This window comes from Tenacibaculum amylolyticum (assembly GCF_964511145.1).
Lineage (GTDB): Bacteria > Bacteroidota > Bacteroidia > Flavobacteriales > Flavobacteriaceae > Polaribacter > Polaribacter amylolyticum.
In genome coordinates, this window is the sequence record NZ_CAZEFZ010000076.1 from 115,343 (window position 1) to 230,685 (window position 115,343).

At 30.9% G+C, this 115,343-nt stretch carries 114 protein-coding genes (2 of these 114 running past the window's edge); 43 read left to right on the top strand and 71 right to left on the bottom strand.

Translation table 11 applies throughout. The annotated features are described in order from the left end of the window. The 13 genes from ACKTTC_RS18395 to ACKTTC_RS18455 all read right to left on the bottom strand — a co-directional run. A protein-coding gene (locus ACKTTC_RS18395) for a hypothetical protein (protein WP_408041328.1) crosses the window boundary here: on the bottom strand, positions 1-1,051 show its 5' portion. Its footprint begins 4,052 nt before the window's first position; only the first 1,051 of its 5,103 coding nucleotides appear in the window; its start codon is at positions 1,049-1,051; the stop codon falls past the left edge of the window. 45 nt (positions 1,052-1,096) lie between these two features. Next, a complete protein-coding gene (locus tag ACKTTC_RS18400) occupies positions 1,097-3,853 on the bottom strand; it encodes a hypothetical protein (protein ID WP_408041329.1) in 2,757 nt (918 codons plus the stop codon). After that, on the bottom strand, positions 3,841-7,008 hold the full coding sequence (locus tag ACKTTC_RS18405; RefSeq protein WP_408041330.1) for a baseplate J/gp47 family protein: 3,168 nt from the start codon (positions 7,006-7,008) through the stop codon (positions 3,841-3,843). Before ACKTTC_RS18405 ends, ACKTTC_RS18400 begins: the two co-directional genes overlap by 13 nt. Before the next feature lie 9 nt (positions 7,009-7,017). Next, complete coding sequence (locus ACKTTC_RS18410) at positions 7,018-7,431, bottom strand: GPW/gp25 family protein (protein ID WP_408041331.1); 414 nt, start codon at positions 7,429-7,431, stop codon at positions 7,018-7,020. A 3-nt stretch (positions 7,432-7,434) separates the two neighbouring features. Beyond that, positions 7,435-7,725, bottom strand: coding sequence for a PAAR domain-containing protein (locus ACKTTC_RS18415; RefSeq protein WP_408041332.1), 291 nt, complete (start codon positions 7,723-7,725; stop codon positions 7,435-7,437). Between the two features lie 400 nt (positions 7,726-8,125). Next, a complete protein-coding gene (gene vgrG / locus ACKTTC_RS18420) occupies positions 8,126-9,871 on the bottom strand; it encodes a type VI secretion system tip protein VgrG (RefSeq protein WP_408041333.1) in 1,746 nt (581 codons plus the stop codon). Beyond that, positions 9,872-10,561: a CIS tube protein gene (locus ACKTTC_RS18425; protein WP_408041334.1), complete on the bottom strand. Its 690-nt coding sequence runs from the start codon at positions 10,559-10,561 to the stop codon at positions 9,872-9,874. 95 nt (positions 10,562-10,656) lie between these two features. After that, complete coding sequence (locus ACKTTC_RS18430; RefSeq protein ID WP_408041335.1) at positions 10,657-10,815, bottom strand: DUF5908 family protein; 159 nt, start codon at positions 10,813-10,815, stop codon at positions 10,657-10,659. Position 10,816: 1 nt separating this feature from the next. Beyond that, positions 10,817-11,257, bottom strand: coding sequence for a phage tail protein (locus ACKTTC_RS18435; RefSeq protein WP_408041336.1), 441 nt, complete (start codon positions 11,255-11,257; stop codon positions 10,817-10,819). Further along, complete coding sequence (locus ACKTTC_RS18440; protein ID WP_408041337.1) at positions 11,257-11,700, bottom strand: phage tail protein; 444 nt, start codon at positions 11,698-11,700, stop codon at positions 11,257-11,259. Before ACKTTC_RS18440 ends, ACKTTC_RS18435 begins: the two co-directional genes overlap by 1 nt. Before the next feature lie 44 nt (positions 11,701-11,744). Beyond that, a complete protein-coding gene (locus tag ACKTTC_RS18445) occupies positions 11,745-13,886 on the bottom strand; it encodes a phage tail sheath C-terminal domain-containing protein (RefSeq protein ID WP_408041338.1) in 2,142 nt (713 codons plus the stop codon). A gap of 21 nt (positions 13,887-13,907) precedes the next feature. Next, positions 13,908-14,969: a hypothetical protein gene (locus tag ACKTTC_RS18450; protein ID WP_408041339.1), complete on the bottom strand. Its 1,062-nt coding sequence runs from the start codon at positions 14,967-14,969 to the stop codon at positions 13,908-13,910. Next, the gene (locus ACKTTC_RS18455; RefSeq protein ID WP_408041340.1) at positions 14,969-15,544 is read right to left on the bottom strand and encodes a DUF4255 domain-containing protein; all 576 of its coding nucleotides are present in this window, start codon (positions 15,542-15,544) and stop codon (positions 14,969-14,971) included. Before ACKTTC_RS18455 ends, ACKTTC_RS18450 begins: the two co-directional genes overlap by 1 nt. A gap of 717 nt (positions 15,545-16,261) precedes the next feature. Here ACKTTC_RS18455 and ACKTTC_RS18460 point away from each other — a divergent pair. The 6 genes from ACKTTC_RS18460 to ACKTTC_RS18485 all read left to right on the top strand — a co-directional run bounded on the left by ACKTTC_RS18460 (position 16,262) and on the right by ACKTTC_RS18485 (position 21,748). After that, a complete protein-coding gene (locus ACKTTC_RS18460; RefSeq protein ID WP_408041341.1) occupies positions 16,262-17,161 on the top strand; it encodes a DMT family transporter in 900 nt (299 codons plus the stop codon). Positions 17,162-17,191: 30 nt separating this feature from the next. Next, entirely contained in the window at positions 17,192-18,058 is an 867-nt protein-coding gene (locus tag ACKTTC_RS18465; protein ID WP_408041342.1) for a YicC/YloC family endoribonuclease, read from the top strand. Beyond that, positions 18,058-18,657, top strand: a complete 600-nt coding sequence (gmk, locus tag ACKTTC_RS18470) for a guanylate kinase (RefSeq protein ID WP_408041343.1) — start codon at positions 18,058-18,060, stop codon at positions 18,655-18,657. Before ACKTTC_RS18465 ends, gmk begins: the two co-directional genes overlap by 1 nt. Positions 18,658-18,660: 3 nt before the next feature. After that, positions 18,661-19,245 carry a nicotinate (nicotinamide) nucleotide adenylyltransferase gene (gene nadD / locus ACKTTC_RS18475; protein WP_408041344.1) on the top strand — a complete coding sequence of 195 codons (585 nt, stop codon included), beginning with the start codon at positions 18,661-18,663 and terminating at the stop codon, positions 19,243-19,245. Between the two features lie 47 nt (positions 19,246-19,292). Further along, entirely contained in the window at positions 19,293-20,162 is an 870-nt protein-coding gene (locus ACKTTC_RS18480; RefSeq protein ID WP_408041345.1) for a M23 family metallopeptidase, read from the top strand. Between the two features lie 89 nt (positions 20,163-20,251). Continuing rightward, positions 20,252-21,748 (top strand): GH3 auxin-responsive promoter family protein, encoded by a 1,497-nt coding sequence (locus ACKTTC_RS18485; RefSeq protein ID WP_408041346.1) that lies wholly within the window; start codon positions 20,252-20,254, stop codon positions 21,746-21,748. A 28-nt stretch (positions 21,749-21,776) separates the two neighbouring features. On the opposite strand, the gene ACKTTC_RS18490 is transcribed toward ACKTTC_RS18485, so the two are convergent. Continuing rightward, on the bottom strand, positions 21,777-22,898 hold the full coding sequence (locus ACKTTC_RS18490; protein ID WP_408041347.1) for a transglutaminase domain-containing protein: 1,122 nt from the start codon (positions 22,896-22,898) through the stop codon (positions 21,777-21,779). A gap of 129 nt (positions 22,899-23,027) precedes the next feature. Next, positions 23,028-24,152, bottom strand: a complete 1,125-nt coding sequence (locus ACKTTC_RS18495) for a DUF4476 domain-containing protein (RefSeq protein ID WP_408041348.1) — start codon at positions 24,150-24,152, stop codon at positions 23,028-23,030. Between the two features lie 274 nt (positions 24,153-24,426). Between ACKTTC_RS18495 and ACKTTC_RS18500 the strand changes: the two genes are divergently transcribed. After that, positions 24,427-25,140 (top strand): hypothetical protein, encoded by a 714-nt coding sequence (locus tag ACKTTC_RS18500; RefSeq protein ID WP_408041349.1) that lies wholly within the window; start codon positions 24,427-24,429, stop codon positions 25,138-25,140. 60 nt (positions 25,141-25,200) lie between these two features. Here the strand turns inward: ACKTTC_RS18500 and ACKTTC_RS18505 are convergent, their stop codons facing one another. From ACKTTC_RS18505 to ACKTTC_RS18550, 10 genes are all read right to left on the bottom strand, one after another. Beyond that, positions 25,201-25,914, bottom strand: a complete 714-nt coding sequence (locus ACKTTC_RS18505) for a DUF4097 family beta strand repeat-containing protein (protein ID WP_408041350.1) — start codon at positions 25,912-25,914, stop codon at positions 25,201-25,203. Between the two features lie 35 nt (positions 25,915-25,949). Next, entirely contained in the window at positions 25,950-26,783 is an 834-nt protein-coding gene (locus ACKTTC_RS18510; protein ID WP_408041351.1) for a DUF4097 family beta strand repeat-containing protein, read from the bottom strand. Positions 26,784-26,795: 12 nt separating this feature from the next. Then, the gene (locus ACKTTC_RS18515; RefSeq protein ID WP_408041352.1) at positions 26,796-27,545 is read right to left on the bottom strand and encodes a HEAT repeat domain-containing protein; all 750 of its coding nucleotides are present in this window, start codon (positions 27,543-27,545) and stop codon (positions 26,796-26,798) included. 12 nt (positions 27,546-27,557) lie between these two features. Next, entirely contained in the window at positions 27,558-28,106 is a 549-nt protein-coding gene (locus tag ACKTTC_RS18520; protein WP_408041353.1) for an RNA polymerase sigma factor, read from the bottom strand. A gap of 274 nt (positions 28,107-28,380) precedes the next feature. Next, entirely contained in the window at positions 28,381-29,619 is a 1,239-nt protein-coding gene (locus tag ACKTTC_RS18525) for an RNA polymerase sigma factor (protein WP_408041354.1), read from the bottom strand. After that, positions 29,619-29,966: a YciI family protein gene (locus tag ACKTTC_RS18530; RefSeq protein WP_408041355.1), complete on the bottom strand. Its 348-nt coding sequence runs from the start codon at positions 29,964-29,966 to the stop codon at positions 29,619-29,621. The genes ACKTTC_RS18525 and ACKTTC_RS18530 overlap by 1 nt, the downstream gene beginning before the upstream one ends. Before the next feature lie 73 nt (positions 29,967-30,039). After that, entirely contained in the window at positions 30,040-31,611 is a 1,572-nt protein-coding gene (locus tag ACKTTC_RS18535) for a S41 family peptidase (RefSeq protein WP_408041356.1), read from the bottom strand. Beyond that, the gene (locus ACKTTC_RS18540) at positions 31,598-32,032 is read right to left on the bottom strand and encodes a deoxycytidylate deaminase (RefSeq protein WP_408041357.1); all 435 of its coding nucleotides are present in this window, start codon (positions 32,030-32,032) and stop codon (positions 31,598-31,600) included. The genes ACKTTC_RS18535 and ACKTTC_RS18540 overlap by 14 nt, the downstream gene beginning before the upstream one ends. Positions 32,033-32,077: 45 nt before the next feature. Next, positions 32,078-32,659: a HupE/UreJ family protein gene (locus ACKTTC_RS18545; RefSeq protein WP_408041358.1), complete on the bottom strand. Its 582-nt coding sequence runs from the start codon at positions 32,657-32,659 to the stop codon at positions 32,078-32,080. Positions 32,660-32,667: 8 nt separating this feature from the next. Continuing rightward, positions 32,668-33,129, bottom strand: coding sequence for an Lrp/AsnC ligand binding domain-containing protein (locus ACKTTC_RS18550; protein ID WP_408041359.1), 462 nt, complete (start codon positions 33,127-33,129; stop codon positions 32,668-32,670). A gap of 180 nt (positions 33,130-33,309) precedes the next feature. Here ACKTTC_RS18550 and ACKTTC_RS18555 point away from each other — a divergent pair, with 180 nt between their 5' ends. The 5 genes from ACKTTC_RS18555 to ACKTTC_RS18575 all read left to right on the top strand — a co-directional run bounded on the left by ACKTTC_RS18555 (position 33,310) and on the right by ACKTTC_RS18575 (position 37,469). Next, entirely contained in the window at positions 33,310-33,849 is a 540-nt protein-coding gene (locus tag ACKTTC_RS18555; protein ID WP_408041360.1) for a DUF2975 domain-containing protein, read from the top strand. A gap of 1 nt (position 33,850) precedes the next feature. Next, on the top strand, positions 33,851-34,057 hold the full coding sequence (locus ACKTTC_RS18560) for a helix-turn-helix domain-containing protein (protein WP_408041361.1): 207 nt from the start codon (positions 33,851-33,853) through the stop codon (positions 34,055-34,057). 101 nt (positions 34,058-34,158) lie between these two features. Next, positions 34,159-35,709, top strand: coding sequence for an ankyrin repeat domain-containing protein (locus ACKTTC_RS18565; protein ID WP_408041362.1), 1,551 nt, complete (start codon positions 34,159-34,161; stop codon positions 35,707-35,709). Positions 35,710-35,778: 69 nt separating this feature from the next. Further along, entirely contained in the window at positions 35,779-37,035 is a 1,257-nt protein-coding gene (locus ACKTTC_RS18570; RefSeq protein ID WP_408041363.1) for a Y-family DNA polymerase, read from the top strand. Beyond that, positions 37,032-37,469 carry a LexA family protein gene (locus ACKTTC_RS18575; RefSeq protein WP_408041364.1) on the top strand — a complete coding sequence of 146 codons (438 nt, stop codon included), beginning with the start codon at positions 37,032-37,034 and terminating at the stop codon, positions 37,467-37,469. Before ACKTTC_RS18570 ends, ACKTTC_RS18575 begins: the two co-directional genes overlap by 4 nt. A gap of 7 nt (positions 37,470-37,476) precedes the next feature. Here ACKTTC_RS18575 and ACKTTC_RS18580 read toward each other — a convergent pair whose 3' ends face one another. After that, positions 37,477-38,526: a leucine-rich repeat domain-containing protein gene (locus ACKTTC_RS18580; protein ID WP_408041365.1), complete on the bottom strand. Its 1,050-nt coding sequence runs from the start codon at positions 38,524-38,526 to the stop codon at positions 37,477-37,479. 103 nt (positions 38,527-38,629) lie between these two features. On the opposite strand from ACKTTC_RS18580, the gene ACKTTC_RS18585 reads away from it, so the two are divergent. The 6 genes from ACKTTC_RS18585 (at position 38,630) to ACKTTC_RS18610 (ending at position 46,726) form a co-directional block, all read left to right on the top strand. Then, positions 38,630-39,757, top strand: coding sequence for an aminotransferase class I/II-fold pyridoxal phosphate-dependent enzyme (locus ACKTTC_RS18585; protein ID WP_408041366.1), 1,128 nt, complete (start codon positions 38,630-38,632; stop codon positions 39,755-39,757). Between the two features lie 133 nt (positions 39,758-39,890). Further along, on the top strand, positions 39,891-40,271 hold the full coding sequence (locus tag ACKTTC_RS18590; RefSeq protein ID WP_408041367.1) for a putative signal transducing protein: 381 nt from the start codon (positions 39,891-39,893) through the stop codon (positions 40,269-40,271). Beyond that, a complete protein-coding gene (bioD, locus tag ACKTTC_RS18595) occupies positions 40,268-40,876 on the top strand; it encodes a dethiobiotin synthase (protein ID WP_408041368.1) in 609 nt (202 codons plus the stop codon). The genes ACKTTC_RS18590 and bioD overlap by 4 nt, the downstream gene beginning before the upstream one ends. A 33-nt stretch (positions 40,877-40,909) precedes the next feature. Continuing rightward, positions 40,910-42,175: an adenosylmethionine--8-amino-7-oxononanoate transaminase gene (gene bioA, locus ACKTTC_RS18600; RefSeq protein WP_408041369.1), complete on the top strand. Its 1,266-nt coding sequence runs from the start codon at positions 40,910-40,912 to the stop codon at positions 42,173-42,175. 93 nt (positions 42,176-42,268) lie between these two features. After that, positions 42,269-44,821, top strand: coding sequence for a hypothetical protein (locus ACKTTC_RS18605; protein WP_408041370.1), 2,553 nt, complete (start codon positions 42,269-42,271; stop codon positions 44,819-44,821). Positions 44,822-45,313: 492 nt separating this feature from the next. Then, the gene (locus ACKTTC_RS18610; RefSeq protein WP_408041371.1) at positions 45,314-46,726 is read left to right on the top strand and encodes a hypothetical protein; all 1,413 of its coding nucleotides are present in this window, start codon (positions 45,314-45,316) and stop codon (positions 46,724-46,726) included. A 60-nt stretch (positions 46,727-46,786) separates the two neighbouring features. Here the strand turns inward: ACKTTC_RS18610 and ACKTTC_RS18615 are convergent, their stop codons facing one another. Beyond that, positions 46,787-47,236, bottom strand: a complete 450-nt coding sequence (locus tag ACKTTC_RS18615) for a cytochrome c oxidase assembly factor Coa1 family protein (protein WP_408041372.1) — start codon at positions 47,234-47,236, stop codon at positions 46,787-46,789. Between the two features lie 159 nt (positions 47,237-47,395). Between ACKTTC_RS18615 and ACKTTC_RS18620 the strand changes: the two genes are divergently transcribed. After that, entirely contained in the window at positions 47,396-48,547 is a 1,152-nt protein-coding gene (locus ACKTTC_RS18620) for a beta-ketoacyl synthase N-terminal-like domain-containing protein (protein WP_408041373.1), read from the top strand. Positions 48,548-48,726: 179 nt separating this feature from the next. Next, positions 48,727-49,881 carry a biotin synthase BioB gene (gene bioB / locus ACKTTC_RS18625; protein ID WP_408041374.1) on the top strand — a complete coding sequence of 385 codons (1,155 nt, stop codon included), beginning with the start codon at positions 48,727-48,729 and terminating at the stop codon, positions 49,879-49,881. 51 nt (positions 49,882-49,932) lie between these two features. Here bioB and ACKTTC_RS18630 read toward each other — a convergent pair whose 3' ends face one another. After that, positions 49,933-50,544 carry a methyltransferase gene (locus tag ACKTTC_RS18630; protein WP_408041375.1) on the bottom strand — a complete coding sequence of 204 codons (612 nt, stop codon included), beginning with the start codon at positions 50,542-50,544 and terminating at the stop codon, positions 49,933-49,935. Between the two features lie 116 nt (positions 50,545-50,660). Between ACKTTC_RS18630 and ACKTTC_RS18635 the strand changes: the two genes are divergently transcribed. Then, complete coding sequence (locus ACKTTC_RS18635; protein WP_408041376.1) at positions 50,661-51,530, top strand: cupin-like domain-containing protein; 870 nt, start codon at positions 50,661-50,663, stop codon at positions 51,528-51,530. A 604-nt stretch (positions 51,531-52,134) separates the two neighbouring features. On the opposite strand, the gene rseP is transcribed toward ACKTTC_RS18635, so the two are convergent. Then, positions 52,135-53,481 (bottom strand): RIP metalloprotease RseP, encoded by a 1,347-nt coding sequence (rseP, locus tag ACKTTC_RS18640; protein ID WP_408041377.1) that lies wholly within the window; start codon positions 53,479-53,481, stop codon positions 52,135-52,137. Between the two features lie 148 nt (positions 53,482-53,629). Here rseP and ACKTTC_RS18645 point away from each other — a divergent pair, with 148 nt between their 5' ends. After that, on the top strand, positions 53,630-54,304 hold the full coding sequence (locus ACKTTC_RS18645; protein WP_408041378.1) for an SCO family protein: 675 nt from the start codon (positions 53,630-53,632) through the stop codon (positions 54,302-54,304). 92 nt (positions 54,305-54,396) lie between these two features. Here ACKTTC_RS18645 and ACKTTC_RS18650 read toward each other — a convergent pair whose 3' ends face one another. The 8 genes from ACKTTC_RS18650 to ACKTTC_RS18685 all read right to left on the bottom strand — a co-directional run bounded on the left by ACKTTC_RS18650 (position 54,397) and on the right by ACKTTC_RS18685 (position 63,011). After that, entirely contained in the window at positions 54,397-54,942 is a 546-nt protein-coding gene (locus tag ACKTTC_RS18650) for a hypothetical protein (RefSeq protein ID WP_408041379.1), read from the bottom strand. Between the two features lie 111 nt (positions 54,943-55,053). Further along, on the bottom strand, positions 55,054-55,401 hold the full coding sequence (locus ACKTTC_RS18655; protein ID WP_408041380.1) for an SdpI family protein: 348 nt from the start codon (positions 55,399-55,401) through the stop codon (positions 55,054-55,056). Between the two features lie 26 nt (positions 55,402-55,427). Next, the gene (locus tag ACKTTC_RS18660; RefSeq protein WP_408041381.1) at positions 55,428-56,294 is read right to left on the bottom strand and encodes an acyl-CoA thioesterase; all 867 of its coding nucleotides are present in this window, start codon (positions 56,292-56,294) and stop codon (positions 55,428-55,430) included. Positions 56,295-56,326: 32 nt separating this feature from the next. Continuing rightward, complete coding sequence (locus tag ACKTTC_RS18665) at positions 56,327-57,526, bottom strand: GNAT family N-acetyltransferase (RefSeq protein WP_408041382.1); 1,200 nt, start codon at positions 57,524-57,526, stop codon at positions 56,327-56,329. A gap of 52 nt (positions 57,527-57,578) precedes the next feature. Further along, positions 57,579-58,310, bottom strand: a complete 732-nt coding sequence (locus ACKTTC_RS18670; RefSeq protein WP_408041383.1) for a hypothetical protein — start codon at positions 58,308-58,310, stop codon at positions 57,579-57,581. A 96-nt stretch (positions 58,311-58,406) separates the two neighbouring features. Beyond that, entirely contained in the window at positions 58,407-59,363 is a 957-nt protein-coding gene (locus ACKTTC_RS18675) for a hypothetical protein (RefSeq protein WP_408041384.1), read from the bottom strand. 155 nt (positions 59,364-59,518) lie between these two features. Beyond that, a complete protein-coding gene (locus ACKTTC_RS18680; protein WP_408041385.1) occupies positions 59,519-62,440 on the bottom strand; it encodes a leucine--tRNA ligase in 2,922 nt (973 codons plus the stop codon). A 145-nt stretch (positions 62,441-62,585) separates the two neighbouring features. Continuing rightward, positions 62,586-63,011: a hypothetical protein gene (locus tag ACKTTC_RS18685; RefSeq protein WP_408041386.1), complete on the bottom strand. Its 426-nt coding sequence runs from the start codon at positions 63,009-63,011 to the stop codon at positions 62,586-62,588. Positions 63,012-63,233: 222 nt separating this feature from the next. On the opposite strand from ACKTTC_RS18685, the gene ACKTTC_RS18690 reads away from it, so the two are divergent. Next, entirely contained in the window at positions 63,234-63,434 is a 201-nt protein-coding gene (locus ACKTTC_RS18690) for a hypothetical protein (protein WP_408041387.1), read from the top strand. 113 nt (positions 63,435-63,547) lie between these two features. Here the strand turns inward: ACKTTC_RS18690 and ACKTTC_RS18695 are convergent, their stop codons facing one another. Further along, positions 63,548-64,687: a LytR/AlgR family response regulator transcription factor gene (locus tag ACKTTC_RS18695; RefSeq protein ID WP_408041388.1), complete on the bottom strand. Its 1,140-nt coding sequence runs from the start codon at positions 64,685-64,687 to the stop codon at positions 63,548-63,550. Positions 64,688-64,815: 128 nt separating this feature from the next. Here ACKTTC_RS18695 and ACKTTC_RS18700 point away from each other — a divergent pair, with 128 nt between their 5' ends. From ACKTTC_RS18700 to ACKTTC_RS18710, 3 genes are read left to right on the top strand one after another with little or no spacing between them, the layout of a single operon-like run. Beyond that, positions 64,816-65,250 carry an OB-fold protein gene (locus ACKTTC_RS18700; protein ID WP_408041389.1) on the top strand — a complete coding sequence of 145 codons (435 nt, stop codon included), beginning with the start codon at positions 64,816-64,818 and terminating at the stop codon, positions 65,248-65,250. Further along, positions 65,243-65,791: a YceI family protein gene (locus ACKTTC_RS18705; protein ID WP_408041390.1), complete on the top strand. Its 549-nt coding sequence runs from the start codon at positions 65,243-65,245 to the stop codon at positions 65,789-65,791. The genes ACKTTC_RS18700 and ACKTTC_RS18705 overlap by 8 nt, the downstream gene beginning before the upstream one ends. Next, complete coding sequence (locus tag ACKTTC_RS18710; RefSeq protein WP_408041391.1) at positions 65,778-66,689, top strand: DUF5777 family beta-barrel protein; 912 nt, start codon at positions 65,778-65,780, stop codon at positions 66,687-66,689. The genes ACKTTC_RS18705 and ACKTTC_RS18710 overlap by 14 nt, the downstream gene beginning before the upstream one ends. Before the next feature lie 73 nt (positions 66,690-66,762). Here the strand turns inward: ACKTTC_RS18710 and ACKTTC_RS18715 are convergent, their stop codons facing one another. The 9 genes from ACKTTC_RS18715 to ACKTTC_RS18755 all read right to left on the bottom strand — a co-directional run bounded on the left by ACKTTC_RS18715 (position 66,763) and on the right by ACKTTC_RS18755 (position 75,451). After that, positions 66,763-67,410 carry a hypothetical protein gene (locus ACKTTC_RS18715; RefSeq protein WP_408041392.1) on the bottom strand — a complete coding sequence of 216 codons (648 nt, stop codon included), beginning with the start codon at positions 67,408-67,410 and terminating at the stop codon, positions 66,763-66,765. Positions 67,411-67,576: 166 nt separating this feature from the next. Beyond that, entirely contained in the window at positions 67,577-68,119 is a 543-nt protein-coding gene (locus tag ACKTTC_RS18720; RefSeq protein WP_408041393.1) for a porin family protein, read from the bottom strand. A gap of 104 nt (positions 68,120-68,223) precedes the next feature. Further along, positions 68,224-68,775 (bottom strand): porin family protein, encoded by a 552-nt coding sequence (locus ACKTTC_RS18725; protein WP_408041394.1) that lies wholly within the window; start codon positions 68,773-68,775, stop codon positions 68,224-68,226. 156 nt (positions 68,776-68,931) lie between these two features. Beyond that, positions 68,932-69,474 carry a DUF2911 domain-containing protein gene (locus tag ACKTTC_RS18730; RefSeq protein ID WP_408041395.1) on the bottom strand — a complete coding sequence of 181 codons (543 nt, stop codon included), beginning with the start codon at positions 69,472-69,474 and terminating at the stop codon, positions 68,932-68,934. Positions 69,475-69,569: 95 nt separating this feature from the next. After that, positions 69,570-70,814 (bottom strand): PepSY-associated TM helix domain-containing protein, encoded by a 1,245-nt coding sequence (locus ACKTTC_RS18735; RefSeq protein ID WP_408041396.1) that lies wholly within the window; start codon positions 70,812-70,814, stop codon positions 69,570-69,572. Positions 70,815-70,838: 24 nt separating this feature from the next. After that, entirely contained in the window at positions 70,839-73,196 is a 2,358-nt protein-coding gene (locus ACKTTC_RS18740) for a TonB-dependent receptor domain-containing protein (RefSeq protein WP_408041397.1), read from the bottom strand. A 23-nt stretch (positions 73,197-73,219) separates the two neighbouring features. Continuing rightward, positions 73,220-74,248: a transporter gene (locus ACKTTC_RS18745; protein WP_408041398.1), complete on the bottom strand. Its 1,029-nt coding sequence runs from the start codon at positions 74,246-74,248 to the stop codon at positions 73,220-73,222. Positions 74,249-74,564: 316 nt separating this feature from the next. Then, positions 74,565-74,933, bottom strand: a complete 369-nt coding sequence (locus ACKTTC_RS18750) for a hypothetical protein (protein WP_408041399.1) — start codon at positions 74,931-74,933, stop codon at positions 74,565-74,567. 68 nt (positions 74,934-75,001) lie between these two features. Continuing rightward, a complete protein-coding gene (locus ACKTTC_RS18755) occupies positions 75,002-75,451 on the bottom strand; it encodes a hypothetical protein (RefSeq protein ID WP_408041400.1) in 450 nt (149 codons plus the stop codon). Between the two features lie 186 nt (positions 75,452-75,637). On the opposite strand from ACKTTC_RS18755, the gene ACKTTC_RS18760 reads away from it, so the two are divergent. Then, positions 75,638-75,820, top strand: a complete 183-nt coding sequence (locus tag ACKTTC_RS18760) for a hypothetical protein (protein ID WP_408041401.1) — start codon at positions 75,638-75,640, stop codon at positions 75,818-75,820. Positions 75,821-75,824: 4 nt separating this feature from the next. On the opposite strand, the gene tyrS is transcribed toward ACKTTC_RS18760, so the two are convergent. Continuing rightward, the gene (gene tyrS, locus ACKTTC_RS18765; protein WP_408041402.1) at positions 75,825-77,129 is read right to left on the bottom strand and encodes a tyrosine--tRNA ligase; all 1,305 of its coding nucleotides are present in this window, start codon (positions 77,127-77,129) and stop codon (positions 75,825-75,827) included. A gap of 125 nt (positions 77,130-77,254) precedes the next feature. Here tyrS and ACKTTC_RS18770 point away from each other — a divergent pair, with 125 nt between their 5' ends. Further along, complete coding sequence (locus ACKTTC_RS18770) at positions 77,255-78,265, top strand: SDR family oxidoreductase (RefSeq protein WP_408041403.1); 1,011 nt, start codon at positions 77,255-77,257, stop codon at positions 78,263-78,265. Here ACKTTC_RS18770 and ACKTTC_RS18775 read toward each other — a convergent pair. Genes ACKTTC_RS18775 through ACKTTC_RS18790 form a run of 4 tightly spaced genes read right to left on the bottom strand, consistent with a single transcriptional unit; the run spans position 78,262 to position 81,287 of the window. Beyond that, positions 78,262-78,753 carry a DUF4296 domain-containing protein gene (locus tag ACKTTC_RS18775; protein ID WP_408041404.1) on the bottom strand — a complete coding sequence of 164 codons (492 nt, stop codon included), beginning with the start codon at positions 78,751-78,753 and terminating at the stop codon, positions 78,262-78,264. The two genes, ACKTTC_RS18770 and ACKTTC_RS18775, sit on opposite strands and share 4 nt — an antisense overlap. Continuing rightward, positions 78,754-80,094 carry a dihydroorotase gene (locus ACKTTC_RS18780; protein WP_408041405.1) on the bottom strand — a complete coding sequence of 447 codons (1,341 nt, stop codon included), beginning with the start codon at positions 80,092-80,094 and terminating at the stop codon, positions 78,754-78,756. It lies immediately after the preceding gene. Between the two features lie 8 nt (positions 80,095-80,102). Next, complete coding sequence (locus tag ACKTTC_RS18785; RefSeq protein WP_408041406.1) at positions 80,103-80,564, bottom strand: GNAT family N-acetyltransferase; 462 nt, start codon at positions 80,562-80,564, stop codon at positions 80,103-80,105. A 3-nt stretch (positions 80,565-80,567) separates the two neighbouring features. Further along, positions 80,568-81,287: a polyprenol monophosphomannose synthase gene (locus ACKTTC_RS18790; RefSeq protein ID WP_408041407.1), complete on the bottom strand. Its 720-nt coding sequence runs from the start codon at positions 81,285-81,287 to the stop codon at positions 80,568-80,570. 92 nt (positions 81,288-81,379) lie between these two features. Here ACKTTC_RS18790 and ACKTTC_RS18795 point away from each other — a divergent pair, with 92 nt between their 5' ends. From ACKTTC_RS18795 to ACKTTC_RS18810, 4 genes are all read left to right on the top strand, one after another. Further along, a complete protein-coding gene (locus tag ACKTTC_RS18795; RefSeq protein ID WP_408041408.1) occupies positions 81,380-82,015 on the top strand; it encodes a DUF4271 domain-containing protein in 636 nt (211 codons plus the stop codon). 12 nt (positions 82,016-82,027) lie between these two features. Then, positions 82,028-82,774, top strand: coding sequence for a uroporphyrinogen-III synthase (locus ACKTTC_RS18800; protein ID WP_408041409.1), 747 nt, complete (start codon positions 82,028-82,030; stop codon positions 82,772-82,774). 95 nt (positions 82,775-82,869) lie between these two features. Next, positions 82,870-84,237 carry a DUF1800 domain-containing protein gene (locus ACKTTC_RS18805; RefSeq protein ID WP_408041410.1) on the top strand — a complete coding sequence of 456 codons (1,368 nt, stop codon included), beginning with the start codon at positions 82,870-82,872 and terminating at the stop codon, positions 84,235-84,237. Positions 84,238-84,249: 12 nt separating this feature from the next. Continuing rightward, positions 84,250-85,446, top strand: coding sequence for a DUF1501 domain-containing protein (locus ACKTTC_RS18810; protein ID WP_408041411.1), 1,197 nt, complete (start codon positions 84,250-84,252; stop codon positions 85,444-85,446). Between the two features lie 55 nt (positions 85,447-85,501). On the opposite strand, the gene ACKTTC_RS18815 is transcribed toward ACKTTC_RS18810, so the two are convergent. From ACKTTC_RS18815 to panC, 7 genes are all read right to left on the bottom strand, one after another. Further along, positions 85,502-86,602, bottom strand: a complete 1,101-nt coding sequence (locus tag ACKTTC_RS18815) for a hypothetical protein (protein ID WP_408041412.1) — start codon at positions 86,600-86,602, stop codon at positions 85,502-85,504. Next, complete coding sequence (locus tag ACKTTC_RS18820; RefSeq protein ID WP_408041413.1) at positions 86,583-87,107, bottom strand: hypothetical protein; 525 nt, start codon at positions 87,105-87,107, stop codon at positions 86,583-86,585. The genes ACKTTC_RS18815 and ACKTTC_RS18820 overlap by 20 nt, the downstream gene beginning before the upstream one ends. Then, positions 87,091-87,636: an RNA polymerase sigma factor gene (locus ACKTTC_RS18825; RefSeq protein WP_408041414.1), complete on the bottom strand. Its 546-nt coding sequence runs from the start codon at positions 87,634-87,636 to the stop codon at positions 87,091-87,093. Before ACKTTC_RS18825 ends, ACKTTC_RS18820 begins: the two co-directional genes overlap by 17 nt. A 67-nt stretch (positions 87,637-87,703) precedes the next feature. Continuing rightward, on the bottom strand, positions 87,704-89,065 hold the full coding sequence (radA, locus tag ACKTTC_RS18830; protein ID WP_408041415.1) for a DNA repair protein RadA: 1,362 nt from the start codon (positions 89,063-89,065) through the stop codon (positions 87,704-87,706). 31 nt (positions 89,066-89,096) lie between these two features. Then, positions 89,097-90,035, bottom strand: a complete 939-nt coding sequence (locus ACKTTC_RS18835; protein WP_408041416.1) for a lysylphosphatidylglycerol synthase transmembrane domain-containing protein — start codon at positions 90,033-90,035, stop codon at positions 89,097-89,099. 18 nt (positions 90,036-90,053) lie between these two features. Next, positions 90,054-90,404 carry an aspartate 1-decarboxylase gene (gene panD, locus ACKTTC_RS18840; RefSeq protein ID WP_408041417.1) on the bottom strand — a complete coding sequence of 117 codons (351 nt, stop codon included), beginning with the start codon at positions 90,402-90,404 and terminating at the stop codon, positions 90,054-90,056. Between the two features lie 44 nt (positions 90,405-90,448). Further along, complete coding sequence (gene panC / locus ACKTTC_RS18845) at positions 90,449-91,300, bottom strand: pantoate--beta-alanine ligase (RefSeq protein ID WP_408041418.1); 852 nt, start codon at positions 91,298-91,300, stop codon at positions 90,449-90,451. 93 nt (positions 91,301-91,393) lie between these two features. Between panC and ACKTTC_RS18850 the strand changes: the two genes are divergently transcribed. From ACKTTC_RS18850 to glmS, 3 genes are read left to right on the top strand one after another with little or no spacing between them, the layout of a single operon-like run. Beyond that, the gene (locus tag ACKTTC_RS18850) at positions 91,394-92,215 is read left to right on the top strand and encodes a glycogen/starch synthase (RefSeq protein ID WP_408041419.1); all 822 of its coding nucleotides are present in this window, start codon (positions 91,394-91,396) and stop codon (positions 92,213-92,215) included. 18 nt (positions 92,216-92,233) lie between these two features. After that, entirely contained in the window at positions 92,234-93,850 is a 1,617-nt protein-coding gene (locus tag ACKTTC_RS18855; protein WP_408041420.1) for a DUF4270 family protein, read from the top strand. 31 nt (positions 93,851-93,881) lie between these two features. Beyond that, a complete protein-coding gene (glmS, locus tag ACKTTC_RS18860) occupies positions 93,882-95,738 on the top strand; it encodes a glutamine--fructose-6-phosphate transaminase (isomerizing) (RefSeq protein ID WP_408041421.1) in 1,857 nt (618 codons plus the stop codon). Positions 95,739-95,786: 48 nt separating this feature from the next. Here the strand turns inward: glmS and ACKTTC_RS18865 are convergent, their stop codons facing one another. Together ACKTTC_RS18865 and prfA are read right to left on the bottom strand one after the other, a co-directional pair. Next, positions 95,787-96,740, bottom strand: coding sequence for an endonuclease/exonuclease/phosphatase family protein (locus ACKTTC_RS18865; RefSeq protein WP_408041422.1), 954 nt, complete (start codon positions 96,738-96,740; stop codon positions 95,787-95,789). A 56-nt stretch (positions 96,741-96,796) separates the two neighbouring features. Further along, the gene (gene prfA, locus ACKTTC_RS18870) at positions 96,797-97,873 is read right to left on the bottom strand and encodes a peptide chain release factor 1 (RefSeq protein WP_408041423.1); all 1,077 of its coding nucleotides are present in this window, start codon (positions 97,871-97,873) and stop codon (positions 96,797-96,799) included. Positions 97,874-97,959: 86 nt separating this feature from the next. On the opposite strand from prfA, the gene ACKTTC_RS18875 reads away from it, so the two are divergent. Beyond that, positions 97,960-98,385, top strand: a complete 426-nt coding sequence (locus ACKTTC_RS18875) for a hypothetical protein (protein ID WP_408041424.1) — start codon at positions 97,960-97,962, stop codon at positions 98,383-98,385. Here the strand turns inward: ACKTTC_RS18875 and ACKTTC_RS18880 are convergent. Continuing rightward, a complete protein-coding gene (locus ACKTTC_RS18880; protein ID WP_408041425.1) occupies positions 98,382-99,104 on the bottom strand; it encodes a sulfite exporter TauE/SafE family protein in 723 nt (240 codons plus the stop codon). The genes ACKTTC_RS18875 and ACKTTC_RS18880 overlap by 4 nt on opposite strands. Before the next feature lie 129 nt (positions 99,105-99,233). On the opposite strand from ACKTTC_RS18880, the gene ACKTTC_RS18885 reads away from it, so the two are divergent. The 4 genes from ACKTTC_RS18885 (at position 99,234) to ACKTTC_RS18900 (ending at position 102,168) form a co-directional block, all read left to right on the top strand. Beyond that, positions 99,234-99,668 carry an Lrp/AsnC family transcriptional regulator gene (locus ACKTTC_RS18885; RefSeq protein WP_408041426.1) on the top strand — a complete coding sequence of 145 codons (435 nt, stop codon included), beginning with the start codon at positions 99,234-99,236 and terminating at the stop codon, positions 99,666-99,668. A 183-nt stretch (positions 99,669-99,851) separates the two neighbouring features. After that, positions 99,852-100,406: a hypothetical protein gene (locus tag ACKTTC_RS18890; protein ID WP_408041427.1), complete on the top strand. Its 555-nt coding sequence runs from the start codon at positions 99,852-99,854 to the stop codon at positions 100,404-100,406. Positions 100,407-100,522: 116 nt separating this feature from the next. Beyond that, the gene (locus ACKTTC_RS18895) at positions 100,523-101,086 is read left to right on the top strand and encodes a YceI family protein (RefSeq protein ID WP_408041428.1); all 564 of its coding nucleotides are present in this window, start codon (positions 100,523-100,525) and stop codon (positions 101,084-101,086) included. A 2-nt stretch (positions 101,087-101,088) separates the two neighbouring features. After that, the gene (locus ACKTTC_RS18900) at positions 101,089-102,168 is read left to right on the top strand and encodes a hypothetical protein (RefSeq protein ID WP_408041429.1); all 1,080 of its coding nucleotides are present in this window, start codon (positions 101,089-101,091) and stop codon (positions 102,166-102,168) included. Between the two features lie 55 nt (positions 102,169-102,223). Here the strand turns inward: ACKTTC_RS18900 and ACKTTC_RS18905 are convergent, their stop codons facing one another. The 8 genes from ACKTTC_RS18905 to ACKTTC_RS18940 form a co-directional block, all read right to left on the bottom strand. Further along, complete coding sequence (locus ACKTTC_RS18905) at positions 102,224-103,402, bottom strand: AIR synthase related protein (RefSeq protein ID WP_408041430.1); 1,179 nt, start codon at positions 103,400-103,402, stop codon at positions 102,224-102,226. A gap of 106 nt (positions 103,403-103,508) precedes the next feature. Continuing rightward, on the bottom strand, positions 103,509-105,026 hold the full coding sequence (locus ACKTTC_RS18910) for a carboxypeptidase regulatory-like domain-containing protein (protein WP_408041431.1): 1,518 nt from the start codon (positions 105,024-105,026) through the stop codon (positions 103,509-103,511). Between the two features lie 11 nt (positions 105,027-105,037). After that, entirely contained in the window at positions 105,038-106,378 is a 1,341-nt protein-coding gene (locus ACKTTC_RS18915) for a CsgG/HfaB family protein (protein ID WP_408041432.1), read from the bottom strand. A gap of 10 nt (positions 106,379-106,388) precedes the next feature. Further along, on the bottom strand, positions 106,389-106,793 hold the full coding sequence (locus ACKTTC_RS18920; RefSeq protein WP_408041433.1) for a curli assembly protein CsgF: 405 nt from the start codon (positions 106,791-106,793) through the stop codon (positions 106,389-106,391). A 10-nt stretch (positions 106,794-106,803) separates the two neighbouring features. Beyond that, positions 106,804-107,505, bottom strand: a complete 702-nt coding sequence (locus ACKTTC_RS18925) for a CsgE family curli-type amyloid fiber assembly protein (RefSeq protein ID WP_408041434.1) — start codon at positions 107,503-107,505, stop codon at positions 106,804-106,806. A gap of 1 nt (position 107,506) precedes the next feature. Next, on the bottom strand, positions 107,507-107,947 hold the full coding sequence (locus ACKTTC_RS18930; protein WP_408041435.1) for a hypothetical protein: 441 nt from the start codon (positions 107,945-107,947) through the stop codon (positions 107,507-107,509). Positions 107,948-108,014: 67 nt separating this feature from the next. Next, entirely contained in the window at positions 108,015-109,022 is a 1,008-nt protein-coding gene (locus tag ACKTTC_RS18935) for a hypothetical protein (protein WP_408041436.1), read from the bottom strand. A gap of 403 nt (positions 109,023-109,425) precedes the next feature. Next, a complete protein-coding gene (locus tag ACKTTC_RS18940; protein ID WP_408041437.1) occupies positions 109,426-111,609 on the bottom strand; it encodes a glutamine synthetase III family protein in 2,184 nt (727 codons plus the stop codon). Positions 111,610-111,773: 164 nt separating this feature from the next. Here ACKTTC_RS18940 and ACKTTC_RS18945 point away from each other — a divergent pair, with 164 nt between their 5' ends. Further along, positions 111,774-112,784: a glutamine synthetase beta-grasp domain-containing protein gene (locus ACKTTC_RS18945; RefSeq protein ID WP_408041438.1), complete on the top strand. Its 1,011-nt coding sequence runs from the start codon at positions 111,774-111,776 to the stop codon at positions 112,782-112,784. A 63-nt stretch (positions 112,785-112,847) separates the two neighbouring features. On the opposite strand, the gene ACKTTC_RS18950 is transcribed toward ACKTTC_RS18945, so the two are convergent. Continuing rightward, the gene (locus tag ACKTTC_RS18950; protein ID WP_408041439.1) at positions 112,848-113,786 is read right to left on the bottom strand and encodes a calcium/sodium antiporter; all 939 of its coding nucleotides are present in this window, start codon (positions 113,784-113,786) and stop codon (positions 112,848-112,850) included. 169 nt (positions 113,787-113,955) lie between these two features. Here ACKTTC_RS18950 and ACKTTC_RS18955 point away from each other — a divergent pair, with 169 nt between their 5' ends. Next, positions 113,956-114,501, top strand: a complete 546-nt coding sequence (locus ACKTTC_RS18955) for a hypothetical protein (RefSeq protein ID WP_408041440.1) — start codon at positions 113,956-113,958, stop codon at positions 114,499-114,501. 808 nt (positions 114,502-115,309) lie between these two features. Beyond that, positions 115,310-115,343, top strand: the beginning of a protein-coding gene (locus ACKTTC_RS18960; RefSeq protein ID WP_408041441.1) for an SsrA-binding protein. It continues 119 nt past the right edge of the window; only the first 34 of its 153 coding nucleotides appear in the window; the start codon lies at positions 115,310-115,312; its stop codon lies off the right edge, out of view.

A 115,343-nucleotide genomic window follows, 5' to 3' on the forward strand; every position in this document is an offset into this window, starting at 1 on the left:
TTTCACTACTTGTTGCTGATTTATAAAATCGGTGTCTTAATAATTCTGAGGTTTCAGCTGTTGTAATTCTTCCTAAAGCTATGTGCTTTGGAAATACTCTTATATCTGGACAACAATTTACATTGGCATGTAGTAATACCTCTTTTATTTCATTATAAGTAGCTATTAAATCTTTTAATAAATCATATTTATACTGAAATCCAGGTGTTTTTGTAGGAGTACTAAAAATAGATGCTAACTTTATAGATAATAAAGGTTTTCCCAATTTTTCGAATATTAGTTCATAGCCTTTTATTAAATTCTTTATTGTTACTTCATCTTCTATAATTTCATCGAAGTAATTCTTCAAGTTTTCTGAAGTATCTGTATTTTTTTCAGTTAAGAGTGCTCTTTTGGCTGCAACTACAGGTAAGTTCTTATTAATTTCATACCAATTATGCTGCGTGTATAGTGTGTCTTTATTCAATATAAACTGTAAATCATCTGCATTGATTAACAAAACTCTTAGATTGCTAATTTGCTCTATTCCTTGATTATCGCACGTAAGTTTATTACATAGTTCATCTATTTTCTCATATTGCTCTAAATAGAGCACTATTGCCATTTGGTCTATGTTTTTAAACTCAGATAATGGTTTAAAAGAAGTATCGTTTGCCGCATGTAACTCCCATAAATCAAAAGGATTTTTTTGTGAGTTTAAGAAATGAGGATATTCAGCTTTATCATCTTCAAATTTTTTAGAATATGAAAAGGTTTTTGAAGCTATGTGTTCTTTTATTAAGTCTACAAATTTTATAAGATCTCCATCGGTAGTAACAGCAGTACCTTGAGTAATCGTAATGGAATTCACGGTAGACGTATCATCTGCATAATTCGGTGTAAACTCAAAACCGCATACAATTCCTACGCCATTTAAATTTACTCTGGAAAGACGATCTTGATCATCGAAATAATCTATAAATGCATTTAACTGTTTTTCTGTTAGTACCTGATTTGCATTGAATTTGCTGTACTCTGTAGTAATATTCGTAAGTTTTGGTTCAGTTTTCATACCCTGTATATTTTGATTGTGCGTTACACACAATATTTGCTGTTTTTATCTTGTTTTGTTCTCGTCGTCTTCTATAAAATTGATATTTCCCAGACTCGATTGTCCTAAAATTATTCTACCATCTAATGCTTCCTCTTCTGCATTACAGTCTGTTAATCTTCCTGCTGGGTAAATGGTATTTAATTTATGCATTGCTACTATTAATTCTTGTAGTTCATTGTTTTCTGTAGGTTGTTCTTGCTCTAAGTTTGCCTTGGCAAGTAGGTACTCTTTATAAGCATTTTCAAAGCATAATAAATCATTGTCCTCATCTGCTACAGTTCCTTCTCTGCTTCCTACCCAACAAATTTTTGGAAGTATATGTGCCGGCAATTCTTGTTTTAAAATAGTTTCCATGTACCTTCTAAAATCTGGATTTGAAAAACGATAGGTAAATCCTGGAATTACAATACTTACTCTGTAAGAATAGGGATCTATTGTTCCACAATCATCGCAATCATCTGCACATATTGGAAAGAAATGCGTTCCTTCTTCTTTGGTAACATCTGGACGTAATAACATATGTTCTACTAGAAAAATTCCTTCTTCTGTGAATTCATTTTTCATAAAATCAATAGTTTCTAGTATTGCTTTTTTAAAGTCTTTTAGATCTTGGTAGTATGTATATTGTTTCGCTATAATGTAATCGGATCCACTTTTCTTTTCTTTAGGATTGATGACACTAAAAGAATAACTAGGAGGAGTTGCTGGATTTGTTGGTGAAGATTTATCTATTTTTATAAAATCTACTTCCATGTTATCTTCTATCGTATTTTCAAAAACAGCTTCTATTGCATTTTTCCTAGTTTGAGCAAGTTTTAAGACAGCCTCGTACAACTCTTTTATTGCGAAAGATTTTGTGGGATAATTTTCTGTTGCTGATAGTATAATATTGTTTTGTTTATCTCGTATTCTCCATCTATACACAAGAATATCGTCACTATCTTTAAATTCATATACTTCTACATTCGACTTGGTAAGATGCCTTCTTCTTTCGTTTGTAATTCCTAATAAACGGGCAACTCTTTTTTGAAATCCAGAAATGTTATTGGTATTCCAAAGTTGTTTTTCTAATTGTATTCTTGATTGGTTTTTTGCTGTTACATAGTAATTAAAAGCCATTCCTCGCTGACTACTTATAGCTTCGTAATCTTTTAAAAATGCTTCTTTGTTTGCTAAAACAATTTCATCAGTTGCACTTCCGTACAAAGCTTTCATAAGAAACGTGTATTCTCCAAAACGCTCTGCAAATCGTGCTAATAAATGATCTAATATTTCATTTCTTCTTTCAATATTATTATCAAATTGACTTACTAATCTTTCTGTAAGCTCTTCATTATTAGACATTGGATATTCTTTTACAATCTCATCAAAGTCTTTGATATCTTTTATTGCTTGTGTAAAATACGTACGTGTTTCTTCTCCGCTTATAGAAAAGAGTGTTCTTACTTTAGACAAGTGTTGGAAATAACTCACTAAAATCTGATCAAAAAATGTTAGATATGCTTTTAATTGTTTTGCTTTTGATCTTCTTTCATCTGTAACATGTATTGCTACTCCTTCTCTTCCTATTCCATAGGTATCTGGAAAATCATTTTGAATTGTGGTGTATTCATTCGCATCTAACGCTACTCCTGATGGCAATGGTAGTTCTTTGTCTGATGCTGATAATTGTTGCGCTTCTACCGCATCTTGTTTAATTTGTTTTACATACTCATTTGCTCTATCGTAATTTAGATTTAGAGGTAAAAATCCTTTGCTAAAATTAAATGTACTTCTGTTACATAGTACAGGTTTCTTATCTGGGGCAACACAAACAATCCATTTATTTTCTTGTGGACGATTTTCATCGCAGTAGCCTACAGAAATATCTTTGATCAATTTTACACCTTCTACATTCATGACGATTTTCATAATGTCTGAAAGTCTAACTTCTCTTCTTAGTTCTGCATTTTTAAGTTCTTCTGTATCAATAAAACCGTTTGATAAAATAGGCCCATCGAAAACCATATCTGTACTATATCCTTTCTCTAATAATTGTTGTACAGAATAAAATTGTAACGATGGTGATAAGTAGTTTTCTATTTCATACAATATGTTTGCATACACCCATTCTTCATCTGCTTCTGGTAATACTTCAACATTGGCACAAATAGCAATAGGTTCTGTAGCTACTTTTTTAAGTTCGATAAGATCTTCACATAAATTTCTATTTTCATGATACTTTTCTTTGATGGTTGTAAAGACTTCTTCTCCATATCCTTCTTCCAAATCTACCAACAAAGTATACAGTCCTTTTAAATCAAAATCTTTTTGAAATTCTGGTAAAATGCCATCGAATTTTTTGTATGATAATTTGTTATTCTTACAATCTACAAATACCTTTTTTTTATAGGTACGTAACCAGCAATTCTTAACGCCTTCTATATCTATGAATAGCTTTCTGTAATCTAATTCATTTACTGGTTTTGAAGGAAATATTTGTGATGCTTTGTAAAACTGTGCATGTATAGATTCCTTAGGATCGTCAGATGCTAATAAGTTTTCTAGAGGTGTATTGATACGAACTCCTAAATCTGTAATTGCATAGCATAACATTTCCAAAATTGTGATTCCTGGATCATGAGAGTTGAAGTCTGTCCATAGTTTTCCTCCCATTTGTTCTATATAAGCAATCCCTTCTTTTCTTAGAAAATGAAAATCTAAATCGTCTTGAGAAGCAACGTTTTTAGGAATGGTAATATGTTGGTTTATAGTTGGCATTCTTGTTCGGTCTTTATAATGGGTTTGCCACAGGTAAATGACAATGGTTTAATTGTGTGTTTTTTAGCTGAGACTAAAATTGATTTCGGGTCTTCTGGTACAATGCTATTAATGGTAGCATCTCCGTTCATTTTTACATGTTGTAAATAATCTACATAGGGTAACTTTTCTATGTAATCTATAAGTACACTTTTGTGTAATAAGACTCCAAAAGTGACTTCTTTTGTATCGTCAAATGCCCATGGTGACAGGAATTTTGTGATATCTTTTTCTAATTGTTTTGTGTAAAAGTTTCGATCGTAACCTTCGTAGAATTTTGCTTCTAACGTTATGGTTACTTCTTGGTAATTTGGATTGATGACTTCTGCCGTTATATGCATTGTATTTAATGCATTTACATGTTCTTTAATATCTAATAAAGTTGCTGTGCTAACTCGAGGTTGATAAATATCGAATACATTTTTATTTACGGTATCTGGCACTACTATTAAGGTAACATTTCCTGCAGCTGTAAAACTTTTTTCTGAAGTGTGATTTAAACATTTTACTTTATAAATTTCTGGGAATTTTTGAAGAATGATATGTTCATAATCCCACATTGTTATGGCTCTATTTTTATGACGTAATCGTTCGCTAATTCTTCGATAAAAGTTTGTATCTGATTCTTCTGGACTTCCACCAAATGCATTGTATGGTTGTGTAATGGATTTTACTTGCGGAATTCTTGTAATCATCTTTTTGATGGTGCCACTTGGTAAACCATCTTTTAAGTGACTTACTTCGTTATCATTGTTTTCGAAAGTAGCTACCACAGCTTGTGTATGAATATTAATCACTTTACAAACAGCATCGAAAGATTTGTTCATTCGTGCTCTTAACCACACATATCCTTCTGGTAATAATGTATTCGTAGCTGTTGCTTCTTTTGGAATATTGAATTTTACAATTCCAGATTTTAAAAAGTTACGTGTATTGTTTACAATTATTTCTTCTTCTAAACTTTTCCATTTATTGCTACAAAGTATAGACCAATCTACTTTTTCATTTCCTTGAAAACTTGGTGTTAACGGATTTTCACTACCTTCTAATACTTGTATTAAAAGTGATACGCTTTGTTGTACTTGTACATCTTTTAATCCTATAAATAAATGTCCTCCTACACAGTATCTTGGTACCAATAAAGTTTCTACATTTTCTTTATCGAATATTTCTCGAATATTTTTTTCTGTATGTTGTATGTTTTTAAAAGCGTAGTTTTCTTCATGTTGACCAAAAGGATGTTCATGAAATAATTGAATTCTATTCCCTTCTAATTGAACATTTTTCATGATCACTGTTTCCTCTGCTTCATAAGCTGCAGTTATGGTCTCAACTAACGGTACATAAGGTTCATTTGGTAAATTAATTGTTTTCTCTTCTGAGCTAACTGCTAACGCATAATATCTAGGATATAACTCTTGTAAAAATGATTGTTCTAACGATAATTGTAAAGGTCCTGCTTTATCTATTGGAAACTTATTCTTGTTATCGAATGTTACTTCATAATTGTATACGTTCCCTTCTTTACGAAATAAAAGTCCTGCGCCATCATTTGTATTTACCACACTTGTTCCGTTAGCGTGTAGCATGTTTTCTTCTACTTGAAAATGTTCGTACCCCGAAACAATTAAACTTCTATTATCTATTGTTTTTACTAACTGTTCTGCATAGGTTTTTATAGAGCTAAAACTCGATGCTTGTAGAAATGCACCATACCAGTTTCTGAAATCATCTGGTGTATTTTTCCAACGCATATTTACGGTAAACTTTGTCCATTTTTTAGCAAATGCTTCTGGATAGTTAATTTTAAAGTTCGATCCTTTTATTGGTCGCGTAGTAAATGGATGAAAAGGTTTTGCTGTTTTTAATTGTCCGTTATCATTCTCAATGAACAATGATTGCACACCTGTTACTACTGATTTCACTTTAATTTCTGCTACAGTATTTCCTGCTAATGCTCTATAAAAGTTGTATACTATTGCTTCTGAAAGATCAAAAATGAAACGAACGACTGGATATTTTGTTTGATATTTTTTAAGTAGAACAGCTTCGTTGTAATCTACCAATGGCGGAGTATCTATGTCTAACTTAAACGTAAACTCCATACTCTTGGCTAAGGTTATTTCTCCTTTATGCTGCTCGTTAATTTCTAATAACTCCGTAGGTATCCATGCTTCTTCTCCGCTTCCAAAAATTTGAATACTGTTTCGTAATTTCTCTACATCAATACTTTTCTTATCTGTAAAATTCTTAGTAAATGTGATGGTAATTGTTACTGTACGTTCTCCTTCTTTAAGACGTAGCATTGGTGAGGCAATAGAAAAACCTAGGGCTGCATCTGGCAACTCTTTTGCTTTATTAGTAACAGCTTCTGGATAACCAAAAGGATACCAATAAGGTTCTTCCTCTAATAGAGGCTCTTCAATTCCATCGAATGTATTGGCAACTACACTTGCTTTTATTTTTTGTAGTTGATTCGTATTTGCATTATAAACTGTTTTTAATGCGCTTACTGTAGCCTTATTTACAATTAATTCATCATTTGTTTTATAAACTAACTGATTCCCTAATGTGTCTTTTTTAGCATCTAATAATGTTTCAGCATCAATTTTTTGATCTGTAATTTTTTTCGCAAGCTCAAAAAGGACATATGTTTGGTCTGGTACTGGTTTATTTTTTGCTACTTGTAAAACTTCTTTGTAATAAAAATCTAGATGACGTTTGGTAAGTTGATTGAATCGTTTTTTTGAGAACTCAAGTAATTGTAAAAAACATACAAATAATGTGAGATGTGGTGTTAATTTCGACTCATTTTTATACTGATTTAGTACCTCTTCAATACTATTCTTAAGTTTTTTATACTTACGGCTTCCTCTTTTATGCGGATTCTCTTTATCTATTAACTTTTTAAAAAAAGATGTCCAATTACCTGAAGGTACTTCTTTATTTTTTACAGAATAATAGTTTAAATGTTCTGCAAAATTATAGGCAAATAATATCCAATCTTCGGTCGTAAAATCGTGCAATTCGAAATTATCAGGATTTAATGCTTGGATATAGCGTTGCTCTTGTCCTGTCCCACTTCGTTGTAATATGTTAGAGATGATTTTACTCATGGTTTTTCTTTAGTTTATATCGGTTCCTTCTCCTTTATAAAAAGGGAATACCATATTGGTTCTGCTATTAGTGGCTCTTATGATATACTCTATTTGTATCACTAGTTTTCCTTCTAAAGGGTCTGTTTCTGAAACATCAATTTGAATTACATCTATTCTTGGTTCGTGATATAAAATGGCTGTTTCTATCAATTCTTTGGTGTAGGTTATTAAGGTTCTATCTAGTTTTTCGAATAGTAATTCTTCTAGGTTGCAACCATAATCTGGTACCATAACTCGTTCTCCTAAACGTGTGCTTAATAAGATTTCTAAACTGCTTTTGATATCTTCTTCATCTGAAATCATAACTACTTCATTCAGATCTTCTGAAAACTCTGGAGGAAATCCCCAACCTATTCCTAAAAATGATTTTTTATGTTCCATTTTTTATCCTATTAAAACTGTGAATTCTCCTAAAACAATAGTTCCTCCGTGTGAAGTACTATCGCCCATTCTTGCAGCTGGCATCCCACCAATTAATACGGTTCCTGATCCAGCAACAATGGTATCTGGCGGACCTACACATGTTGCCATGTCGCCAACTCTTGCAGCTGGCAATCCTCCTATAAGTACAGTAGGTTCTCCTGCTGGTAAAATTGGTCCTCCTACATGAGGTACTACTCCTGTTACCATTGGACATACATGCATGTCTGTTACTCTTGCGGCTGGGTTTCCCATTTTTTTATTTTTTTAATAATTCTATTTCTTTTTGCTACTTCTCGACTGCGCTCTAAGTGATATTTCTTTTGTAGAAAACTTCTTTAGTCTCCGATGGATTCTTCGTTTTTCCCTTCGAGTTCCTTCGACATTGCTCAGGAGTCACTCAGGGAACACTCAGGATAACATGTATTTCGTTTTCCTTTTGTCATTCTGAACAGCGTGAAGAATCTGTCATTTAGAAAAATATTTACTCTTAACTAGAGATTCTTCGTTTTTCCCTTCGACGCAGCTCAGGGAACACTCAGGATGACATTTCTATCTCTTTGTCATTGCGAACAACGTGAAGCAATCTTTCACAATGAACAGATTCCTTCGCTGTCCCTTCGAGTGACCTCAGGAAACGCTAGGAATGACGTGCTTAATTAATCTGAACTAAAGAGCCTTTTAATACTGCTATGGCACTTGTAGAAACCTCTGCTCCTGCACTTCCTTCTGCTTTAAATTCTGCGTTGGCTTTTACACTTACATTGGTTCCTTCTATATTTACATCTCCAGAGGCTTTAATCGAAATATCTCCTGCACTTTCCATTGCGATTCCATCGCTGTTTATCACGATTGTATTGGAGTTATCGTCTTCTATTGTAATAGCTCCTTCGTCTTCGTCTAGTGATATTATTTTTCCTGCTGGTGTTTCTATTGTGATGATTTTTTTATCGTCATCAAACAATACTTTCATTTCACTTCTAGTGATGATTCCTTTTTCGTGATTGTCGTCTGTTGCTGTAATTGGTGATGGTTTTGCACTACTATGTAGCATTCCCAAAACAATAGCATCGTTAGGATCTTGATTTACAAAACCAACAATGACTTCATCTCCAATTTCTGGACGGAAAAAGATGGCTCTGTTTTCTCCTGCATCTGGTGATGCTACTCTACACCAAATTCCTTCTTCTTCGTTATTGATAATTGGGATTTGTACTAGAATTCTGTCTTCTCCGTCTGGATCTTCTTCCAGTTGAGATACAATTCCTACTTGTAATCCTTGAATTGCTGGTAATAATCCTGAAGCTGGTTTTGCAGAAATGTCAAAGGTTTCAGAAAACCATTTGGTATCTAAACCAAATTGCGCATTCGCTACCCAATTTCCTTCAGTAATAGTATGCTGTACACCTGTTACATATACATTTCCATTAAAGCGATCGCCTACACCTTCCAATTTTAGGATTGTGTTTGGTTTTACAGAAGGAATTCCTTGGAATTTTACTCTTCCTCTAACTTTTGCTAGTTGTTGAAATAGCCATTTTGCATCTGCCCAATCTTGTAATTCTGTATCTGTTACGACACCTCCATGTCTTAATTCTAAGCTGTCAAGACCAATTACTTTATTCAAATCGTCTGCAGATAAATTTCCATTTAATGAAACGCCTGGATCTTTACCTTCAACTTCTATTAATTCTTGATCGGCGTGATTCCAACCATACGCTGCTACTTTTTTTATTTGATGACGTGCATCAATCTCTGCATCAAAGTCTAACAATGATCCTCCAAAAGTTACCGTTTCAACTTCGGATTGTCCTGTATCTGGTTTTGCAATGGTTATTGTTCCATCATCTATAAAGCATAGCTTTCCATTAGCTTGTGCTCTTGAGATTAGAAAATCCCAATCGGAAGCGTTGTACTGTACTAATTCTGCATGTCTATGATTTGTGGATTCCACATCACTAGAAAGTCCATAAGTGCTAATAAGTTCTTCGAAAATATCACTGTCTGTACTTTCATAGAAATACTTACTCTTTCTTCCAATGGTCATTTTAACCGCTTCATCTCTGCACTCTACAATTAATTGTGCCGAATTTGAACGTATTCGTAAGTTATGTTTAATCACAATTCCTTTGAAAATTGTTTCTTCGTCAGAATGATATCCTGCTGTAATTTCAATTTTCTTTCCAGGAACCAACAACTCTTCATTACTTAATTTGAAATCACGTTCTGAAGCATCACCATCTATCAGCACAATTTGTGCTGTTGGTATTTTATTGACTTCTTTAGCCACCATTATATTTTTTACTCCGTATTTTTTTGAGAGTTCTTCTCCTTCAATAAGGATTTTAAAGGTGATTAAATCAGCACTTTTTGAGGTTTGTATGACTCCAGTGTTATTCATTTATGCGAACTTTTTTAATGGTGGAAAAAATATTTCTTGTCCTGGTGTTAATTTTCTAAACTGAGCTATGTTATTTGCTTTAGCTACTTCTAAATAGTATTTAGAATCTCCATAAATTCTATACGTCATTAATGGTAATGTGTCTCCTGCTTTTACAATTCTATAGTGCGTTAAATCTGGTGATTGGTTGTTTTCTCTAGCAACTCGTAAATCATCATCAATACTTCCTTTTAATTTTAACTTTGCAACAGCTCTAATAGGTGTACCATCTGGTGCAAATAATTTGTATTCTATAGACAGATCTACGAGAGAACCTTTGAATAATAAAGCTCCCCACTTTACCATTAAATAATGTGGTTTGTGCTTTTCTCCATCATATTCGAAAACAACTTTCTTAAACTTTTCTATTTGACTGATGATCCCGTCTTTTAAGTCAGGTTTTCCATCTATTGCTCCAGTGCTATCAAACAATAATTCTAAGTCTAGGTCTTGCGGTGCAATTTTGGCGAATTTTGCTTGCCAACCACTAGTTCCTTGTGCTTGATCTTTTTTATTGTATAAAGGTTTGTAAGCAACAGCATACTTTTCTGGGTTCACCATAGTAGTATACTCCCCATCGCCTACTTCATCTTTAAACTTTTCGTCTTTATACGCTTTAATTACCAGCTTTTTTAATTCTCCTTGACTCATTTTTTTTCAATTATCAGTGATCAATTATCAGTGATCAATTATCAGTGATCGGTGATCGGTGATCATTGGTAATTGTCAATTGATAACTGTTTGTATTATCGTTCTTTTTGTTGCTCCAAAATGTGCATTACCTCTTCAACACAGGCTTCAACAATAGCTTCCTGATCGGTGGTTTCTTCATTATCTGACCCTTTTGCTTCTGATTTCTCATCTACATTAATTCGGATGTGTAATTCTTTAATTGTAATTGGCATTTTAGGCTACTTTAAAATATTGATAGGTTAGTTCTAGTGTTTCTATAACTAGCTTGCTTTCTTCAGCATTAAAATCTCCTACATTCCATTTTACAGGATATGCATGTACAATGTTCCATGTTTGTAATGGCTCTTGATTCTCTCCTAAAAGTTTTACTGTGATATTTTTAGGTTCTATTTGAAAGTTTTCTACTGCTTTCTTACACCACTTAATAACTTCGGAATTGAGTAACATACCTCGTTTTAAAACCAGATTTGGAAATTTAGATCGTACCGGAATTTTATGTTTAAATCTATTTTCTCCACCTTCTGCAATTTCTTCAGTTTCGAGGTCTACAGAGAGCCCCGAAACTGATTGAAATGAGTGATCATCTTCTGAAGTAGAAAGACTTTCGAATTCTACTTTAAAACTGAAACCTACTGGTGGATAATAGCTAGCCATTATTTCATTATTACTTTTTCAACAACAAATTCAATAGACTCTATAGCTACTTCATTTCCATCTGATTTTAAAGTTGTTGGAGACACTTTTGTTGCATAAGCTCCTTGACATACCCAAGTTGCAGCTGGCTCTCCTTTTTCGTTTAATAAACTGATGGTTAAATCTCCTCTAAACTTTTCACCTTCTTCTTGGAAGTAAACTGTTTTCCACCACTTTTCGTAAAATTCTTTACTCGTAGTTGTAAACGTTCCTCTTTTAAGGGTTACATTACCATATTCAAATAATCCGGGTTGTTTTGATTTATGATATTCTTTATCTGATCCCCCTCTATATTCTATTACTTTGTTATCTAAGCTTAATCCTGATATTTCTGTACAGTTGTACTTTGCCTCTCCGTGTTCTGCTGTAAAGGAAAAACTTGGAAGTGGATAAAATTCTGCCATGATTTCTATATTTTTTTATTGGTTAAATTTTGTATTGCTATTAATTATGCTTCTTGCATTTTATGAGAGAATTTCAGAATGATAAATTCTGCTGGGCGAACTACAGCCATTCCTATTTCTATAATCATATTACCTTCTAAAATATCTTGAGCGGTCATTGTTTCTCCTAAACCTACACTTACATAAAATGCTTTTTCTGGTGTTGGTCCTGCTAATGCACCTGCTCTCCATTGTTGTGTTAAGAAATTATCTACCATGGCTTTTACACGTACCCATGTATTTTTGTTATTTGGTTCAAAAACAAATTGTTCTGTTGCTTTCTTAATTGACTCTTCTGCCATGTTAAAGAAGCGTCTTACAGAAACATACCTCCATTCATTATCGTTTCCTGCTAATGTTCTTGCTCCCCATACTAAATTTCCTTTTCCTGCAAAAGCACGAATTGCATTAACAGATTTCCCGGCTACGGTATCTACATTTAAGTCTTTTTGATCGTCGTGAGAAATTTGTACTGTTGGCTCAATTACATAGTTTAGGCTTACATTTGCTGGAGCTTTCCAAACACCTCTATCTGCATCTACTTTTGCATAAATTCCTGCCATAGTACTACTTGGCGGTAATGGTAATGGCATGGCATCTATTTCTGCTAATATTTGATGATACGTTGCGTTGTCTAATTGCTCTATAGAAGCTAAATCTCTTCCGTGTAATTCTCCATTATTTGTATCTAATGCAATATTTTCTAAGATATTTACTGTAGCAGGATCGTCTATAATAGCAGTACGTAAAGTTCCGAAAGTACTCACAACGTTATCGAAAATACTATTGCTACCTGCTGCAGGAAGTGGTGAAGCAATTGCTGCTGCTGTTACTAACTTTTCAACTTCTTTTAGAATGTTTGACGAATTCTTATGAATAAGATTCTCAATTTTTGTTGTACTGTTATCGTCTATCGCTTTTTGTAAGCTATTTGCAAGTTTTTCTAGTGCTGTATTTACAGTTTCTACTTCATTACTTCCGCTCTTGAATGCGTTATTGAAGGCTGTTAATTGTGCCTGAATATCTGCAATATCTGCTGCTGTACCTGCTTCATCTTGTAAAGCACTAATTGCTGCATTTGCTTCTTTATTTGCTGATTTTTTTAAGTCTAATACTTCATCAACATCTGCAATTAATTGCTTTACCTTATCTACTAAAGTTTGTGGTTTTGGCACATCAAAATTTGGTACATTACTCGCTGGGGTTCCCGATCCATTTAAGTTTAAATCGCTGCTTCCATATAAGTAATTATATACATCTGCTAGGCTTCCAGAGAAATTAGGTCCTGGTGTAGCATTAATTACAGTATTTACTTTTCCTGCTATTGTTGTATTAATAGTATTCAGTTGGTCTGTAATTAAGTTTTGTGCAGCTGGATTATCTCTATTAATGTGTGTAATTGTGATATCCTCGTTACTGGTTCTATAATTTAAGATTGTATTGATATATGGGAAATATGCCGCTCCATATTTGATTTCATTTTTAATAGAACTGATTCCGCTTCTAAATGCTTCAACAGGCTTTTTACTATCATACTCTTTGTCTGAATAAGTATCTAGAATTGTAAATCTGTCTTGTAACTTTTCGCATTGTGCCAATGCCTTGTTGTATAATCCGTAAAAATCGGCATCTACATTTAACGAAGTAGCATCAGGAAAAATTAACAACGTTGGTTCATCTACCTTAGCTACTTCGGTTAAACCTCCTACTAAGTCTTCGTCTTCGTCTCCTAAAAGTACTGGTGTTGCAGAGTTTTTTTGAATTGCTCCTGCGTAAGTATTTACTGCAACAATGTAACATGGTCCTCCTCCATTAGCAAAATACATTTGCAAATTGTAATACATTTTAAATGGGGATGGTTTTGATGGTGGTGTTACTAAAATATCTCTATTAGGTACACCTCCTACTTTTGTATCTGTAATTTTTACGCCAATAGACGTTTCTTTATCTGCAAAACCAAAAATTTGCTCGTATTCTAACATTGAAGTAATACGTGTTGGTTTCATAATAAGATCGTTGTCTTCCTTTTTCTTGGCTGTTTCAGTATATCCGATAAAGGCCGGAATCGCTGTTTCTACTTGAGCTACAGAAGGTGGAAATTTTACTATTTCTTCTACGTAAACTCCTGGTGTTTTGTAAGCTGACATAATTATTAATTTTAATTTTTGTTATATGAATATTTCTGAATAGTAGTCTTGTTGTTCTTTAGTGATACTTTCTACTGTGGGATTAGGTAAAAAGATTGTATTGCCTGGTTGAGGAGTTACATCCGTCTTTTTTATTTCTACACGTCCGTTTTTTGTTAATGGATACTGAGTGTTGGTTATCATTTTCACTCCTGTAGAAGATTGGTTATAACGCCAAAATGTTTTCCTGTTTTCTAAATAAATTTGAAAGTCTGGAGCAGTTTTTAAAACGCATTGTGCCGGTATATCAAAGTTTCCAGTAACTCCATTTTTCACCAATACATTTTCCGTAACATTAGTGTTATTTACTCCTGATATTTTAACTTGTAACACTCCTATAATTCCTCGACTTTTAAGCAATTGTATTCTTCCATTAAGACTATTTATAATTTCCTCTTCTGCCGTGTTTAATGGTATGTTGTTTGTTATTTTTGTTTCTATAGCCGCAATTTCTACAGTATCTATGTTCGCAATTGTTACTTGTTTAGGAGTTGCTGCTCGACTCTCTTCTTCTTTTTCTAAAGTGTGTACTAATTCTCTTGATTCTTTTTCAGTTATTAAGAAAGAATTCCATGTTTTAATTACTGTATTTGCATCGAAAATATTGGTGGCACTTGACGTAGTATTAGATAAGTAATACAATTGATCCTTTCTTCGATCAATGATATCTGTATAATGTTCAAAATAAGTATCGGAAACCTTAATATAAAAAGTTAGTATAAGATCACCCGACAATTTAATTAACGGACTGTATCGTTCTACCGCTACATTATTCTCTTCTGCAATTTCTTTAGAAGAGCTGGCCAATACTGTAATTCCTTTGGAATGCTTTCTTACTAATAGTCTATGATTTTTAAGAATCTCAAGTGTATTTGTATTTGGTACTATTTCCATAGCATCACTACTCAAATACTGTTTAATAGCTTCTTCTTTTTCCGTAACACTTAATGCATCATTTGCATTTGCTGTATGGTATTTTTTCTCACCTAAGTCCAAAAAATACGCGTGTAATAGATTGATATTGAAAAGTGTCTTGTATACCATTAGTTATTAATATTTGAATTTCTACTTAACTCTGATATAACTGTACCCTCTTTGGCTACAACATCTCTTTCTATTTCTAACAATGTTATTTTATAGAGTACAGATGGGTTTTGTTTTCCCCCCAAGGTTCCCCAAATAAAATTTAACTCTTCAAAAGTTGGTGTAAATAACTCTGTTATAAACTGAAAGCTTTTTATATTTTCTGATCCATCTATGTTATCATAGTTTGTATTTGCATGTGTAAATACTTTTTTACCTTGAAAAAATGCAATTACTTTCGTAAGACTTTTTAGCGATTCTGTGTATGTTGATTTATTAATGCTAAAAAGCACAAATAGGTTTAAGTAAATTTTTGGATTTTTATAAGTAACTGAAGTACCATTTATATAATTATTAGGTACGTTTTTTAATGTAAATTCCTCTTTAAGATTGATGAGTGACAATGAGATATCTGGAAAACTTCCAGGAGAATTTCCTTCTGCATTTGCATCTGCTATATTTGCCAATGCAACTGTGTTTTCATTTAGATAATCATTCAATTCATCTGTAATGATTTGTAGTATTTCATAAATCATTCTTGTAGTAGTTTTATTTGGTTTGATTAAGGAACACTTCAAAACTACTTTGACATCTAAGATTTTTTCGCAATAAAAAAACGGTTTCGGTATATGTACTTTTCCTTAATTTTAAATAGGTGTTTTTGGAAGTAAAAAAGGGAAAAACACCTTAAAGAATATATTGAAGAATTTGTAGCTTATAGCAGTACAATGAAGTGATTTGTTTTTATACCGAATACTCTGCATTAAATCTACTTGTTTCTTTAGACAAGGCACTGAAGTGCCTTGGTGTTGTAACTCTTTTAAAACATAATTTAAAACAATCCTTGAAGAAAGTTGGAAAGAAACGAAGTAATTAACTTTTATTCTAAATCATTTTCTGCTAAAAATATACTTGCTACTTTTTACAAGGCACTGAAGTGCCTTGGTATTGTAATTCTCTGAAAACATAATCTAAAATGCTCCTTGAAAGGAATCAAAAAGAAAACCAATTAGTTAGCTTTTATTCTAAATCATTTTCTACTAAAAATACATATGCTGCTTTTTGCAAGGCACTGAAGTACCTTGGCATTAAATTTATTTTGAATATTATTAACATTAAAGTAGTAATCTAATTCAGGTTTATGAATCTATAAAAGAAACTAAAATGCTCTTCTCGTTAATATTCAAACAATTCATTTTTAAATAGATTTTTATACCGACCTTTGCCGCTAATTTTTATAAATCATTACTCCAATGAATACAAGAGTTTTGGCACTTATTGCGGTATCTATTGTTACTATTATTTATGGAGTTACATTTACTGTAGCTAAAGAAGTAATGCCGCATTATGTAAAACCTTTTGGCTTTATTTTATTACGTGTTTTTTCGGCTATGCTAATATTTTGGCTGATTAGCTTATTTATTAAAAATGATAAAATAGAAAAAGGGGATTATAAAATTATTGCATTGTCTGCTTTCTTCGGAATTGCTTTAAACATGCTTACTTTTTTCAAAGGACTCAATTATACTACACCCATTAGTGCTTCAGTAATGATGGTTACTTCACCTATTCTAGTACTTATTTTTTCTAGTATTTTAATTAAAGAGCGTCCAACACTTACCAAGATAATAGGAGTAGTTATTGGATTAATTGGTGCAGTAGTATTAATTGCATATGGAAGTTCTGGTTCTGGTAATGCTAAAAATATGATGTTAGGTAATTTTCTAGTATTTATTAATGCTGCTTCTTATGGAATGTATTTGGTTATTGTTAAGAAAGTAGTAGCTAAATATAAACCTGTTACTTTCATCCGATGGTTATATTTATTCGGTTTCTTATTTGTATTGCCTTTTGGTTTTTCTGAGTTTTCAGAAATTCAATGGCAAATCATTCCAACATCGGGATATTTAAGAATTGGATTTGTAATTGTTTTTGCCTCTTGTATTACTTATCTTTTTAATTTATTTGCACTTTCTAAATTAAAACCAACTACTGTTAGTGTATTTATTTATTTACAACCTGTAGTAGCAAGTATTTATGCTTTACTTGTAGGTAGTGATCATTTAAATACCATAAAAATATTAGCTAGTATTCTCATATTTATTGGTGTATATCTCGTTTCTAAACAAAGTCCACAGCGTATACACAAATAATGTATCTTTACACCTTATTAAAATTCAGGTATGATTCAATCTATGACTGGTTACGGGAAATCCGTATTACAATTACCAACAAAGAAAGTTACCATTGAAGTTCGATCTTTAAATAGTAAAAACTTAGATATTAATACGCGTATTCCTTCTTTTTACAAAGAGAAAGAATTAACTATTAGAAAAAAGTTAGCAACTGCATTGGTAAGAGGAAAAGTTGATTTTTCTATCTATGTAGAAATGACTGCTGATGAAACTTCAACTACAGTAAATAAAGGTGTGGTAAGAGAATACATGAACCAATTAAGAAATGTGGTTCAAACGGGTTCTTCTGATGATGTTGAGTTATTAGGTATGGCAATTAAAATGCCAGATGCTTTAAAAACTGAACGTGAGGAATTAGATGATAATGAGTGGGCAGAAATAGAAAAGCATATTACTATTGCTTTAAAAGAGATTGTACAATATAGAACAGATGAAGCTGCTTCTTTAGAAGAAGATTTTAAACAGCGTATTGCTAATATTAAAAGTTGTTTAGAGCAGGTACGTGAAATGGATGGTGAGCGCATTGAAAATGTAAAACAACGTATAGGTAAAGCTTTAGATGAATTAAAGGTTGAAGTAGACGAAAACCGTTTTGAGCAAGAGTTGATTTACTATTTAGAGAAATTAGATATTAATGAAGAGAAAGTTCGTTTGGCCAATCACTTAGATTACTTTTTACAAGCCTTAGCTAGTGACGATTCTAATGGAAAAAAGCTTGGATTCATTGTACAAGAAATAGGTAGAGAAATTAATACTACAGGATCTAAAGCAAATTATGCTCCATTGCAAAAAGTGGTGATTCAAATGAAAGACGAATTAGAGAAAATTAAAGAACAGATATTAAACGTATTATAATGACGAAAGATTTTAAAGGAAAATTATTTGTATTCTCTGCTCCTTCGGGCTCTGGTAAAACCACTATTGTTCGTCATTTACTTGCTAAAGAGCGTTTTAATTTAGCTTTTTCAATTTCAGCCACTTCTCGCGAAGCTAGAGGTGAGGAAAAGGATGGGATTGATTACTATTTTTTATCTCGTGATGAATTCATTCAAAAGATAAAAAACAGCGAATTTTTAGAGTGGGAAGAAGTATACAGAGATAACTTCTATGGTACTTTAAAAACAGAAGTTGAGCGTATATGGTCTCAAGGAAAACATGTTATTTTTGATATTGATGTAGCTGGAGGGTTACGAATTAAGAAAAAGTTTCCTGAAGAAACCTTAGCTGTATTTGTAAAACCGCCTAGTATCGACGAATTAAAAATTCGTTTAAAGAAGAGGAAGACAGAAAGCGAGGATAAAATCAACATGAGAATTGCTAAAGCTTCTGTTGAATTAGCAACTGCTCCTCAATTTGATAAAATCATAAAAAATTATGATTTAGAAGTCGCTTTACAAGAAGCCGAAGATTTAGTAGATGCCTTCTTAGGTTTAAAATGTACTAAGGAAGAGTAATACATGAAGAAAGTAGGTTTATACTTTGGCACATTCAATCCTATACATATAGGACATCTTATTATTGCCAATCATATGGTAGAACATTCTAATTTAGATGAAATCTGGATGGTTGTAACACCTCATAATCCCTTTAAGAAAAAAAGCTCGTTGTTAGATAATCATCATCGATTAGAAATGGTATATAGAGCAACGGAAGATTATGATAAGATTGCTCCATCTGATATAGAATTTAAACTACCACAACCTAATTATACTGTACATACTTTAGCACATATTTCTGAAAAATATCCTTCTTATAATTTTAGCTTAATTATGGGAGAAGACAATTTAAAAAGTCTTCATAAGTGGAAAAATTACGAGGCTATTTTAGCAGATCATATGGTATATGTATATCCAAGAATATCTGAAGGAACCGTAGAAACACAGTTTGATAATCATCCTAAAATACAGCGTGTAAATGCGCCTATTGTTGAGATTTCTTCTACGATGATACGTAATGCAATTAAAGAAGAAAAAAATGTAACACCTTTACTTTCTAGTCCGGTATGGAAATATATAGACGAGATGAATTTCTATAAAAAATAGTCTTCCTATTTTTTCGTTGTATATTTGGTAACCCAAACCTAGTATTCGTGGCAAAATCTAAGAAAAAACCTAGTAAGTTAAAACAAAAACTAACCGATAAATATCGTTTAGTTGTTTTAAATGAAGATACTTTTCAAGAACGTTTTTCTTTAAAGTTATCTCGTTTAAACGTGTTTGTTTTTGGTGGTATCTTTTCCATATTACTTATTACACTTACCGTATTCTTAATTGCATTTACTTCTCTTAAAGAATATATTCCAGGATATTCTTCTACAGAATTAAAGAAAAAAGCAACAAGACTTACCTACCAAGCAGATTCTTTAAAAATGAAGATTGCTGTTTTAGAAAAGTTTACACAAGCAATTAGACCTGTTTTAACTGGAGAAATTGAACCAGAAGCGATTGATTCTATACAAAATGAAGTAACTCAAACTACTACTATAGATTACGATAAATTATCTGCAACACAACAAGATTTAAAGTTTCGTGAAGAAATAGAAAGTAAAGACCGATATGCATTATCTGCTGGGACTGAAAACAAAGCAAAAATTGTCTTTTTTGCACCTATAACAGGAAATGTAACACAGTCTTTTAATTCTGCTAATAAACATTTTGCCATAGATATTGTAGCTAAAGTAGGAACTCCTGTAAAAGCAATTGCAGATGGAACTGTAATTTTAGCCGCTTGGAATGTAGAAACAGGTTATACAATTACCATTCAACATACCAACGATTACGTTTCTGTATACAAACACAACGGAGAGCTTTTAAAGCAACAAGGAGATTTTGTAAAATCGGGGGAAGTAATTGCAACTGTTGGTTCTACTGGAGAATTAACTACAGGACCGCATTTACATTTCGAATTATGGAACAACGGTTATCCTTTAAATCCTACAAATTACATTAATTTTGAATAAACTGTGGACAAGATTAATAAGTAACCAAATACAACAACAGTTATACAAATCAGCTATTCAACAAAATAGTTAAACATCATTAGAAATATATGTCTTTAAAATCTTTTTTAGCAATTCCTTTTGCAAAACTAGCAGTAAAGAAAGTTAGAAAATGGGCAAACAATCCAATACAAACTCAAGAAAAAGTATTTCAACATTTAATTACAGAAGGTTGTAAAACTGCTTTTGGTAAAGAGCATGATTTTGTTTCGATTAACTCATACGAGGATTTTAAAAAACGTATTCCTGTAAATGATTATGAAGGTTTACGATCTTATGTAGACAGGATTGTTGCTGGCGAAGAAAATGTACTTTGGAAAGGAAAACCTATTTACTTTGCTAAAACTTCTGGAACGACTTCTGGAGCAAAATATATTCCTATTACAAAAGAATCGATGCCAACGCATATTACCTCGGCTCGAAACGCTTTGTTATTTTATATTAATGAAACCAAGGATGCTTCTTTTGTAAATGGAAAAATGATTTTTTTACAAGGAAGTCCAATTTTAGAAGATAAAAACGGCATAAAATTAGGACGATTAAGTGGTATTGTTGCACATTATGTTCCTGGTTATTTACTAAAAAACAGACTGCCTAGTTGGGAAACAAATTGTATTGAAGATTGGGATACTAAAGTAGATAAAGTTGTAGAAGAAACATTACCAGAAAACATGACGGTAATTAGTGGAATTCCTTCTTGGGTGCAAATGTATTTTGAAAAACTTATTGAGAAAACAGGAAAAACCATTACTGAAATCTTTCCAAACTTTAATTTCTTTATTTATGGTGGTGTTAACTTTGAGCCTTATAAAAATAAGTTTGAAGCTTTAATTGGAAAGAAGATAGACTATATTGAGTTATATCCAGCATCGGAAGGTTTTATTGCTTTTCAAGACTCTCAGAAGGAAAAAGGAATGCTTTTACAATTAGATTCCGGAATCTTTTATGAGTTTATTCCTGCTACTGAATTCTTCGATGAAAACCCTACACGTATTTCTTTAAAAGATGTTCAATTAGGAGTTAACTACGTCATCATTTTAAACACTACTGCTGGACTTTGGGGGTATAATATTGGAGATACTGTTGAGTTCACTTCTTTGAAGCCTTATCGTATAAAAGTTACAGGTAGAATTAAACACTTTATTTCAGCTTTTGGTGAACATGTTATTGGAAAAGAGGTAGAAAAAGCCTTAAACGATGCTATTGTAGGAACTTCTGTAAATGTAAGTGAATTTACGGTTGCTCCACAAGTAAATCCAGAAAGTGGATTACCTTATCATGAATGGTTCATCGAATTTGAAAATGAGCCTGAAAACCTTGAAGAAATGGCTTCTAAAATAGATGCTTCTATGCAAGAACAGAATATCTATTATCAGGATTTAATTGAAGGAAAAATATTGCGTCCGCTTATTATAAGAAAAGTTAAAAAAGGAGGTTTTCATGAGTATATGAAATCTATAGGGAAGTTTGGTGGACAAAATAAAATTCCGCAACTCTCTGATAACAGAAAAATTGCGGATGTTTTACAAGGTTTTTTAGTTTCATAAGAACTAAAAAATTATTATTGCTTTATTCTTAAACTGGTTTTGCGTAGAAATCTTCTAATGAATTTGTGTACAAATAATCATCTAAAGTTGCTTTCCAAAAATCTATCTTAGTAGGATTCTTACTTCCTTTTGGAACTAACATTAAGTTTCCTTTATCTAAAACTGTATAGTTTTTTTCATTTGTATCATCGAGATGTCTTTGGTCTAAACTCACATCAAAGTGATACAGGTAATCGTACACAAACTCAACATATTCTCTTTTAGAAACCTCTCCTAAACTACTCATCACCAACCCATCATAATCTTTATTTATTGCATCTTGTAATTCTACGGCATTTAAAGGAATAGTATTTAAAACTGGCATTACATTGAACTGACCATCTAAAAATATCCATTTTTGTAATTCGTCTGAATATACCTCTGTTGCTACATGTCCTGGAGAACTTTTTCTATCTTCAACATCTTTTGATTTTAAATAAATTGTTCTAGCTTTAAACCCGGCATTTTCTAATTGTGATTTTAAAACAATACCATAGGCAAAACATGGAAAACCTTTTCCTTCTTTTGCTTCATTTAAAATAGTGATTGCATCCGATTTACTTGGAGAAACATTACCATTATGTTTCCACCTACTATTTGTCCAGTTTAATACACTTAAAATTTTCTCTATATCCGACTTTTTCCCTTCCACAGTAGATACAATCGGGTATTTCTCTGCTAAAGTTTTTAAATACGAACTTGTTTCTTTGTTTGAATACTTAATTGCCATATTAGGATAAGAGCGTTTAGGAGTAAATGCAATCGTATCTAAATGCGTAAATTCTCCTTGTATAATTGTATGTGCATATCCTGAATCTTTCAACTTTACATAAAAATCGTACGATTTACCTCCTTCTACCAAGAAAGAAATACTATCAATATCTGTTCGAAAGAAAAAAGGATCTTTCGTCTGAATGCATGGTACTTTTATAGTATCTATAGGAGCCTTAGGGTCTATTTTCCAAACTCCTTTAAATAATCTATTTCCAAATTCAATATCCGCAAGTGTATCATTTGCTTTTACAACGGGGAAACCTTTATAAGTCTTCGTATTTGTATTACACGATAGTAAACAAATTATACCTACCAGCGCTAAAAGTAGTTTTTTCATAACAGTCTGTTTTTATTTTATTAGACTCCACAATGTATAAAATCTATTGGAAAGTATAAAAAAATCCGCAACTCTCAGTAAAAGAAAATTGCGAATACTTTAATAACTTCTAATCGTAAATCTACTGAACTACTTTTTCTTTTGTTGTCCTAAGAAGTTTTCTAAAAGTTCTTTATTCTTTACATATGATAGTTTTCCAACTGCCATATGGTATTTCGGTTTATCAGATGTAAACTTATATGCCATTTTAGCGAACTCAAGTCTAGAACCATCTAAATTAAAAACGCCCATTAACTCAACAACTTGTTGTGTATTGATGCATTTCTTTAATAAATATTCATGAGCCATTTCTACAGGTTTTCCTCCTGCATTCATTTCTTTTTCTATATCCTTTTTTAATGTAGAAAAATCACTATAGCTTAATTCACAAGGCTTTGTTGTTTCTTCTGTAGTTGAAGTTGAAGTCTCACTTCCGTTTTGAGTTTCACTCTCTTCTTTTACTTCTTCCTTAAAAGTTGTGCTTTTAATATCAATCTTCTTTATTTTTATAGTTTCAATATTTAAAACTGAAATTGCATTCTTCCAATCGATATTTAATTCACTTCCATCTGGAGCTACATTTATAGAGAATGTATACGATTTTCCTGAAAAAATGATGTCTCCTTTTTTAGTAATAGTTGGTTTCCCTCCATTCACTTTAATTTTTGTAAGATCAATTTTACCTAATGTGTTTTGCTTTCCATTATAAGTACACTTTACTTGTACATAACTTCTTTTTGGATATACATTATACTCTGTTATTTTAAATGTAAAATCCCCTAAAGATTGTACTGCTTTTTCTGCAACTACCAATTTCTCTGTTTTTACAGACTTCCCAGGAAACTTTGCATAACGTACTCCATTCATTTGTACGTAAAATCTATCGGCTGCTCCTTTTACAGGTGCTTTTACTCTAAACTGATTGTATATTGTTTTACTCTTACCTGATTTTATAATATACTCTCCTTTAGTTGGTTTTATTTCTCCTTTATTTTGAAGAAGGTTTGTGTTTTCACGGTTGATAATTAAAATTCCATCATCTGTGTTCTTTACTTTATAATTAATAAAGTAACTAGATTTTGTTGCTTTTACTTTAGAGAAAGTAAATGTTGCTTGCTTTGTAGTAATAGATTTAGGCATATTATATGCCACATTTTGTGAATACATTGCGCTTGAAATCGCAATAAAGAATAACGTAAGTACTGTTTTTTTCATGTATATAATTATTGAGGATTACACAGTTTTCAAAAACTATACCATTTAATTTTTTAAAAACTTGCGGCAAATATACTAATATGAAAAAGACATGTTTTTAATATATGTTTATATAAAACAAAAAAACATTGATCATTAATCCTATATAACATCAATTTAACTAAATAAAACTGAGGTTTTACTCAATTTGAATTTGAGTTTTTTCTCTAATCTACTAGATTTGAATAAATCATTTCTTATTTACTATTTTTAACTCTTAAATCAATAAAAAACTATGAAAAAACGCATCCATTTTTTAGTAATATTCTTTTTTCTTGTAGGATTTTCAGAATTGGTAATTTCTCAAAACACCTATGAATTGATTTTCTCTAATTGTACAGAAAACAGCAGTGATTTACCTTACTCTGAATTAGAATTAAAAAATATTCATATCTATGATTTAAAAACAGGTACGAAGATTAAAAAACTTAAAGAAATTCGTTGGAACTCATACTCGTTCAAAACCAATAGTTTCAAAATAAAAGTTAGCTATAAAAATATTTTCAACCAACCCTTAGACACTATTATAACAATCTCTCCTAACGAAAAAAAGTATACTATTTGCAATGACAAACTACTAGACAACAATATAGTAAGCACTATTGAAAAAAGTATTAAACTCAGAAAGAAATGGTCATTAAATTATCAATCTACGGGTTGTTTCCATTGGGATAATGAGCTTATAGAGTTAACCTATAAAAAAGATAAAATCTATCTTGTTTATAAAGTCAAAGGTGAAAAAAGTCAAAAAATTCTACTTAATAAAGACAAAATAAAAGCTTTAATTTCCTTTGAAAAACAATTAAAATTAATGAATAAGCCTAATGGTGGATGTACTACTGTAGATTCTTATGATATAAAATCTAGCTTTGAAAATTATAGGATACAAGATAGTTCTTGCGTATGGAACGGATATCATTATTTAAAAGAAACTTTAGGACTTAAATAACTTCTATATAAACAAAGACATCATTTTAAATTATGATGTCTTTTTATGTACTCTCTTATTTTACTGTTTCCTTAGAAAAATATTTCCGCTTATCGTTTTTAAGTCTAAAGAAGCCAATCCATTTTTTACAGTACCATAAATTTTACTTCCCATATGGAATTTTTCTTTGTTCTTATCAAAATCGATATCTAAATCTGAATATACAGCACCTGTTAATGTTTCCGCTTTAAATTTAGCATCTGAAACGGCTACATCAATATCACCACTAATTGTTTTTAGTTTCATGTTTTTTGAATGCTTTTTCACAGTAATATTTCCACTAATTAAATCTAAGGTTAAATTCCCAGTATAGCTTAAAGCGTCTACATTTCCAGAAATACTTTTCACTTTTAGTTGCATATTTTTAGGAACATAAATTGTATAGTTTACATACATTTCATAGTTATTATAACAATCACCTTTCTTTGACTTTGAATATTCGATTTTACGTTTCTCAAAGTAATCTCCGTAGTCTGATTTAATAATGTATGTATCTCCTAATTTATCTTCTTTTAACGAAAAATATTTATTGTCTTTATTATTATTCAAATTAGGAATTGCTTCTACAGAGATTTCGTTTTTATTCCAGTTTTTTATCTCTATATTCTTGGCAAATTTCACTTCTACACTTACATTTTCAATGCCATTTGCCTTGTGATTTTTCACTACTTTTTCCTGAGCTATTAGGTTACAATTAAGCAATAGTAATCCTATGATTAAGAATGTTCTTATCATGATATTTTGTTTTTTAGTTATGTGTTATTGGTTGTTTACTTCTTACGCAGGTATATATTACCCATGTGAGATCGTAGCTTGATTTTCACGCCTCCGTTATTCAACTTACTTGTAATTTTCTTTAATCCGCTTACATTTTTAAGTCCTTTTTTAGAAGCTGGTTGGATATCAAAATTGCTATATACAGTTCCGTTTGTATCTAAGTCTAAATTCGCTTTGGTTCCTGCTGGTATTGTTACATCTATTTCTCCTACTGCGGTAGAAATAGTTATTGGTGCTGTTTGATTTACTTTTGAAAAGTTAATATTAATAGGTCCTGTGCTTGAGTGTGCTGTTATAGGTCCAGTAACATCTTGCATTGTAATACGGCCCGTATTTGTATTTACTTCTACTTCGGAAGTAAACCCATCTATTTTAGCTGTTCCTAAAGTTCCTGTGTCTACACTAATTGAAAGGTTTTTAGGTAGCATAATAGTAACACCTCTTCTTTGATAAAATGATTTTAAATCTTTTACTATTAAAACAGATCCTTCTTTTACTATTGAAAAACCAAATCCGTTTGTATTGTCTCTTCCTCCAGCATAAATTGGTGTTAAACCTTTCGTTTTTTCTTTAAATGATTTATCATGATTATGATGTTGTCCTTGACTGTGATGTTCAGGATACTCCTCACACTCATCACAATCGTCTTTAGCTTCTTTAATGTAATCTTTAAGGATTAATTCATTTGAATTCCCAGCTACAATTTTAACTCCCGCTTCTGTAGTTATTTGTACTTTTTTTATACCCGAAAGCGACTCTTTATGTTCTTTGTTTTGTGCAGTGAGTATTCCACTTATAAATAATAATATGATACTTATTTTTTTCATGATGGTATTCTTTTATAATAGATTTGCGATATTATATCGTAATTCTTGTTTAACGTAATTAGGTGTTTCTTCTTTTTCTAGTAGTTTTTTCATAGGTTCTAGTGCCTTTTTTTCTTGGATTTTAGCTAAAATTTGAATCAATTCAATTTGTAATGTTGGTTGTTTTTCTGTCTCTAATGCTTTTATTAATGCTCCTCTTACTTTTTCTAAAGATGAAAATCTTGTCAGTGCTTCTGCTGCAGCCATACGCACATTTACATTTTTATCATTGAACAATTTTTGAATTAATGCATCAATTATTTTTGTGTCAGTTTCTGTGAATTGTTCTGTTTCTTCTACTGCCATAATTCGTTTACTTGCAGATTGATTTTCTAAAAGCGCCAGTATGGCTCTTTCTTCTTTCATTTTTGGAGATACTTTATTAGACTCTCTTCCAATTAAAAAAGCGCCAATTACTATAACAATACTCGCTGCAATTCTTATGTATGTGCTCCAATCTGTTTTAGATTGTAACGGAATTACTTTGGTAGCTTCCTTTTGGATTTCTTCAGTTAAAACTGCTTCAAAACGTTCTTTTAAATTATTGCTAGGTAATTCTTCTTTTACATCATAGATCAATCCTAAAAACTGCTTTGTTTCTGCTAATTCTTGTGCACAAGTTTTACATGAAGCTATATGTTCTTCAATAATTAATTTTTCTTCTACTGTTACCTCTTCTGAGAGGTATGCTATATATAAATCTTGAATCTCTTTACACTTCATACTTCATTCATTTTATTTAGCCTTTGTACTTACCGGTTGAAAATAAATATCTTTCAACTTCTTTAAAGCTCTGTGCATTTTTACTTTTACGGCATTTTCAGAACTTCCAATAATCTCTGCTATTTGTTCGTATTTTATTTCTTGGAATCGATGCATTACAATCAATTCTCGATCTGTTTTATTTAACTTTAATAATGATTTTTGTAAGTGTTCCAACTCATCTTCGTTTCCTTCAGTAATTAATACTTCTCCTGAGCTTACTAAATCATCTTCTATTACTGTAGCTCTCTCTTTTTTTTGTTTTTGATAATAACTTGAGAAAATATTTCTTGCTACAGTATAAATCCAAGAGGCGAAATTTCCATTTTTATAAGACGTCCTATACTTTAAAATTTTTATAAAAACCTCCTGAGTTAAATCTTCACTAATCGCACTGTTTTGCAACATTTTATTGAAGAAATTATAGATTCGAATATGATATCTATCGAATAGTATAGAGAGTTTTTTTAACTCTCCATTAGCTACTGCTAACATTAATTCTTCATCGCTTAAATGTTTCAACGTACGCGTTTGTTTTGATTAGTTTCTATTATTAAAACCTTTGTTTTTTTGAAAGGTTACACCTCTGCATAAAAATTTCTTGTTTTTTTATGAAATACGTTATTATGAAACGTTTCTTGAATACAATCGAAAGGAAGCTCAAATAATTTTTCTGTAATAAAAAGAGATTGCCACAAAAACTTTATTTCATTTCGTTTTTTCGCAATGACTTTCTATTTATGAGTTTTTTCACAATAAAATTACACTAATAAAATATTATAAAAATAACTATATCTTAAGCCAAGATATTCTTTTTCTTCTTTTCTAAATAGCTTTTTTCGAGTTGATTGGTTACTTTTTCTAATGCAGTATCTATAGATTTAATAGCTTCTGATTTCTTTCCCATTGCAGCATAATAGTCTGATTTTGCACTGTAATATAAATACGAGCGTTGTTCTAAATCATTCGGATTAATTTTATCAAAGTAAAAACTTGCTTTTATATAATTATTAAGCTGCAAACATACTACCGCCATTGTTAGCAAATGAGAAGGCATTGGTTGTAATTCGTATAAACATTCATACCAGTATAAAATCTTTTCCCAATCTGTATCTCTAAAATTCGCTGCTTTTAAGTGTTCTGAAGCGATTGCTGCTTCGTAATGGTAACATGAAAATTCATCTAAATCCACAGCTTTACTCATCATTACATTTCCTAATTGAATTAAAGGAAAGTGCCATTTAGATCGATCTTGATTTTTTAAATCTAGAACTTCGTTATCTATATTAATTTTGGTATCTAATCTCGCAGCATGAAAACACATGAGTGCAAATAGTGCATAACTCGCAGCTACTGAAGTGTGTTTGTTTTTTATGAGTAATTTACACAAACGCATGGCTTCTCCACATAAATCTTTTCGAACTAAAATCTCTTTTCTATTGGAATGAAAACCTTCATTAAAAATAAGGTACAAAACTTCTAACACACTTTCTATTCGAGTTGGGAGTTCTTTTCCTTGCGGAATACTAAATGTTATATCTGACTTTTGAATGTATTTTCGTGCTCTTACTAGTCTCTTTTTTACTGTTTCTTCTTTCAGTAATAATGCAGAAGCAATTTCTTTACTACTAAATCCTGCAACAGTTTTTAGCGCAAAAGCAATGCGGTCTTTTGGTTGTAATTGAGGGTGACATGCCGTAAAAATCATACGTAACTGCGCATCTTCTATTTCTGAGTCTAAAAATAAATCGTGAATTGCTATAGCATCTATTCCTGTAGAAAAATTAGGTACTTGTTTCTTTTCAGATTGTAGTTTTCTGAAGATATCTAAAACACGATTTTTAGCTGCTTTTGTAAGCCATGCTTCTGGATTTTCTGGAATTTGATTACGCCAACTAATACTGGCTTTTATAAAAGTATCTTGAACAGCATCTTCTACAATTTCGAGGTTTGATAATCCAAAAATCCGTGTTAAAACAGCAACCATCTTTCCGCTATGATGGCGAAAAAGATGGTCTATAAGTTTTGTTTGCATTAGTTGTCGAAAACCATAATTTCTCTAATCTCAACAGTACCACCTAAATCATAGTCTGGAAAATCTTGTGCGATTTCCTGTACTGCATCAAAATCTTTGGCTTCTACTAAGTAATATCCACCAACAATTTCTTTTACTTCAGCCGAACTTACATCTGAAACAGTACGGTTTTTACCAACAATTCTTCTAATTTGAGGTGTTAAAGCGTTTCCTCCTCTTAAATAACCTGCTTCTTGCATTTTATCATTCCAAGCAAACCATTTTCCCATTCTACTTTGCATTTCTTCTGGAGAAAGTCCTAAATCGGTATAATCTGCACCGATAAAAATCATCATGAATTCTTTCATTTTATTCAAATTTTAAGTTTATAACTCTATGACGTTTGCAAAGTGTATAAAGGGGACACTTTTTTGAAAAAATTTATTTTTTCTCTAATTCCAATACTTTTAAGATCATTTTATCATCCAAATGATTTAGTCTATACAAACCTTGATCATTGAACAACTCTCTAGCAATACTTGTTTTTAGAAACTTACGTAATTGATCTTTTGTTCTTGCTGAAGTGCTAATGTCTTTTAATTGATTTAAAAACTCATCAGAAACTTTATTGTCTTTATCAAAATCTTTAATAAAATCATCAATAGACATTCCTGCTAATTTCTTTCTATTATTATCTACATAACGGAAAGCAAAATCGTTTAAATATCCAAAGTAGTATGGAGAAATATAGGTTGTTGTATCTATAGCCACAAAAACATCTGGGATAATTCCTCCACCTCCATATACTATTTTTCCTTTTGGTGTTGTGTATTTTAAACTATCTATAGTTTTAATACTATCTCTATTAAACAACTCTCCATTTCTATAACGTTGTTGTACTTCATCTCCATAAAAACTAGAAGTTTCATCTTCGGCTTCTCCTTTAGGTTTATATGGTTTTTGAATAGATCTTCCTGTTGGAGTGTAATAACGAGCTGTCGTTAATCGTACCGCAGATCCGTCTCCTAAATCCATTTCTTCTTGTACCAACCCTTTTCCAAAAGAACGTCTACCAATAATAGTTCCTTTGTCATTATCTTGTAAAGCACCAGCTACAATTTCAGAAGCAGAAGCAGAGTTTTCATCGATTAATACATACAAACCTCCATTTTCAAAATCTCCTTCGTCTGTTGCAAAAGATTCTATAATTTCTCCACCATTATTCTTGGTAAAAACAATTAGTTTTTCGTCTTCTAAAAATTCATCTACAATTTTATTAGCAATATCTATATATCCACCACCATTGCCTCTTAAATCTAATACCAAATCTGTCATGCCTAAACCTAACAAATCAGTAATTGCTTCTTTAAATTCTTTATAAGTATTACGTGCAAAACGATCTAGTTTGATATAACCAATACTATCATTTAACATGTAAGCTACATCTACACTTTTTATATTTACTTTTCCTCTCGTAACAGCTACATTAAACAAACTGTCGTTAGACTTTCGGTATACTTGTAAATCTACTTTTGTATCTGGTTTCCCTTTTAATTTCTTTAAAATATCACCATTTCTAACATTCTTACCATATAAAGTATCTGAGTTTGCAATAAGAATTCGATCACCAGATTTAATTCCTTTTTTAATACTTGGTCCCCCTTTTATTGGATGTACTACCGTAATTGTATCGCCAATCATTCTGAATTGCACTCCAATTCCAACAAAATTACCTTGCATATTTTCGGTAACTGCTTGTAAATTCTCTTTAGGAATATATACAGAATGTGGATCTAATTTTGTGAGCATTTCTGCAATTGCTCCATCTAACAATTCATCTGTATTTACATCGTCTACATAATCTTGTTGTATGAAATTTATAAGACGTTTAATTTTTTGTTCATTGGCCGATCCTTTGCTCAAAACATTTGATCTTCCATTAAAAAAAACTCCTATTAAAACTCCAAAAGCTACTGCAATAGCAAAAAATATGGGTAAGTTATTCTTGTTCATTCGGTAAATAAATCAATTCTACTCCTGCTTTCTTTAAAAATTCTAAACCACTGGTATCCTTATATTCATTAGAATATACTACTCTCTTAATTCCTGATTGGTGAATTAACTTGCTACATTGTTGACATGGAGAAAGTGTAATATATAAAGTTGCTCCTTCACAAGACTGTGTAGAACCTGCTACTTTTAAAATAGCATTTGCTTCTGCATGCAATACATACCATTTCGTATATCCTTCCTCATCTTCACAAATATTTTCAAATCCTGTTGGTGTTCCGTTATATCCATCAGAAATAATCATCCTATCTTTTACAATTATAGCTCCAACTTGTTTACGAGTACAGTGAGATAACTTTCCCCATTCACGAGCCATTTTTAAATAGGTCTTTGCGTATTTTAATTCTTTTGCTGTTAAAGACATAGAAAGCTAAAATAAAGAGATTTTACTGTTAAAGAAGTTAATAATTTACCAAAAAACACGATTCAACATCATTTGAATAGCGAATCCTATAACAATAGAAGATACTACTAAAATCCAGTCGCGTCTGTTAACACCAAAAACAGACTGCACCACACCTCCAACTAATAAGATTAATAACACAATAATTACCTGAGCAGCCTCTACTCCTAGAGCAAACTCTAATAATGGCATTAATTTGCTTTCACTTTTTCCAATCATCATTTTAAAATAATTAGAAAAGCCTAATCCGTGTATTAATCCAAAAAACAGTGCAAAAAATAAGTTCTGATTATCTTTTCCTACAGATGCTTTTCTCGCTGTTAATACATTCATTAATCCTGTAATAAAAATGGTTAACGGAATTAAAAACTCTACTAAGTCGGCTCTTACTTTTAAAATATTATAAGCAGATAGAGCTAACGTGATAGAATGTCCGATAGTGAATAGTGTAATTAACCATAAAACTTTTTTCCATTGTTTGAATTGGTATACTACTGCTAATACAATTAGGAATAAAATATGATCGTAGGCATTTAAATCAAGTACATGAAATAAGCCCATTTTAAAGTACAGAATAAAGTCGTTCATATAGAGGATTAAATTTTTATTTGTCTATCAATTTGTTGATCCAAAGATATGAATGTTTCCGTTCTTGATACGCCTTTTATGTTTTGAATGTCTTTATTTAACAAATGCATTAAGTCCTGGTTGTTTTTACACATAATTTTTATAAAAATTGCATAATTACCAGTAGTATAATGGCTCTCTACTACTTCTGGAATATCTTTCAATCTTTTAATTGCTGAAGAATATAAACTGGCCGATTCTAAAAATACTCCCACAAAAGCTGTTGTTGTATATCCTAAAGCTTTGGGATTTAGAACCATTTTATAGCCATCTATTAAATCTGAATCATCAAGTTTTCGTAATCTTTGATGTATCGCTGCGCCTGAAATACCTACCTCTCTTGCAATACTTAAAATGGGAGTTCGTGCGTCATTTACTAATCGTTTTATGATGATTTTATCAATACCATCAATTTTTAATTTTTTCGACATAAAGTAAAATTAAATTTTAATGCTCTAAGGTTAGGTCGAATATACTTAAAACTAGCAGATAAAACTAACATTAAATACACTCACTAATCTTATTCAAAAAACATCTTAAAACATTAATTAATTATCGTTTTTCAATAATTTTTATATATTTGCGTTATTATATACTCAAAATGTGTTTGTATGAAAAAAATAGCATTCCAACTTTCAAAATTGTTTTATTATGGATTTGCATTATTTAGTGCTTTCGTAACTATATTTTCAATGTTATCGTTTATTGAATATTATCTAGACTGGGATATTCCTTTAGTTTCCATCTTAGATAAAGAGTCAGATCCCTATGTAAACATTAGAATTCCATTATTACAGTTAACCGTAGGTTTTTCTCTATCTATAAAAGTAATTTTGATGTGGTTGAGTTTATTTTTTTACACAATTTACTTTTGGGCTTTAAAGAATTTTTTTGGAGTTTTTATTCAAGAACAAGTATTTAACAAAACTTCTCAGCAAAAACTACGTGTATTTTTCAAATTAAATTTTATTCCAATCTTTGTTGGTTTGATTAGTATAATTGTTGGCCTCACTAAATCAAATAAAATTATTTTTAGTGAAGAACATTTACCATTAATCATTCATCTATTAATAGCCTTTATGGTTTATTTTTATATGGATTTAATGCAAAAAGGAAGAAAAATACAAGAAGAAAACGATTTAACTATTTAATATGCCAATTATTGTAAACTTAGACGTGATGCTTGCTAAACGAAAAATGAAAAGCAAAGAGTTGGCTGAATTAATAGGCATTACCACTGCTAATTTATCCATTCTAAAATCTGGAAAGGCTAAAGCTATACGATTTTCAACATTAGATGCTATTTGCAAAGCATTAGACTGTCAACCTGCTGATATACTCGAACATATAAAAGAATAACTTCTTATTACATACTATATTCTAAACTATCGGATTTTTCCGACAAGGGATATCTATTCCTATTTCTAACAAATTATAAATATTTAAAACACAATAAAATCATGAAAAAAATAGCATTTTTTTTAATATCCTTTATTTGTCTTTATTGTACTGGTCAAGACAATAATATTTTAAAAACAATTAAAACAGGAAATAGTAAAGCACTTGCAACAATGCTAGCTAAAGAGAATACTGTGAATAATCTATTTAGTGGTTATACACCACTCACTTACGCTGTGAAAATTGGAGCAAACGAAGAATTATTAGATATTTTAATTCGAAACGGGGCAGATGTTAACTTAACAAATAAAGGTCAGAAAACACCTTTAATGTATGCTGCAAAATATAAAAGAAACAATTTAATACTTTACTTAATTAAAAAGGGTGCGGACGTTAATTTTCAAAACAAAAGAAATATAACTGCATTACTTTATACTGTAAAATATGATAACCCAGAAGGGTTTAACAAATTACTAAAATTAGGAGCTAATACTAATGCGAAAATAAATGGAAGTTATACTGTTTTAGATTACATAAAGAAAGAAAACCTTCAAAAATTCTTAGAAATCTTAGGACTGCCGTATGAATTACAATTAACAACAGACGGACCTTATGTTTTTACTCACAAAGATAATTACGAGGTTCTATCAACTTTTTCTGGAGATAAAACAGCTATTAGGAAAAGTAACATTGCTAAAGAAAATGCTAAAATTGACGTAATTGTAGACAACGAATCTAACGATACCTTCTCTGTTGCATTATCAACAAATTTCGAAACACCTCCTACTATATATAAAGAGCCTAAAAAACTATTAGTTGTATCTGATATTGAAGGAAATTTTTATGCTTTAAAAAAAATATTAGAAGGAACTGGTGTAATGAACAAAGATTATCAATGGACATTTGGTCAAGGACATCTAGTATTAGTTGGAGACTTCTTCGATAGAGGTAAGAATGTTACTCCAGTGCTTTGGCTAATTTATGAATTAGAAAGGCAAGCTGAAGAAGCTAATGGAATGGTTCATTTTATTATTGGAAATCATGAAGTAATGAACATTCAAGGTGATTATAGATATGTGCAACAGAAGTACAAAAATACGGCATTAGGTTTACACAAAAATTTAAAAGATTTATATAGCGAAAATACCATATTAGGCAATTGGCTAACTTCTAAAAATTGTGTAGAAAAAATAGGAGACGCTATTTATGTACATGGTGGATTGAGCAAACGTTTGGCCGAAGATAATTTCACTTTAGAAGAAATGAATACATTAGCAAGAAAATATTATAGAAAACCAATCTCTGAAATTAAAGAAAACAAAAGAGCAAGAGGTGTTTTCTCTGGTAATGTAGGACCATTATGGTACAGAGGTTATTTCACAGAAAAATTACCGCAAGCGGAAATTGATTTTATTACTGATCATTACAAAGCGAATACGATTATTGTTGGTCATACACCTGTAAAGAACATCAAAAAAATGTATCACAATAAAATCATTGCTATTGATTTAAAGCATCCAAGTAAGGAAAAACAAGGAACAGTAAAAGCATTATGGAAAGAAGGTAATACGTATTATCAAATCGATGAAAACGGAGAAAAAGTAAAATTATAATGTAAGTTTGATTCATCTCTTCTTTATACGGAATATTATAATGTGTAATATTCCGTATTTTTGTAATCTATGTTTGCTTTAGTAGATTGTAATAATTTTTATACCTCTTGTGAACGTGTATTCAACCCGAATTTACGCAATAAACCTGTGGCTATACTAAGCAATAATGACGGTTGTGTTATCTCAAGAAGCGACGAAGCCAAAGAAATAGGTCTTCCTATGGGAGCCCCTATTTTTAAATGGGAAAACTATTGCAAGCAACATAATATTGAAGTCATTTCTTCTAATTATCCGTTATATGGAGATATGAGTGATCGGGTTATGAAAATTCTTTCGCAGTTCACACCTAATGTAGAAATTTACTCTATTGACGAAGCTTTTCTTCAATTTAAAGGCTTTGAAAATTACGATTTTGATGTGTACGGACATGACATTCGAAATAGGATTTTACAATGGACAGGAATTCCTACTTGTGTAGGTATTGCTCCTACCAAAGCATTAAGTAAAGTTGCCAATAAAATTGCTCGTAAATTTTTAAAGGAAACTGGAGGTGTTTATATTATTGATTCTGAAGAGAAACGCTTAAAAGCTTTAAAATGGACTCCCATAGAAAAAATATGGGGTATTGGACATGGGCTTCAAAAGAAACTAAAAGCTGCTGGTTGTAAAAAGGCATACGATTTTACACAATTAGACAGCACTATGGTACGAAAAAAGTATTCTATTACTGTATGGAAATTGCAGCAAGACTTATTAGGAAAATCTAGTATAACACTTGAAGAAGATAAAGCTAGAAAAGCAATTGCTACAACACGTAGTTTTGAATATACGTATGCTGATATAGAAAATATTAAAGAACGTATTTCTACTTTTGCTGTAAATTGTGCTGAGAAATTACGTAAACAAGGAAGTTGTTGTCATATGATTGTTGTATTATTAAGAAGCGATCGTCATAAGCATAATCAAGAACAACACCGAGTTAGTAAAACGGTAATTTTACCATTTCCTACCAATTCTAGTTTAACTATTAGTAAAGCTGCCGTAGCTGCAGTTCAAACAATTTTTAAATCTGGCATTAAATATAAAAGAGCAGGTGTAATTTTAACTGGATTGGTTCCTGAAGATAATTTTCAATTAGATTTATTTACCAAAGAAGATCCAAAGCACAAACCACTCATGAATGCTATAGATCAAATTAATAAGAAATATAAATCTAATCAAGTAAAATTAGGAAATCAGGATTTAGAAAGAACCTGGAAAATGCGTCAGGAACGATTAACCCCGAAGTACACCACAAATATTAACGATATTATTGTTGTAAAATGAGTTTAAAAAATCAAGCATTAACATTTTTTAGCCCGAAAGATATTGAGAGTAATGGGGCTATTTTTTTCGACACAGGAATTTCTGCTGGGTTTCCTTCTCCCGCCGATGATTTTAAAGAAAGTAGAATATCGTTAGATGAAGAACTTATTAGAAATAAAGAAGCCACTTTTTTTGCAAGAGTTAGTGGACAATCTATGATTGGTGCTGGATTAGATGATAATGATTTATTAGTAATTGACAGAAGCATTCCTCCTACAAATAATAAAATTGCTGTTTGTTTTTTAGATGGTGAATTTACCGTAAAACGTTTACGTGTAGAAGGAAACGAAGTGTGGTTAAAACCAGAAAATCCAGATTACCCTATTATAAAAATTACAGAAGAAAATAACTTTTTAATATGGGGAATTGTAACCAATGTGATTAAGAGAGTTTAAAAGTTTTTTAATTGTTTTTCTTTTTAAATCTTTCTCTCATTCTTTCCCTTCTTGGGTCTACTAATTTGTATTTCTGTGATAATTCATACGGAATTTGTTTGTAATAATGACCTTCTGGCATTTTTTTATGTTCAAGATTTATAATTCCAATTTTAGAAGACTTTATAAATATCTTAGATAAGGAGTGAATCATCAACTCTTGTGTTTCATCTATTAGTAAACAAAAATGAGAACTATAACTAGGAAGCCTATTGCAAAGTTTTCTCACATTTAACCTTTTTAAATCCCTTAAATTATTTTTAAACACATGAAGTTCTCCTAAATTTTTCATGGTTTTTAAATTCAATTCAATTGTTTCTAATTGATTATAGGATACATTCAACCTTCTAAGATTTACTAAGTTTGAGATTTCTTTTGGCAACTCTACAAGTTGATTATCAAATAACGACAAGATTTCTAAATTTTCTAATTTTCCAATTGTTGGTGATAATTTTGTTATTTGATTAAATCCTAATTCTAGATAATTAAGCAATTTTAAATTACTTAGATCAATATCTAAATCAGTAATTCTATTATTAAAAAAGTTTAGATGTTTTAGTTTTTTTAATTGTCCTAGCTCATTTGGTAATTTCGTTAGTTCATTTCCATGTCCGTATAAATGTTCTAAGTTTTCTAGTTCTCCAATACTTTTAGGTAAACTTCTTAATTTATTTTGAGAAATATGAAGACGTTTTAATTCTTTAAATCGTCCTATTTCTTCAGAAATACATTCAATATTATTATTCGTAAGATTTAAAACAATTATGTTTTCCAACTCAAAAAAACGAGCATCTATTTTTTGTATCTGATTATTATCTAAATACAAAACTTTTAAGTTTTTAAGCTTTGAAATTTCTGCTGGTATTTCTTCAATCTTATTACCTCTAAGGTTTAGATTCGTAAGGTGATCTAAGTCAAAAATTTCATCTGGTATACGGGTTAAACCTTCATGAGTAAGACTTAATAAGCTTGCTTTCGATTCTTTTACCGCTGTTATTTTTAAAAGGATTTCTTCCATTCAATTTTTATTAATCTGCAATTTATAACCACAAATTTACAGAAAAACAAAAGACGCTATCTCTATCGTCTATATTTTCTAATGCTTTACTATTTTTGTATCAATGAAATTTCCTAAAAAGCTACAACAAAAATTAAGTCATCGTAAACAAGCTAATGCTTTACGTAGCTTGCAAAGCGCGTCTAATCTAATCGATTTTTATTCCAACGATTATTTAGGTTTTGCACAATCGGAAGTTATTTTTAATAGGACACATGAGTTGCTCGTAAACAATAATATCAAAATTAACGGTGCAACAGGCTCTCGATTGATCTCAGGAAATCATCCATTATATGAAGCTACAGAAAAGATAATTGCCGATTTTCACAATGCAGAAAAAGCGTTGCTATTCAATTCTGGATACGATGCTAACGTTGGCTTTTTTTCATCGGTTCCACAACGAGGCGATGTTATTTTATATGACGAATTGAGTCATGCTTCGATTAGAGATGGCATACAACTTTCTAATGCCAAAGCCTATAAATTTAAACACAACAATCTTACACATCTTGAAGAAATACTAGAGCGAAGTATGTATGATAATATATACATCGTTACTGAATCTGTTTTTTCAATGGATGGCGATTCTCCTGATTTAGTTTCATTAGTTAACATTGCTAAAAAATACAACGCTTATGTAATAATTGATGAAGCACATGCTTTAGGTGTATTTGGAGAAAAAGGAATGGGATTAGTACAACAGTCAGAAGTTGAACATGCTATTTTTGCGCGAATCATTACTTATGGAAAAGCCTTAGGTTGTCATGGAGCAACTATTTTAGGAAGTAAAGAACTCTATGAATATTTAGTTAATTTCTCCAGAAGTTTTATTTATACAACAGGACTGTCTCCGCATGCTATTGCAACTATTCAGGTAGCATATCAATATATGCAACCGTCTCATATTTCAGAACTACATCAAAAGATTACGCATTTTACAAACGAAGTACAACGATTACAGTTAACAGATTCCTTTATTGAAAGTACCTCTGCAATTCATTGCTATCTCATTTCTAATACCAACAAAGCAAAATATATTTCGCAACAACTTCAAAAAAAAGGATTTAATGTAAAATCTATTCTTTCTCCAACAGTTCCTGAAGGAAAAGAACGCATTCGTTTTTGCCTACATCGTTTTAATTCTAAAGAACAGATTACAGCTATTTTAGAAGCACTAGCTTCTTTGGTATAACAAGAGTTCTTTCTTTTAAAACAAAAACAGCCTTCCTGTACGCGGTTGAAAGGTAATTTCTGCATGACGTTTTCGCTATAAATATTAACTATATACCTTCCTTAAAACTCATTACCTTTGTCTAAAATTAAAGATGAGAGAAGACTATACAATTTTAGCTGTTTTTGAATATTCTACAGAAGCGCAAGTAGTGAAATCTAAATTAGATTCAGAAAACATTAGTACTATGCTAATGGATGAAAAAACAATAGATTCCGATCCACTAATAAGTCAAGCCATTGGTGGAGTAAAATTACTAGTGTACAATGAAGATTTGGAAAAAGCTTCTAAAGTATACAATGAAATTCGGAGATATGAAAAAGATGCGAAAGGAAATGACATCCATTGCCCATCATGTAACTCTAACCGAATTTTAGTAGCAGATATTCAACGAAAAAATTTCTTCTACATGCTTTTCCCATTTTTTGAAAGTCAAAAATTAATTTGTAACGATTGTAAAACAATCTTTAAATGAAAAAATATTTTATTACCGGAATATCTACTGAGGTTGGAAAAACTGTCGCTTCAGCAATTATAACAGAAGCCTTAGAAGCAGATTATTGGAAACCTATTCAGTCTGGAGATTTAGATTATTCTGATACACACAAAGTACAAAACTTAATTTCTAATACAACCTCTGTTTTTCATGAAAACAGTTATGCTCTCAATACTCCAATGAGTCCGCATGCCGCAGCAGAAATAGATGGAATTACTATCGATATAAAAAACATTAAAACTCCTAATACTGAAAATCATTTAGTAATTGAAGGTGCTGGAGGATTGTTAGTTCCATTAAATGATAAACATACTATTCTAGATTTAATCCAACCAGATTATAAAGTGATTGTAGTTTCTCGTCATTATTTAGGAAGTATTAATCATACACTACTAACACTAAATTTATTAAAAGAAAAAGGATTTGATGTTTCTTTAGTGTATAGTGGAGACGAACATACAACTACGGAAGCTATCATTAAAAAAATGAGCGGAGTTCCTGTTATAGGAAGAATCGAGGAAGAGCCTTATATCGATCAAAACGTGATTAAAGAATACGCAGATAAGTTTAGAGAAAAATTATAAATAACAAAGTTCAGTACTCGAAACAATAAGAAAATGACACTACAAGAACGCGATAAGAAACACATCTGGCATCCATTAAAACAACATCAAACACATCCAAATAGCTTAGGAATTGTAAAAGCAAAAGGCTGTATACTTACAGATGAGCACGGTAATGAATATATCGATGCTATTTCTTCTTGGTATACGTGTATGTTTGGACATTGTAACGAGTATATTACAAGCAAAGTATACGAACAAATGCAACAGTTGGATCAAATAATGTTTAGCGACTTTACGCATCCTGCTGCCGTAGAACTTTCTGAAAAACTTATTGGAATTCTACCAGAAAATCAAGCTAAGATTTTCTTTAATGATAATGGTTCTACTGCTGTAGAATCAGCTATTAAAATGGCACTACAGTACTATTTCAACAAAGGAGACAAACGTACTACGTTCATCGCTTTTGAAAATGGTTTTCACGGAGATACTTTTGGTGCCATGTCTACTTCTGGATTATCAGTTTATAACGGCCCTTTTGAAGACTTTTTAATCAACGTACATCGTATTCCTGTTCCTAACGGAACGAATACTGAAGCAATTTTAACACAATTAAAAGACATTGTTGCGAACCATAAAGTAGCCGCCTTTGTATACGAACCTATTGTGCAAGGTGCTGCGGGAATGAAAACCCATGATAATAATGGATTGAATAGCATTTTAGATTTTTTCAAAACCAATGCTGTTCTCACCATTGCAGATGAAGTAATGACTGGTTTTGGAAAAACAGGAAAAAACTTTGCATCAGATCATATGACTATCAAACCAGATATCATTTGCTTAAGTAAAGCGCTAACTGGTGGGTTGGTTCCTATGGCTATTACTTCTTGTACACAAGAAATTTACGATGCTTTTTTAAGCGATGATATTGCAAAAGGATATTTTCATTGTCATACCTACTCTGCAAATCCAATAGGTTGTGCCGCTGCTATTGCGAGTATCGATTTATTGACTTCAGAAGAGATTCAAGAAAGTATTCAAAGAATTAGCAAAGCACATCAACAATTTAGTGAACGAATTCAATCGCACCCTAAAGTAAAATCTACTCGTAATATAGGAGTCATTTTTGCTTTAGACTTAGATACCAACATGGAACGTTATGGTACTTTGCGCGATTTATTACTGTCTTCTTTTATGAAAGAAGGGGTGTTTTTACGTCCACTAGGAAACACTATTTATATTCAAGTTCCATATGTAATTACCGCAGAACAACTTGAAAAGGTTTATTTTACGATTGAAAAAGTATTGAATACATTGTAGCCTCTTTTCCAAAAAAGGGGCTTTTACCCCTAAACCTTTATTTTATTCTCCTATAAATTAGTTGGTTGAACAACAACTCAAACTTAACCAACCATGAAACTTAAACTAACTACACTATGTATAGTGATGGGCTTTTTTGCTATGGCCCAAAAACAGATACAGCCGTATATGTTTACTAATAAAACTAAAGATAGTATAAAAATAAAAGATACTATAGAAGTAAAAGAGCGTGTGAAAACGATTTTAATTTTTGCTAGCCCTAAAACTTCTAATGATGTAACTTTTACTTTAAGAAATACTAAAAATAAGGATATAAAAAACACAAAAGGGAAAAAGACATCCTTTAGGGTTTTTCCTTTTAATGAGGTAATTTTTCGAAGCAAATTTATAGAAGCCTTAGATTCAATTTCTAAAGATGAACCCGAATATGATATTATAAAATTAAAAACAGATGATAGGGAAACTTATGTAAAAACAATACGAAATATTTATCAATTTTTTGATGCTCTTATTATCACCGCTTTTCAATATGATACAGAACCAGTAGCTGGCACTTTAAAATACTCATTAGATGTGAATGTTACTAAAGATCAAAATGGTATTAATTTTTATAAACTGGCTAGAGACATAAAACACTTAAGAGATAATAACAAATTAGATACTTCTTCTTATAAGCTTTCTAAATTTGTACACCATATCAATCAAAGAAATGGTTTTTTAAAGTTAAGGAAATACAAAAAACCTAAAATAAGGAGCAAACTTAAAAAATTATACAATGCTTTTAGAATGATTCAACTAATTGAAAATGGGTTGTTATCTACTTATTTAAGTAATAAAAAACAAATAAAGATTAAAACAGATTCTATTAAAACTCTTAGAAAGTCTATTACTTTATTTCTAAACAATAAAAAAACACTCGAAAACAAAATAACAAAAAATAAAGAAGTACTAATTTCCTTAGAAGTAAATAAAACAGGACTTTGTAGTAAAATAGAAGAAGAAAAAAGGCAACTTTATATTAGGTTAAATGAAAAAATATATTCGTTATTAAAAAATGATTCTGTAAACTATCAACGAATAAAAATACAATTAAACAAGTATATAACACAAAAAGACTCCGTAAATTATCAACAAATAAAAAAACTAGTAACCGATAATAAAGTAAAAGATTCAGTAAAAAAAATAGAACAAGGGGAAAAGGAATCTCTTTTAAAAAGAACAAGTGCTGATAGGTCTAAGTTATTAAGTATAAAAAGAGAAATTAAAAAAAATGAAAACGATTCTATTTCATTTTATTCAAGATATAAGAAACTAACTGATAAGATTAAAAATGAATATAAAAGTAAAATTGATAAACTAGAAAGAGAAAGAAGGAAAGCAGAAGGAGATATCAATGATTCTATAGTTAATAAAAGAAATGTCATAAAAGACATTCCTTTATATAGGTTTAAAATTGAGAATATTGAGCTTGATATTAACGATGGTTTTATAGAGCATATTACTATAGTTGGAAATTTAGGGAGACCATTTATTCCTGAAGATTTAATACTAAAAGAATATATTAAAAGAAAAGATACCACAAAAACCAAGAATCAAAGTGAAAGATTAACTTATAATGAGGTAAAACAATACCTTCAAGAATTTTTTAATGAACCTTTAGTCAAAGACATTTTAGGAAATTCTAAAAAAGAATTAAAATTTGTAAATGAATTTCCTTTAGGGTTTAGTTCTAGAACCGATTTTGATGATTTATATAATTATGACTTACATTCATATGAAGGTCGCTATCCTATTTTTTCTGTTCCTATAACAGATATCATAAAAATGTATGTGCAAAAACATCAAAACGATCGTTTAGATTTTAGTCCTAAAAATCAAACTATTACACTACCATCAAATGATACTAATGAAGAGTTTAGTATTGAGTTAAAAAAAGAACAGTCATCAAAAATCTTAGGGGCACGGTTTTTTAGTGATTTTGTAGGCCTCAATAATTCTGCTCCTAACGGATTAATTCAGATAGAGATTGAAAAAAATATTCCTTTATGGACTAGACGTTATCTTGTAAGAGGTTCTAGAGGGAGAAATGTAGGTTTTGCTAATTATATAAAACCTAATTTTAATTGGGCTAGAATAGAAAATAAAGAAAAAGAATTAACCCTAAAAAACAACACTGTCTCATATTTAGATTTAGTTCGATTTACAAACACCTCTATAGGTTTTGATCTAAATATTGTAACTTATGATGTACCTAATTCAAAATTACGATTTGAATTAAATAGTGGTACTCATTATGGAAGAACTAGAGTTATAAATCCTAATCAAAACTTTAATGAAAATATTGGTTTTTTTAGCGTTTATCCTGAAACTTTGATTAGAATACGTTCTGAAGAACGTTTTGGAGGAGCCCTAAAATATCGTCCTTACAAAATATTAATTCCAAGAGGTGAGGATTTTAATGCATTTTCAGACATAAAAAATGCAGGACAATGGTTACACCGGATTGAACTTTCTGCTTTTTTTACTCCAGATATAAAAAGCGACAATAAGTTCTTTTTCAGATATCTATACACTAATACAGCAAATCAAGAAACAAATGGTTTTAGTCAGTTTCAAGTAGGATATTTAGCTTATTTAAGATTTTGAAAATCATATTAAAAACAAGCTTAATACTTTAAACAAGTATCAAACATAGTATAGCCTCTTTTTTAAAAAAGGGGCTTTTGCCTTTTAAAATAGTTTTATTCTATTATAAATTAGTCTATTATAACCCCGAAACCAAAATCACTTCATGAAAATATAACACCTTGTCCTCTACTACATGTATCTAATCATGTAATTGTACTTATTGTTTAAAATGACATCATTTTCTAATAGAAAAAGCAACGTTATAATAGCATATTTTACACTCTGGTGTTTCTTTTTTTTTAATATTGTTAAGACAATATTTATAAGCTATCATTAAAAAATCGACACTAAAATAAGCCTATTATTTCCTTGATTTGGTGACCTTTAAGCAAATTTACTTCGCTTTATACCTAAAAACCTAACGCTTAAGACTTTTTACTACCTCTAAATCAACCTTATAGTTACATTTATTAATCACTATAAAATCATCAATTCGAAAACTAACTCAACATGAAACGAAAATTTAACCTATTTACGACGGCTTTTTCTTTATTAGCTTTCATAGTTCTTGGATCTATGTGTACAAACGCTAAAAAGTCGAAAAAAGAAGCAGAGCAATACAGTGCTGTTTCGCCTGTTACACCTATTGAACTAGAAGCTTTTAAAAATCATAGAGATTCTATTCCTTCAAAACAAGAATACAATGGAAACCTCTTTCAACTTAGTCATAACTATCCTACTGAGGTAAAACCTGTAGTAAATCCTTCATGGCAACAAGCTTTACAAGGCCAACCTATTTCTGATAAAAATGCGCTTATTTATATGGACTCGTTAAAGAGTTATGTAGCTGCAAATCTAGCGCCTTTTTTTACAGATAATAAAAATTGGAATGCAGCAGACCACGATTGGTACCATCAACCTTGGTTAGGAAACGAACGAGAAGCTATCTTGGGAACCTATTTAGGAAATGGTAATCCAGCAAATATGTTCGAAAGTTTAAAAGTAGACGAGTCTGGATATGTTTTAGTCTTATACGATGAAACAGCAGCTTACACTGTTGGACAAATTTGGGGTAAAACTGGAGCAAAAGTTAATTTAGTGAATGACGCCGCTCAATTTAAAGAAGGAAGCGTTATTGTAAAATTAGCATTTTCAAATATCAATGCTCCTGAATGGCCTGTTATGGAAGGAGCTCAGATTTTTAATGTGTACGATACAATTCCTACAAAAGAAAATCCTAAGAAAGGATACCAAGTAAGAAACGTTAGTTTCTTTCAAATGGATATTGTTGTAAAAGACAGTAAAACAGCTCCAAAAACAGGTTGGGTTTACTCAACTTTTGTATACGATCAAGATCAAAAAGGATCTAACTGGGATAAACTTGTTCCGTTAGGAGCAATGTGGGGTAACGATCCAGATGTAAAGAGTCCTATAAAACCTCCATATCCTAAATTAAATGAAACTGTAATTAATGCGAATGCTCCAAAATATAGTAAAGAAACATTAGGTTGGGGAGGACGATTAAGTGGACCAAATGATGGTGCCGTTGCACAAGTAGCATATGATATAAATACCAAACAAGAGTATGAAAATTTACCTTTATCTTCTTGTATGAGTTGTCATAGTCCAGCACAATATAAATTCAATTCATTTTTATTACCAGCTCCTTTCCCTACATCAGATTCTTTAATTGTTTATACTCCAGGAAGTACAGAATGGATGAGATGGTTTAGAGATGATTATGGAAATGTACCTTTTGATGCTGGTCAAATTGCTACCGATTATGATATGGTAACAGCTTTTAAAGCAATTCCTGCTTATGAAAAAGCTATGAAACCAAAAATGAATAACATGATGCTATCAAGAATTAAAACCATTAAAAAATATAGAACAAAAGGAAATAACAGTTTGTTCTGGCACTAAAACACGAGTTTTATATATAAAAAACGAGGAGTCTTTTTACAAACTCCTCGTTTTTCATTTTTAGATGCCTTCTTCCAATAGTTTCCTATTCTCCAACAAATTAATTCGTTCTCCTGATTCTTTAATAATTACATACAAATCTTCATATACCCATTTTTTATCAGAACGAATTCCTCTTACTACTAAGGTTCCTACTCCTCTATTTCCTATTATTTGAATTCGAAAGTCAACATCACCTTCATCATTCTTAATAGAAATTTTCCCATTTGGGAATCCTTCTGTTTCTATATCTTTTCCTATGTATTCTAATATCTTGTCATTTTTTTCAGCAATATTAATCGCTTCTTCAATAGGCGAAACTTCTGCAAGTTCATCAATAATTCCAAATACAGCAGTTCCTACGCCAAAAACAACAACTACTATTAAAATTAAACATCCAGAGCAACAGCCAACGGGTAAAGCCCATGGCCAATTTCTACCCATCCAACTTTTTTGATTTTGTTCATTCATTTTTCATTCAATTAAAGGTTAACTTCATAATCTATAATAAGACGTTTAAAGTAGCAACTTGTTTCATAGATACAGTAAACTTTTTTATTTTCTACTGTGATTGTCTTATAATGATTCAATTTAAAGATTTTAGCCTTAATTTTGCTAAAATTTTTAGTTTTGAAACCAATATCTATATCCGCTTTTGCTTCTATATCTCCTTTAGGAGCAACTTCAACAGAAGTTTGGGAAAGTTATTTAGATAACGACCATAAAATTTCAAAAAAAGAGTTTGAACATTTTTCAGAATGGATTGCAAAAATCGCTGAAAAAGATCAAGCGATTATTCAAGAAATTCAACAATCAGATAATAAATATAAGAACCTAGATAAAACTGTTTTATTCGCCATTTATGCTTCCAGAAAAGCTAGTCAACAAGCTGGCTGGAAAACGGGTGATGATTTTGGAATCAATTTCGGTTCTTCTCGTGGTGCAACAGCTTTATTCGAAAAATATCATCAAGAGTTTTTAGAAACTGGTATTTCTTCTACTTTGAGTTCTCCTACAACAACTTTAGGAAATATTTCTTCTTGGATTGCACACGATTTACAAAGTAACGGACCAGAAATCTCGCATTCCATTACTTGTTCTACTGCTTTACATTCTTTATTAAATGGAGTTGCTTGGATTCAATCTGGATTAGCAGATAAATTCTTAGTAGGTGGAAGCGAAGCTCCGTTAACAGAGTTTACTATTGCGCAAATGAAAGCATTAAAAGTATATTCTAGAGAAACTGAAGGTTTTCCTTGTAAGGCTTTTGATTTAGAAAAAACAAAAAATACCATGGTGTTGGGAGAAGGTGCTGCTGCTATTTGTTTAGAAAATGAAATTTCTGAACGTACCATTGCCAAAATTGAAGGTATTGGGTATGCTACAGAAGTTTTAAAACATAATACTTCAGTAACTGCAGATGCTGAATGTTTTCAGAAGTCTATGAGAATGGCTTGTAAAAACATTAATTTAGAGGAAATAGATGCTATTGTAATGCATGCTCCTGGTACAATTAAAGGAGATTCTTCTGAAATTAATGCTATTAAAAAAGTATTTGCTAACAAAATTCCTTTTTTAACTACAAATAAATGGAAGATTGGGCATACGTTTGGAGCCTCTGGATTATTAAATCTTGAATTAGCTTTATTAATGTTACAACATCAAAAAGCTATAGAAGTTCCTTTTGCAGCAAAACAAAATACACCTACAGAACTAAAAAAAATAATCGTTAATGCTGTTGGGTTTGGGGGAAATGCGGTCTCTGTTTTACTAAGTGTATAAACAATAATCTTAGTAAAATGGAATCATCTGAGTATCTGATGATAAAAAATAAAGAGCCATTTTATCCTACAGAAAAACAGCATATTTAAAGATGTTAATTTAGAATCAAAATAAAAGTTTAAAAAATTCTGCTTCGACAGCGGAATTTTTTATTTTTGATCTTATCAAACAACGACTATATGAGTGAGACAAGACATAATTGGACGAAGGAAGAGATCTTAGAGATTTATAACAAACCGATGATGGATTTGTTATATGAAGCTGCAACTGTTCATCGTAAATATCACGACCCTAATACCGTACAAGTATCTACATTACTTTCTATAAAAACTGGAGGATGCCCAGAAGACTGTGGTTATTGTCCGCAAGCTGCAAGATATCATACCAATGTAGATGGTAATGATTTAATGACTGTACACCAAGTAAAAGCACAAGCTTTACGTGCAAAAGCATCTGGTAGTTCTAGAGTTTGTATGGGAGCTGCTTGGAGAAATGTAAAAGACGGACCTGAATTTGATCAGGTATTAGAAATGGTTCGTACTATTAACAAACTAGATATGGAAGTTTGTTGTACATTAGGAATGCTTACTGAAAACCAAGCACATCGTTTAGCAGAAGCTGGTTTATATGCATACAATCACAATTTAGATTCTTCTGAAGAATATTATAAAGAGGTAATTTCTACAAGAGGTTTTGAAGATCGTTTAGAAACTATTGATAATGTTCGTAAAACAAACGTAACTGTTTGTTCTGGAGGAATTATTGGAATGGGAGAAGCTATTGAAGATAGAGCTGGAATGTTAGTTGCTTTATCTACATTAAACCCACAACCAGAATCTGTGCCAATTAACTCTTTAGTAGCTGTAGAAGGTACTCCTTTAGAAGATCAAAAACCTGTATCTATGTGGGATATGGTTCGTATGGTAGCAACTACTAGAATTGTAATGCCAGAAACGCAAGTACGTTTATCTGCTGGTAGAACAGAAATGAGTCAAGAAGGGCAAGCTATGTGTTTCTTTGCTGGAGCAAATTCAATTTTTGCTGGAGATAAGTTATTAACTACTCCTAATCCAGATGTAAATGAAGACATGAAGTTATTTGAGCTATTAGGCTTAAATCCTCAGAAACCTTTCATTAAGAAAATGCAACCTAAAACTGTAGAAGCTGAAGATTCTCAATATGAAAACCTAGGTGAAAAGCCAAAGTGGACGCGCCCTGAGCATAAGATTGAAAGAAATGAGCAGAAAAAACAGGAAGCTAAAGAAATTAAAAAAAGAGAATTACAGGTAAAAACTTGGTTAAAAGAAGAATCTGAACCAGCTAAAGCAAAGTAATTTTCACAAATTATAAAACAAAAGTAAGGTTATTCTAATTGTAGAATAACCTTATTTTTTTAGTTTTACAAACAACTCCATTCCTTGCCTATTATGATAAGAGTTATAACAAGGCTCCATAATATCAATATTAAAATAGGGCTTGAAATAGTTTATATATTCCGTTTTATTTCCTCCAAACGGTGGATGATCTGTATTTAATTCTGCATCAAAAAGTAATCCTACTAATTTTCCGTTTGCATTTAGCAATTCGTTCATTTTTTCAGCATATGCAGCACGTTTTTCAGGATGAATAGCGCAAAAGAAAGTTTGCTCTATAATTACATCAAAAGTCATTTCTAACTCAAAAAAATCTTTATGTATAAGATTATTTATCGGAAATTCGGGCACTCTTTCTTTCAGGTTTTTTAACGGAGCTTCAGAAATATCTACTACAAATACATTCTTAAATCCTTTTTTAACTAAATATTCAGCCTCGTATGCATTGCCCGCACCTGGAATTAATATTTTCAAATTAAGGTCTTCTAATTGATCAAAATAAGCTTTTAGAGGTGGTGAAACAGCTCCTAAATCCCAACCTGTTTTATGCTTAGCGTATTTATTACTCCAGAAATCTTCAGATAAATCAATCATACTATTAAATAAATCAATGATAGAAATCATACAATTTAATACTAAAATTAATAAATTAGCTTCTTATTAGCACTTTATTTTAACAAGAACGAATCTAAATAATTCCGTAACGTTTTCTTAACTTTGCGGATTATAAAATTGAGCAGATGGAATTACAATTGCAACATGTAGATAGAGTAGAAACTATTACTAAAGAAGATTTTATTAAAAATTATTTTAAGCCTCAAAAACCTGTTGTTATAGAGCGTTTTATTGAGGATTGGCCTGCATACAACAAGTGGTCTTTAGAATATATGAAAGAAGTTGCAGGAGATAAAACAGTTCCACTATACGATGATAGACCTGTAGATTATAAAGATGGTTTTAATGAACCTCACGCAAAAATGAAGATGAGTGAGTATGTGGATTTATTAAAGCGTGAGCCTACCAAATTTAGAATCTTTTTATGGAATATCTTGAAAGAAGTTCCAATGTTGCAAAAAGATTTTTCATATCCAGACTTTGGATTGAAATTAATGAAAGGATTACCAATGCTATTTTTTGGAGGAAGAGATTCGTATACCTTTATGCATTATGATATTGATTTAGCTAATATTTTCCATTTTCATTTTGAGGGTAAGAAGAAGTGTATTCTTTTTGACCAAAAACAAAATAAGTTTTTATATAAAATTCCTCATTCTCTAATTACAAGAGAAGATATAGATTTTAATAATCCTGATTTTGAAAAATGGCCAGCGCTTAAAAATGCAAAAGGATATGTTGCAGAATTAGAGCACGGAAATGTATTATATATGCCAGAAGGTTACTGGCATTATATGCGCTATATAACACCAGGTTTTTCTATGAGCTTACGTGCTATAGCAAGAAACCCTAAAAACTTAGGAAAAGCTATTTATAATGTCTTTATTATGCGTACTATCGATAATATTATGCGTAGAATAAAAGGACAAAAGTGGATTGATTGGAAAAATGAGCAAGCTGTAATTCGCACAAATAAAGAAAATCATATTTCATAAGTATAAAACATCATTTTACTACAGTGTAAAAACACTACGATAAGGGGAATTTCCCCTTATTTTTTTGCTCCATATTTTTTGTCTGTAATTTTTAATTAAATTAGTTGACTAAGGGATTATATACGGAACATAAAAATACAACTAGCTTATGAAAACATGTCCTCACTGTAGCTCTTCGAATAGAGTTCGGAGAAGAAGAAAGGGATTTATAAAATACTTCGGTTTTATTAGATTTTATAATTGCCTGGACTGTAGAAAGAATTATTATTGGATATCTTTATTCAATATACCAGTAAAGGTTAATGCATAAGCATTAACCTTTATTTTTTATAAAATATTTAAGTAATTTTTAGATAAACCAGAAGACTAAGAGGCTAGGAACATATATAAACAATAGCCTATGAAAACTTGTCCACACTGTGGTTCTCCAAATAGAAGACGGAGAACTCGAAAAGGCTTTATAAAACATATTAACCTCTTAAAGTTTTATAATTGCCTGAAATGTAGAAAAAATTATTATTGGGTATCTTTATTCAATATAAAAGTAAAGGCTAGTGCATAAACACTAGCCTTTATTTTTTATTATAGAATTGTTGTTACTTTCTTATTTGAATTGCTTTACAATATCGTTTCCATTTGCAAAAATTAGCAATGCTAATAATAATACAAAACCAACAACTTGTGCGTACTCTAAAAACTTATCACTTGGCTTTTTACCTGTAATCATTTCCCAAAGTGTAAAGACTACGTGTCCTCCATCTAAAGCAGGAATTGGTAATAAGTTCATAAATCCTAACATAATTGACAAGAATGCTGTAATGCTCCAAAAACTATAAGCACTCCATTCCGATGGGAAAATACTTCCGATAGAAATAAATCCTCCTAATCCTTTATATGCTCCTGTACTTGGGTTAAAAATCTTCTTTAATTGCTTAACATAGTTTGTTAAGGTAGTCCAAGATTTTTGTAAACCTGCAGGTATCGCTTGCATGAATGTATACGATTTATTAGCTAATGTGTAATACCCTAATTTTTCTAAATCATTAGGTGACAATACTCCTAATCCAACTCCTAATTTTCCATCTTCAGTTACTTTTACAGGAACTGTAACGATTTCTTCTCCTCTTTTTACCGTTACGGTAGTTTCTCCATTTTTGTATTTATCTAGTGCAGCTTTAGCTTCATCAAAATACGTAATTTGATCTTCTCCAATAGCGGTAACAATATCTTTTGCTTGTAAACCTCCATCTTTATTTGGAGATCCTTCAGAAACACCTGCAATAACAAATGGATATCTTGGCAAGATAAAGTTTCCTGCATCTTTATCTCTATCTACTAATTTTGAAATAAAATCAACTGGAATTTCCTTTTCAATACGCTGTCCATTTCTTTCAATTACAAAATTATTTCCGTTAATAAACTCAACTGGAATTTCATTGAATTTTTTGATTGTATTACCATCAACAGAAAGTACTTTATCTCCTGTTTCTAAACCTAAGGTTACAGCCAATTCATCTTGTACCCAAATACCATCTTTTACGTTTTCATTTGGTAAATATTTTTCTCCATAAACCCACATTAAACAGATATAGATTAAAATACCTAGAACAAAGTTTACAAATACTCCTCCTAACATGATTATTAAACGTTGCCAAGCTGGCTTAGAACGAAACTCCCATGGCTTTGGCTCTTCTTTCATTTGCTCTGTATCCATACTTTCATCTATCATTCCTGCAATTTTCACATATCCTCCTAATGGAATCCAACCAATTCCATAAACCGTTTCTCCTATTTTCTTTTTGAATAGTGAAAACTTATAATCGAAGAATAAGTAAAACTTTTCAACTTTTGTTTTGAATAGTTTTGCAGGGATAAAGTGTCCTAACTCATGTAAAACAATAAGCAATGATAAACTTAAAATGAATTGTGATGCTTTTATTAAAATTTCCATAGATGGCGTTTAGTATCTTTTTTGAACTGGCAAATGTACGCTTTTCAGAAGAGTTCTAAAAATACAGTATTTAGAGTCTCTTAGGTTTTAACAAAGATTTTAGGAATCTGCTTTTTTTCAACGTATTTTTGCACTAGAATTTATGGATATGAATCTACAGTTTTTCAAGAAATCTAAATACACTTTTTACTTTTTAATTTTATTTACCGTTATCGCATTACCAGCGTATTATTTTTTGGTAAAAGTGGATCAAAAATTACCTATTTATAATCCTGCGGATATCAATCCTAAATTGGTAGACAACTCTCTTAGAATGTTTACAAAAAACCATACTGTTGGCGACTTTGAATTGATTAATCAAAATGGAAAAACCATTACTCAAAAAGATTATGAAGACAAGATTTATGTTGCTGATTTCTTTTTTGTGACTTGTAAAGGAATTTGTGTTCCTATGTCTAACAATATGCTTGAATTACAAAAACGTTTTAAAGATGATAATGATGTGATGTTTTTATCGCATTCTGTAACTCCAGAAATGGATAGTGTACCTGTATTAAAAGCGTATGCTAGGCGTAAAGGAATTATAAATGGTAAATGGAATGTAACTACAGGAAGCAAGAAACATATTTATGAACTTGCTAGGAAAAATTATTTTGCTGTTTTAGATGAAGGTGACGGTGGTGTACAGGATTTTATTCACACAGAAAACTTTGTTTTAATTGATAAAGACAAGAGAATTCGTGGTATATATGACGGTACCAAATTCGAAAATATGCAAAATATCATTGCTGATATTGAGCTTTTAAAAGAAGAATATAAATAGCTGTTTTTTTACTCTTTTAAGTTGATAAAAAATACGCTCCTAATAAATAGCAACGTATTTTGAAAAGTTGTTCTATCTAATTACTTTAATAATTAGGTATTGATAATATCAACTACATTTACCTTAATGAAACCTGATTTTTTCATTACAAGCCCTCCAAGCTCATTTGTTAAAATTGCCAATGCATAAACTTCTAACTCTGAGTCTTTTTTCTCATCTCTTAACGCTTTTTGCGTTGTATTACTTACTAATAAATCACTACCACTTACTCTATCTTGCAATGTAAACTCTTCTGATTCAAAAGTTTTATAAAACCTATTTTCTTTCAAAGAAAACGTTTCATTTAAAATGTACTTTTGATTATCTGTTGATGTTAGTGAATCATCAAACTCTAATTCAGAAGGTAATGATGCTATATCAAAATTATCTACTTCAGATCTGTTATAAAAAGCATTGATATACGGATTTAATATATCATAAGAAGCATCTTTATCGAACAACAAAACTCGTAAGTTATTTTGAAGTCCTAATTTCTTTTCATTGTCGCTAAAAAGAACTGTACAAGATGCTTTTAAGTTTACTTCACCAAATGTAGTATTTGGATTTTTTGCAAGTGTAAGTCTATAAATTGAAGCCATAAATTTTCTATTTGTTTTTTGTAAAACTAAAACAGAAAACTAAAGGACTTTATAGGTAAAAGACTAGTTATCAACTATTATTTTCCCTAAAAAAATAGAGATGTAATACCTTTATTTTTTTAGCTTTTTTCCTTCTTTATCGTATCGTTTATTCAACTCTTGTTCTGTTTTTATAACAGCTACAGCCAAACACAATATTAATAAAGCCATTGGTTGCCAACTTATTTCTGGATTTATATAAGCAATTACCAAAGCTCCAACAAAAGATATAGCCGCATACATTAACAATTGCTTTGTAAAGTAAGTATTTGCAAAATCCCAAATTTCTTGACCACTCATTGTTCTAAGAGTTCTATATCCATAAAAAGAATTGATCTTCTTAGGTGGAAAGAAATAGAAAACTATACTCAATAAAAACAAGAGTCCGTTTACAGATAATACGTAGTTGATTGGGTTCATTTTTAATTTAAATTTTTGTTTCCTAATTACTCTTTTCTTGGTCTCATTAATCCCTCTTGTGCTACAGAAGCAACTAGTTTACCATCTCTAGTATAAATATTACCACAAGCAAAACCACGAGCTCCAAATGAATTTGGACTTTCTACAGAGAACAACATCCAATCTGTATAATCAAAATCACGGTAAAACCACATAGAATGATCTAAACTTGCCATTTGTGTATTTCCAAAATGCGCTTTACTTGCATTAGGATACAAACATGCCGTTAAAATATTATAATCTGATATATACGTTAGTATTTGTTGTTTTAAAGCTAACGTTAAGTCTTGAGGTTCTCCTTTTAGTTTGAACCAAACATCTACTACAGGTGGTAAGTCTTTTTGATCGAAAGGATTCACAACCTGTACTGGTTTAAAATCAATTGGACGTTCAACGCTTAAAAATGCCTTCATCTTTTTAGGTAAAAAATCACCAAATTGATCGAGCATATCTGTCCAACTTAATAAATCTTCTGGTTGTTTTAAATCCTTTTTTATAGGCATTTGATGTTCATAACCGTCTTCTTTTTTATGGAAAGAACACGCTAAAATAAAAATCGTTTTATCGTTTTGATGTGCTGTAACTCTTCTCGTAGAAAAACTTCCTCCATCTCTTATGGTTTGTACATTATAAATAATTGGAAGTTCTAAATTTCCTGCCTCTAGAAAATACGAGTGTAATGAATGCAATACACGATTGTTATCTATTGTTCTATATGCAGCATTTAATGCCTGTGCCAACACTTGTCCTCCAAAAACATTTGGACTTCCTATATCTTTGCTAACACCACTAAAATTATTATCTCCTACATCTTCTAACGTAAGAATTTTTAACAGTTCTGTAGTATCTTTCATACGATTTCTTTTACTCGATAAAAGTAGGCTTTTTAGGTTTGTGCAACAAGGTTTTTTACTTTAAAAGGATGCTTTTGTTTAAAAGGTGTAGGTTCTATTTTATGAATAAAAAAGCTTAAAATTTTATTCGGAATATGACTTTTATGTCGAAGATAGATAGTAAGTTCCTGTGGTGTTGCACCAACTGAACTCTTAATTTCACTTGCTGTTCTACCAAAATTTATTTCATCTAACTTTCTTTCAATAGCAATATGTATATAATCGTACAGCATGCGTTGATAAATTGCAAATTCGCGGTTGTATTTATAATCTATTCCCACAAAATGCGCATCTAAATCGTTTTGATTTACCATGGCTGAAAGAAAACCAACCATTTTATTTTTTAAGAAATAACCTTTAATAATATAATCTTCTCCTAAGTTTTGTAATAAAGATCCGTAAGTTTCTAAATTAAAGACGCCTAAATTAAATCCTGCTTTAGAAGAGACATTTTTATATAACTGCTGCATTTGTGGCAAATACGTTTCCAAGTTTTCAGCATTAATAACTCTTACCTCTAAAGGGAAACTCAATTCCATTGCTTTTTTTGCTTTTACACGGAACTTTGTTTTCATCGCTGCTAAATAGCCATCAAAACTTTCCCAATCAGAATCTATTTGTAAGAGCATATTAGGCTCTACATTGAACGAATGATACTTATATTCAAGCAATTCATCACTAATAAATAGCGATTCGCGTACAAAATCCTTCAGCATAAACCCACTAACTTTATAATCGAAGTGTTTTTCTGTGTTAGCTAATTGTACTACCGATTTTGCTAATTCTTTAATTACCTTTTGTTTATCTTGATCTTCTTTTATAAAAATTCCGTGTTCTCCACTTACAAAAGTATTTCCGCAAGTAAGAATTTTAAATGGTTTTTCTGGAGAGATAATTCCTAGTTTTCTACCAATACATTTGATTTTTTCAATAGTACTTTGCAATCCATTTTGTACACTATCTAAATAAAAATTAACTACCTGAATGGTAGCAAAAGCAATAGGTTTTTGAGCATCGTTAAATAAAACAACATACCAAAAATCTATAGTAGGATGATGTGCAGCGATTGCTTCTAAATAACTTGGGTTAAAATATACATTGGAAGTACAGCCTAAGGTATTCCAAATATCTTTAGGAATATCGTTTACAGAAGCATAATAACTCGCATTATGTACTTTTTTACAAAGATTCAAAAAAGAATTGTGTTTTAATTGCGTTTGTAAAGTACTAAAAAGAATGTCATTTTTAGGTTATTCTTTTCTTAATCTTTCTAATTGTAGGTAAACTTAAATAAAATAAGTAAAATCCTGACGTAATTGTTACTAAGCCTAACACTGAAAAAATTCTTAAAATCCAATTGGTAATATGATCTCTAGTTTCAAAATCCATTACGTGTAGCATCCATAAAAAGTCAAAGCGTCTCCAATTATCGTTACGTACCGAAGTAATCTTAGCTAAATGTGGATGTACATATACGTTTGTATTGGTTGGATGTTCTAAATGCACAGCATATACAGGCAATGGTTTTTCTCTATATTCGTGATCTTTGGAAATATCATTTTTATCTAAAAACTCCATTTTCCTTATAGAAATATTTGTTTTGAGTCTACTTTCTACAAATGATTTTATTTGTTTTTCTGTTAATCCTTTTGATATTGGATTTTGTTCGTTATTCAGTTGTAGAAGGTATAATCCAGCTATCGTTTTTACACGTAAAATGCTATCGGTATTTACAACAATTCCTGTAATATTTTCAATAGGTTCTGGAACTGTATCTAATAACTTAGCTACATGCTTATCGTATGAAAAAGCAAAAGTATGTTCTGTTTTATCTAGTAATGTTTTTCCATGAACATCTTTCATATTATTCCAGCTGAAATACAGTCCTCCCAATGTCCAAAAAAAGAATTGGATTCCAATAAAAACGCCGAAATAACGATGAAGTTTTCTTGTGATATAGTGTTTGCTTTTTTTCATCTTCTAAAGAATTATTCACTAAATTAAAAAAGTAAACCTGAACTAGGTTCAGGTTTACTTCACTTTTATGTATAAATATTTGATAATTACGAAAGTTTACACGACTCCTCTATTCCAAACGGGTAAACTTAAGATCTTACTTAACTTAGCCATATCACTTAATATAAACACTTTATCTCCGTGATTTAATAAGTTATGTCGTTCTCCTTGTTTTGTAACTACATTTACTTCGTAGCATATGTAACTTCCAGATGATGAGCTACCATGTACTAATTTCTCTAATACTTGTAATGCATGTAGTTGATGAAAATCTAAAATTTTATTATCGACAATAAGTTTTCGCTTTCTGGTATGAATTACTGCTTTTCCTCCTGTTAATAACACAAAGAAACCTCCTATAATCATGAAAATTCCTCCTGATGTAAAAAACAGTGATCCTATTTTCATAAAGCTTAAAGCTTCTGTGTTTTTGAAATATTGAAAATAAGTCCAAAACAACTGATTTAATCCAATTAAAAAGAAACTCCAAGAAACAAACTTCATATAACTACTTGAAGCTATTTTGTATCCTGTACGAGTCTTTTTTAAATGTTCACTTAAAAAATTACTCCCACCATTTCCTTCTGCTTCCCAAGAAATCTGCTGTCCTATATCATCAAAGCTAGGATCTGCATAATTAAAGGTTACTTGTTTGTTGTTTGGTGATGATTTTTTATGTCGAACCCAATAGCTAGAGCCAAACATTCCTAAGAACATGACTACTAATGCTACTAGCATTCCACCTATTTTATAATTATTATAACGTTCATTTTCTATTACTTTTCCATGAACTGTTACTAAAACATTTAAGGTTTTTATTTTGTTAAGGTCATTCTTAGTTGGATTTTCTATTCGGTTTAAAGAGTCTAATTTTTGAACGTTTGCAAGATGTTCTAATTCTCTTTTATGAAAATCGTTATACGTATTTTGAAGTTGTGGTACTACTACAAAGAAAATGATACCAATGGGTATTAAAAGTAGCAACCAAGTTGACTTGAGGGACAATTTATTCATAGGATATTTTTAAAAGTAATACCATTTCTAACTTTTATTTAGTCTTCAAAAAAAGCAGCGCTGGTACTACAAATTTGAGAAAAAAGTAGAGAATAAAAAAACTCCTTAACCATACAAAATAGTTAAGGAGCTTGAGTTTATTGATTGTAAACTTATTAGCCTACAATATTAATTATTTTTCCTGGCACAATAATTACTTTTTTAGGTGTACGACCTTGTAATTGTTGTTGTGTTTTTTCGTGTGCCATTACCGTTTTTTCAATGTCTTCCTTACTCATGTCTAATGGTAAGTTTAATTTGAAACGCATTTTCCCATTGAATGAAACTGGATATTCTTTTTCAGATTCTATCAAGTATTTCTCATCAAAAGTTGGGAAAGGAGCAAAAGCAATAGACCCTTCGTTTCCTAATTTACTCCATAACTCTTCTGCAACGTGTGGTGCATACGGAGAAATTAAGATTAATAACTGCTCTAAAATAGCCTTGTTATTACACTTTTGAGCCGATAATTCATTCACTGCAATCATAAAAGTAGATACAGAAGTATTGAAAGAGAAATTCTCAATGTCTTCTTCTACTTTTTTAATCGTTTTATGTAATGTTTTTAAGTTTTCTTTTGTTGGTTCTCCTTCAGAAACTTCAAAGTTTTCTCCGTTGTGGAACAACTTCCATAGTTTCTTTAAGAAAGAATATACTCCAGAGATACCTGATGTTTTCCATGGCTTGAACTGCTCTAAAGGACCTAAGAACATTTCAAATAAACGTAAGCTATCTGCTCCATATTCTTCGCAAATTAAATCTGGATTTACTACGTTGAATTTAGATTTGGACATTTTTTCAACCTCTCTAAAACTTAAAAAACTCCCTTCTCTTCCTAAAATAAACTCAGCATTTTTAAAATCTTCTCGCCAAGATTTCAATTTATCTAAATTAACTTCAACATCTCCACTTAATGAATTAACATCTATATGAACTGTTCTGTAAGTTAACGATTCTTTATTTTCTTCATTTAAACCAGCTTCTTTTAAAGCTAATTCTTTTTTCTTCCATAAATCCTCATCTATATTAGTAATGTAGTTATCACCTTGGAAGTAATCTGCTGATAAATAAACATTCTTTATTTTTCCATCAAATATAGCTTCGTAAACAAAAGCAGAAGTTCCTAAGATCATTCCTTGGTTGATTAGTTTTTTAGCAAACTCATCTACTGGTAAGAAACCTCTATCGAATAAGAATTTTTGCCAAAAACGTGCATATAATAAGTGTCCTGTAGCATGCTCAGAACCTCCAATATATAAATCTACTTCTTTCCAGTAATCAACCGCTTCTTTGCTTACAAATTCACCATCGTTTGTAGCATCCATATAACGGTTAAAATACCAAGAACTTCCTGCCCAACCTGGCATTGTATTTAGTTCTAATGGAAAAACAGTTTCATTATTAATTTGATCATTAGCAACTACCGAATTTGTTTCCGTAGACCAAGCCCATTCTGTAGAATTTCCTAATGGTGGTTTTCCATCTTCTGTTGGTAAATACTTTTCTACTTCTGGTAATTCGATTGGTAAATGTTCTGCAGCAATCATTTGCGGCATTCCGTCTTTGTAATACACTGGGAATGGTTCTCCCCAATAACGTTGACGGCTAAATACTGCATCGCGTAAACGATAATTTATTTTTCCGTAACCAAATCCACGTTTTTCCATTTCGTAGATTACGGTTTTCATTCCTTTTTTGTAATTCAATCCGTTTAAGAAATCAGAATTGGCTAATTTAATTCCGTCTTTAGTATCGTTTGCTTTTTCTGAAATATCTACTCCTTCAAAAATATTTGGAATTTCTAAACCGAAATGCTTTGCGAAATCGTAATCACGTTGATCTCCACATGGTACTGCCATTACAGCTCCTGTTCCATAACTTGCTAACACGTAATCTCCAATCCAAATTGGCACTTGTTCACCTGTAAATGGATGTACTGCATATGCACCAGTAAATACTCCTGAAATTGTTTTTACATCTGCTAAACGATCTCTTTCCGAACGTTTTGCCGTAGCTTCTACATAAGCTTCTACAGCTTCACGTTGTGCATCTGTAGTAATTTTAGCCACCAAATCGTGTTCTGGAGCTAATGTCATAAAACTTACTCCATAAATTGTATCTGGACGCGTTGTAAACACCTCTATGTTTGCATCGTATCCATCTACTTTAAAACTAACCATTGCTCCTTGTGAACGACCAATCCAGTTGGTTTGGCTATCTTTTAATGGCTGTGGCCAGTCTATTGTACTTAATCCGTCTAACAAACGTTGTGCATAAGCTGTAATTCGCATAGACCATTGTGTCATTTTCTTACGAACTACTGGATGACCTCCACGCTCCGAAACTCCGTTTACAATTTCATCATTTGCTAATACAGTTCCTAAAGCTGGACACCAGTTTACTTCTGTATCTGACAAATATGTTAAACGATATTGTAATAAAATTTCTTGTTGCTCTTTAGATGAGAACTTCTTCCAGTCTTCTGCAGAGAATTCTTTTATTTCTTCATCGCAAACCGCATTTACAGTCGTATTTCCTTCTGCTTCAAATTTTGCTACAAGCGTACTAATGTCTTCCGCTTTGTCTGTATCTTTATTATACCAAGAGTTGAACAATTGGATAAAGACCCATTGTGTCCATTTGTAATACTCTGGATTCGAGGTACGTACTTCACGAGACCAATCAAATGAAAATCCGATTTTATCTAATTGTCCGCGATACGTTTTAATATTTGTTTCTGTAGTAATTGCAGGATGTTGCCCAGTTTGGATTGCGTATTGCTCGGCTGGTAATCCAAAACTATCGTATCCTTGAGGGTGCAATACATTAAATCCTTTATGACGCTTATAACGCGCATAAATATCACTCGCAATATATCCTAATGGATGTCCAACATGCAATCCTGCTCCAGAAGGATAAGGAAACATATCTAATACATAATACTTAGGCTTATCTGAATTGTTACTTGCTTTAAAAGTTTGGTTTTTTGCCCAATACTCTTGCCACTTTTTTTCTATTTCTTGGTGATTGTACTGCATTTGTAACTTCTTGTTTTAAAGGATGCAAATTTACAGTTATTTCAGGATTATAAAAGTATTTTACACAGTTAGATTTCTTGTCTTTTACAACAAAAAAGATGACACTTCTCAGTATCATCTTTTAAAACAAGTAATAAACTAAAACTTACTCTAAACAACCCATATAACCCGTCCCATGTTTGTAGAGTGTTGTTTTAAGGTTGTTATTTTCAGACAACTCTACAATATTGTTATTACAACTTAATGCTATTTCAAATTCTTTTATCGTTCCAGAATTAAAATCGATTGATAATTTAGAATTAGAAGGAAAGTAATTGTTGATCGTTGGTATCGGCTCTTCAAACTGTCCATTCTCTCCATAATGCGTGTATCTTTTTCCATTTTTAAACGTGTACATTACGCTATCTTCAAAACCTTTCAACAACCACTCTCCTTCTTCTAACACTTCAATTTTACTTTCAATCGTAAGTTCTTCTCTGGGGATTTGACCTTCTGATTCGCTACAACTCAATAATAAAAAGAGTCCAATCAGCAGACATATCCAATTCAGTTCTTTTTTTAGTTTTTCCATCATTTTAGTTTTTCTATCGCATTACAAAGAACCATATAACTAACTGTTTTTAAACTACAAAACTTAGCGAGCAGGTAAAAAACACCTCTAAAAGGGAAAAAATGTATTTGAATTTACACTCAGAAGCCACAAGGAATTCAAAGAATTACTTTTTAAATAGCTCTAGTTATCATCTGGAATTTTATATTTTGCTATCAAATAATTTTAATAAACCTTACCATTATGAAAAGTCAAATTTTAAACTTAGGAAAAGTACTTTCTAAAAACGACCAAAAAGAAATCCAAGGAGGTTTTTGGGGATGCATACCAGAAAAACGTGAATGCGAATCACATCACGATTGTCCACCTTGTAGTATTGGTTGCGGTACTACTATAAATATTAATGGAAATCCATTTCTTATTGAAGGTATTTGTGCTTATTAAGTATTAAAAGCGAAGTAAGTTTAAAAGAGACTGTCTATAGCATTCTTTAGACAGTTTCTCTATAGAATTTTAATAACAGATTACTTTTATACCTCACATCTAATCAGCAAGAATTACATATTTAACCATTGCTTAAACTCTGCGGCTTTATTTTTACTAATAATAATTTCTTCTGAAGCATTAGCTGAATTTAATAAAATCTTCAACTGACTTTTTCCGTATTTAATAATTTTATCTATTGCAGAGATACTAATAATAAATTGACGATTTGCACGGAAAAATAAGGTAGGATCGAAATTAGAATACATATCGTCTAAACTTGCGTTTGATGTAGATCTTTTTCCATCAAAAGATACAATATAAGTTATCGTATTCTCTGTATATACATAAGCAATATCGCTAATTAATACTGGTACTAATTCATTTCGAACGTACGTAAGAATTCTTTTCTTACTAGTTTCTGATGTTTCTTTTATAGCTAGAACCTCTTCTTGAACATCCTCTTTTTCTTCTTGAATTTCTTTTTGGGTATCCTTTTCTTTCTTTTCCTGGTAACTTACTAAATCTGAGTTTAATTTAGATAGGTTTATTACTTCTGAAGCTAATGTCAGGTTTTTTGCTTCTAAGTCTTTTTCATATCTACTCCCAATAATTCGTACAGCAAAAGAAGATAATACTGTTGCTAGAATTCCCATAAACAGAAAAATAAAATAGAAATTTCTTTTTAGTTTTTTCATCTGTTTAGAAACACTATTGGTATTTACATTGGCCGCAACTAATAAATCAGAACTTTTTACAGGTACAATATGAATCACTTCAGAATTAATTTCTCCATCTTTTCCTGTAGCACTTGAAACTAGCAAATCATATAAATCGTCTGAAATATTTTTCTCTTTTAACGAGGCTAAAAGATTCGCATTTGAAGTAATTTGTTCTCCTATTTTTGTAATGTTAGGATGACAGATTTTTTTTCCAGACCAATCGAATACACATAAAAACCATGCATCGATATCTGTTTTGGCTATTGTTTTTTGTATTTGTCCTAAAACAGCATCTTTTTGTAAATTTTGAGTTAGCTGAAAATCGATAATACTAGCAATCTCATTAGCTTCTCTTTTACTGGTTTCTACTTGCGCTTCTATTAATTGGTTTGCACTTACTTTAACAAAATATTCTGCACCTATTACTGAAACAATTAAGAATACCAATGTAATGGATAATACTGTTAAAAGATATAATCTGTCTTTTCTCATTTATATATTGATTGAGAATTTTAAATTCATTTTTTCCGCTTTAAAACCTATTTTTCTCTTTCAGTTAAAATTTGTTTAAAATTATCAAAATAAATAGTTTTCTTTGATAGCGAATTTAAGATAATTTCATGCAAAGAAGATATTATATTTTACTGAGTATCATTTCTATTCTTTTGGTAGGGTATCTTCTTTATTATTTTTTGTACAATAATTCATTACAAAATATAGTACATAAAGCTCCTGAATTTTCATTAGAGTCGAATGAGTTATTAGATGCTTACATGACTAATGAGATGGGTTCTGAAAAGAAATATACCGACAAAGTAATTACTGTACATGGAACTATAAAAGAGATCTCTTTTTTTAATAATAGAACGACTATTGTACTAAACAGTAATATTCCTGATGCCGGAATTATATGTGATTTAGACGATAGCCAATCAGAAAAAATAAAGCATTTAAAAGAAAATCAAGAATTGTATGTAAAAGGAGTTTGTAAAGGGTATTTAAAAGATGTGATACTTCTTAATTGTTTTATAGACACCAAGAAAAATTATGAATAAAATAAATGTATTCTTTGTTATTATTTCTTTTGTAGCTGTTGCTTCTATTTCAGCTCAAGAATATATTGCCCGGCAGGGGCAAGTAACCTTTTTCTCTTATGCTTCTGTTGAAAATATTGAGGCTAAGAATAATCAGGTATTAAGTATTCTAGATTTAGAAAAGAAAGAAATTGCCATTAGCATGTTAATGCGTGCTTTTGTTTTTAAAAAGGATTTAATGCATGAGCATTTTAATGAAAGTTATATTGAATCTGATATTTATCCTAAAGCTAGTTTTGAAGGAACTTTAGAGAATTTTAATTTAGACAGTGAACAGCAGACTCTCATTATTAAAGGAGATATAACAATTCATGGAATTTCTAAAAACATAGCCATTAAAACAACCGTACAAAAAACAGCTGAAGGCTATCATTTATCTGGTGATTTTAATATTACGGTGAGTGATTTTAATATTAAAATTCCTCCTATTTTAAGAAACAATATTGCAAAAGTTGTATTAGTAAAATTTAATTTCCAATACTTACCTTATGAAAACAACTAACGTTTTATACACATTACTTATCTTTTTTTGCTGTGTTCCTATTCTTACAGCACAAGATTTATTGAGTAAGCTGGATAATGAGTTTCCAAAAGAAGATTTAAACACTATTGCTACATTTAAAACTACTAGAATTGGTTTAGGACATTCTATAGAAACTCGAAAGCAGGGAACTTTGGAAATTTCGATGTACAATAGATATTGGAACCATAAGGAAGGAACAACACAAAGCTTTTTAGCAGATGAAGTAAACATTCGTTTTGGATTAGATTATGCTATTTCTGATAATGTTGCTATCGGAGTAGGTTACAGTACTTTTGATAAAATAACAGATGGATATCTTAAGTATAAGTTTTTACATCAAAAAAAGAATGCTAAAAAATCGCCATTTAGTATGGTTTTGTTACAAACTATCTCTCATAGAAACAACGAAGATGGTAGCAGTAATTCTATTTATGGCTCTGTTGGAAGTGGTTCTAATATTTATAGTTTTGCTACACAGTTATTAATTGCAAGAAAATTCACTCCTAAAATATCTGCGCAACTGAGTCCAACGTTTATTACAAGAAGTAAGAACTTTATGAATAACGACGATTCTAAAAATCAATTTGCTTTAGGGTTTGGAGCTCGTTATAAAGTAGGTGGACATGTTTCTATTGTATCTGAATATTATGCAGTATTGAATCCAATGAATTCAGTTAAAACATATAATCCTTTTATGATTGGAGTAAATTGGGAAGTAAGTAATTTATTATTGCAATTTCATATGACCAATGCGCGAAATTTTGCAGAAGACACGTTTATTCCACAAACAACTAACAATTTTAATTTTCATGATGGCAATTTCCATTTTGGGTTCAATGCCACCTTCGTTCTGGATTTAAACAAAAACAAATTATAAAACAAAGACCACCTTTAGAGGTGGTCTTCTAAGTTAAGTTTGGTTAGTTATTTCTATTTCCTTTTCTATTTTTTTAAGCAGGTTCAGCATCTGTTAAAATAACATTTACTGTTCCTCCTCTTTGTGTTCTTTGAATATTACAAATTCTTTCTGTTTGTGCTGGTCCTACTGGTAATGTTGGACAAGGAGCGTCTCCTACTAATCTAATACAGTCTGTACAGTTTACTGGGAAAACTCCAGGGTTTCCAGAGTTTAATCCTAAACCTTTGTTATAAATAGTACTAATAGGTGTTTTGTTTGGCCCATAATTCCAACCTTCGCCATCTGCCTTAATTTGAATAAAACTATTTACTCCATTTACACAACTAATATCAAATGCTTCGTCACATCCTGAACTTGGATTTAATGTAAATTCTGCAATACTTGTTCCTTCTGCTCCCTTATTAAAGCTAGCTCCTTTTACAGGACATTGAGGTTCTATATAAAAACAAATGTTTCCACTAAAACAATTTCCTTGTGGATCAAACTCTTGTACAGCTCCTGCTGCTAAAGAGAATTTTCCCATTAGTTTATTTACTTCTGTAAGTACTGGAAAATCTCCCACAGTTGCTGGTGATCCGCAACAGGTATTTTTAGGGTTAGATGCTGCAAATGTTACATAAACATCTACGCTTTCTTTTGTTTGATTTTCTACTGATAATTTTGTGTATGTAGTTGACATAATATGTTTTTTTAAGGTTATCTGAGTTCAAAGTTGCTTTATTATTTACCTTAAAAATGATTCATATCCATAAGAACGAGTTTTTTTTCCATAAGAACAGTAATTTATGGATTTAAAAAAAGCTCATGAAGTTATCATGAGCTTATGAATATGTGTGTTCTCTTTTTTAAAACTGGTATCCTAAGGATAATTGGAAGTTTCCATTTTTTAAATCTGGATTTTCTTGTATAGCTGTTATTCCTAAACTATATCTTGTACTGAAGAATATTCCACTCTTAAAGTTATATCCAAATCCAAAGTTAAGTCCAAAATCGAACTCTTCAATATTTGGATTTAAACTTGCTCCAGGAGCTGTAAATTGATCATAGATTAAAAAAGAAACCTGTGGTCCTGCAGATACCGAAAATCCTTCAAGAAGGTAATATTTAGCCATTATTGGTAATGCTATATAATCTAGTCTTAGTTTTTCCTCTCCAGATTCTGTTCCTAATTGACTAAATAATATTTCTGGCTGCACCGAAAATTTATCTGTGAATTTTAATTCTACTAAACCTCCAATATGAATTCCTGAACTTACATCTGCATTCGTTAGGTTTTCTCCTCTAAGTGTTGCTAAATTAACTCCTGTTTTGATTCCAAATTGTACAGATTGTGCATTTACACTTAATAAGCTAATTGTTAGTAATACGAATAGTATTCCTTTTTTCATAATAGTAATAAGTTTGTTTTTATACCTTGCTTTCTAGACTAACTCTGTGTCGATTTGTTACAAAAGCCAAAAAAGGTTTTTCGGCTTTTGTAATGTTTTGTTTATTAGAATAAATATCCTACTGATACTTGAAAAGATCCGTTTCTAGTATCATCTGAAATTTCCTGTATTGATGTTAAACCAAAAGCATATCTCGTTTGTAAAAACAAACCATTATTGAACGTGTATCCTGCACCAATATTAAGACCAAATTCAAAATCTTCCCAATTAACATTAGGAGTTGCTCCAGAAACTAATTCAATTTTATCATCTATTAAAAGAGAAGCTTGAGGTCCAGCCTCTACAGATAATCCTTCGATTAGATAAAACTTAGCCATTACAGGTAACGAAAGGTAATTCAATCTAACTTTATTCCCTTCTGATTGTGATCCTAATTGAGAAAATAAAAGTTCTGGTTGAATTGAAAATTTATCTGTTAATTTTAACTCAGCAACACCTCCTGCGTGAAATCCAGTTCTAGGATCAACGTTAGTCCCAACATCATCTCCATTAACTGTTGCGAAATTGAGTCCTGCTTTTACTCCAAACTTTACAGACTGTGCGTTTACACTGAATAAACTAACTGCAAATAATACGGTAAGTAATACTTTTTTCATAATAGTAATTAAGTTTTAAATTTATACTGATTACCTCTTAGGCAAGCTTTATGCCAAAAAATAAATTCTATTTAAAAAAGATGTTTTTTAACATTACAGCATAAAAAAATGCCGAAGGAAATCCTTCGGCATTGTAATACTATTATTTTTTGATGCTTATCCTTTTACTGGTACAGTTACAATAACATCTCCCCAACCTAAGTGCATGTTTGCATCTTTACCTTCTCCGTCGAATACAATTCCAAACTCTTCAATTGGTTTACTTGCTTTAGAAACTTTTCCTTTTACTCTAGCTACATCTTCGCTTTCGTTGTAGAAATAAGCTCCCCAAACATTTTTAGCTGTACTTAAAATTACATCCCACTCGTTTTCTCCTGGAATTGTAAATAATGTATATGTTCCTGCTTTTACTTTTTTACCTCCAAAAGTTACATCGTTGTAAAATGTAATTTCTGCAGCTTCATTAGCTCCAGTTCTCCAAACTTTCCCTTTAGGAGCTAGTTTGTCTAACGATCTTCCTTTTAATTGTGGACGACTGTATACAACTTTTACAAGCTTATCTGATACTCTATAACTGTCTGGATACGCAGCTGCATCCATTGGACTTTTATCTAATGGCTTAAATTTTTGTGCAAATGCATCGTTTGAAAACACTAATGCAACAGCAAAAACTACGATGGATAAAATTGATTTTTTCATGGTTGATTGTCTTTAATTTAAATAATTGAATAGTTAGTACTTTAAAAGTAGCTATCCTTACGTTCTAATTGTATTAATTTTTTGTGAAAATTATGTTATAAACTTATAGATCGCTTTTTAAAACTCTTTATTCTTTTGGTTAAAAGAATTAAAATTACACTAATTCCAAAAAGTGGAAAAGTAATTCCTAAAACAATTATCGTTATAATTATTCCATAACTTATTTTGAAGCTTTTAGGAACTTTTGGTACGCCTAATTTTCTTTTTTCCTTTCTGAATAGGTATGAGAAAATTGCTGAAATGCTCATGATTGTTAATAATACAGCTGTAAAAAAGAGCAGATACCAATTCCATCCTCCAAATTGTCCTTGATGAAATGCCATTAACCACATTCTAGCTCTCATTAAAACACCAACATCTTCCCAATTATGATATTTCATCACTTTTCCTGAATATTGATCGAAATGAATCATTTTTTGTTCTGAAAGTGGAAATGTTTTATTACTTACTGAAAAAGTACTTTTTGGTGATTTTGGCAAACCGATTGTAATTACTCCTGCTAATTCTTGCTTTTTAGCAATAACTACCATTTCGTCTAATGTTAACTTTTTGACTCCTTTTTCAGAGGTTAATCCTCTTCCTTGCCATGTTTTAGGATATCCAGTATTGGTTACTTTTTGCACCCATTTAAAATTTCCTCCAAAAACATCTGTCCATGGAAAACCACCTGCCAATACAATTAATAATAATATTGAAATCCAAAAACCAGTTACCGCATGTACATCTCTAAAAAACGTTCTTTTACCTTCTTTATATCGTATTGTAAATACTCCTTTTATTCCTCGAGTAAATGGGAACCATATGTACAGCCCTGTTATAATTAACACAACCATCCAACTTGCTATTAGCTCAACGATTTTTGTTCCGATTTTTCCTCCTAATAATTCTCCATGTAATTTTCTTATCGAAAACATCCAGGTATCTCTTCCTTGAAAAGTACCTGAAATTTTTCCTGAATATGGATTTACATAGGTAGATTTTTTTCCTCCAAATCTTCCCGATATAAATTCTGTGCTTACGTCATTGTCAGAAAGCACCATCGCATTCAGTTTTTTTAAACTATGCTGTTGTGCTACTTCCCATTGTTGTTGATAGTTTAATTTTTTAGTACCTGCTACTGGAGTAATTTGTTGTATTTTTTCAATTGCTACTTTTTCAACTTGTGGTTTAAACAAATAGATCGCTCCTGTAACTGCCAACACTAAGATAAAAGGCAGTGACACCATCCCTGCGATAAAGTGCCACTTCCATAACCATTGGTTAAATTTTCTATTTTTCATGAGAGTATGAAATCAGAAGGTTTCTTAAAAGTTATATCTAATACCAAAGTGAAAAGCTCTTGGGTTTCCAATACTATAACTGTTTTCTCCTCGCCAAACATTATAACTTGCTCTTACAGCATATAATTCATCTAAAATGTTAAGTGCTTGTCCCCAAATTTCAAAATTTTGATACGCAAAGTTTGCTCTAAAATTAAATACGCTATACCCATCATAGATTGTCGTTCCTAAAATATCATTCCCTAGATTGTCTGTTCCAATAATTGCTTGGTTTTCGAAACTAGTATTATAACTTCCTACTTGCTCATGTTCTAATACTAAGGTTAAGTTTTCGATAGGCTTGTACGTAATGTTAGACATTCCTAAATAGTTAGGTGCTGTTTGCATGTCTGTATTAGAATAATCGACATTATTATCGAAAAAAGAAAGATACCTGTGTGTAGCATAACTTCCACTATAGTTTACAGATAAGTTTGGTAATATATTGTATTTAATTCCTAATTCAACTCCTTCCGACCTAGTTTTACCTGCATTTAATTGTTGAAAGTTTCCAGCGTTATCTCTAATAGAAATCAATCGATCTGTTCCATTTAATCTATATAAGGCTATATCAACTTTTAACTTTGATGGAATAGAAAAATAAGCTCCTATTTCGTAGTTATCAAATTTTGCGGGATTCAAATCAAATACTGTTGCTCCTGTTGCACTGTTTCTACTATTTCTAAATAATGTAGATGTTTGAGGTGGTGTAAATCCTTTTGAATAATTACCATAAAACCCAGTAGTGTTATTAATGTTATAATTGAAACCTAATTTTGGTGCTACACTATTATAACTCACTTTCGTATCTGCTACTCCAGCTTGTGTGTCTATAAGATTATTATAGTCATATTCAAACTCATCTACTCTAATTGCTGCTGTTAATTCTAGAGGCTTTATAGGTGATATTTCAAATTGTGCGTATCCTGCATAGTTTAAAATATTTGCTGTATAGTTTAAAATATAGTCTCCAGAGTTAACCGTATATCCTATATTTTTTCTTGTAGCAACATCTACTATAACTGAAATTCTTTCTGCGACATAATCTTGCGGAGAAAAATCTGCAGTAGCACCAACAACTAACGAAGCGTCTGCAAAATTAAAATCTAATTTATGCTGAATTAATCCTACATAACTTCTAAATTCATTTGAATTAATTTCTCCTGATCCCGTTCCTGTTAATTGTCCCATATTTCTATCCTGACGAATTCTATAAGACGGAATTTGATTCATTGTATTATTTCTGTAGATAAAATTGAAAGATGTTTTATTCTGCTCATTCCAAGTTTTATCTAATGTAGATCTAAATCGTAAGGTTTTTGCTTCTCTTTCTGTAAAGGTTTGATCACTTTCGTAATTTCCATTCAAAAAGTTTTGTTCAGAAATAGAGCCTGTCATATCAGACCTATAATCAATAAAAGCTACGCTATTCACCCATTTTAGACTTTCAGAAAAATCATTTACATTTTTAAATGTTACTGCAAACTTTTCGTAATCTGAATGCTCTACAGGTCCGTCGTTTCTTTCGATATAATGACCTCCAACATAAAATCCATACTTTTCATTTGCTGTAGTTGAAGCTTCTGCTTCATATCTTTTAATTCCCAAATCATTTGCTTGTATACTTACTGAACCTCCAAAATCTTTTTCAGGGTTTTTAGTAATAAAATTAAAGCTTCCTCCAATAGCTTCGCTACCATAAATACTAGATGCAGGTCCTTTTAAGACTTCTATCTTTTGAAAAGTTGTATTATTCATTTCCAATAATGCATTGTGATTAAATACAGCTACTGGACGAATTGGAAGTCCGTCTTCTAAATATAAAAACAATGATCTGGTTGAAATTGGTGAACGTACTGCCATAAAATGCTGTTCGTTACTCGCAGCTTTAGAAGTGCTCATAAACACTCCTGGTACTTGATTTACTAATTGCTCGATACCAAAAGCATTAGTTTCTTCAATTTCATTCGCTGTAAGTACTCCAATAGAAGCTGGCACTTCTTTTCTTTGCTGAATTTCTCTGCTTGCAGAAACAATTACCTCTTCTAAGTTTTCTATAGCTTCTTCTAAGTAAATAATATTTTCTTTAGTAGAAAGCGTTACATTTTTACTATTAAAACCTACCATAGATACTCGTATTTTATTTACTGTAAGCTTAATTGAAAAATTACCATCAAAGTCTGTTGCTGTACCTTTTCTCGTATTTTCTAGCGCTACTATTGCTGCTCCAAATATTGGATTATTGTTCGCGTCTACTAGTTTTCCTTTATAAGTTTGCTGAGAATATCCGTTAAAATTAGGCAATAGGATTCCTAATAATAGGATTGCTATTATTTTTTTCATGATGTATATGTCTAGTTATTTACTTATAAAGAATACTGTAATCCAAAGGTTAAGGTTTCCTCTCTTTTTAATTGTATTCCGTTTGGCTTTTGGAAAATTGGATATGCATATTCAAAACCAAAACGAACATTTTTAAATGTTCCTTTAGGAATGTAAACATTAAATCCTACACCACTATTAATATACTTTCCTCCAGAATTATTTACATCTGCAGTAGTTACCATCATTGGGTTTAAGTTTGGATTTGCTCCACTAATTTTTTCTGTGATTAATCCTTCTATTCTTCCTGAAAAACTTAACCAATCGGTTGTTTTTACAGCAAACCAAGAATTTAATCCATAATTATTTCCTAGCGTATAATTATCGTCATTCTCTCCAAAACGAATGGTTGTTTTTAATTGACTTCCCCAAGAAACTAAATCGCTTTGACCTAAGTACGTTACTGCAAGATCAGTGTCAAATGTTCCGCTTCCTATTTGCATTGGATATGGCAATTGAATTTTATTTGGGTTTGACATTGGCGTTACATCTTCTGCATCTATTTTTCCTGTTGGAATAGATAGATTTAATTGCGCATGAAGTGATTGTCTGTTTTTATTTAAAATTTTATACAATGCTCCAATTTTTACATCCCCAAACCCAGACGAAGCTGTTGAAAATTGATTGATCATACCATTAGGCATTCTCATTTGAAGTTCCATATCATTTTCTACATACATTGCCATTGCCACTAAAGTAATTCTATCAGACAATCCGTACATCGCTCCTAACATGTGCATGTTCATTGGCATATTTAATGGTGTTACCATGTATCCGCTATCATGTGCTTCAGCATTGGTAATGCTTGATGTTCCATTTACTAATGTTTCCATATTCATTCTCATGAATCTGTATGAAAACATTACATCGTTTTTACCATGATAATGATCTCCCATGACACTTATTGGTGCATGTCCGTCTGGTCTTCCAGCTGTCCATAAATTTTCTTTTTCTTGTGCGTATATGTTTAATGTTATTGCAAATACAACAACAAATTTTAATAGATTTTTCATTTTTAATTACGTTTATTTCACTCAACAATACACTAGATAGAGTTTATCATTAAAAATGTCATCGCAAAAAAATGGAATGAAATAATGTTTCTCTTTGTAATCTGACTGATTATAGAAAAATTACTTCAGCATTCCTTCGAGTACCTCAGGAAACGCTTCGTAATAGTATATTCATTTGATTTTTTACGTCAACTAGTTTAGATATTCCATCTACGAAAGCTTCAATTATAAAAGCTTATGAAATTGAGTTGTTTTTACTACATAGATTTTTAGGATTGATGAGAATCAGTCCTTTTTTATAAATACCAAAGTGTAATTATGTAGTTGGTGGATGAAAAACTGAGGCTAAAAACAAATACTTGTAGTTTTTTTGATACCTAAAGTTATCTTTTCGTGTGGTAACTGTAGTCTGTTTTTTATTAATTTGAGTGATGTTTACGAATCCTATAGGGTATTCTTCCATATTGATTCGCAAAGAATTGAAGTCTTCTTCTTGTTGCTGTTTTAATTTTTGCATTAACTGACATTTACCATTACAACTTAGCTCTGGTTTGTCTTTATTAATACATAAAATTTTAGAGATATAATCATAATTAATAGCGTATTCTACGAACGGTGTTATCGGACGTAGCATTGCAATTAAATACAATAGCACAAAAAAATATGTACCTCCCTTTAGTTTCAACAAAAATATTTTAGGAGAGCAAAATTAGCGTAGATTCTATAGCTATACAAGAATAACAGATTGTTTTTTTAGGAAAAATCTGGGCTATATACTTCGTGTATCAATCCGAAGTTTTCTTCTAGAAATTGTATTGTTTTATTTGCTAAAGCTTCGTTATCTAATGACACTAATACTTCTTTTTCTGTATGTTTATTATTTAAAAGTGTGATATCGTTTCTATAGTAAGACAGTGCTAAATCTGGATTCGCAATTGAAAACCAAGCCATTTTTTGCCTTTTTGTAAGTTTAAGTATTGAAACTTTTGTTTTTGATTGGAGATTAATTTTTTCCTTTAAAAGTAACCTTCCAAAGAAAAAAGTACCTCTATATAAATTCCCTTTCTTTTTTAGGAGTCCTATTTCTAAAAACTGAAGCGCTATTATTAGTAATAAAACAGCCATTAATAGCAGTAAACTTCCGTAACCTCTTTCGTTAAGGTCTGTACTTAATACCTTTAGAATAACAATTATTATCGGCATTCCTAATATAAGAGTTAAATGTGTTTTTTGATGCTTAGTGAATTTACTTTCTAGTATTATGCTGTTGTTCATAGTTGTTTTTAAGTAAAATATATGTATTCATAACTCCTTAATTGTTACATGTTTGTAAATTATTTTTATTTATTCTAAATTAAAAACTATATTTGCATCGAATTTTTTAGAAGTATGATTGTTTTTTACAAACCTAAGAAAGAAATTGTTACACAACTTTACAAAGAAACAGCTTGTAATACAGCCTGTGCTGCTAACTGTTTAAAGCCAAAGAGTAAATGCTGTAATAAGTATAAGAAAAAAGGCATCAACTGTAAGCGATGCCCTTTAACTTCTGATATTAAGATTGCTTCTTAATTTATTATTCTATTTTTAATAAGAAATAGTTTTTTCTACCTCTTTGAAGTAATACATATTTATCTGCAATTAAGTCTGAATTTGTAATTGTATAATCTTCCTTAACTTTTTGTTTATTAACAGAAATAGAATTCTCTTTTAATGCTCTACGTGCATCTCCATTAGATTTTAAAAATTGTGTTTTCGCTGCTAAAGCTCCTATCATATCTAAACCTGTTTCTAATTCAGCTTTTTCTACAATTGCTTTTGGAACTCCATCAAATACATCTAAGAACGTTTGCTCATCTAAATCTTTTAAATCTTCTGCGGTAGATTTTCCAAATAAAATATTAGAAGCTGCTATTGCCTTATCTAATTCTTCTTTAGAATGTACAAAAGTAGTTACTTCTTCTGCTAACTTTCTTTGTAATAGTCTTAAATGTGGCGCTTCTTTGTGCTCTTTAATTAAAGCATCAATTGTTTCTTTATCTAAGAACGTAAATATTTTAATATACTTTTCTGCATCTTCATCTGAAGTATTTAACCAAAATTGGTAGAACTTATACACAGATGTTTTACTCGCATCTAACCATACATTTCCTCCTTCAGACTTTCCAAATTTAGATCCATCTGCTTTTGTAATTAACGGACAAGTCATCGCAAAAGCTTTTGCTTCACCTCCTGGGTTCATTCTACGTACCAATTCAGTTCCTGTAGTAATATTTCCCCATTGGTCTGATCCTCCCATTTGTAACATGCAGTTTTCTGCTTTATGCAAATGATAAAAATCGTATCCTTGGATTAATTGATATGTAAATTCTGTAAATGACATTCCGCCTCCCGATTCTCCAGAAATTCTTTTCTTAACAGAATCTTTGGCCATCATATAATTTACAGTAATACGCTTTCCTACATCTCTTGCAAATTCAATAAAAGAGAAATCTTTCATCCAATCGTAGTTATTTACTAAAATTGGAGCATTTTTATTCGTACTATTAAAATCTAAGAAACGTGCTAACGTAGCTTTAATTCCTGCTACATTTTTAGCCAATGTTTCTTCATTTAATAGGTTTCTTTCATCTGATTTTCCTGATGGATCTCCAATCATTCCTGTTGCACCTCCTACTAAAGCAATAGGCTTATGTCCTGCCTTCTCTAAATGCACTAATAAAATAATTGGTACTAAACTACCAATATGTAGTGAATCTGAAGTTGGATCAAAACCAATATACGCACTGGTCATTTCTTTTTGTAGTTGCTCTTCTGTTCCAGGCATTATATCGTGAACCATTCCACGCCATTGCAATTCTTGTACAAGATTTTTCGTCATTTTCAATTCCTTAGGATTAGAAAGCAAATATACTATTTACATCATTTTATTATAAAACTTCATTTGGTAAAAATTTCAACTATTTTTCAAAATCCTCTTTTTTATTTAATTCCTATTTTTGTAATATGATTTTAGTCACGGGGAGTACAGGTTTAGTAGGATCGCACTTATTATATCATCTTTCATTAGAAAACGATGCTATTATTGCAATTTATAGGACTGAAAAAAAGATTGAAAAAGTTAGAAATGTATTTTCATATTACACTGATAATTTTGAGCAACTTTTTTCTAAAATTAAATGGATACAAGCTGATATTACAGATATTCCTTCTTTACAAATTGTTTTTCAATATAACATTTTACAGGTTTACCATTGTGCTGCTTTAGTATCTTTCGATCCTAAAGATTATCATGAAATGAGACGTGTAAATATTGAAGGAACAGCTAACCTTATCAATTTCTCAACTTCTTATCAAGTTCAAAAATTCTGTTTTGTAAGCTCTATTGCCGCAGTTGGAGATGCTATAAATGGTGAAATGATTGATGAAGAAAATGATTGGACCGATAATGGCGACAAACATGGATATGCTATTACAAAATACGGTGCAGAAATGGAAGTTTGGAGAGGAAGCCAAGAAGGCCTAGCTGTCGTAATTGTAAATCCGGGAGTAATTTTAGGTAGCGGTTTTTTTAATGAAGGTTCTGGTAAAATATTTTCTCAAGTATATAATGGCTTTAAATTTTATACTGAAGGTGTTACTGGTTTTGTAGGAGTAAAAGATGTTGTAAAAGCAATGTTACAGCTAATGAATAGTCAAATAGTTAATGAACGTTTCATTCTTGTTTCAGAAAATAAATCTTTCCAATACATCTTTAACAACATTGCTGATGTTTTTAATGTAAAGAGGCCTTCTATAAAAATAGGGACTTTAGCTACTGCTATTTTTTGGAGAATAGATTGGTTGCTAACAAAAATTACAGGAAAAACTCCGTTATTAACTAAGAGTTCTGCAAGATCGTCTCACAATAAAGAGTTTTACAGTAACGAAAAAATTAGCAAAGCTTTAAATTTTGAGTTTCAATATATAGAAACTACAATAAAAGATGTTTGTAATGATTTTAAAAAAGGGCATTAAAGCCCTTCTTCTTCTTTTTGCGGTATGTTTCCTTGAATTGAATCTTTCATCGATTCTTTAATTAGTAAACTATCTACCATTTTTACATTTGCTAGTGAATCTAATTTCTGCTTTTCTAATGCTATTTTCTTAATAGAATCAGCTATATTAAGTTCTTTTTGAATTATTTTCCCCTTTTCTTCTAATCGTTTTTTTACATCATTTATCAATTCGTCATATTCATCTATTCTTGATGTATAATACGTATTGCTTATATCAAAACGGGTACTATCTATTTTATACTTTTCATAAATGAAAGGCATATAATTTACATTTTTCTTTTGAAACTTATTCTTAGTATACTTTGCAGCAGTAGCAATATGCATATCGGATAATAACATAATCATAGAGTCTCTAGGAATTAAACCTTCCGGTTTTTTATAAATTGTATTCCCTGTACAAGACAAACAACAGATTAAAATCGGTATAATAAAACGTAAGCTCTTCATTTATCTAGTAAATAATAAACGTTTTCCTTTTATTTCTTCATTAAATGTACCATTATCATACATTAAATTACCATTTACAAACGTGTGTGTAATTTTAGATGAAAATGTATTTCCTTCAAACGGAGACCAGCCACATTTATATAAAACATTATCTCTTGTTACTTCCCAAGAAGCATTAGGATCTACTAAAACAACATCGGCATAATATCCTTCTTTGATAAAGCCTCTTTTTTCTACCTGAAAAAGTTTTGCTGGATTATGCGCCATTTTCTCAACTACTTTTTCTACAGAAATCACACCTTCTTTAATTTTCTCAAAAAGTGCAATTACAGCATGTTGTACTAACGGTCCTCCACTAGGTGCTTTTGTATACACATTTGCTTTTTCTTCTAAAGTATGTGGCGCATGATCTGTTGCAATTACATCAATTCTATCATCTAGCAATGCTTTCCAAAGCCCGTCTCTATCTTTATTTGTTTTTACTGCTGGATTCCATTTTATATGTGTTCCTTTCTTTTCATAATCTGCATCTGTAAACCACAAATGATGAATACATACTTCTGCAGTAATTTGCTTTTCTTCTAAGGGAATATCATTTCTAAACAATTCTGTTTCCTTAGCAGTAGAAAGATGAAATACATGCAATCTTGCCCCAGTTTTTTTAGCTAATTCTATTGCTTTTGATGACGATAAATAACATGCTTCTTCACTTCTAATTACAGGATGATATTTAACAGGAATATCGTCTCCGTATTCTTCTTTAAATTTTGCTGTATTATCTCTAATGGTTTGTTCATCCTCACAATGCACAGAAATAATCATTTTAGTAGAAGAGAATATTTTTTCCAATACTTCTTCATTATCTACTAACATGTTTCCTGTAGAAGAACCTAAAAACAGTTTTATACCAGCCACATCTCTAGGATTGGTTTTTAAAAGCTCTTCCAAGTTATCGTTCGTACCTCCAAACATGAAAGAATAGTTTGCGTATGAATCTGTGCTAGCCACTGCAAATTTTTCTGCTAATAACTCTTGAGTTGTAGCTTGTGGAACTGTATTTGGCATTTCTATAAAAGAAGTAATTCCTCCAGCCACAGCAGCTTTACTTTCTGTAGCAATATTTGCTTTGTGAGTTAAACCTGGCTCACGAAAATGTACCTGATCATCAATCATTCCTGGAATTAAATACTTTCCTTCAGCATTAATCACTGTTACATCTTCTGAAACTTCAATCTCAGAAGCTATTTTTTGAATAAACTCTCCATTGATTAAAACATCTCCTTTAAAGGTAGTTCCTTCATTTACGATGTTTGCATTTTTAATTAAGGTAGATTGTGTCATTGTATTTATTATATGTTCATTCTCATGTTTACTAAACTCTTTCCAAAACCAAAACGTTCATAAGATTTTAAAGCAGGTATATTATCACTATAGACATCTAATCTAATTTCTTTTAAACCTTGACTTTTTGCCCACTCCTTTAATGCTTCTAAAATTTTATTACTAATTCTTTGCCCTCTAAAAGCAGGTTTTACATACATAAAACCAACATAACCGTGTTTTGGATTTTTGTGATAAGGCTGCGCTTCGTCGATTCGTAAATATCCAGAACCAACAAGTTCATCGTTATGTACAGCAACTAAAAGATTTGTTGTTTCTGCTGTAATTAACTTTTTTATATTATAATAATTTATATCTCCCTCTTTTAGAAATTCATCTAAAGGTCTTTCTGCTTCTATAACACCTTGTTCAAACTCTAACAAAGTTGGTAAGTCTTCTATAGTAGCTTTTCTAATTATTATTTCCAACATAAATTATTTTGGCAATCCTTTCAACCTCATTTTTATGACTCCTAATAGCGCTTCGTACACAATTCCTCCACTCATTTTAGATTCTCCTAAAGTTCTATCTGTAAAAATTACTGAAACTTCTTTAATAGAAAAACCATGTCTCCATGCTTTGTATTTCATTTCAATTTGAAAAGCATATCCTACAAATCGGATTTTATCTAGTTTAATCGTCTCTAATACTTTTCTGCTCCAACAAACAAATCCAGCTGTAGTATCGTGTACAGGCATTCCTGTTATAAAACGCACATATTTTGAAGCAAAATACGATAATAACACACGATGCATTGGCCAATTAACCACATTTACACCTACAGAATAGCGAGAACCTACTGAAACATCTCCTCCTTCAGTTTTACAGGCATTATATAATCGTACTAAATCTTTTGGATTATGAGAAAAATCGGCATCCATTTCTATTACATACTCGTAATCTCTTTTAAGTGCCCATTTAAATCCATGAATATAGGCAGTTCCTAATCCATTTTTGCCAGTTCTTTTTTCTATGTGTAATTGGTCGGGGAATTCCGTCTGGAGCTGCTCTACAATAGCGGCTGTTCCGTCTGGTGAGTTATCGTCTACAATTAAAATATCAAAAACTTTCTCCTGATCGAAAGTAGTTCTAATTATCGCTTCGATATTTTCTTTTTCATTGTAGGTTGGAATGATGACTAGTGTATCAGACATTAATCTAAATTTCGTTAAAGAATAACGACAAAGATAAACTAATTTATTGCTAATTTTGTGTTAATTGAATTTTCTCTCACTCACTGTAATATATGGAAGCAATTAGTCGTAATTTTAGTTCTAATGATTGGATTACTCTAGTTTTTATTATTGCTTTTATTTTGATTGCTTTAATGAAACTTTACAAACCGCAATTATTATTTGGTTATGCTATTTCCTTTTTTTCACAAGGATTTATAGAAAATAGAGTAGATAAAAAACCTTCTATATTTTCTACGTTTCATGTACTTATTTTTTTACTTACAGTACTAATGTTTTCTTTGGCGTTGTATTTTACTATCAATACTTCTTTTAAACCCTCGGTAAATCTCTATCTAATTATTTTAGTGGGACTGAGCTCTTATATGGTTATAAAATATGTATTACTCGCTATAATTGCTAAAATAGTTAACATTGAAGATAACACTCGATATTTCATTTTTTCAAAATCTGGTTACTTATATACGATAAGTATTTGGTTGTTTCCTATTTTAGTTATGTTTCAATATGGGTATTCAAATGTGCAAATATTATTGTTTTTCATTTTTGTATTATTCCTATTTAGAGCTCTTTTGATCATTAAAAACAACAAAAACCTGATTTTTAATAACTTCTTCTATTTTATTTTGTACTTTTGCACCCTCGAATTAGCTCCTTTGCTAATCATCTATAAAACAACAACATCTTAAAGAGAAAGTTTTATGAAAGTGAAAACAATTTTAGTGTCTCAACCAGCACCAAAAACAGAAACTTCACCTTATTTTGATTTAGCTGAAAAGCAAAAAGTGAAAGTTGATTTTAGATCTTTTATACATGTTGAAGGTATTCCTACCAAAGAGGTAAGAGCTCAAAAAATAGACTTGAACAATTTTTCAGCAATTATTTTAACCAGTAGAAATGCTGTAGATCATTTTTTCAGAATAGCTCAAGAAATGCGTTTTTCTGTTCCAGATGATATGAAGTATTTCTGCCAATCTGAAGCAGTAGCTTATTACTTACAAAAATACGTTGTATATCGTAAGCGTAAAATTTATGTAGGTACGCGTACATTTCCTGAATTAACTAAGTTAATTAAGAAACACAAAGACGAGAAGTTCTTACTACCTTGTTCAGACAAATTAAAACCTTTAATTCCTGATGAATTAGATAAATTAGGAGTAAAATGGAAAAGAGCTGAATTATATAGAACTGTGGTAAGCGACTTATCTGATCTTGAAAATGTATTTTATGACATTCTAGTATTTTTTAGTCCTTCTGGAATTGATAGTTTATTTAAAAACTTCCCAGATTTTAAACAAAACAATACTCGAATAGCTGTTTTTGGAAACTCAACTATAAGAGCCGTAGAGGAAAGAGGATTACGAGTAGATATTGCTGCTCCAACATCTGAGACGCCATCTATGACAATGGCACTTGAAAAATATATTAAAAATGTAAATAAGAAATAATCTTTTTTATATTTTACAAAACTAAAAGCCATGCAAATGCATGGCTTTTTTTATGCCTTTATTAAACCTTTTCTATAAAAAATGGTCTTAAAAATATGAATACGACACATATTTTACATTTATATAATAGGATTGGGTTTGGAATTATTCCTAAGGAATTAAACAAACTTCAACACAAAGAAAAACATCAAATTGTTGATGATCTTTTTTCGTCTTCGACTCATTTTTCTCCTTTAGAAATAGATGTTAACTTTCTAACAAAGCTTTCTAAAACCGAGAGAAAAAGTAAGAAAAGAGAACTTATAAAAAAGAGCAGAAAAAAAATACGAGAATATAATTTGGCTTGGCTCAATAGATTATTTAATCCAACTGAACTTTTACGAGAAAAAATGACACTCTTTTGGGCTAATCATTTTGTTTGTGAAGACAAAAACATTCTGTATGTTCAGCGTTACAACAATACATTAAGAAAGCATGCCTTGGGTAATTTTGGTGATTTTGTGAAAGCTATTTCTAAAGAACCTGCCATGCTGAAATACCTTAACAACAAACAAAACAAGAAGAAGAATCCAAACGAAAATTTTGCAAGAGAGTTAATGGAGTTATTCATGCTTGGGCAAGGCAATTATACTGAGACAGATATTAAAGAAAGTGCTAAAGCCTTTACAGGGTATAATCATAATTTTAACGGCAAATTCATCATCAGACCTAGACATCATAACACTAGTGAAAAGCTATTTTTTGGTCAGCAAGGTAATTTTAATGGAGATGATATTATCGATATTATTTTAGAACAAAAGCAATGTGCTCGTTTTATTTGTGAAAAAATATATCAATATTTTGTAAATGACACTATAAACAAAGAACATATTAATGAAATGACAACTGTGTTTTATGGTAATTACAATATTGAAAAATTAATGAAACATATGCTACTTTCTGATTGGTTTTATGCTTCAGAAAACATTGGCACTAAAATAAAATCTCCTATTGAATTTCTAGTTGGAATGAATACAATTGTTCCTTACAAAATGGAGAAACCAAAGCAGAGCATGCTGCTTCAAAAGTTATTAGGACAAATACTTTTAAACCCTCCTAACGTAGCTGGTTGGAAAGGTGGAAAATCATGGATAGATAGTAATACCATTGTTACAAGATTACGTTTACCTTCTGTATTGCTTAACAATGCTGAAATACATTATTCTGATAAAGGAGATTTTGAAGATTCAAACACTAATTTCAGTGAGAAAAAATTACGTAAAAAAGCTTTTATTAAAACCATAACAAACTGGGATGTTTTTAATAAGAACTACAAAGGCTTAACGAACAAAGAACTCATATCAAATATTCTTGTTAGTCCAATTTCTATTGGTACTAAAAATGTTTTGAATGTTGCTAGCAATATTCCTCAAAAAGAATTTTGTGTACAATTACTATCACTTCCAGAGTATCAATTATGTTAAAAAACGAGTAGAATGAAGAGAAGAAATTTTTTAAAAAGAACATCGCTTGCTACAGGAGGAATGCTTCTAGTTCCACAGTTTTTAAAAGCTTTAGAAACTGGAAACCCTCTAGCATTAAACAATAAAAAGTTAGTTATTATACAACTAAAAGGAGGTAATGATGGTTTAAATACAGTAGTTCCTTTTAGAAATGATTTGTATTACAAAAACAGAGGAAATATTGCCATTAATAAAAACAATATTCTTAAGTTAAATGATGAAGTTGGTTTTCATAGCAGTTTAGCTCCTCTTAAAAATTTATACGATGAAGGTTATCTAAGTATCCTAAACAATGTAGGATACCCGAACCCTAATAGATCTCATTTTAGATCTACAGATATCTGGCAAACAGCCAGCGATAGCAATGAATTTTTACCAACAGGTTGGGTAGGAAGATATTTAGATATTACAAAATCGAATCCATACAAAGCTATAGAGGTTGATGAGAGTTTATCGCTAATGTTGAAAGGATACTTACAAAACGGTTTGGCTATTACAAATCCAAAATTATTTTACAAGCTATTAAAACAACCTTTCTTCGATGGTGTTTTAAACAACTATGCTAGTGATCCACATTTGAGCGAACATAATTTAGGATATTTATACAACACTATGATTGATGCAAGGTCTTCTGCTAAATACATTTATGAAAAGAGTAATACAAATGCTTCTACAGCCAATTATCCAAAAAATGTATTCGGTAAACAATTAAAAACTATAGCTGAGTTTATTAATTCTGGATTAGACACACAAGTATATTATGCTGCTTTAGGTGGATTTGATACCCATGCAAATCAAAAAAACAGACAAGGAAGATTACTAGAATTATACGCTGAAAGCGTAGAAGCTTTTGTAAACGATTTACAGCAACATAATACGTTTGATGACACTTTGATTCTAACGTTTTCTGAATTTGGTAGAAGAGTAGAAAAAAACGGTTCTAATGGTACGGATCATGGTGCTGCAAATAATGTTTTTGTAATTGGTAATAAACTACAGCAAGCAGGAATTTATAATGCTTTACCTGATTTACAAAATTTAGATGCTAATGGTGATTTAAAATATCAAATAGATTTTAGAGAAGTGTACGCTACTATTTTAGATAAATGGCTCGACGTAAACGATCGTAAAATATTAAATAAAGAGTTCTCTAAATTGAGTTTTATATAATAAAACAAACGAGGAAATTCCTCGTTTGTTACTTTTTCTTTTGCAGTTTTCCCAACTATTCGACTTTCGATTTCTTTAAAAAAGTTACTTCTGAATTTTTCACTTTAATTTGTAACTTTTCATTTGTATTTAGGCTTGGAATTTTCTTTGATTTAATTTGTGTCTTTTTCCCTTTATTTTTTAATATTGAATTAACTCCTGTAATTGAGAACTTATCTAGATCATAAGAATCGAAAAGATAAATTCTTGAATAATCTCCTATACATTTGAATATATTGATGTTTTTGCTAAAGAAATTAAGATAAATTTGACTACTAAAATTATTGATTTCGATATTATCGTCTACTTCTCCTATTTCAATTTTAATTCCTTCTGAAGATATTTTAGAATTTGAAATACTTCCAATCACTAAGTTTTTCCATGAATCTCCTATTGCATCAATATTACTGCTCTTTACTCCTCCAAATAAGCCATGGCCATTATTAATACTAATTATTGAATTACTTACTTCTCTAATTTTAGCTCCTCCTCCTTCTAATTTAAGATTTAAAGATTCAAATATTAGATTATTAAAATTAATTACACTTTCTTTCGAAGTAATCTTTAATCCTTTTAAGAATTTTTTTGGAATTGATATTTTAAATAAAGCATTAAATGATTTATAATTCTTTTTCTTAATTACTTCATCTTGAAATTTATCTAATGAAAAAAAGGAAACATCTTCTTTATTGAACATATCTAAAATATCTTTTTTTGAATTTCTTGCTAAATCGAACTTCATTTTCTTTTTTAAACTCTTCGTAAAAAAATTGAATTCCTTTTTTATATAGTCTTTTGAATAAAACTCCCTTTTTCTAATTTTCTTTGGACTTTTAATTTTTAAAACAAAAGTGTCTTCCATAAAGAATTGCTCTAAAGCTATTATTTTCAAATATTCTTCCATCTCTTTTTCAGAATACTTTAAAAAATCTAATTCAAAATCAACATGTACTTTATCATCCTTAGACGTCTCAACTATTATTGGAATATTTGTAATATTCATTTCCATTTTGAGTGCATCGTTTATTAGAAAACTATCTTTTATGATCGTTTTTTTAACACGTTGAGCACTAATAGATACACCAATAAAAAACAGGCTAAATATCAATTGTTTCATAAGCTATTTCTTTTTTATTAAGATTTTTTATATGATTTTGAATACTTTTTAATGTTTCTAATCTAATTTGAAGATTATTAATCAACTCTTCTAGCAAATTAATATTATTAGACTCCTTTTTAAATCTCTGAGATAAATTTTGGTATTCATTCGATAACTTATCTAAACGTTTTTCATATTTAACTATTAAATATTGATCATCTGTTATTTGAAGTAATTTTTCCCATTCTTCATCAATACTTTTAAGGTATTGCGCTTCTATTTGATGAACTTGATGAATTATTGGCGCTTCTTTACTACTTGTAATTGATGAATCATTTATAAATAAAAGCTTAGCTCCTATACAAATAAATGCTAGTATAACCGCTATATTTTTAATCTTATAGATCAATATTTTCTTTCTAGGAGCTTTTGTTAACTTTTGTTCAAAAAGCTCTCTATGTCTTATAGGCATCTTTTTTTTAGGAGAATTTTCTTTGAATAACTCTCTAATATCTCGCTTCATTTAAATAAGGTTCTAATATTTTTCTTAATTGTAATTTCCCACGCCTTAATTGTGTTCTGGACGTTTTTACTGCAATACCTAAAATTTCAGAAATTTCGGCATGATCGTATCCTTCTAATAAATATAATTTGGTTACTAATTGATATTTAAGAGGTAGTTTATTAATTGCTTCAATAATTTCATTTTTTGAAATTTCTTCATCAAACAACCAATCTTCTTCATTTACAATATCTGATGTATAATTTTCAATAGAAATAGTTTCTATTCTCTTCTTTTTTAATTCATCTATACATTGATTAATTACAATTTTCTTCAACCAAGCTCCAAAAGTATAAGTAGCTTCATATTTGTAAATATTTAAAAACGCTTTCAGAAAACCTTCTTGCATAGCTTCTAAGGCTTCTTCTTCATTTAAATATCTACAAGCAATAGAAAACATAGCTTCGCAGTACTTATCGTATAAATGTAATTGCGCTTTTTTATTTCCTTTCTTACATTGAAGTATTAATAAATTAATTTCTTTTGACACTTACCTTGTTTAGTTGATTTACTCTTAATAACGAAAGGTTTTTTAAAGAGTTTCAAAAAAGTAACTTTTATGCAAATAGTGTCGCAAAAGCTTCTTCTATTTTACCTACAAGAATAAGTTTAATACTATGATTTTTAGAAGTAATTTTATTGTATTTAGAAGTTACAAATGTTTTATAACCTAGTTTTTCAGCTTCAACAATTCGCTGATCTATTTTTGAAACTGGGCGAATTTCTCCTGCCAATCCAACTTCAGCAGCAAAACAAACATCTGGATTTATAGCTATATCTTGATTAGACGATAAAATAGCAGCCACAACAGCTAAATCAATAGCAGGATCATCTATATGAATCCCTCCTGTAATATTTAAAAAGACATCTTTTGCTCCCAATTTAAACCCAGCACGCTTTTCTAAAACTGCTAAAATCATATTCAAGCGTTTAAGATTATATCCTGTAGTAGAACGTTGTGGTGTTCCGTATACAGCTGTACTGACTAATGCCTGAATTTCTATCATTAACGGACGTACTCCTTCTAATGTTGAAGCAATCGCAGTTCCACTTAAATCTGTATCTTTTTTAGATATTAATATTTCTGAAGGATTTGTTATTTCTCGTAATCCGTCAGATAACATTTCATAAATTCCTAATTCGGCTGTAGAACCAAATCTATTTTTTTGTGAACGTAAAATACGATAGGTATGATTACGGTCTCCTTCAAACTGTAAAACCACGTCTACCATGTGTTCTAAAATTTTTGGTCCCGCAATATTTCCATCTTTATTTATATGACCTATTAACAATACTGGAGTATTAGTTTCTTTCGCAAACTTTATAAGTTCTGCAGATGTTTCTTTAATTTGAGAAATGGTTCCAGGTGAGGCTTCTATGTTATTGGTATACAAAGTTTGAATAGAATCAATCACCAAAACATCTGGTTGTACTTCTTCTACATTTCTAAATATTTGTTGCGTATTGGTTTCTGTTAATATCAAACAGTTTGAAGAGCTATTTTCTAAACGTTCTGCACGCATTTTTATTTGCGACTGACTTTCTTCTCCTGAAACATACAGTACTTTTTGAGGTATCTGTAAAGCTACTTGTAATAATAATGTAGACTTTCCTATTCCAGGTTCTCCACCTAACAAAACAATAGACCCTTTAACCAATCCTCCTCCTAAAACAGTATCTAATTCATTATTTCGAGTTACAATTCGTTCTTCTTCATTAAACGCAATTTCTTGAATTCTTAACGGCTTTGATACTTTTTTATCTGTATTTGAAGGGCTTTTCCAATTTCTTTTTTCTTCTTTCTGAACTACTTCTTCTACAACAGTATTCCATTGCTTACAATTAGAACATTGTCCTACCCATTGCGCATGCTGAGTTCCACAATTCTGACAGAAAAAAGTTGTTTTGGTTTTAGCCATAAATACAAACGTTAAACTCTAAAAAATAAATTTACTTATTCTTATTGAAAATAGGTAGTAAGAGAAAAGATAGACCTCCAAAAATAATAATCATTGCTGTTTGAGCAGACCACATTATTGCACCAAATGCATTTGACGGTTCTTCTGGAACTCCAAATAATGTAAAAGCACCAGCTACAGCAACTGGATATAATCCAATACCACCGTTAGTAGCAGCAATACTAAATCCACCTGCAATAAATCCGACTAAAATAGCTCCAAAAGGAACTTCTAAACCTTTAATTGCTGGAATAGTTGCCCAAAACATCGCTACATACATTGTCCAGATAAAAACAGTATGAAAAATGAAAGCCCATTTATTTTTCATTTTAAAAATACTGGTCAACCCTTCTACTAAACTATTCACAAAGTTTTTTACTTTTAATCCTAAACCACTAGTAGATTTTTTAACATATTGTCTAAAAAACAAGACTGCAACTAAAACTGCTACTAAGCCTATTGCTATTTTAATTGGATCAAAATTTGCCTTTACAAGCTTTATTATAAATTCAAATTGAATTAATAAGGTAATTCCTATGATTATAAACATCATCACCAAATCGGCAATACGTTCTGCTACAATGGTTCCAAACCCTTTTTCGAAAGGAATATCTTCATAAGTTGTCATTACTGTTGCTCTAGAAACTTCCCCTGCTCTAGGCAATGCTAAGTTTACAAAATACCCAATCATTACAGCTAACGTGCTATTTATAAATCTTGGCGTATATCCCATAGGTTCTAATAAAAACTTCCAACGATAAGCTCTTGATAAGTGACTCAATACTCCAAAAAATAGCCCTAAAGCTATCCACCCATAATTTGCATTTTTAAAATAATTTAAAAGGGTAGTAGGAGATATTTTGGTAAACATGTACCAAACTAAAAAACCTCCCAAAATGAGAGGTAATATTATTTTTAAAATTTTCTTCATTGAAGTAATCAATATTTTTTAGTCTAATAAGTTTGTTTCCTCATTTGGAAATACTAACTGAGGTTTAAAATTCTTAGCCTCTTCTAATTCCATAAAAGCATATACAATTAAGATAAGTACATCTCCTTTTTGCACTCTTCTTGCTGCTGCTCCATTCAATGTAATTTCTCCACTTTTTCGAGGTCCAGGAATTGCATATGTTTCTAAACGCTCTCCATTATTGTTATTTACTATTTGAACACGTTCTCCTTCAATAATGCCGGCAGCATCCATTAAATCTTCATCAATAGTAATACTTCCTATATAGTTTAAATCCGCCCCTGTAACTTTTACACGGTGAACTTTTGATTTTACAACTTGTACTAACATGCTACAAAAATACTGTTTTTAAAGAATTTATCTTCTACTATTTTTTAATTGTTTTTGAATCTAACATTATCTATTAAACGAATCTCACCAGCAAACACGGCTATAAAAGCTCTATACGTTTTTCCTGATTCGAATTTCGTTGCTGATTGTAATGTTTTTTCATCTGCAATTATAAAGTATTCCAGTTCTAAAAGAGGATGTTTTTTAAATTGTTTTTCTACCCAAGCTATAATTTCTTCAACATCTTTAGAGTGGATTTTTTTTCTAGCTTTTTTTAAAATTTTATGAATAAAAGGTCCAGCTTCTCTATACTCTTTTGTAAGTCTGGCATTCCTAGAGCTCATAGCTAAACCATCTTCTTCTCTAAAAATAGGCATCCCTTTTATTTTAATTGGTAACCCTAATTTCTCTACCATTTTTTTAATAATCTGTAACTGTTGAAAATCTTTTTTTCCAAAATAAGCTACATCTGGAGTTATTATTTCGAATAATGACTTCACAATTGTTCCTACTCCATCAAAATGTCCATCTCTAAATTTACCTTCCATTTCATACTCCAAACCATCAAAATCGAATTTTTCAGCAACAACATTTTCATCATATATTTCTGTTACAGAAGGAGCAAATAACACATCACAATTCACACTTTCTAACAACTCAATATCTTGTTGTAAAGTATTAGGATATTTTTCTAAATCTTCTTGATTATCAAACTGTGTAGGGTTTACAAAAATACTAACAACCGTAATATCGTTCTCGCTTATAGCCTTCTCCACTAAAGAAATATGTCCTTGATGCAATGCACCCATCGTAGGTACAAAACCAATACGTTTTTGATCTTTTTTTACTACTGATAAAAACTTTTTTAAATCAGATTTTAATGTGAATATTTTCATTAAATATTTGTTACAATCTCAGCAAAATTAGCAATTTAACAGGATTTTAGCATAAAATTTTGTAGTTTTGCGCCTTTAAAAGAGTTAGATTTAATGAAGGATAAGAGAATATTGTATGTTTCTTCGGAAGTTATTCCGTATTTACCAGAAACAGAATTATCATCTACCGCATTTAATGTTGCAAAGTATGCACATTCCAAAGGAATTCAAACCCGAATTTTTATGCCACGTTTTGGTGTGATTAATGAACGAAGACATCAGTTACATGAAGTAATTCGTTTATCTGGGATGAATTTAATTATCAACGATATGGATATGCCATTAATCATTAAGGTTGCTTCTATTCCTAAAGAGAGAATGCAAGTATATTTTATTGATAATGATGAATACTTCAAAAGAAAAGCAATCTACACGGACGAAGATGATAAGTTATTTGCAGATAATGATGAAAGAATGATCTTCTTTGCAAAGGGGGTTGTAGAAACTGTTAAAAAATTAAACTGGGCACCAGATATTATTCATGTTCATGGATGGATGGCTTCTTTATTACCTCTTTATCTAAGAGAATATTACAAAGAAGAACCTTTATTTGCTGAAAGCAAAATTGTTACTTCTCTGTATAGCAATGAATTTGAAGGTGAACTTAGCCAAGATTTCTTTAAAAAGGTTCAGTTTGACAAAATTGAGAATGCTAGTGTAGCTCATTTAGAAACACCTACTCAAGAAAATATATTAAAGAATGCAATCTTAAATTCAGATGCTATTATTAAAGGCAGCAATGATTTTTCTAGTGATTTAGAACAATTCATTACAGAAAGTGGCGTTATGGTACTCGACTACCAATCTGAAGAACTATTAACTGAAGCATATTTAGACTTCTATAGAGAGAATGTTCTTGAACTTCAGGATTCTTAATTTTTTCAACATAAATACATGAAAAAGATTGTATATATAAGTGTGGTTTTAAGCTCACTTTTTTTAGTTATTTCTTGCGAGAAAGACTTTCGCGAGATCGGGGGTAACATCATCAATAACAATAGTTTTGAAACAAAACAAGTAACTTTTGAAGTTGAAATTATTCCTGAAAACATCGATGCAGTTAGAGCAGATAACATCGCTATAAATCAATTAGGTGAATATTGGTTAGGTGTGTATAATAACTCCGATTACAAAAGAATTACATCTTCTTTTGTAAGTCAATTAGGTTTTATACAAAACCCTAAAACATCTGATGTAGTTCCTGCTTCGAGTATCGTAAGTAATGGAGACGAAACGGATGAGGAAGAAGCTGCATTACAAGCACAAAGAATTGATTCTTTTTTCGTTTTAGATCGCGTGATCTTAAAACTTCCATACACAGCAACTAGTATTAGAGAAAGTACAGACAATGTTCCTAAGTTTAGGTTAGATTCTATTCTAGGTGATGCTACTAGGAATATGCCTTTAAAAGTATACAGAAATGAGACTTTCTTAAACTCATTAAACCCTGGTAATCCATCAGAATCAAATAGTTTTTTATCTGATGCAGACTACACTGGAACTGAGGTATTAAATGAAGACATGGGATTCGAGTTTTTCCCAAATCCTAACGACACTTTATTTGTATATGATAGAAATGTAAGTAACACTAGTGGTGTTGTAACTGGTACTTATAAGGACACTTTAAAATTAACAAACGCTAATCCATTTTTAACTGTTCCTTTAAATACCGCAAGAATGAAAGAGCTTTTTTGGGATAAGTTTGGCGATCCCGAATTTGCTACCGCAAATGCATTCAATGATTATTTTAGAGGATTAGTTGTAAAAACTGAAGGTACTGAGGGATCTATGATTCCTTTTAGATTATTGGGTACAAATACTTCCGCAAGTTTAGAATTCTTTTACACTATTACTAGATACGAGATAAAAGCTGGAGAATCTACTTTAAGTCCTAAAGACACTATCGGTAGTTCTTATACTTTTCCTTTAACTGGAGTTAGAAACAGTAAATATGAACCTAATCCTGCTACAAATGCTGCTCCTGTTAATAGTTTTGTTGTACAAGGAACCGCTGGTTCTAAGGCTAAAATAAATATCTTAAACGGAACAGAACTACAAGACTTAAGGTCTCGAAATATTTTAGTAAACGATGCTTCTTTAATATTTAATATCGATGCTTCGAGAGACACTACTTATTTACCATTAAGATTATTAATCTATAAAGATAATGGTGAAGAGGGTGAACAAATTACAGACAGTTATAGTGAAACAAATTCCTTTGGAGGATTCCTTGCCGACGATGCGGATGGAAAACCAGAATCATATACAATACGTATAACAGATTATATTTCTGATTTATTAAATGGAACAGAAACGGACAATCTTCCTTTGGTATTGCGAGTATATAATATAGGAACAGATTCTCCAATTGTAAATGGTCTTTTAGATATTCAGGTAAGATCATATAACTGGGATCCTAGAGGTGTTACTCTTTTCAATAACTCTACTACTAACGGAGAAAAAAGAGCCAAGTTAGTATTATCTTATTCTGAAGAAAAAGAGAACAATTAAGTAATGTCAATCTAAAACAGAAAAAATTATTATGTGTGGAATTACAGGATATATTGGAGAGAGAGATGCTTATCCAATTGTAATTAACGGACTAAAAAGACTAGAATATCGTGGTTACGATAGTGCTGGTGTAATGATGTATGATGGGGAGTCGATGAACTTATCTAAAACAAAAGGTAAGGTTTCTGACTTAGAAGTTATTACAAATAATGAAGAAAAAAGAAAGAAAGGAAAAATAGGTATTGGTCATACAAGATGGGCAACACATGGAGTACCTAATAACATAAATTCACATCCACATTTCTCACAATCTGGAGATTTAGTAATTGTTCATAATGGAATTATTGAAAATTACGATACCATTAAAAAAGAACTAATTGCTCGAGGTTATGAATTTCAAAGTGACACAGACACCGAAGTTTTAGTAAACTTAATTGAAGAAGTTAAGAAAAGCGAAGGATGTAAATTAGGAAAGGCAGTACAATTAGCATTAACTAATGTAATTGGAGCCTATGCTATTGCTGTTTTTGACAAAACAAAACCTAACGAATTAGTAGTAGCTCGTTTAGGTAGTCCTATTGCAATTGGAGTAGGGAAAGATAATGAAGAGTTTTTTATTGCTTCCGATGCTTCTCCTTTTATTGAATTCACAAAAGACGCTATTTATTTAGAAGACGGTGAATTAGCAATTATCAAAAAGGGAAGAGGGATTAAAGTTAGGCAAATTGATAATGATAAACCTGTCGATACTAAAATTCAAGAACTTAAATTAAGTCTTGATCAAATTGAAAAAGGTGGATATGATCACTTCATGTTAAAAGAAATCTACGAACAACCTAAAGCAATTATAGATACTTATCGAGGAAGAATGTTAGCTGATGAAGGTATTATTAGAATGGCTGGTGTTGACGATAATATTTCGAAGTTTTTAAATGCAGATCGAATTATTGTTATTGCTTGTGGTACTTCTTGGCATGCTGGATTAGTAGGAGAATACTTACTAGAAGATATGGCTAGAATTCCTGTAGAGGTAGAATATGCTTCTGAATTTAGATATAGAAATCCAATTATTACACCTAAAGATGTTGTAATTGCTATTTCTCAATCTGGAGAGACCGCAGATACTTTAGCTGCAATTAAACTAGCAAAATCTAAAGGAGCATTCGTATTTGGTATTTGTAACGTAGTAGGTTCTTCAATTGCTAGGGAAACTCATGCTGGTGCATATACACATGCCGGGCCAGAAATTGGAGTAGCATCTACAAAAGCATTTACGACACAAATTACGATACTTTCTTTAATTTCTTTACGTTTAGCACAAGCAAAAGGTACGTTGTCTAAAACGGCTGTAAACAAATATTTACAGACCATGCAACAAATCCCTAACCAAGTAGAGAATTTATTAAAAATAGATCCTATAGTACAAGAAATTGCAGATGTTTATAAAGATGCGACTAATTGTCTATACTTAGGTAGAGGGTTTAATTTCCCTGTAGCATTAGAAGGTGCTTTAAAACTAAAAGAGATTTCATACATTCATGCTGAAGGATACCCTGCAGCTGAAATGAAACACGGACCTATTGCTTTAATTGATGAAAATATGCCTGTTTTTGTTATTGCAACAAGAAAAGGTCATTACGAAAAGGTAGTAAGTAACATTCAAGAGATCAAATCTAGAAGTGGTAAAATTATCGCTATTGTTACTGAAGGTGATGTAACTGTTAAGGAAATTGCAGATCATGTAATTGAAATTCCTGAAACAGAAGAAGCTCTTACACCATTATTAACTACTATACCATTACAATTATTATCGTATCATATAGCGGTAATGTTAGGTAAAAATGTAGATCAACCTAGAAACTTAGCAAAATCTGTTACTGTAGAGTAAACGATTTACTAAATAACGTAAAAAATCCAGCTTTTAGAGCTGGATTTTTTATTTTCTATACAAATTCATGTATACTGGAAAATGATCTGAATAACCTCCTTTATACCATCTTCCAATATAGGTTCTAAATGGACTTCCTTTACGTTTCCCTTTATGTGTTCGCAACCATTTTTTATTAAAAACTTTTGCTTCAAGAAATGTATGATCTGTATCACTATTAGTCAAGAAAGATTTAGAGACAATAATTTGGTCAAACAAATGCCATTTTCGTTGGAAAGTTAAGGACCCAATTCCTTTACTATATAATTCTTCCATAGGATTATAAAACTCTTCAGTCATTACATAATCCTTTATACTTTCGTCATTCGGATTATCATTAAAATCACCTAAAATAATAATCTTAGGATCTGAGTCTCCTTCTTTAATTTCTGCTATCGCATAATGCAATAATTTTGCCGCTTCAATTCTTTTAAAATCTGACTTTTCTTCCCCTTCTCTTCTTGATGGCCAATGATTTGTAATAATGTGCACTAATTCTCCATTCAACCTTCCTGAGACGACTAATATATCTCTTGAAAAGCCTCTTTCTCCATCATCTTCTTCATAATGAATTGGATAGTTTTTAGTATGCAATACTTCAAAAACATCATTTCTATATAATAATGCTACGTCAATACCTCTATTATCTCTAGAACTTTTATGCACAAAACTATACCCTTCATCTCTCAAGTTTTTATGATGTATTAAATCCTCTAATACTTTTGTATTTTCTACTTCCACTAAACCAATAATAGCAGGAGTGTATTTAGATCTATTCTTTCCTATTTGAGCAATTACTGAACTAATATTTTTCACTTTTTTACGATATCTCGACTCACTCCATCTCAGTTTACCTTTAGGTGTATACGCTTCATCATTAGTCAATGGATCATCTACTGTATCGAAAAAATTTTCAACATTATATAATGCTATTGTAAATACATTTTCTTTATTTAACTTCATCTATTTCTTAAAATCTTTTTAAACAAAAAAGGCAACCATTGGCTGCCTTTATTAATTTATATTGTTTCTCCTAGTTCTTTTAACTTAGAAGTATTTTCTGCTAACATGAGCTCATCTACAATTTTTTGAATATCTCCATTTACAATGTTCTGTAAATCATATAATGTTAATCCAATTCTGTGATCTGTAACACGTCCTTGTGGATAATTATAGGTTCTAATCTTTGCAGAACGATCTCCAGAAGTTACCATAGAACCTCTTTTAGCTGCATCTTCTGCTTGTTTTTTAGCCAACTCTAAATCGTATAAACGCGAACGTAATACTTTAAATGCTTTTTCTTTGTTCTTATGCTGAGATTTCTGGTCTTGACATTGCGCTACCAAACCTGTAGGGATATGCGTTAAACGTACTGCAGAATAAGTTGTATTTACAGACTGACCTCCAGGACCAGACGAACAGAAATAATCGATACGAACATCTTTTGGATTGATCTCTACATCAAATTCTTCTGCTTCTGGAAATACCATACAAGTAGCCGCAGAAGTATGTACTCTACCTTGTGTTTCAGTTTGCGGTACACGCTGCACACGGTGTACTCCTGCTTCAAACTTTAACGTTCCGTATACATCTTCTCCAGAAACTTCAAATTGAATTTCTTTAAATCCTCCATTGGTTCCTTCACTATAATCAACGATAGAAACTTTCCAACCTTTACCTTCACAATACTTAGAATACATTCTAAATAAATCACCCGCAAAAATACTAGCTTCATCTCCTCCAGTTCCAGCGCGTAATTCTACTACTGCGTTCTTTCCATCTTCCGGATCTTTAGGTATTAATAGGAATTTTATTTCCTCTTCTAATGCAGGAATACGTTCTTTTGCTTCATCCATCTCCATTTTAGCCATTTCTACCATTTCAGCATCGCTACCATCTGAAATAATTTCTTTAGCTTCCTCTATATTATTCAAAAGTGTTTCGTACTCGTTTGCTTTTTTAACAACCTTTCCTAAATCCTTGTATTCTTTATTTAGTTCTACATAACGTTTTTGGTCAGAAATAATATCTGGTTGGATGATTAAATCTGAAACCTCATCGTAACGTTGTTTTACTATTTGTAATTTATCTAGCATTATTCTTTTCGTTGGTGTGCGAATTTACGACTTTTCTTTAAATTTGTTTTGCTGAAAACCAGTGATTGACTCAAAATTTACTCTATATGCGCTATCTTTTTTTGTTTTCTATTCTAATAATTTGCCTTTCTTGTTCAAATAAATCTGAAAATCCAGATTTTTTGGTTGGAAAATGGAAACGTGTAAACAATGAAACAGGGAAGAATACCTATGAAATTTGGAACTCTAATTTCTCTGGTCTTGGCTACACTTTAAAAGATAAGGATACTGTTTTTAAAGAAGATTTAAACATTGTAAAATTAGATGGAAGTACATATTTACAAGTTAAAGGTGTAAATGAAAATCCAACTTTTTTCAAAATAACAGAATTAAGCAAAAATTCTTTCACCTGTTACAACAACAAAAATGAATTTCCTAAAAAGATTTCTTATTGGTTAGAAAACAAACAGCTGTATGCTAAAGTTTCTAATGATGATTTTGCTATTGATTTTATTTTTGAAAAAATGGATTAACTTTTAATCGTTAGCATAACTCCAGATATAAACAACAAGGATAACACAATTCTTTTTAGTGTATTTTCATTTAGTCTTGAGTACATTTTTTTTCCAAAATATATAGACAATAAAAATGCTGGAATTAAAAGTACTGAGTAATAAAAATGGGTAAATTTTAAGATTCCTTGTACATATAAAATAGGAACTCTGGTTAAAGTAATTAATCCTAATACCCCAAACATTGTTGCTCTAAATACTTTCATATCTACTACTGAGTTTCTTACTACCATTACATATAAAGGTCCGCCTGTTGAAAATAATCCAGAAAAAAAACCTCCTGCCAACCCAAAAACAAATTCTAATTTAGGATTAGCTGTTAATTTATCTTTCATAAAAGTGGTGTACAAAACATATAGTAAAATAAAGATTCCAAGAATTTTCTTAAGTATTAAGGGTTTTCCATATTGCAATACCCAAATCCCCAGGCTTACACCAAAAACAGTTGCAATTATCAATCTAATAATAATCGTTTTATTAATGTTTTTCCATTCTTTAGAAATTAATATAATACTAGAATACAAGTAGAATAATGCTAAATAAGAGATCGCATCTTGCAAACTCATGGTTAATAGTAATATTGGTAAGGCTACTAATGCCCCAGCAAACCCAATAATAGTTTGAATAAAAAAACCTAAAAAAACACCGATCACTAAAATCAGAAAAACACTTAAACTCATAAGATAAAAAGTCAATTAAATTTTATCCAAAGCTAAAAACCTATTATTTTAGTAGGAAATTAATTCCACCGTGTTTCTGTTAATTTTTAAAGGAAAAAAAGGATTTACAAATACCAAACAAACGAATCGATGGTAGACGATATAGACTATTTAATATTAAACGAACTAGGTAATAATTCCAGAACTTCTTTTGCTGATTTAGGAAGAAAAATAAACCTTTCTGCTTCTGCTGTACGAGAACGCGTTCAAAAATTAGAAGATAATGGTGTTATTAAAAACTATTCTACAGAAATTGATCATTCAAAAATTGGTTACGGAATAGAAGCTTTTATTATTCTTAAAGTTTTTAGCGGTAAACTGAAGCTGTTTATTTCTGATGCAAATAAATTTCCAGAAATGCAGAAAGCATATCGTATTACAGGAACACAAAATATACACATGAAAGTAACCTTAAAAAATCAATTACACTTACAACAGTTTATAGATCAATTGATAGATTATGGTGACACAACTACACATTTAATATTATCTGAAATTACTCCCGCTAAAAGTAACTCATTTTAAAATTATACTACAACTTTGAGCTTCTTAACTACTTCTGAAAAATTTCTTAAAGCAATGTATTTCTGTTAGATTCTGTTCTGAAAAATGTTCAAACAGCTTTAATTTCATACTTAAGCATTTGTAAATCAATACTCTTTTGATTTTTTTCATTAACTTAGAGACTGAAAAACAACCATTTAAATCATGAAGAGCAAACTAATTTTCTATACTCTTTTATTATTTATTTCTTTGAGTTGTAGCAAGGACACTCCACCAGAGCAACCTCCTCAATTTCCAATGAAATCATTGATAGAAAGTGGAGTTTTAGATTTACAATCAACTATAAATAGCCCAAATACATTTGAGGTTGGATATTTGTTTAAGACATTTAAAAGCGGAAGAATTTCATCTGTAAGCATTAGAGTACCTGCAAATGGTGAATATCGAGTTTCCTTATGGAATTTTGACACACAAGAACTATTACTTACCCAACAAGTTCAATCTAGTAATGGATTAATTTCTACACAAGAAATCTCTCCAATAACTATAGAATCTAGTGTAGATTACTTTGTTTCTGTTAACACTAGTAACTATTACACTTTCAATAAAGGAGGAGCTGTTATATTTCCTTCAGACATTGGAGATGTTTTGATAAAAGGATATGGTAGTTACTTAGGTACTTCTCAAATGCTACCTGCAACTTTTTCTACAACATCTTACCTTGGTATGGTAGATATTGAATTTATTCCTGATAATTAGTATTTCATTATTCTTTCAAACATTTTTTTACATCTTTCTACACTTCTTTTACATTGATTTGACATTTTTAACGAAGCGCTAAAATAGTTTTACTCAGAACTTAAAATTTAAATCAAATGAGAAAAATTATTATGCTATTCGTTAGTATTATTTGTTTATCAACTCAATGTAAAGCACAAGAGAAAATAGTCGTTAATATTGAAAAAAGCACCATTAAATGGATTGGTGAATACACTTTTTATTTTGGAGGTCATGATGGGTTTATTAGTTTTAAAGAAGGTTACTTCTTAAAAACAAATGATATGATTACCGGTGGAGAATTTATTATCGATATGAATTCGATTACAAATACCGATGTTGAAGACACCAAGGCCAACAAAGGTTTAGTCGATCATTTAAAGGCATCTGATTTTTTTGATGTTGAAAGATATCCAACAGCAAAATTAAAAATTACTTTTATTGAATATTTTGAAAATAACCACGTAAAGATTAATGCAGATTTAACCATCAAAGGAATTACAAAACCTATTCATTTTAATGCAGAATTCAATTACAAAGAAAGGAAGATGTTTGCACGTTTTAAAATAGACAGACGTGATTGGAATGTAAGTTATAAGAGTAAACTTAAGAACAATGCCATTTCTGATGCAATAGGATTTGAAGTAACCATAAAATTATAATGATGAAAAGATTCTTATTAATTTTATTTTTATTTCTTCAAACACTATTCGTTCTTTCTCAAGAAAAAGAGAAATTAATAATTTTTAAAAACTCAAAAGACTGGCAAAAAGAAATCATTAAATTCCCAATTGACTGGGCGCCAAAATTAAAGTTTACAGGTTTTGAAGAACTCCTTTTTACTCCTAATTGGTCTAATCCTAAAAACAATGAGTTTTGGTCTTTAATTATAGGATGGAAAGTAGACACTGCCCATCCTCTATTTTTAAAAGATGTAACAACTAACTTCAAAGCTTATTTTGATGGTTTAATGAAACCTAATCACTGGGCAACCGATTTTCCAGAACCACAAGTTATGTTTCATAAAAAAAACGATGGATTTACAGGTGCCATGACATTTTTTGATGGTTTTCATACTGGAAAAGTGATTACAGTAAACATTAAAGGAGAACAGTATTTTGACAAATCACTTAAAAAATCCATTCTTATTTTTCGTTTATCTCCTAAAGATTATAAAAACCCAATATGGAATCAGTTAAATGATATTAAATTACAAAATAAAAATGCTACTATTATTCAGCTTGATTCTTCTTGGGGTAAAGAAATATTTGACTTCCCTATTCGTTTTGCTAAAAACATTAACTATAAAGGAATCGCGGAAGTACGGTTTCCTCCTAAAGGATGGAGAAATACGGAACATCCAAACTTTTGGTCTTATGTATATGCATGGTATATAGATTTAGACAGAAAAATTACTAAAGAAGAATTGGAACTCAATCTTCAAAAGTATTTTGATGGATTAAATAATATAGAACATAACAAAAACTTAAATGGATATAAAGCTTCCGCTAAAATCTTAAAAATTAAAACCATTGATGACCTTACTGTATATATAGGAAAGATTCAGACTTATGATAGATTCGCAACCAATAAGGGTTTAACTTTAAACATTATAATTGAGAATAGGTATTGTAAAGCAAAACAAAGAAATATTATCTTTTTTAAATTTTCACCAAAGAGTTTTTATCATAAAACATGGCAAATGCTACAAAAAATTACTCTTACAAAACAGTTATGCTATTAAATAAAAAAGCCTCGGAAGTACCCAAGGCTTTTAATATATTTCATTATTTACTAGTCTAGTATTCAAATGTACCATACTCACTTTTAATCGTAAGCTTTTTTGTTGCAGAAGCCTCAACTCTACCAATAATTTGCGCATCTACATTAAATGATTTTGAAATCGCAACAATTTCTTCTGCTACTTCTGGAGATACATATAATTCCATTCGATGTCCGCAGTTAAATACTTGATACATTTCTTTCCAATCTGTTTTAGACTGTTCTTGAATCAATTTAAACAAAGGTGGAATTGCAAACATATTATCTTTTATAACATGAACATTATCTACGAAGTGTAAAATTTTTGTTTGTGCTCCTCCAGAACAATGTACCATTCCATGAATGTTTTCTGAAGTATATTTAGACAATATCTCTTTAATAATCGGCGCATAGGTTCTCGTTGGAGAAAGCACTAATTTACCTGCATCAATTGGTGAGTTTTCAACCTCATCTGTTAATGTAACGCCACCAGAATACACTAAATCGTTAGGAACGGCAGCATCAAAACTTTCTGGATATTTTTCAGCTAAGTATTTACTAAATACATCGTGACGAGCAGAAGTTAACCCATTACTTCCCATTCCTCCATTATATTCCTTTTCATAACTTGCTTGGCCAAAAGACGCAAGTCCTACAATAACATCACCTTCTTTAATATTTGCATTATCTATTACATCTGAACGCTTCATACGAGCCGTTACAGTAGAATCAACAATAATAGTTCGTACTAAATCTCCAACATCTGCAGTTTCTCCACCAGTAGAATGTATTGTAACTCCAAATTCTTTTAACTCTGCAATTAACTCTTCTGTTCCGTTAATAATTGCTGAAATTACCTCACCAGGAATTAGATTTTTGTTTCTACCAATAGTAGACGACAACATAATATTATCTGTAGCACCTACACATAACAAATCGTCTATATTCATAATAAGTGCATCTTGTGCAATTCCTTTCCAAACAGAAACATCTCCAGTTTCTTTCCAGTACATATATGCTAAAGATGATTTTGTACCAGCGCCATCTGCATGCATTATTAAGCAGTATTCTTCATCGTTTGTTAAATAATCTGGAACTATTTTGCAGAAAGCTTTAGGGAACAACCCTTTATCTATATTCTTTATAGCATTGTGTACATCTTCTTTAGATGCTGACACTCCTCTTTGGGCGTATCGTTTAGAAACTTCTTTACTCATGTTGTGTTGTGTTGTTGCATGCAAATTTAGTTTTTCTGAGATTGATATCAAGAAAAAAGCGAACGTTTTTTAACGTTCGCTTCATCCCCAATAACCTTACTGTATGTTACTCCCAATCAGGCATAACTGCATTGGAAAATAACCTCCTTCTATCTAAATTTACTCCATCTAAATTTAGCTCCATGATGTTTCTTTGCGATACTCCATCATTAGAAGTATTCACAAAAATCACACGTGATTCATTTGGGGAAAATCTGGGATCTAGATCATTGGTGCCGGCTTCTTTGTCATCGTCGGAAATGTCTCTAAAGCTATCATCGGTAAAATTGTATATAAACATTCTTGTATCTAACTGTCTATAATCATCCGATTGAAAATCGGTAATATCTCTACTGAATAGTAATTGGTTTCCAGATGCAGATAAGTTTAATCCACCTACAGCACCTATATTATTTGAAATTACTGTGTTCAATATATTCCCTGTCAAATCAATTATATAGATTGAACTATTGTATCCATCTGCATTGTTTGTTTTTATAGCAATTTTACTTTCATCTTCACTCCAATCACATTCTGTTATTAAAGAACCATCTGCAGTACTAAATATTTCTTGCAAGCCTGTTCCATCTTTATTAATCATATATAGTTTATCAAAATTTGGATATATTAATCGACTTCCATTTGTAGACCAAGAGAAATCTATTTCATTCAAATTAAATCCTGCAACTGGTACAGAAGACGTTACTTGTCGTACATCTTCTCCATTTGTTTTCATGGTATGAATATGTACTTCATTATTCTTTATTCTTAAAAACGCAATTAAGTTTGCTGCATTGTTTTTTCTAGGTCTCCACGAGTTTACATTAGTACTTGTTATTCTAATTTCATTTTCAACTTCATTCGTATCAAAATTAAAATTAGATGAATAAATTACATTATTGTCTCCTTCACTTTTTACGTAAAAAAATCTATTTGCTGGTTCTTCTTTTATTGTAAATGAATTTATTCCACTCGCTACTTCAGGATTAATTTCATCTGAAGCAATAACTTGCCAAAAATATTTCCCTCCAAATTTTAAATCTTGTAGCTCGTAACTTTCTTCTGTTATATTTTCAACTCTAATAATTTCATTATTAAAATTATTTCGAATTTCTATTGTGTACAACAGTTCGTCTTCATCTGGATCTGTAGACTCCCAAGTTAGCGTAACCGTGTTTTCTAAATCGGTAGTTTCATCTTCTGGAGTAAGTAAATTAGGTTGTGTTGGTCCTTGATTTAATGCCGTAGAAATATCCATTTCCAATACAACATTAACTATATTTTCCTCACTTACATTAGCTCCTTCAAAAGTATCTAAATACCCATCTTTATTTGCACGTACCGAATATTCTTGAACCTCAATTCTTTCAAATGAAAACTCTCCGTCTGCATTTGTAAAAGTTGTATTATTAGTAGGTGAAAGTGTAACCTTTACATTTTCTATAGGTTCAAAATTTTCTTTCTTAACTACTTTCCCCGTTAAATCTCCATATGTAATAACATCTACTCCTCCGTCTACTCCACATTGAAAAAACGTATGAGAAAGCACGAATAGTAAAACAAATATTTTGAGCTTATTTTTCATGTGAATTTGTATTAAAAGTAAATATTTAGTCCTGCGCCAAAACTGAAGACCATGTCGTTTCTCTCACCAACAATCTGCCTATCTAAATCATCGCTAAACAACATATCCATTTCTCCATTTATAAAAAACCCTACTTTTTTAGAAATGAGATACTCTAGCCCCACACCTCCTTGGAGCTTTAAAAAACCTTGACTTAAATTGCTTCTGGCTATAGAGCCAAAACCTGTATAGATATAAGGAGAAAACCTATCATTTGGTAGTATAATATATTCTAAATTAAAAGCAGAAGTAAAGAAAGACTCACGATAAACCCCCCTGTTTTCAAGTTCTAATCCCCCTAATAAAACCCAAATATTAAATTTATCATTATCTAACATATACTTCCACTTTATATTATAACCTAAACGATAGGTAGCATTGTTGTAATCTCCTGATATTTTAGAAAGTCCGCCTCCGAAACCTACGGCGAAACGATCCCTTCTTTTTTCTTGTTTTCTGTCATATAGTAATGTATTATCTGTTTCTTGTTTTTCTTTTTTGTATGCTTTTTTCACATAATTTATTGCTGCATTACCTCCATCTGGCTTCCATATTCCGTCTACAATTCCTTCTACAATTAATAAGTCTACAGCTTTATCTATAGCTTCTTTTACTGCTAATTGTGCTGGTTCGTTTTTAGTAACTCCTGTTTCTGCTTCTAACAATCTTCTTAAGGAAACATATCTATATAGGTTTGCGGACAAACTTTGTGATAAAATCGTTTTAGATACATATACACTTTTTAATATTTCTCCAGTAGAAGTAGATACTATTCTTAAGTATACTGTAATTCTATCTTGTCTATACTGATTTGATCCTCCTAACCCAAAATAACGCAAACCTGAACCTCCAGTTATAATATTAGAATCGTAAGAAACTACTCCTCCTTCTATAATTATTCCTGCAAATAGTAATGGCGGCATAGTAACTTTTCGACCATTAGCATGTTCTTGCCTTGTATTTCGAATAATCTGTCTTTCATTTAATAAGTTTCCAATATTCTCTCTTTCAATAGGTCTAAACCAACCTGATTCTTCTAATGATTTTAATAATATTGTAGTTCCTCCTTGAGTAACAGCCGTGCTAAAAGTAGATCCATTTTGTACAGGTTTATATTGCCCTGTTTGATCTCTAAATTTATAGACACCTACAATAATTTTATCTGATGGTAGAAAATTTTTCGCGAGGAAATCCGGGGAAGTATTTTCTCCTATTCTTGCTTTTGTTTGTACTAGTGGTTGGTTAAAGTAAGTACCACAACTAGATAACAAATAGAAGCCTAATAAGCATATGGTTAGAGGGATATGTCTCATTGTTCCTTAATTATTGGTTAGGGATAGTTATTTGTGTTTGTTCTCCTGTTACTACATTTAAAATACTTACGTTTAAACCATTGTCTCCTGGTGTAATCTCAACGACTAAATCACCAAATGAATAGGTTCCTACAGTTAAATCTGTATTACCTAATTGTTGTTGAAATAGACTTTGTGATAAGGAACTAAGTAACCTTCTATTTAAACTATTGGTAAAGTTTTCTAAATCTGAAGCTACTTCTCTTTGATCGTTTCCATCTTCGCTAAAATCGTTTTGTGCAGTTACTGACGCTATTATTTGTTGGTAATTGAAGGCATCTCCTCCAAAGAATGGACTAATGGGTCTATAAACCAAATCTTGTGCATAGCTTACACTTGATAGCAATAGCAGTATAATGAGTAATTTTTGTTTCATAGTATAGCGTTTATAGTTTGCTAAAAGCTGTTTTTCTATTTTGATTAAAATTTCTGAGTTTTCTCATGGCATATACCACATTTGTCTTTAAATACTCTTCTTCTGGCCTTGCAAAAAACTCATGTATTTTTTTTCCTTCAACTTCAATATGAATGACACTATTTCTTCCTATAGCTGGTTTTTCTATAATTTTTATAATGAATGGGTACTTCTTACCTGACACTAAATATTCTTTATAAAACCAATCATGATAGTCTCTTCCTATCCTTGTAATTGACTCATCTACAACAATTCCTTTTATCAAGAAATTTTCTTCATTAACAATAGCTGTTTTTTTAGTTGGAATAAGAAATAAAGTATCTCTGTGTAACAACTTACCTTTGTGTTTTATAAATAGATAAGTTCTTAGTTCGTCATCCTTTCCTAAATTTATTCGTAATTCAGATAGTTTTTTTTCCTCTTCTGGTTGTAATGAAAAATCGCTAGTTTGATTATTTTTAGAAAAGTTTCCTGAAGCGTTTTTTACTGCTACTAAATTATAATTCAGCTCATCTACATAAAATTGCTCTCCATTATATGCCTGGGCTCTTACAATGACTAGCTCATCATTTCTCTGGATAAGAATCTCTCCTTCAATTTTCAATTTTTCATCCTCTTGCCCATATAGCAAGTGAAATAGTAATACAAACAAAAAAGTAAAAACTCGCACCATACTAATAATTTAAAATTTCCATTCTAGCACCTCCAAACTGAACAATGCTCATATTATTAGACAGTGTATTAGAACCTATAATTTTTAAATAATTATTATCCCTCAACTGAAGTATTCCTAAGTTTATTGATAAATTATTGTTGTAATTCTGGAATTGATATAGATTACTATTTCCTATTTGTCTTACATTATGAAAGCCAATAGCGAATCTATTTTGAATTGCAGCATTATTTGAGTCTCCAATTTGTTGTAAAGAAATAACACCATCTTGGCTATTTGCACTCTTAAACCCAATATTTTGTATTTGTTCAAGGTATGTGCTCTTTTCTAAATTCAAAGAAGTATTTGAAAAGTAGCTAGGTAGTTTTTCTTCTTGTGCAACAACTAAAAAGAAGGTAAAACTTAAAAAAATACTGATGCTTATTTTTTTTAAATCTATCATGTCTTACAGTTTTTAAAAACAAAGAAGTGAGAAGAGATAAGCTCTTCCCCACTTCTTTATCTGTTTTCTACTGCCCACCTACATTACCTGTTTGAGTAACTTGAGCTTTATTCATGTTTCCTTGCTGTAACACACATGAAGCATTGTTTGCTCCTTGATATGCAGTTTGACTAACTACAGAAGAGTTTCCATCACCTAACTGATTTACTAAACTACAGTTATTCCCCATCATAGAGTTTTGTGTAACACATGATTTATTATCGTTTCCTACCTGATTTACTGTAGAAATATTACAAATACTTGGATCATCTGTAGTAGTAGTTTGTGTTTCTACAGAAACGTTACCATTACCTGTTTGGTAAACAGAAGCATAGTTATGGCTACCTACCTGATTTTGTTGTGCAGCATTTTCATCTCCTACTTGATTAGCAAAAGCTACACTACCACTAGAACCATTAGGTCCGCTTGATTGGTCTTGTCTAATTGTATTGTTATTTCCAACTTGGTATGCTGAAGCCTCATTATTATCGTAACGTTGTTTTTGGTACGATGAGTTTCCGTTACCAGATTGAGCAGCATATGTTAAATTACCTTCAGCTTGCTTTGCTCCATCATCTCCAACATCTTGCTTAGCGTAGTTATCATTACCACTTTGCCAAATTCTTGCTTTATTATCGTTACCAAACTGTTTGATATCGGCCCCATTTCCATATCCTGTTTGATCTGTAGAAGCTAAGTTACCCACTCCTCCAGGAATGAAATTAGAATTGTCTTGTCTTATTAAAGACATATTGCTATTTCCTACTTGAGTACCTTTTGCTTCGTTACTATCTCCTACTTGTTGAATATCAACTTTATTCTTACCTTCAGTAATAAACCCATCTGGTCTTTCTATTTGATCTACCTCGCAATCAGCACATACTGGACGCTCAGCGTTAGTTCTCATTTTAGCATGAATAGGAGTTCCGTATTTTTTTCCTATTGCCCCATCTTTACCCACAGAAGTTTGTTTATTTAATTGTCCGAATGTTGCCATTGTAGTTAATGACAATACTACTAATAATAGTTTTTTCATGATTAAAAATTTAAAAGTTTGATTATAAAGCAAATGATTCCTAATTAGAGACACGCATAGTGCATAAAGCACAGCTTTTTGCATGCTAAATTAAGAGGGTATTGCTAAAAAATAGGGGTAGTGTAAATTGTGGGGGTAGCGTAATAGTTTTATTTATTTAAAAATAAAACTCTCCACTACATCAGTCATTAAAAGACTGTAACGTAACAGTTTAAATATTTAAACATGATAAAGTTAGTATTTTTTTTCTTTCCTTTTTCATTTTTCTCTTTTTTCTATCCCAAAAAATTAAAAAACAGCGAAAACACTGGGGCTTTCCAATGATTTAAAATAAAAAAAACAGGAAAATCCCCCTGTTTTTTTCTAATAATTTATCTTATATAACGACAAAATTCTTAATAAATCATCTGACAAAAAGTAATTCTCTATACTTTGTTAATGGCCATAAATTATCATCTACTAACAGTTCTAATTTATCTACATGATAACGAATATCTTCAAAAAAAGGTTTCACTTTATAACAATATGCATCTGCATTCTTTTGTCCTTTTAATTTGTTTGCTTTTTTTCTTTCTTCAGTCATTTTCTCAATCATTGCATTGATTTCTGCCATATGATTAGATATTCTTTTAATCAGTTCTATTTGTTCTGATGCATATTTCTCAAAATCTGATCCAAATATTTCTTTTAACCCTTTTACATTTTCAATTAATGTATTCTGATATTGAATCACTGTAGGAATTACATGGTTACGAGAAATATCTCCTAAAACTCTACTTTCTATTTGAACTCTTTTCGCATACTCTTCCAATTCAATTTCATGTCTTGCCACTACTTCTGTCTGGTTCATTACATTCATTTCTTCAAAAAGAGCAATATTTTCCTTAGCTATTTTAGCTTTTAACGCTTCTGGAGTTGTTTTATAATTACTTAAACCTCTCTTTTTTGCTTCTTTTTCCCATGCCTCACCATAACCATCTCCTTCAAATCGAATATTTTTAGATGCTTTAATATATTCTCTTAATACATTAAACACTGCTTCATCTTTTTTAAGACTTTTTGTATCTATTAATTTATCAACCTCCTTTTTAAAATCTTTTAGCTGTTTCGCTATAATAGTATTTAAAACAGTCATAGGTCCTGCACAGTTAGACCAAGAACCTACAGCTCTTAATTCAAACTTATTTCCTGTAAATGCAAAAGGTGAAGTTCTGTTACGATCTGTATTGTCTAATAAGATTTCAGGAATCTTACCTACGATATTTAACTTTAAATCTGTTTTTTCCTGAGGAGATAATTTTCCTTTAGTTACATTTTCTAATTCATCTAAAACAGCAGATAATTGAGAACCAATAAATACTGAAATAATTGCTGGTGGTGCTTCATTTGCTCCTAACCTATAATCATTTCCTGCACTCGCAATAGAAGCTCTAATAAGTTCTTCGTAATCATGTACTGCTTTAATTGTATTTACAAAAAAGGTTAAAAATTGCAGATTTTTCATTGGTGTTTTACCTGGACTTAATAAATTAACTCCAGTATTCGTACTTAAACTCCAATTATTGTGTTTTCCTGATCCGTTAATTCCTTTAAAAGGCTTTTCATGAAACAACACTTTAAAGTTATGACGTTGTGAAACTTTTTCCATAACATCCATTAATAAAGAGTTGTGATCTACTGCTAAATTTGCCTCTTCAAAAATCGGTGCTACTTCAAACTGATTAGGTGCTACTTCGTTATGTCTTGTTTTTAATGGAATTCCTAACAACATTGATTCTTGCTCTAAGTCTCTCATAAAATTCATTATTCGAGTAGGTATAGAACCAAAATAATGATCATCTAATTGCTGTCCTTTTGCAGAAGAGTGTCCTAATAATGTTCTTCCTGTAGTCATAATATCAGGTCTGGATGCTGCTAATGCTCTATCGACTAAAAAGTACTCTTGCTCCCAACCTAAGGTAGCTGTTACTTTCGCAACATTCTTATCAAAATATTTACAAACTGCTGTTGCAGATTCATCTATGGCTTGTAGTGCTCGTAATAATGGTGCTTTATTATCTAATGCTTCTCCAGTATATGCAACAAAAACAGTAGGTATGCATAACGTTGTTCCGTAAATAAAGGCTGGAGATGTAGGATCCCAAGCTGTATAACCTCTCGCCTCAAAAGTATTTCTAATACCTCCATGTGGAAAAGAAGAGGCATCTGGTTCTTGCTGCACTAATTGACCACCATCAAATCGTTCCATAGCACCTCCTCCTGGCAAGGTTTCAAAAAATGCATCGTGTTTTTCTGCTGTTGCTCCTGTTAATGGCTGAAACCAATGTGTATAATGTGTAGCTCCTTTAGATAAAGCCCAATCTTTCATACTTACCGCAATCTGATCTGCGATACTTCTGTCTATTTTAGTTCCAAACTCAATTGCATCTTTTACACTTGTGTAAGCTTCCCTACTCATATGTTGCAACATAGCTTTTTCACTAAACACATGATTAGCAAATAATTCTGAGCGTTTCATTTTTTCTTCTACATATATTGTTTGTCTGTTCAATGTTTCTTGTAAAGCATTAAATCTAATTGTTGCCATATTCAAAATTTTAAACAAAAATAATATTAATACCCTAAAAAAATAGGGGTAAATAAATTTAATATTTAAAAAACAAACATTTAACCCCTAAAAATTTGGGGGTAAATAAAAAAATAATCATTTTTGTGCAGCAAAACTCAATAATTATACTTAAAAAGAATATCATGGCTAGATTTAAATTAGAGTACATTTGGTTAGATGGTTACGCTCCAACTCAAAACATGCGTAGTAAGACTAAGGTTGTAGAAGACTTTAGTGGAAAATTAGAAGACTGTCCTATTTGGTCTTTTGATGGTTCTTCAACTCGTCAAGCCGAAGGTGGAGATTCTGATTGTTTATTAAAACCTGTAGCTATTTACCCAGACCCTGCTAGAGAGAATGGTTTTTTAGTTATGACAGAAGTTTTAAACGCAGATGGTACACCACATCCAACAAATGCACGTGCTAAAATTGATGATGATGATAATGACTTCTGGTTTGGATTTGAGCAAGAGTATTTTATTATGGATACACATACACAATTACCTTTAGGGTTCCCTATTGGTGGTTATCCGGGACCTCAAGGAATGTATTATTGTTCTGTTGGTGGTAAAAATACTCATGGTAGAGATTTTGTAGAAGAGCACGCAGATCTTTGTATTGCGGCTGGTTTAACTTTTGAAGGTATTAATCAAGAAGTTGCCTCTGGTCAATGGGAATTCCAATTATTTGCTAAAGGAGCTAAAAAAGCTGGAGATGAAATTTGGGTTGCTCGTTATTTATTAGATCGCTTGACTGAAAAATATGGATATTATATTGAATATCACCCAAAACCAGTAAAAGGAGACTGGAATGGTTCTGGTATGCACGCAAATTTCTCTAATACTTTATTGAGAACTTGTGGAGATAAAGAAACTTACGAAAAAGTATGTGAAGCTTTTAGACCTGTAACTAAAGAACATATTGCTGTATACGGAGAATATAACGATCAACGTTTAACAGGTTTACACGAAACTGCTTCTATTAACGATTTTAGTTATGGTATCTCAGACAGAGGTGCTTCTATTCGTATTCCAATTATTACTGTAGAAAAAGGATGGAAAGGATGGTTAGAAGATCGCCGTCCAGCATCTAACGCTGATCCATATAAAGTAGCAGGAAGAATTATTGAGACCGTAAAAAGTGCGAAGATCTAAAAAGGGTCTTGAAATTTTATACATTGTTCAAAAAGCTCATCTAACGATGAGCTTTTTATGTTTTTATACGAACGCTAAATAAATAAAAATGCTATATGCCACGAACAACAGAACTCCTTTAATTCTTCCTAAAACAAATTTCTTAGGTATAAATACCAACGGCAAAATTGCAAATGCAAATGCTAGCATCCAAAAAATATCTTTTGTTAAAATCTGAGGTTCAGTTACAGGGATCTTTTTAATCATAGCAGTTAATCCAAGTACAGAAGCAATGTTAAAAATATTAGATCCTATTAAGTTTCCTAATGATATTGCTTTTTCTCCTTTTACAGCCGCTATTACTGAAGCTGCTAACTCTGGTACACTTGTACCTATAGCAATCATCGTAATTGAAATAACTCCTTCACTTACTCCAACACTTTTCGCTAAAGATTTTGCCCCTTCTACTAACAATTCAGAACCAAAGTATAATGCAGCGCCACCAATTAGTAACCATATAGTAATTTTTCCATAACCTACAGTCGCTAATTTATCGTCTACTTCGTCGTCTACCTCTTCTCCTTTAGCAGATCTTATTAATACTACAAGGAATACAACTAACCCTAAAAACAAAATCGCTCCTTCTGTTTGTGTTAACGCACTATCATTTTTTAGGAAGAAATAAATCAATAGCGAAAAAAACATCATCACAGGCCAATTTAGCTTATAAAAATCTTTACTAACAGCTATGGGACCAATTATTGCGGTAATACCTAACACCAAGCCAATATTAGCAATATTAGATCCTATTACGTTATTTATAGCAATTGCTGGTGAACCGTCTAAAGCAGCTTGTAAACTCACCAATAGTTCTGGAGCTGAAGTTGCAAAAGAAACAACAGTCATTCCAATAACCATTTTAGAAATATTTAGCTTAAAAGATAACCCTACAGAAGACCGCACTAAAAACTCTCCTCCCAAAACCAACAATAGCAACCCTAAGATAACGTACGCTATACTCATAAATTTAATTTTTCACGAATATAGGAATTAAATGCTGCAACAATTCTGTCTTTTCTCATGTCCTTACAATTTTTATTATTTCAAAAACCGTAGGGTATTTTTCATCTAAGTTGTAATACACTCAAGGAACAAACTACGCTAAGTAGAATTATAAATTAAAATAGATAAAATGAAGAATTTCCTACAACAAACAAAAAATTGTATTGCATTACTAACCTTAATTTTAGTAATTACTTCTTGTTCAAAAAACGATAAAAATTTACTTAATACCGCCAATCAAAAAGTAATTTTCAATTTTGACAATGGTACTCCTAGCGGTGAATATTATAAAAGCGAAGAAAAAAACAATATTAAAATATCTTCTTTTGAAAAAAATACAGCTGATGCTCATGATGAAAATATTAGGCATACTTCTAGCTCGGATTTTTCAGGGATTACAGTATATAGTTATAATGGCTTACTTATCGATTTAAATCAATTTAATATTAGTCAACACAAAATAGCTTTTAAATTCAAAAACGGTGCGAGTGATACTGAAGTTTCTTTTCTAGACACAAATGATAATGTGATTAAAAAAGTAGACAATATAGCTGTTGTATCATGTATATGTGATCCATATCAGGAAATGAATACCGAAATACCTACTGCCACCAAAAAGATTATTATCGATTCGTATACTCTTAGACTTAATGAAATTACTATTGAAGCACTTTAAGTAAAATAATATTCGATTTTAGCTTTATTAAAAAGACACATAATTTAATATGTGTCTTTTTAATTTAAATTGAAATTTTGCTATGTAAAAAAAACTTAAAATCATATTTCTTTTTCCTCATTGAATACTTCAAAAAACAGGTTTAAAAACAAAACTGATTTAACTCTTTTTTAAGAGTTGAAAAAATCAAATGGTCAAAAAATAGGCTTTTCAACAACCATTTTTCCTTTGCTTTTGAAAAACAGCTCAAATCCTCCCTTTATTTCATTATAGTTTTACATCATAATAAAACAATAGTATTACAAATAAAAACACAAACAAAGAACACAAAGTTTCAATTTATAACTAAAAACACTTTTTAAACTTCATATGTAAATTCAAATAAATTAAAACTGTTTCAAAAATTTGGTGCAAGTATTTCTTTCAATATATATTCGAAAAACAATTCCGGAAATAAACTAATTACTAACCCAAAAAAAACAATTAAAAAAATGATCGTAATACTTATAAAACTAGTTGCTACTCTTATCGAACAAGTATCAATTTTTATTAGCTTACTATTCTAAGCAGAATATTTACAACCGGAATTAGACATATGCTTTAAAAGAAAAATGAAAAAATTAAAACGGGGAAAATTATATCAACAAAAGAAGAAGAATATATACAAGTGGGAGATTTTGCTATGAAAACTTGCTATGAAATAAACAATTAAACTATGTAAAAGAGAAAAACAATACAAGTGATGAGCGGGGAACTCATCACTTTTTTAACACTTTTTCGTTATATTTGATTAAACATCAAAATAGTAATGAAAAAACAACTATTTAAAATACTAGCTAAAC

Coding starts and splice junctions, on each gene's coding strand:
- ACKTTC_RS18555 (WP_408041360.1), top strand. CDS start 33,310: ATGAAAAAAATAGCATTCCAACTTTCAAAATTGTTTTATTATGGATTT.
- ACKTTC_RS18490 (WP_408041347.1), bottom strand. CDS start 22,898: ATGAAAAAACTACTTTTAGCGCTGGTAGGTATAATTTGTTTACTATCG.
- ACKTTC_RS18910 (WP_408041431.1), bottom strand. CDS start 105,026: ATGAAAAATAAGCTCAAAATATTTGTTTTACTATTCGTGCTTTCTCAT.
- tyrS (WP_408041402.1), bottom strand. CDS start 77,129: ATGACGAAAAATCTTGTACAAGAATTGCAATGGCGTGGAATGGTTCAC.
- ACKTTC_RS18755 (WP_408041400.1), bottom strand. CDS start 75,451: ATGCCGATAATAATTGTTATTCTAAAGGTATTAAGTACAGACCTTAAC.
- ACKTTC_RS18645 (WP_408041378.1), top strand. CDS start 53,630: ATGAATCTACAGTTTTTCAAGAAATCTAAATACACTTTTTACTTTTTA.
- ACKTTC_RS18655 (WP_408041380.1), bottom strand. CDS start 55,401: ATGAACCCAATCAACTACGTATTATCTGTAAACGGACTCTTGTTTTTA.
- ACKTTC_RS18710 (WP_408041391.1), top strand. CDS start 65,778: ATGAAAACAACTAACGTTTTATACACATTACTTATCTTTTTTTGCTGT.
- radA (WP_408041415.1), bottom strand. CDS start 89,065: ATGGCTAAAACCAAAACAACTTTTTTCTGTCAGAATTGTGGAACTCAG.
- ACKTTC_RS18460 (WP_408041341.1), top strand. CDS start 16,262: ATGAATACAAGAGTTTTGGCACTTATTGCGGTATCTATTGTTACTATT.
- ACKTTC_RS18925 (WP_408041434.1), bottom strand. CDS start 107,505: ATGGTGCGAGTTTTTACTTTTTTGTTTGTATTACTATTTCACTTGCTA.
- ACKTTC_RS18880 (WP_408041425.1), bottom strand. CDS start 99,104: ATGAGTTTAAGTGTTTTTCTGATTTTAGTGATCGGTGTTTTTTTAGGT.
- ACKTTC_RS18540 (WP_408041357.1), bottom strand. CDS start 32,032: ATGTCTTTAACAGCAAAAGAATTAAAATACGCAAAGACCTATTTAAAA.
- ACKTTC_RS18900 (WP_408041429.1), top strand. CDS start 101,089: ATGAAAAGATTCTTATTAATTTTATTTTTATTTCTTCAAACACTATTC.
- ACKTTC_RS18770 (WP_408041403.1), top strand. CDS start 77,255: ATGATTTTAGTCACGGGGAGTACAGGTTTAGTAGGATCGCACTTATTA.
- ACKTTC_RS18700 (WP_408041389.1), top strand. CDS start 64,816: ATGCAAAGAAGATATTATATTTTACTGAGTATCATTTCTATTCTTTTG.
- rseP (WP_408041377.1), bottom strand. CDS start 53,481: ATGGAAATTTTAATAAAAGCATCACAATTCATTTTAAGTTTATCATTG.
- ACKTTC_RS18885 (WP_408041426.1), top strand. CDS start 99,234: ATGGTAGACGATATAGACTATTTAATATTAAACGAACTAGGTAATAAT.
- ACKTTC_RS18725 (WP_408041394.1), bottom strand. CDS start 68,775: ATGAAAAAAGTATTACTTACCGTATTATTTGCAGTTAGTTTATTCAGT.
- ACKTTC_RS18525 (WP_408041354.1), bottom strand. CDS start 29,619: ATGCAAACAAAACTTATAGACCATCTTTTTCGCCATCATAGCGGAAAG.
- ACKTTC_RS18890 (WP_408041427.1), top strand. CDS start 99,852: ATGAAGAGCAAACTAATTTTCTATACTCTTTTATTATTTATTTCTTTG.
- ACKTTC_RS18565 (WP_408041362.1), top strand. CDS start 34,159: ATGAAAAAAATAGCATTTTTTTTAATATCCTTTATTTGTCTTTATTGT.
- ACKTTC_RS18535 (WP_408041356.1), bottom strand. CDS start 31,611: ATGAACAAGAATAACTTACCCATATTTTTTGCTATTGCAGTAGCTTTT.
- ACKTTC_RS18605 (WP_408041370.1), top strand. CDS start 42,269: ATGAAACTTAAACTAACTACACTATGTATAGTGATGGGCTTTTTTGCT.
- ACKTTC_RS18820 (WP_408041413.1), bottom strand. CDS start 87,107: ATGAAGCGAGATATTAGAGAGTTATTCAAAGAAAATTCTCCTAAAAAA.
- ACKTTC_RS18935 (WP_408041436.1), bottom strand. CDS start 109,022: ATGAAAAAACTATTATTAGTAGTATTGTCATTAACTACAATGGCAACA.
- ACKTTC_RS18445 (WP_408041338.1), bottom strand. CDS start 13,886: ATGTCAGCTTACAAAACACCAGGAGTTTACGTAGAAGAAATAGTAAAA.
- panD (WP_408041417.1), bottom strand. CDS start 90,404: ATGTTAGTACAAGTTGTAAAATCAAAAGTTCACCGTGTAAAAGTTACA.
- ACKTTC_RS18715 (WP_408041392.1), bottom strand. CDS start 67,410: ATGTCAACTACATACACAAAATTATCAGTAGAAAATCAAACAAAAGAA.
- ACKTTC_RS18610 (WP_408041371.1), top strand. CDS start 45,314: ATGAAACGAAAATTTAACCTATTTACGACGGCTTTTTCTTTATTAGCT.
- ACKTTC_RS18425 (WP_408041334.1), bottom strand. CDS start 10,561: ATGAGTCAAGGAGAATTAAAAAAGCTGGTAATTAAAGCGTATAAAGAC.
- ACKTTC_RS18575 (WP_408041364.1), top strand. CDS start 37,032: ATGAGTTTAAAAAATCAAGCATTAACATTTTTTAGCCCGAAAGATATT.
- ACKTTC_RS18795 (WP_408041408.1), top strand. CDS start 81,380: ATGGAAGCAATTAGTCGTAATTTTAGTTCTAATGATTGGATTACTCTA.
- prfA (WP_408041423.1), bottom strand. CDS start 97,873: ATGCTAGATAAATTACAAATAGTAAAACAACGTTACGATGAGGTTTCA.
- ACKTTC_RS18685 (WP_408041386.1), bottom strand. CDS start 63,011: ATGGAAAAACTAAAAAAAGAACTGAATTGGATATGTCTGCTGATTGGA.
- ACKTTC_RS18410 (WP_408041331.1), bottom strand. CDS start 7,431: ATGGAACATAAAAAATCATTTTTAGGAATAGGTTGGGGATTTCCTCCA.
- ACKTTC_RS18405 (WP_408041330.1), bottom strand. CDS start 7,008: ATGAGTAAAATCATCTCTAACATATTACAACGAAGTGGGACAGGACAA.
- ACKTTC_RS18785 (WP_408041406.1), bottom strand. CDS start 80,564: ATGTTGGAAATAATAATTAGAAAAGCTACTATAGAAGACTTACCAACT.
- nadD (WP_408041344.1), top strand. CDS start 18,661: ATGAAGAAAGTAGGTTTATACTTTGGCACATTCAATCCTATACATATA.
- ACKTTC_RS18760 (WP_408041401.1), top strand. CDS start 75,638: ATGATTGTTTTTTACAAACCTAAGAAAGAAATTGTTACACAACTTTAC.
- ACKTTC_RS18485 (WP_408041346.1), top strand. CDS start 20,252: ATGTCTTTAAAATCTTTTTTAGCAATTCCTTTTGCAAAACTAGCAGTA.
- ACKTTC_RS18630 (WP_408041375.1), bottom strand. CDS start 50,544: ATGATTTCTATCATTGATTTATTTAATAGTATGATTGATTTATCTGAA.
- bioA (WP_408041369.1), top strand. CDS start 40,910: ATGACACTACAAGAACGCGATAAGAAACACATCTGGCATCCATTAAAA.
- ACKTTC_RS18560 (WP_408041361.1), top strand. CDS start 33,851: ATGCCAATTATTGTAAACTTAGACGTGATGCTTGCTAAACGAAAAATG.
- ACKTTC_RS18945 (WP_408041438.1), top strand. CDS start 111,774: ATGGCTAGATTTAAATTAGAGTACATTTGGTTAGATGGTTACGCTCCA.
- ACKTTC_RS18650 (WP_408041379.1), bottom strand. CDS start 54,942: ATGGCTTCAATTTATAGACTTACACTTGCAAAAAATCCAAATACTACA.
- ACKTTC_RS18950 (WP_408041439.1), bottom strand. CDS start 113,786: ATGAGTATAGCGTACGTTATCTTAGGGTTGCTATTGTTGGTTTTGGGA.
- ACKTTC_RS18660 (WP_408041381.1), bottom strand. CDS start 56,294: ATGAAAGATACTACAGAACTGTTAAAAATTCTTACGTTAGAAGATGTA.
- ACKTTC_RS18920 (WP_408041433.1), bottom strand. CDS start 106,793: ATGAAACAAAAATTACTCATTATACTGCTATTGCTATCAAGTGTAAGC.
- ACKTTC_RS18430 (WP_408041335.1), bottom strand. CDS start 10,815: ATGCCAATTACAATTAAAGAATTACACATCCGAATTAATGTAGATGAG.
- ACKTTC_RS18590 (WP_408041367.1), top strand. CDS start 39,891: ATGAGAGAAGACTATACAATTTTAGCTGTTTTTGAATATTCTACAGAA.
- ACKTTC_RS18875 (WP_408041424.1), top strand. CDS start 97,960: ATGCGCTATCTTTTTTTGTTTTCTATTCTAATAATTTGCCTTTCTTGT.
- ACKTTC_RS18790 (WP_408041407.1), bottom strand. CDS start 81,287: ATGTCTGATACACTAGTCATCATTCCAACCTACAATGAAAAAGAAAAT.
- ACKTTC_RS18680 (WP_408041385.1), bottom strand. CDS start 62,440: ATGCAGTACAATCACCAAGAAATAGAAAAAAAGTGGCAAGAGTATTGG.
- ACKTTC_RS18615 (WP_408041372.1), bottom strand. CDS start 47,236: ATGAATGAACAAAATCAAAAAAGTTGGATGGGTAGAAATTGGCCATGG.
- ACKTTC_RS18800 (WP_408041409.1), top strand. CDS start 82,028: ATGAAAGTGAAAACAATTTTAGTGTCTCAACCAGCACCAAAAACAGAA.
- ACKTTC_RS18915 (WP_408041432.1), bottom strand. CDS start 106,378: ATGAGACATATCCCTCTAACCATATGCTTATTAGGCTTCTATTTGTTA.
- vgrG (WP_408041333.1), bottom strand. CDS start 9,871: ATGAATAACACTGGAGTCATACAAACCTCAAAAAGTGCTGATTTAATC.
- ACKTTC_RS18810 (WP_408041411.1), top strand. CDS start 84,250: ATGAAGAGAAGAAATTTTTTAAAAAGAACATCGCTTGCTACAGGAGGA.
- ACKTTC_RS18815 (WP_408041412.1), bottom strand. CDS start 86,602: ATGAAACAATTGATATTTAGCCTGTTTTTTATTGGTGTATCTATTAGT.
- ACKTTC_RS18690 (WP_408041387.1), top strand. CDS start 63,234: ATGAAAAGTCAAATTTTAAACTTAGGAAAAGTACTTTCTAAAAACGAC.
- ACKTTC_RS18675 (WP_408041384.1), bottom strand. CDS start 59,363: ATGAATAAATTGTCCCTCAAGTCAACTTGGTTGCTACTTTTAATACCC.
- ACKTTC_RS18705 (WP_408041390.1), top strand. CDS start 65,243: ATGAATAAAATAAATGTATTCTTTGTTATTATTTCTTTTGTAGCTGTT.
- ACKTTC_RS18865 (WP_408041422.1), bottom strand. CDS start 96,740: ATGAAGTTAAATAAAGAAAATGTATTTACAATAGCATTATATAATGTT.
- ACKTTC_RS18735 (WP_408041396.1), bottom strand. CDS start 70,814: ATGAAAAATAGAAAATTTAACCAATGGTTATGGAAGTGGCACTTTATC.
- ACKTTC_RS18720 (WP_408041393.1), bottom strand. CDS start 68,119: ATGAAAAAAGGAATACTATTCGTATTACTAACAATTAGCTTATTAAGT.
- ACKTTC_RS18500 (WP_408041349.1), top strand. CDS start 24,427: ATGAAAAAACGCATCCATTTTTTAGTAATATTCTTTTTTCTTGTAGGA.
- gmk (WP_408041343.1), top strand. CDS start 18,058: ATGACGAAAGATTTTAAAGGAAAATTATTTGTATTCTCTGCTCCTTCG.
- ACKTTC_RS18955 (WP_408041440.1), top strand. CDS start 113,956: ATGAAGAATTTCCTACAACAAACAAAAAATTGTATTGCATTACTAACC.
- bioD (WP_408041368.1), top strand. CDS start 40,268: ATGAAAAAATATTTTATTACCGGAATATCTACTGAGGTTGGAAAAACT.
- ACKTTC_RS18435 (WP_408041336.1), bottom strand. CDS start 11,257: ATGGCTAGCTATTATCCACCAGTAGGTTTCAGTTTTAAAGTAGAATTC.
- ACKTTC_RS18495 (WP_408041348.1), bottom strand. CDS start 24,152: ATGAAAAAAACAGTACTTACGTTATTCTTTATTGCGATTTCAAGCGCA.
- ACKTTC_RS18670 (WP_408041383.1), bottom strand. CDS start 58,310: ATGAAAAAAAGCAAACACTATATCACAAGAAAACTTCATCGTTATTTC.
- ACKTTC_RS18510 (WP_408041351.1), bottom strand. CDS start 26,783: ATGAAAAAAATAAGTATCATATTATTATTTATAAGTGGAATACTCACT.
- ACKTTC_RS18895 (WP_408041428.1), top strand. CDS start 100,523: ATGAGAAAAATTATTATGCTATTCGTTAGTATTATTTGTTTATCAACT.
- ACKTTC_RS18570 (WP_408041363.1), top strand. CDS start 35,779: ATGTTTGCTTTAGTAGATTGTAATAATTTTTATACCTCTTGTGAACGT.
- ACKTTC_RS18695 (WP_408041388.1), bottom strand. CDS start 64,687: ATGAGAAAAGACAGATTATATCTTTTAACAGTATTATCCATTACATTG.
- ACKTTC_RS18635 (WP_408041376.1), top strand. CDS start 50,661: ATGGAATTACAATTGCAACATGTAGATAGAGTAGAAACTATTACTAAA.
- ACKTTC_RS18730 (WP_408041395.1), bottom strand. CDS start 69,474: ATGAAAAAATCAATTTTATCCATCGTAGTTTTTGCTGTTGCATTAGTG.
- panC (WP_408041418.1), bottom strand. CDS start 91,300: ATGAAAATATTCACATTAAAATCTGATTTAAAAAAGTTTTTATCAGTA.
- ACKTTC_RS18930 (WP_408041435.1), bottom strand. CDS start 107,947: ATGATAGATTTAAAAAAAATAAGCATCAGTATTTTTTTAAGTTTTACC.
- ACKTTC_RS18440 (WP_408041337.1), bottom strand. CDS start 11,700: ATGGCAGAATTTTATCCACTTCCAAGTTTTTCCTTTACAGCAGAACAC.
- glmS (WP_408041421.1), top strand. CDS start 93,882: ATGTGTGGAATTACAGGATATATTGGAGAGAGAGATGCTTATCCAATT.
- ACKTTC_RS18780 (WP_408041405.1), bottom strand. CDS start 80,094: ATGACACAATCTACCTTAATTAAAAATGCAAACATCGTAAATGAAGGA.
- ACKTTC_RS18455 (WP_408041340.1), bottom strand. CDS start 15,544: ATGATTTATGAAATACTACAAATCATTACAGATGAATTGAATGATTAT.
- ACKTTC_RS18550 (WP_408041359.1), bottom strand. CDS start 33,129: ATGTCGAAAAAATTAAAAATTGATGGTATTGATAAAATCATCATAAAA.
- ACKTTC_RS18585 (WP_408041366.1), top strand. CDS start 38,630: ATGAAATTTCCTAAAAAGCTACAACAAAAATTAAGTCATCGTAAACAA.
- ACKTTC_RS18400 (WP_408041329.1), bottom strand. CDS start 3,853: ATGCCAACTATAAACCAACATATTACCATTCCTAAAAACGTTGCTTCT.
- ACKTTC_RS18905 (WP_408041430.1), bottom strand. CDS start 103,402: ATGAGTAAAGAAGTTTCTAAACGATACGCCCAAAGAGGAGTGTCAGCA.
- ACKTTC_RS18940 (WP_408041437.1), bottom strand. CDS start 111,609: ATGGCAACAATTAGATTTAATGCTTTACAAGAAACATTGAACAGACAA.
- ACKTTC_RS18505 (WP_408041350.1), bottom strand. CDS start 25,914: ATGATAAGAACATTCTTAATCATAGGATTACTATTGCTTAATTGTAAC.
- ACKTTC_RS18580 (WP_408041365.1), bottom strand. CDS start 38,526: ATGGAAGAAATCCTTTTAAAAATAACAGCGGTAAAAGAATCGAAAGCA.
- bioB (WP_408041374.1), top strand. CDS start 48,727: ATGAGTGAGACAAGACATAATTGGACGAAGGAAGAGATCTTAGAGATT.
- ACKTTC_RS18530 (WP_408041355.1), bottom strand. CDS start 29,966: ATGAAAGAATTCATGATGATTTTTATCGGTGCAGATTATACCGATTTA.
- ACKTTC_RS18855 (WP_408041420.1), top strand. CDS start 92,234: ATGAAAAAGATTGTATATATAAGTGTGGTTTTAAGCTCACTTTTTTTA.
- ACKTTC_RS18515 (WP_408041352.1), bottom strand. CDS start 27,545: ATGAAGTGTAAAGAGATTCAAGATTTATATATAGCATACCTCTCAGAA.
- ACKTTC_RS18450 (WP_408041339.1), bottom strand. CDS start 14,969: ATGGTATACAAGACACTTTTCAATATCAATCTATTACACGCGTATTTT.
- ACKTTC_RS18835 (WP_408041416.1), bottom strand. CDS start 90,035: ATGAAGAAAATTTTAAAAATAATATTACCTCTCATTTTGGGAGGTTTT.
- ACKTTC_RS18465 (WP_408041342.1), top strand. CDS start 17,192: ATGATTCAATCTATGACTGGTTACGGGAAATCCGTATTACAATTACCA.
- ACKTTC_RS18740 (WP_408041397.1), bottom strand. CDS start 73,196: ATGAAAAAAATAATAGCAATCCTATTATTAGGAATCCTATTGCCTAAT.
- ACKTTC_RS18850 (WP_408041419.1), top strand. CDS start 91,394: ATGAAGGATAAGAGAATATTGTATGTTTCTTCGGAAGTTATTCCGTAT.
- ACKTTC_RS18415 (WP_408041332.1), bottom strand. CDS start 7,725: ATGGGAAACCCAGCCGCAAGAGTAACAGACATGCATGTATGTCCAATG.
- ACKTTC_RS18745 (WP_408041398.1), bottom strand. CDS start 74,248: ATGAAAAATCTATTAAAATTTGTTGTTGTATTTGCAATAACATTAAAC.
- ACKTTC_RS18545 (WP_408041358.1), bottom strand. CDS start 32,659: ATGAACGACTTTATTCTGTACTTTAAAATGGGCTTATTTCATGTACTT.
- ACKTTC_RS18775 (WP_408041404.1), bottom strand. CDS start 78,753: ATGAAGAGCTTACGTTTTATTATACCGATTTTAATCTGTTGTTTGTCT.
- ACKTTC_RS18805 (WP_408041410.1), top strand. CDS start 82,870: ATGAATACGACACATATTTTACATTTATATAATAGGATTGGGTTTGGA.